The 113,633-nt window shown below is 71.3% G+C and carries 106 protein-coding genes, 1 pseudogene and 2 riboswitches (2 of these 109 only partly in view); of the genes and pseudogenes, 38 read left to right on the forward strand and 69 right to left on the reverse strand.

Annotated elements, in window-relative coordinates; translation table 11 throughout:
* Window positions 1–2,180: the 5' portion of a hypothetical protein gene (locus KV100_RS07635; RefSeq protein ID WP_220342241.1), read on the reverse strand. The gene continues 139 nt to the left of window position 1, outside the view; the window shows 2,180 of its 2,319 coding nt (coding positions 1–2,180); the start codon lies at window positions 2,178–2,180; its stop codon lies beyond the left edge, outside the window.
* 117 nt (window positions 2,181–2,297) lie between these two features.
* On the opposite strand from KV100_RS07635, the gene KV100_RS07640 reads away from it, so the two are divergent.
* Window positions 2,298–4,097 carry a glycosyltransferase gene (locus tag KV100_RS07640; RefSeq protein ID WP_220342242.1) on the forward strand — a complete coding sequence of 600 codons (1,800 nt, stop codon included), beginning with the start codon at window positions 2,298–2,300 and terminating at the stop codon, window positions 4,095–4,097.
* Window positions 4,098–4,116: 19 nt separating this feature from the next.
* Here the strand turns inward: KV100_RS07640 and KV100_RS07645 are convergent, their stop codons facing one another.
* Window positions 4,117–4,944 (reverse strand): TylF/MycF family methyltransferase, encoded by an 828-nt coding sequence (locus KV100_RS07645; RefSeq protein ID WP_220342243.1) that lies wholly within the window; start codon window positions 4,942–4,944, stop codon window positions 4,117–4,119.
* A gap of 53 nt (window positions 4,945–4,997) precedes the next feature.
* Between KV100_RS07645 and KV100_RS07650 the strand changes: the two genes are divergently transcribed.
* The gene (locus KV100_RS07650; protein ID WP_220342244.1) at window positions 4,998–5,915 is read left to right on the forward strand and encodes an SAM-dependent methyltransferase; all 918 of its coding nucleotides are present in this window, start codon (window positions 4,998–5,000) and stop codon (window positions 5,913–5,915) included.
* 21 nt (window positions 5,916–5,936) lie between these two features.
* Here KV100_RS07650 and KV100_RS07655 read toward each other — a convergent pair whose 3' ends face one another.
* Entirely contained in the window at window positions 5,937–7,577 is a 1,641-nt protein-coding gene (locus KV100_RS07655; protein ID WP_220342245.1) for a long-chain fatty acid--CoA ligase, read from the reverse strand.
* 212 nt (window positions 7,578–7,789) lie between these two features.
* On the opposite strand from KV100_RS07655, the gene KV100_RS07660 reads away from it, so the two are divergent.
* Complete coding sequence (locus KV100_RS07660) at window positions 7,790–9,172, forward strand: M14 family zinc carboxypeptidase (RefSeq protein ID WP_220342246.1); 1,383 nt, start codon at window positions 7,790–7,792, stop codon at window positions 9,170–9,172.
* 87 nt (window positions 9,173–9,259) lie between these two features.
* On the opposite strand, the gene KV100_RS20115 is transcribed toward KV100_RS07660, so the two are convergent.
* Complete coding sequence (locus tag KV100_RS20115; RefSeq protein ID WP_220342247.1) at window positions 9,260–10,777, reverse strand: Ig-like domain-containing protein; 1,518 nt, start codon at window positions 10,775–10,777, stop codon at window positions 9,260–9,262.
* Window positions 10,778–10,886: 109 nt separating this feature from the next.
* Between KV100_RS20115 and KV100_RS07670 the strand changes: the two genes are divergently transcribed.
* Both KV100_RS07670 and KV100_RS07675 read left to right on the forward strand, forming a co-directional pair.
* Window positions 10,887–12,098, forward strand: a complete 1,212-nt coding sequence (locus KV100_RS07670; RefSeq protein WP_220342248.1) for an NADH-quinone oxidoreductase subunit D — start codon at window positions 10,887–10,889, stop codon at window positions 12,096–12,098.
* Between the two features lie 71 nt (window positions 12,099–12,169).
* The gene (locus KV100_RS07675) at window positions 12,170–12,976 is read left to right on the forward strand and encodes a metallophosphoesterase (protein ID WP_220342249.1); all 807 of its coding nucleotides are present in this window, start codon (window positions 12,170–12,172) and stop codon (window positions 12,974–12,976) included.
* On the opposite strand, the gene KV100_RS07680 is transcribed toward KV100_RS07675, so the two are convergent.
* Genes KV100_RS07680 through KV100_RS07690 form a run of 3 tightly spaced genes read right to left on the reverse strand, consistent with a single transcriptional unit; the run spans window position 12,973 to window position 15,421 of the window.
* Window positions 12,973–13,926 (reverse strand): ABC transporter substrate-binding protein, encoded by a 954-nt coding sequence (locus tag KV100_RS07680; protein WP_220342250.1) that lies wholly within the window; start codon window positions 13,924–13,926, stop codon window positions 12,973–12,975. The genes KV100_RS07675 and KV100_RS07680 overlap by 4 nt on opposite strands.
* Window positions 13,927–13,940: 14 nt before the next feature.
* The gene (locus KV100_RS07685; RefSeq protein ID WP_220342251.1) at window positions 13,941–14,705 is read right to left on the reverse strand and encodes an ABC transporter permease; all 765 of its coding nucleotides are present in this window, start codon (window positions 14,703–14,705) and stop codon (window positions 13,941–13,943) included.
* A complete protein-coding gene (locus KV100_RS07690; RefSeq protein ID WP_308291383.1) occupies window positions 14,702–15,421 on the reverse strand; it encodes an ABC transporter permease in 720 nt (239 codons plus the stop codon). The genes KV100_RS07685 and KV100_RS07690 overlap by 4 nt, the downstream gene beginning before the upstream one ends.
* Before the next feature lie 3 nt (window positions 15,422–15,424).
* Between KV100_RS07690 and KV100_RS07695 the strand changes: the two genes are divergently transcribed.
* Window positions 15,425–16,558: a betaine/proline/choline family ABC transporter ATP-binding protein gene (locus KV100_RS07695; RefSeq protein WP_374226656.1), complete on the forward strand. Its 1,134-nt coding sequence runs from the start codon at window positions 15,425–15,427 to the stop codon at window positions 16,556–16,558.
* An 18-nt stretch (window positions 16,559–16,576) separates the two neighbouring features.
* Here the strand turns inward: KV100_RS07695 and KV100_RS07700 are convergent, their stop codons facing one another.
* The 11 genes from KV100_RS07700 to KV100_RS07750 all read right to left on the reverse strand — a co-directional run bounded on the left by KV100_RS07700 (window position 16,577) and on the right by KV100_RS07750 (window position 25,434).
* On the reverse strand, window positions 16,577–17,179 hold the full coding sequence (locus KV100_RS07700) for a hypothetical protein (RefSeq protein WP_220342252.1): 603 nt from the start codon (window positions 17,177–17,179) through the stop codon (window positions 16,577–16,579).
* Window positions 17,180–17,243: 64 nt separating this feature from the next.
* Window positions 17,244–17,726: a DUF3180 domain-containing protein gene (locus KV100_RS07705; RefSeq protein ID WP_220342253.1), complete on the reverse strand. Its 483-nt coding sequence runs from the start codon at window positions 17,724–17,726 to the stop codon at window positions 17,244–17,246.
* A 5-nt stretch (window positions 17,727–17,731) separates the two neighbouring features.
* Entirely contained in the window at window positions 17,732–18,295 is a 564-nt protein-coding gene (folK, locus tag KV100_RS07710) for a 2-amino-4-hydroxy-6-hydroxymethyldihydropteridine diphosphokinase (protein WP_220342254.1), read from the reverse strand.
* Window positions 18,292–18,669, reverse strand: coding sequence for a dihydroneopterin aldolase (gene folB / locus KV100_RS07715; RefSeq protein WP_220342255.1), 378 nt, complete (start codon window positions 18,667–18,669; stop codon window positions 18,292–18,294). The genes folK and folB overlap by 4 nt, the downstream gene beginning before the upstream one ends.
* Window positions 18,666–19,070: a nuclear transport factor 2 family protein gene (locus tag KV100_RS07720; RefSeq protein WP_301022113.1), complete on the reverse strand. Its 405-nt coding sequence runs from the start codon at window positions 19,068–19,070 to the stop codon at window positions 18,666–18,668. Before KV100_RS07720 ends, folB begins: the two co-directional genes overlap by 4 nt.
* A complete protein-coding gene (folP, locus tag KV100_RS07725) occupies window positions 19,063–19,917 on the reverse strand; it encodes a dihydropteroate synthase (RefSeq protein ID WP_255565923.1) in 855 nt (284 codons plus the stop codon). Before folP ends, KV100_RS07720 begins: the two co-directional genes overlap by 8 nt.
* Complete coding sequence (gene folE, locus KV100_RS07730; protein WP_220342257.1) at window positions 19,917–20,522, reverse strand: GTP cyclohydrolase I FolE; 606 nt, start codon at window positions 20,520–20,522, stop codon at window positions 19,917–19,919. The genes folP and folE overlap by 1 nt, the downstream gene beginning before the upstream one ends.
* A 1-nt stretch (window position 20,523) precedes the next feature.
* Window positions 20,524–22,566 (reverse strand): ATP-dependent zinc metalloprotease FtsH, encoded by a 2,043-nt coding sequence (gene ftsH / locus KV100_RS07735; RefSeq protein ID WP_220342258.1) that lies wholly within the window; start codon window positions 22,564–22,566, stop codon window positions 20,524–20,526.
* 186 nt (window positions 22,567–22,752) lie between these two features.
* Entirely contained in the window at window positions 22,753–23,313 is a 561-nt protein-coding gene (gene hpt / locus KV100_RS07740; protein ID WP_220342259.1) for a hypoxanthine phosphoribosyltransferase, read from the reverse strand.
* A 23-nt stretch (window positions 23,314–23,336) separates the two neighbouring features.
* A complete protein-coding gene (gene tilS / locus KV100_RS20120; RefSeq protein ID WP_220342260.1) occupies window positions 23,337–24,341 on the reverse strand; it encodes a tRNA lysidine(34) synthetase TilS in 1,005 nt (334 codons plus the stop codon).
* Window positions 24,342–24,351: 10 nt separating this feature from the next.
* A complete protein-coding gene (locus KV100_RS07750; protein ID WP_255558998.1) occupies window positions 24,352–25,434 on the reverse strand; it encodes a zinc-dependent metalloprotease in 1,083 nt (360 codons plus the stop codon).
* A 114-nt stretch (window positions 25,435–25,548) separates the two neighbouring features.
* Here KV100_RS07750 and KV100_RS07755 point away from each other — a divergent pair, with 114 nt between their 5' ends.
* Together KV100_RS07755 and KV100_RS07760 are read left to right on the forward strand one after the other, a co-directional pair.
* On the forward strand, window positions 25,549–27,162 hold the full coding sequence (locus tag KV100_RS07755) for a DASS family sodium-coupled anion symporter (RefSeq protein WP_220342261.1): 1,614 nt from the start codon (window positions 25,549–25,551) through the stop codon (window positions 27,160–27,162).
* Window positions 27,163–27,169: 7 nt separating this feature from the next.
* Window positions 27,170–28,228 carry a tartrate dehydrogenase gene (locus KV100_RS07760; protein WP_220342262.1) on the forward strand — a complete coding sequence of 353 codons (1,059 nt, stop codon included), beginning with the start codon at window positions 27,170–27,172 and terminating at the stop codon, window positions 28,226–28,228.
* On the opposite strand, the gene dacB is transcribed toward KV100_RS07760, so the two are convergent.
* Entirely contained in the window at window positions 28,218–29,696 is a 1,479-nt protein-coding gene (dacB, locus tag KV100_RS07765) for a D-alanyl-D-alanine carboxypeptidase/D-alanyl-D-alanine-endopeptidase (RefSeq protein ID WP_220342263.1), read from the reverse strand. The genes KV100_RS07760 and dacB overlap by 11 nt on opposite strands.
* Before the next feature lie 10 nt (window positions 29,697–29,706).
* On the reverse strand, window positions 29,707–31,371 hold the full coding sequence (locus tag KV100_RS20125; protein WP_220342264.1) for a bifunctional UDP-sugar hydrolase/5'-nucleotidase: 1,665 nt from the start codon (window positions 31,369–31,371) through the stop codon (window positions 29,707–29,709).
* 155 nt (window positions 31,372–31,526) lie between these two features.
* On the opposite strand from KV100_RS20125, the gene KV100_RS07775 reads away from it, so the two are divergent.
* Complete coding sequence (locus KV100_RS07775) at window positions 31,527–32,036, forward strand: inorganic diphosphatase (RefSeq protein WP_220342560.1); 510 nt, start codon at window positions 31,527–31,529, stop codon at window positions 32,034–32,036.
* 101 nt (window positions 32,037–32,137) lie between these two features.
* Here KV100_RS07775 and KV100_RS07780 read toward each other — a convergent pair whose 3' ends face one another.
* The 10 genes from KV100_RS07780 to KV100_RS07825 all read right to left on the reverse strand — a co-directional run bounded on the left by KV100_RS07780 (window position 32,138) and on the right by KV100_RS07825 (window position 42,945).
* On the reverse strand, window positions 32,138–33,418 hold the full coding sequence (locus KV100_RS07780; protein WP_220342265.1) for a C40 family peptidase: 1,281 nt from the start codon (window positions 33,416–33,418) through the stop codon (window positions 32,138–32,140).
* A gap of 74 nt (window positions 33,419–33,492) precedes the next feature.
* Entirely contained in the window at window positions 33,493–35,121 is a 1,629-nt protein-coding gene (gene pgm / locus KV100_RS07785; RefSeq protein WP_220342266.1) for a phosphoglucomutase (alpha-D-glucose-1,6-bisphosphate-dependent), read from the reverse strand.
* 110 nt (window positions 35,122–35,231) lie between these two features.
* On the reverse strand, window positions 35,232–35,639 hold the full coding sequence (locus KV100_RS07790; protein WP_220342267.1) for a hypothetical protein: 408 nt from the start codon (window positions 35,637–35,639) through the stop codon (window positions 35,232–35,234).
* Between the two features lie 315 nt (window positions 35,640–35,954).
* Complete coding sequence (locus tag KV100_RS20130; RefSeq protein WP_308291384.1) at window positions 35,955–36,908, reverse strand: hypothetical protein; 954 nt, start codon at window positions 36,906–36,908, stop codon at window positions 35,955–35,957.
* A gap of 127 nt (window positions 36,909–37,035) precedes the next feature.
* Window positions 37,036–37,833, reverse strand: coding sequence for a hypothetical protein (locus KV100_RS07800; RefSeq protein WP_220342268.1), 798 nt, complete (start codon window positions 37,831–37,833; stop codon window positions 37,036–37,038).
* Between the two features lie 46 nt (window positions 37,834–37,879).
* On the reverse strand, window positions 37,880–38,785 hold the full coding sequence (locus tag KV100_RS07805; RefSeq protein ID WP_220342269.1) for a carbohydrate ABC transporter permease: 906 nt from the start codon (window positions 38,783–38,785) through the stop codon (window positions 37,880–37,882).
* Window positions 38,782–39,774, reverse strand: coding sequence for a carbohydrate ABC transporter permease (locus KV100_RS07810; RefSeq protein ID WP_220342270.1), 993 nt, complete (start codon window positions 39,772–39,774; stop codon window positions 38,782–38,784). The genes KV100_RS07805 and KV100_RS07810 overlap by 4 nt, the downstream gene beginning before the upstream one ends.
* Window positions 39,771–41,189, reverse strand: a complete 1,419-nt coding sequence (gene ngcE, locus KV100_RS07815; RefSeq protein WP_220342271.1) for an N-acetylglucosamine/diacetylchitobiose ABC transporter substrate-binding protein — start codon at window positions 41,187–41,189, stop codon at window positions 39,771–39,773. The genes KV100_RS07810 and ngcE overlap by 4 nt, the downstream gene beginning before the upstream one ends.
* A gap of 30 nt (window positions 41,190–41,219) precedes the next feature.
* Window positions 41,220–41,975, reverse strand: a complete 756-nt coding sequence (locus tag KV100_RS07820) for a sugar isomerase domain-containing protein (RefSeq protein WP_220342272.1) — start codon at window positions 41,973–41,975, stop codon at window positions 41,220–41,222.
* Window positions 41,968–42,945: a MurR/RpiR family transcriptional regulator gene (locus tag KV100_RS07825; protein WP_220342273.1), complete on the reverse strand. Its 978-nt coding sequence runs from the start codon at window positions 42,943–42,945 to the stop codon at window positions 41,968–41,970. The genes KV100_RS07820 and KV100_RS07825 overlap by 8 nt, the downstream gene beginning before the upstream one ends.
* Before the next feature lie 105 nt (window positions 42,946–43,050).
* On the opposite strand from KV100_RS07825, the gene KV100_RS07830 reads away from it, so the two are divergent.
* The gene (locus KV100_RS07830; protein WP_220342274.1) at window positions 43,051–44,052 is read left to right on the forward strand and encodes an N-acetylglucosamine kinase; all 1,002 of its coding nucleotides are present in this window, start codon (window positions 43,051–43,053) and stop codon (window positions 44,050–44,052) included.
* On the opposite strand, the gene KV100_RS07835 is transcribed toward KV100_RS07830, so the two are convergent.
* The gene (locus KV100_RS07835; RefSeq protein WP_220342275.1) at window positions 44,044–44,964 is read right to left on the reverse strand and encodes a GNAT family N-acetyltransferase; all 921 of its coding nucleotides are present in this window, start codon (window positions 44,962–44,964) and stop codon (window positions 44,044–44,046) included. The genes KV100_RS07830 and KV100_RS07835 overlap by 9 nt on opposite strands.
* 34 nt (window positions 44,965–44,998) lie before the next feature.
* The gene (locus tag KV100_RS07840) at window positions 44,999–46,663 is read right to left on the reverse strand and encodes a DUF885 domain-containing protein (protein WP_220342276.1); all 1,665 of its coding nucleotides are present in this window, start codon (window positions 46,661–46,663) and stop codon (window positions 44,999–45,001) included.
* A gap of 103 nt (window positions 46,664–46,766) precedes the next feature.
* Between KV100_RS07840 and KV100_RS07845 the strand changes: the two genes are divergently transcribed.
* Entirely contained in the window at window positions 46,767–47,279 is a 513-nt protein-coding gene (locus KV100_RS07845) for a GNAT family N-acetyltransferase (RefSeq protein ID WP_220342277.1), read from the forward strand.
* 44 nt (window positions 47,280–47,323) lie between these two features.
* Here the strand turns inward: KV100_RS07845 and KV100_RS20365 are convergent.
* The 3 genes and pseudogenes from KV100_RS20365 to KV100_RS07855 form a co-directional block, all read right to left on the reverse strand.
* Window positions 47,324–47,587, reverse strand: a pseudogene (locus KV100_RS20365) (DUF2809 domain-containing protein); the annotation flags it as partial.
* Complete coding sequence (locus KV100_RS07850; RefSeq protein WP_220342278.1) at window positions 47,584–48,246, reverse strand: (2Fe-2S)-binding protein; 663 nt, start codon at window positions 48,244–48,246, stop codon at window positions 47,584–47,586. The pseudogene KV100_RS20365 and the gene KV100_RS07850, both read right to left, overlap by 4 nt.
* A complete protein-coding gene (locus tag KV100_RS07855) occupies window positions 48,243–48,833 on the reverse strand; it encodes a bifunctional 2-polyprenyl-6-hydroxyphenol methylase/3-demethylubiquinol 3-O-methyltransferase UbiG (protein WP_220342279.1) in 591 nt (196 codons plus the stop codon). Before KV100_RS07855 ends, KV100_RS07850 begins: the two co-directional genes overlap by 4 nt.
* 149 nt (window positions 48,834–48,982) lie before the next feature.
* Between KV100_RS07855 and KV100_RS07860 the strand changes: the two genes are divergently transcribed.
* Complete coding sequence (locus tag KV100_RS07860; protein ID WP_220342280.1) at window positions 48,983–49,618, forward strand: maleylpyruvate isomerase N-terminal domain-containing protein; 636 nt, start codon at window positions 48,983–48,985, stop codon at window positions 49,616–49,618.
* Between the two features lie 34 nt (window positions 49,619–49,652).
* Here the strand turns inward: KV100_RS07860 and KV100_RS07865 are convergent, their stop codons facing one another.
* A complete protein-coding gene (locus tag KV100_RS07865) occupies window positions 49,653–50,246 on the reverse strand; it encodes a TetR/AcrR family transcriptional regulator (protein WP_220342281.1) in 594 nt (197 codons plus the stop codon).
* A gap of 74 nt (window positions 50,247–50,320) precedes the next feature.
* On the opposite strand from KV100_RS07865, the gene KV100_RS07870 reads away from it, so the two are divergent.
* Genes KV100_RS07870 through KV100_RS07880 form a run of 3 tightly spaced genes read left to right on the forward strand, consistent with a single transcriptional unit; the run spans window position 50,321 to window position 54,104 of the window.
* Window positions 50,321–51,811 carry an NAD(P)/FAD-dependent oxidoreductase gene (locus tag KV100_RS07870; RefSeq protein WP_220342282.1) on the forward strand — a complete coding sequence of 497 codons (1,491 nt, stop codon included), beginning with the start codon at window positions 50,321–50,323 and terminating at the stop codon, window positions 51,809–51,811.
* Entirely contained in the window at window positions 51,808–53,103 is a 1,296-nt protein-coding gene (locus tag KV100_RS07875; RefSeq protein ID WP_220342283.1) for a cytochrome P450, read from the forward strand. The genes KV100_RS07870 and KV100_RS07875 overlap by 4 nt, the downstream gene beginning before the upstream one ends.
* A gap of 32 nt (window positions 53,104–53,135) precedes the next feature.
* Window positions 53,136–54,104: an NADPH:quinone oxidoreductase family protein gene (locus KV100_RS07880; protein WP_220342284.1), complete on the forward strand. Its 969-nt coding sequence runs from the start codon at window positions 53,136–53,138 to the stop codon at window positions 54,102–54,104.
* Window positions 54,105–54,134: 30 nt separating this feature from the next.
* Here KV100_RS07880 and KV100_RS07885 read toward each other — a convergent pair whose 3' ends face one another.
* Window positions 54,135–55,664: an amino acid permease gene (locus KV100_RS07885; RefSeq protein ID WP_220342285.1), complete on the reverse strand. Its 1,530-nt coding sequence runs from the start codon at window positions 55,662–55,664 to the stop codon at window positions 54,135–54,137.
* Between the two features lie 179 nt (window positions 55,665–55,843).
* Here KV100_RS07885 and KV100_RS07890 point away from each other — a divergent pair, with 179 nt between their 5' ends.
* From KV100_RS07890 to KV100_RS07910, 5 genes are read left to right on the forward strand one after another with little or no spacing between them, the layout of a single operon-like run.
* Entirely contained in the window at window positions 55,844–57,211 is a 1,368-nt protein-coding gene (locus tag KV100_RS07890; protein WP_220342286.1) for a glutamine synthetase family protein, read from the forward strand.
* The gene (locus tag KV100_RS07895; RefSeq protein WP_220342287.1) at window positions 57,192–57,929 is read left to right on the forward strand and encodes a gamma-glutamyl-gamma-aminobutyrate hydrolase family protein; all 738 of its coding nucleotides are present in this window, start codon (window positions 57,192–57,194) and stop codon (window positions 57,927–57,929) included. The genes KV100_RS07890 and KV100_RS07895 overlap by 20 nt, the downstream gene beginning before the upstream one ends.
* Window positions 57,926–59,314 (forward strand): aldehyde dehydrogenase, encoded by a 1,389-nt coding sequence (locus KV100_RS07900; protein ID WP_220342288.1) that lies wholly within the window; start codon window positions 57,926–57,928, stop codon window positions 59,312–59,314. Before KV100_RS07895 ends, KV100_RS07900 begins: the two co-directional genes overlap by 4 nt.
* Window positions 59,315–59,325: 11 nt before the next feature.
* Entirely contained in the window at window positions 59,326–60,093 is a 768-nt protein-coding gene (locus KV100_RS07905) for a 3-oxoacyl-ACP reductase (protein WP_308291395.1), read from the forward strand.
* Between the two features lie 38 nt (window positions 60,094–60,131).
* Window positions 60,132–60,869: a FadR/GntR family transcriptional regulator gene (locus tag KV100_RS07910; RefSeq protein ID WP_220342290.1), complete on the forward strand. Its 738-nt coding sequence runs from the start codon at window positions 60,132–60,134 to the stop codon at window positions 60,867–60,869.
* Here KV100_RS07910 and KV100_RS07915 read toward each other — a convergent pair.
* The 5 genes from KV100_RS07915 to KV100_RS07935 are packed head-to-tail and all read right to left on the reverse strand — an operon-like array spanning window position 60,866 to window position 65,713.
* Window positions 60,866–61,474 (reverse strand): antibiotic biosynthesis monooxygenase, encoded by a 609-nt coding sequence (locus KV100_RS07915; RefSeq protein WP_308291385.1) that lies wholly within the window; start codon window positions 61,472–61,474, stop codon window positions 60,866–60,868. The two genes, KV100_RS07910 and KV100_RS07915, sit on opposite strands and share 4 nt — an antisense overlap.
* Window positions 61,471–62,349, reverse strand: coding sequence for an ECF transporter S component (locus KV100_RS07920; protein WP_301022896.1), 879 nt, complete (start codon window positions 62,347–62,349; stop codon window positions 61,471–61,473). The genes KV100_RS07915 and KV100_RS07920 overlap by 4 nt, the downstream gene beginning before the upstream one ends.
* Window positions 62,346–63,956: an ABC transporter ATP-binding protein gene (locus KV100_RS07925; protein WP_220342291.1), complete on the reverse strand. Its 1,611-nt coding sequence runs from the start codon at window positions 63,954–63,956 to the stop codon at window positions 62,346–62,348. Before KV100_RS07925 ends, KV100_RS07920 begins: the two co-directional genes overlap by 4 nt.
* Window positions 63,953–65,035 (reverse strand): energy-coupling factor transporter transmembrane component T, encoded by a 1,083-nt coding sequence (locus tag KV100_RS07930; RefSeq protein ID WP_220342292.1) that lies wholly within the window; start codon window positions 65,033–65,035, stop codon window positions 63,953–63,955. The genes KV100_RS07925 and KV100_RS07930 overlap by 4 nt, the downstream gene beginning before the upstream one ends.
* Before the next feature lie 3 nt (window positions 65,036–65,038).
* A complete protein-coding gene (locus tag KV100_RS07935; protein ID WP_220342293.1) occupies window positions 65,039–65,713 on the reverse strand; it encodes a hypothetical protein in 675 nt (224 codons plus the stop codon).
* 72 nt (window positions 65,714–65,785) lie between these two features.
* Window positions 65,786–65,900, reverse strand: a riboswitch (cobalamin riboswitch).
* Between the two features lie 46 nt (window positions 65,901–65,946).
* Between KV100_RS07935 and KV100_RS07940 the strand changes: the two genes are divergently transcribed.
* From KV100_RS07940 to KV100_RS07950, 3 genes are all read left to right on the forward strand, one after another.
* Window positions 65,947–66,816: an alpha/beta fold hydrolase gene (locus KV100_RS07940; protein ID WP_220342294.1), complete on the forward strand. Its 870-nt coding sequence runs from the start codon at window positions 65,947–65,949 to the stop codon at window positions 66,814–66,816.
* A 65-nt stretch (window positions 66,817–66,881) separates the two neighbouring features.
* On the forward strand, window positions 66,882–68,771 hold the full coding sequence (locus tag KV100_RS07945; protein ID WP_220342295.1) for an endonuclease/exonuclease/phosphatase family protein: 1,890 nt from the start codon (window positions 66,882–66,884) through the stop codon (window positions 68,769–68,771).
* Window positions 68,772–68,775: 4 nt separating this feature from the next.
* Window positions 68,776–69,306 carry a DUF1440 domain-containing protein gene (locus KV100_RS07950; RefSeq protein WP_220342296.1) on the forward strand — a complete coding sequence of 177 codons (531 nt, stop codon included), beginning with the start codon at window positions 68,776–68,778 and terminating at the stop codon, window positions 69,304–69,306.
* A gap of 28 nt (window positions 69,307–69,334) precedes the next feature.
* On the opposite strand, the gene cbiE is transcribed toward KV100_RS07950, so the two are convergent.
* Window positions 69,335–70,537 (reverse strand): precorrin-6y C5,15-methyltransferase (decarboxylating) subunit CbiE, encoded by a 1,203-nt coding sequence (cbiE, locus tag KV100_RS07955; protein WP_220342297.1) that lies wholly within the window; start codon window positions 70,535–70,537, stop codon window positions 69,335–69,337.
* Between the two features lie 196 nt (window positions 70,538–70,733).
* Here cbiE and cobA point away from each other — a divergent pair, with 196 nt between their 5' ends.
* Both cobA and KV100_RS07965 read left to right on the forward strand, forming a co-directional pair.
* Window positions 70,734–71,840 (forward strand): uroporphyrinogen-III C-methyltransferase, encoded by a 1,107-nt coding sequence (cobA, locus tag KV100_RS07960; RefSeq protein WP_220342298.1) that lies wholly within the window; start codon window positions 70,734–70,736, stop codon window positions 71,838–71,840.
* A gap of 46 nt (window positions 71,841–71,886) precedes the next feature.
* Complete coding sequence (locus KV100_RS07965) at window positions 71,887–72,897, forward strand: NAD-dependent epimerase/dehydratase family protein (protein ID WP_301022365.1); 1,011 nt, start codon at window positions 71,887–71,889, stop codon at window positions 72,895–72,897.
* 24 nt (window positions 72,898–72,921) lie between these two features.
* Here KV100_RS07965 and mctP read toward each other — a convergent pair whose 3' ends face one another.
* Both mctP and KV100_RS07975 read right to left on the reverse strand, forming a co-directional pair.
* Window positions 72,922–74,580, reverse strand: a complete 1,659-nt coding sequence (mctP, locus tag KV100_RS07970; protein WP_301022366.1) for a monocarboxylate uptake permease MctP — start codon at window positions 74,578–74,580, stop codon at window positions 72,922–72,924.
* Window positions 74,577–74,912, reverse strand: a complete 336-nt coding sequence (locus KV100_RS07975) for a DUF3311 domain-containing protein (protein ID WP_220342299.1) — start codon at window positions 74,910–74,912, stop codon at window positions 74,577–74,579. The genes mctP and KV100_RS07975 overlap by 4 nt, the downstream gene beginning before the upstream one ends.
* Window positions 74,913–75,151: 239 nt before the next feature.
* Between KV100_RS07975 and cobT the strand changes: the two genes are divergently transcribed.
* Together cobT and KV100_RS07985 are read left to right on the forward strand one after the other, a co-directional pair.
* Window positions 75,152–76,213: a nicotinate-nucleotide--dimethylbenzimidazole phosphoribosyltransferase gene (gene cobT / locus KV100_RS07980; RefSeq protein ID WP_220342300.1), complete on the forward strand. Its 1,062-nt coding sequence runs from the start codon at window positions 75,152–75,154 to the stop codon at window positions 76,211–76,213.
* Between the two features lie 10 nt (window positions 76,214–76,223).
* Window positions 76,224–77,012 carry an adenosylcobinamide-GDP ribazoletransferase gene (locus KV100_RS07985; RefSeq protein WP_220342301.1) on the forward strand — a complete coding sequence of 263 codons (789 nt, stop codon included), beginning with the start codon at window positions 76,224–76,226 and terminating at the stop codon, window positions 77,010–77,012.
* A 19-nt stretch (window positions 77,013–77,031) separates the two neighbouring features.
* On the opposite strand, the gene KV100_RS07990 is transcribed toward KV100_RS07985, so the two are convergent.
* Window positions 77,032–77,565: a bifunctional adenosylcobinamide kinase/adenosylcobinamide-phosphate guanylyltransferase gene (locus KV100_RS07990; RefSeq protein WP_220342302.1), complete on the reverse strand. Its 534-nt coding sequence runs from the start codon at window positions 77,563–77,565 to the stop codon at window positions 77,032–77,034.
* Window positions 77,566–77,716: 151 nt separating this feature from the next.
* On the opposite strand from KV100_RS07990, the gene KV100_RS07995 reads away from it, so the two are divergent.
* On the forward strand, window positions 77,717–78,895 hold the full coding sequence (locus KV100_RS07995; protein ID WP_220342303.1) for a hypothetical protein: 1,179 nt from the start codon (window positions 77,717–77,719) through the stop codon (window positions 78,893–78,895).
* 28 nt (window positions 78,896–78,923) lie between these two features.
* Here the strand turns inward: KV100_RS07995 and KV100_RS08000 are convergent, their stop codons facing one another.
* Window positions 78,924–79,748: an NAD-dependent protein deacetylase gene (locus KV100_RS08000; RefSeq protein ID WP_220342304.1), complete on the reverse strand. Its 825-nt coding sequence runs from the start codon at window positions 79,746–79,748 to the stop codon at window positions 78,924–78,926.
* A gap of 52 nt (window positions 79,749–79,800) precedes the next feature.
* On the opposite strand from KV100_RS08000, the gene KV100_RS08005 reads away from it, so the two are divergent.
* On the forward strand, window positions 79,801–80,586 hold the full coding sequence (locus KV100_RS08005) for a lytic murein transglycosylase (RefSeq protein ID WP_308291386.1): 786 nt from the start codon (window positions 79,801–79,803) through the stop codon (window positions 80,584–80,586).
* Here the strand turns inward: KV100_RS08005 and KV100_RS08010 are convergent.
* Window positions 80,574–82,790, reverse strand: a complete 2,217-nt coding sequence (locus KV100_RS08010) for an MMPL family transporter (RefSeq protein WP_220342306.1) — start codon at window positions 82,788–82,790, stop codon at window positions 80,574–80,576. The two genes, KV100_RS08005 and KV100_RS08010, sit on opposite strands and share 13 nt — an antisense overlap.
* Before the next feature lie 43 nt (window positions 82,791–82,833).
* Window positions 82,834–83,412, reverse strand: coding sequence for a TetR/AcrR family transcriptional regulator (locus KV100_RS08015; protein ID WP_220342307.1), 579 nt, complete (start codon window positions 83,410–83,412; stop codon window positions 82,834–82,836).
* Window positions 83,413–83,572: 160 nt separating this feature from the next.
* On the opposite strand from KV100_RS08015, the gene KV100_RS08020 reads away from it, so the two are divergent.
* Complete coding sequence (locus KV100_RS08020) at window positions 83,573–85,507, forward strand: acyl-CoA dehydrogenase (RefSeq protein ID WP_220342308.1); 1,935 nt, start codon at window positions 83,573–83,575, stop codon at window positions 85,505–85,507.
* Here KV100_RS08020 and KV100_RS08025 read toward each other — a convergent pair.
* The 3 genes from KV100_RS08025 to KV100_RS08035 are packed head-to-tail and all read right to left on the reverse strand — an operon-like array spanning window position 85,504 to window position 88,261.
* Window positions 85,504–86,184 carry an SIMPL domain-containing protein gene (locus tag KV100_RS08025; protein WP_220342309.1) on the reverse strand — a complete coding sequence of 227 codons (681 nt, stop codon included), beginning with the start codon at window positions 86,182–86,184 and terminating at the stop codon, window positions 85,504–85,506. The two genes, KV100_RS08020 and KV100_RS08025, sit on opposite strands and share 4 nt — an antisense overlap.
* Window positions 86,185–86,225: 41 nt before the next feature.
* A complete protein-coding gene (locus KV100_RS08030) occupies window positions 86,226–86,795 on the reverse strand; it encodes a GNAT family N-acetyltransferase (RefSeq protein ID WP_220342310.1) in 570 nt (189 codons plus the stop codon).
* Window positions 86,792–88,261 (reverse strand): NAD(P)/FAD-dependent oxidoreductase, encoded by a 1,470-nt coding sequence (locus KV100_RS08035; protein WP_220342311.1) that lies wholly within the window; start codon window positions 88,259–88,261, stop codon window positions 86,792–86,794. The genes KV100_RS08030 and KV100_RS08035 overlap by 4 nt, the downstream gene beginning before the upstream one ends.
* A 95-nt stretch (window positions 88,262–88,356) precedes the next feature.
* Here KV100_RS08035 and lpdA point away from each other — a divergent pair, with 95 nt between their 5' ends.
* The gene (lpdA, locus tag KV100_RS08040) at window positions 88,357–89,769 is read left to right on the forward strand and encodes a dihydrolipoyl dehydrogenase (RefSeq protein WP_220342312.1); all 1,413 of its coding nucleotides are present in this window, start codon (window positions 88,357–88,359) and stop codon (window positions 89,767–89,769) included.
* A 71-nt stretch (window positions 89,770–89,840) separates the two neighbouring features.
* Here lpdA and KV100_RS08045 read toward each other — a convergent pair whose 3' ends face one another.
* Window positions 89,841–91,370, reverse strand: a complete 1,530-nt coding sequence (locus KV100_RS08045; RefSeq protein WP_220342313.1) for an LVIVD repeat-containing protein — start codon at window positions 91,368–91,370, stop codon at window positions 89,841–89,843.
* A 108-nt stretch (window positions 91,371–91,478) separates the two neighbouring features.
* Between KV100_RS08045 and KV100_RS08050 the strand changes: the two genes are divergently transcribed.
* Window positions 91,479–92,180 (forward strand): DUF305 domain-containing protein, encoded by a 702-nt coding sequence (locus KV100_RS08050; RefSeq protein ID WP_220342314.1) that lies wholly within the window; start codon window positions 91,479–91,481, stop codon window positions 92,178–92,180.
* Between the two features lie 4 nt (window positions 92,181–92,184).
* Here the strand turns inward: KV100_RS08050 and KV100_RS08055 are convergent, their stop codons facing one another.
* The 11 genes from KV100_RS08055 to KV100_RS08105 all read right to left on the reverse strand — a co-directional run bounded on the left by KV100_RS08055 (window position 92,185) and on the right by KV100_RS08105 (window position 106,396).
* Window positions 92,185–92,799, reverse strand: coding sequence for a hemerythrin domain-containing protein (locus KV100_RS08055; protein WP_220342565.1), 615 nt, complete (start codon window positions 92,797–92,799; stop codon window positions 92,185–92,187).
* A gap of 137 nt (window positions 92,800–92,936) precedes the next feature.
* Window positions 92,937–94,067, reverse strand: coding sequence for a hypothetical protein (locus KV100_RS08060; RefSeq protein ID WP_220342315.1), 1,131 nt, complete (start codon window positions 94,065–94,067; stop codon window positions 92,937–92,939).
* Window positions 94,068–94,156: 89 nt separating this feature from the next.
* Window positions 94,157–96,745: an ATP-dependent chaperone ClpB gene (gene clpB, locus KV100_RS08065; RefSeq protein WP_220342316.1), complete on the reverse strand. Its 2,589-nt coding sequence runs from the start codon at window positions 96,743–96,745 to the stop codon at window positions 94,157–94,159.
* A gap of 180 nt (window positions 96,746–96,925) precedes the next feature.
* A complete protein-coding gene (locus KV100_RS08070; RefSeq protein WP_220342317.1) occupies window positions 96,926–98,857 on the reverse strand; it encodes an acyltransferase family protein in 1,932 nt (643 codons plus the stop codon).
* A gap of 3 nt (window positions 98,858–98,860) precedes the next feature.
* The gene (locus tag KV100_RS08075; protein WP_220342318.1) at window positions 98,861–99,283 is read right to left on the reverse strand and encodes a hypothetical protein; all 423 of its coding nucleotides are present in this window, start codon (window positions 99,281–99,283) and stop codon (window positions 98,861–98,863) included.
* Window positions 99,284–99,364: 81 nt separating this feature from the next.
* Window positions 99,365–99,763: a heat shock protein transcriptional repressor HspR gene (locus KV100_RS08080; protein WP_220342319.1), complete on the reverse strand. Its 399-nt coding sequence runs from the start codon at window positions 99,761–99,763 to the stop codon at window positions 99,365–99,367.
* Window positions 99,763–100,905: a molecular chaperone DnaJ gene (gene dnaJ / locus KV100_RS08085; RefSeq protein ID WP_220342320.1), complete on the reverse strand. Its 1,143-nt coding sequence runs from the start codon at window positions 100,903–100,905 to the stop codon at window positions 99,763–99,765. The genes KV100_RS08080 and dnaJ overlap by 1 nt, the downstream gene beginning before the upstream one ends.
* A gap of 31 nt (window positions 100,906–100,936) precedes the next feature.
* Complete coding sequence (gene grpE / locus KV100_RS08090; protein ID WP_220342321.1) at window positions 100,937–101,530, reverse strand: nucleotide exchange factor GrpE; 594 nt, start codon at window positions 101,528–101,530, stop codon at window positions 100,937–100,939.
* Entirely contained in the window at window positions 101,527–103,380 is a 1,854-nt protein-coding gene (dnaK, locus tag KV100_RS08095; RefSeq protein WP_220342322.1) for a molecular chaperone DnaK, read from the reverse strand. Before dnaK ends, grpE begins: the two co-directional genes overlap by 4 nt.
* 170 nt (window positions 103,381–103,550) lie before the next feature.
* Window positions 103,551–105,644, reverse strand: coding sequence for a YhgE/Pip domain-containing protein (locus KV100_RS08100; RefSeq protein WP_220342323.1), 2,094 nt, complete (start codon window positions 105,642–105,644; stop codon window positions 103,551–103,553).
* Window positions 105,641–106,396: a hypothetical protein gene (locus KV100_RS08105; protein WP_220342324.1), complete on the reverse strand. Its 756-nt coding sequence runs from the start codon at window positions 106,394–106,396 to the stop codon at window positions 105,641–105,643. Before KV100_RS08105 ends, KV100_RS08100 begins: the two co-directional genes overlap by 4 nt.
* Window positions 106,397–106,600: 204 nt before the next feature.
* Here KV100_RS08105 and KV100_RS08110 point away from each other — a divergent pair, with 204 nt between their 5' ends.
* The 4 genes from KV100_RS08110 (at window position 106,601) to KV100_RS08125 (ending at window position 108,365) form a co-directional block, all read left to right on the forward strand.
* Complete coding sequence (locus KV100_RS08110; RefSeq protein ID WP_220342325.1) at window positions 106,601–107,047, forward strand: CrcB family protein; 447 nt, start codon at window positions 106,601–106,603, stop codon at window positions 107,045–107,047.
* A complete protein-coding gene (crcB, locus tag KV100_RS08115; protein ID WP_220342326.1) occupies window positions 107,044–107,424 on the forward strand; it encodes a fluoride efflux transporter CrcB in 381 nt (126 codons plus the stop codon). The genes KV100_RS08110 and crcB overlap by 4 nt, the downstream gene beginning before the upstream one ends.
* 102 nt (window positions 107,425–107,526) lie before the next feature.
* Window positions 107,527–107,988: a CrcB family protein gene (locus KV100_RS08120; RefSeq protein WP_220342327.1), complete on the forward strand. Its 462-nt coding sequence runs from the start codon at window positions 107,527–107,529 to the stop codon at window positions 107,986–107,988.
* On the forward strand, window positions 107,985–108,365 hold the full coding sequence (locus KV100_RS08125) for a CrcB family protein (RefSeq protein WP_220342328.1): 381 nt from the start codon (window positions 107,985–107,987) through the stop codon (window positions 108,363–108,365). Before KV100_RS08120 ends, KV100_RS08125 begins: the two co-directional genes overlap by 4 nt.
* Window positions 108,366–108,408: 43 nt before the next feature.
* Here the strand turns inward: KV100_RS08125 and KV100_RS08130 are convergent, their stop codons facing one another.
* From KV100_RS08130 to KV100_RS08150, 5 genes are all read right to left on the reverse strand, one after another.
* The gene (locus KV100_RS08130; protein WP_220342329.1) at window positions 108,409–108,861 is read right to left on the reverse strand and encodes a MaoC family dehydratase; all 453 of its coding nucleotides are present in this window, start codon (window positions 108,859–108,861) and stop codon (window positions 108,409–108,411) included.
* A gap of 55 nt (window positions 108,862–108,916) precedes the next feature.
* Entirely contained in the window at window positions 108,917–109,606 is a 690-nt protein-coding gene (locus tag KV100_RS08135; RefSeq protein ID WP_220342330.1) for an energy-coupling factor transporter transmembrane protein EcfT, read from the reverse strand.
* Window positions 109,603–111,069 (reverse strand): ABC transporter ATP-binding protein, encoded by a 1,467-nt coding sequence (locus KV100_RS19915; protein WP_220342331.1) that lies wholly within the window; start codon window positions 111,067–111,069, stop codon window positions 109,603–109,605. The genes KV100_RS08135 and KV100_RS19915 overlap by 4 nt, the downstream gene beginning before the upstream one ends.
* Window positions 111,066–111,707: an ECF transporter S component gene (locus KV100_RS08145; protein WP_308291387.1), complete on the reverse strand. Its 642-nt coding sequence runs from the start codon at window positions 111,705–111,707 to the stop codon at window positions 111,066–111,068. Before KV100_RS08145 ends, KV100_RS19915 begins: the two co-directional genes overlap by 4 nt.
* Window positions 111,697–111,816, reverse strand: a riboswitch (TPP riboswitch). (Overlaps the previous gene by 11 nt.)
* Before the next feature lie 39 nt (window positions 111,817–111,855).
* Window positions 111,856–112,209, reverse strand: coding sequence for a metalloregulator ArsR/SmtB family transcription factor (locus KV100_RS08150; protein WP_220342332.1), 354 nt, complete (start codon window positions 112,207–112,209; stop codon window positions 111,856–111,858).
* An 85-nt stretch (window positions 112,210–112,294) separates the two neighbouring features.
* Here KV100_RS08150 and arsM point away from each other — a divergent pair, with 85 nt between their 5' ends.
* Complete coding sequence (arsM, locus tag KV100_RS08155; RefSeq protein WP_220342333.1) at window positions 112,295–113,107, forward strand: arsenite methyltransferase; 813 nt, start codon at window positions 112,295–112,297, stop codon at window positions 113,105–113,107.
* Window positions 113,104–113,633: the 5' portion of an ACR3 family arsenite efflux transporter gene (gene arsB / locus KV100_RS08160; RefSeq protein ID WP_220342334.1), read on the forward strand. Its footprint extends 547 nt past the window's final position; 530 of the gene's 1,077 nt are visible here — the first part of the coding sequence; it begins with the start codon at window positions 113,104–113,106; its stop codon lies off the right edge, out of view. Before arsM ends, arsB begins: the two co-directional genes overlap by 4 nt.

Below are 113,633 nucleotides of genomic sequence, written 5' to 3' on the forward strand. Positions count from 1 at the left end.
GCTCGCTCGAGCGTGGTCGCGGCGAAGCCGGTGGTCCGCATCGTCGCGAGGTCGAGCACCAGGACGTCGACCTCGAACGCGTCGAAGTCGAAGGTGTGGGCGCCGTAGGCAACGCGCCGCAGCTCGGTCGAACGGCGCGTGTCCGACATCAGGCGGAGCGCGGCCGCCTCGATCACGCCGAAGCCGCTCGTACGGCCTCGTCTGACGGCGGTGGGGGCGGCGAACGCATGCCCGCCGAGGTCGAGGTCGAACAGACCACCGGGGTCGCGGTGGACGACGGCCCCTGGAGGCAGGAGCACCGCGCGGTCGACATCGGGCAGCAGCTCACCGAGCGCGAGGACGTCGTGGACCGTCGCGCCGTCGGTCTCGACCGTCCGGATCGCGAGCGACGGAGAGGCGAGCGGCCGGAGCGTCTCCAGGTCGACCCCGCTGACCCCCGCGCCGAGCAGCGTCACCCGCAGCGGTCGCTGCGCGTGCTCGGCGAGACCGATCAGCAGGTCACACACCTGCGAGGTCGTCGTGGCGGCGTCGTCCGCTCCCACCGGGACCACGATCTCGTCGACAGCCGACGGCCTGTCCTCGTCGTGGGCAGTCTCGGCACCGACGACGGTCCCGCCGACGACCGAGGGCGTCGCGAACCCTCCGTCCGCCGTCGGCACCAGAGCGGCCCGCCGAGCCTCCGCCTCTCGCACGCGGTCGGCGGTGAGCGTCCGCCACAGCGCGTACACGTCGCTCTCCCCCGCACCGGTGAGGATCGCCGTCGTCATCTGCTCGAGGAGGTCGGTGATCTGGGTCCGGATCGCGTCGAACTCCTGGTCGTCGATCCCGGCCAGCCCTTCGAACCGCGGGTCGGACAGGTTCTTGGGGACGAAGTCGACCTCGAGGCCGAGCGAGCGCGCGGGCAGATAGGCGTGCAGCCTCGATGTCACCAGGGACCGGTGGGTACTCCGGTAGGTGTCCAGGAGGGTCGCCGCATCGCGCAGGTTGTCCGCGAACGACGTCGTACGGATGGTGTCGCGGCTGTGCTTGTAGACGGTGCCGTTCCTGGGGACGTCCTCGGCGGGGACGTCGACGTAGGCGACCGGCGCTCGGCGGCCCGGCCTCTTGTCCTGGTCCGGGAAGACGGCGCTCACCGTCGTCGTCAGGCATCCCGAGAAGAACGCCGGCACCCCCATGGACAGAAGGAGGTCGACCGTCGTCCAGTCGCGGCAGCCGATGGGGCCGTACTGGCGGAGGTAGTCGACGGCCTCCGGGGTCATCAGGTCGCGCTTGTTGCAGTGGAACGAGACGAACAGCGGGAGAAGGTTGCGGTGGAACGGGAACCCGTAGCGCACGTCGAACAGCGCGTGCATGTACCAGCCGAACGCCAGGGTCCACGTGCCCGGCGGGATCTCCGCGTACGCGGACGCGTCACGGGGAGCGGCGATCACCTTCACCTGCACCGCCGTGCCGTCGACGCGCAGCCGCTCGGGGACGCGCTCCTGCAGCTCCGTCAACGCCTCGGCGAGCTCCTTGTCGCCGCCGAAGGTCGCCCCGGAGTGCCGGACCAGGTGGCCGAGGGACGCGAGGCTCTGGACGTGGTCGCCGATGTTGGCCGAGGCGCGACGACGGCCGGGGTGCGCATAGGTCAGGACGGCGAACGACACGGCGCCCGTCCCGACAGCAGGGGCGCTCGCGGACGTCGGCGCACTCTCGATCCAGTCGCGCATCCAGTCGCGGGCCTCACGCGTCCGCTCGCCGACGACGTCACGTGACGACACCTCGGCGTCGAGCCTGCGGAACAGGGCACGCGCGAGGTCGCTCTCGCCCAGCGCGTAGACCGGCCCGAGGGCCTCGTACCAGGCCCGCGGCTTGAGCTCGAAGCCCGGATCGTCGGCGAGCGCGCGCAGGTCGGCCAGGACCCGCTCGCGATCGTGGACGAGCCCCGACCGGACGTAGGCCGTCATCGCACGACGGGCCCACACCTGCGGCGGCACGCCGTCGAAGCGCTCCCACGCCAGGCCGCTGAGACCGGCCTCGTACGCCTCGACCGCCTCCGTGGCCAGATGCCTCGCCTCGGGAGCGGCCTTCGGGGTGCTCAACGGGATCGCCTGGGTCGGCCGCCCGCGCCCTGCGCGTCGGCCGAGCACAGCGCGCACCCGGTGGGTCAGGCGGGACGCACGCCGCGGCGTGGTGGGCATCGATTCTCCTCGGGTAGGGCCTCGCACAGCGTAGATGACCCGCCGCGAGCATCCGCCGCTACGGTCGCGACGACCAGATCGCTCCCCGGCGGCTGCACGCCCGGCTACCATGTCGCGATGACACCCGGTGTCGCGCCGAACGCCGTGGCGCCCGAGGCCCCGGCCCTCCCGCACGGCACCTATCTCTCCGTCGCCCGCAGCATCCGACTGGGCAAGGGGGGCCGCACCGCAGCGCTGCTGATGCGCGCCCGCATGCTGGGCGAGGTCGGAGGGCGCCGCTCGCTGGTGGTGACCTACGACGCCTACCCGGGTTATGACGAGGTCCGCGAGGTGCTGGTCGCCAGAGGACTCCTCCAGCACGCGTCGCACCTCGTGAACCTCTTCGAGGACTACCGCTGCCGTTCGGCCGCCGACCTCGGGACCGGCACCGACCCGCTCCTCCCCCTCGCCGGTACCCGATCCGACGACGAGGAGCGCCCCGACGGATCACCCGGCACCCGGACCCACCTCACCGAGGGCGGCACGGTCGAGGCGGTCGACCACCTCCGGCCCGACGGCACGGTCTTCCTCCGTGAGCTCGTCGACCCCGCGGGGACGGCATTCCTCCTCGTCGACCACCAGGAACGTGTCGTACGTCGCTGGAGGCGACGGCCCGCGATGGTGCGCGCATGGCTGCGGGAGCTCGTACCCGACGGCGACGTCTTCGTCGTGACGGACAGCCGCTTCACCGTCCGGATCATCCGGGAGCTGACGCAGCGGCGCTTCCACGTCCTCGAGGTGGTGCACAACCCGCACACGGTGCCGGACTTCCGGTGGGACCGCCCGCTGCAGCCGACCTTCCGGGGTGTCTTCGACCGTCTCGCCGAGCTCGACGGACTGGTTCTCCTCACCGAGCGCCAGCGCCAGGACGTCGCCCTCGCCTTCGGGCCCACCAACAACCTGTTCACCGTGCCCAATCCCGTCTGGCCAGCCACGGACACGACCGGAGCCCTTCGCGCGCGGGACCGCTTCGTCGTCCTCGGAAGGCTCGCGGCGCAGAAGCGGGTCACGCACGCCCTCGACGCCTTCGCGCTGGCCCGGCGTTCGGTGGGCACGGCGACCCTGAGCGTGTACGGCGACGGCGACCTCCGCCCCGCGCTCGAGGAGCACGCCCGCAGGCTCGGCGTGCTCGACCACGCCACCTTCCACGGCCACGACCCGGGCGCTCGCGACACCCTGGAGACCGCGACCGCGCTCCTGGTCACCAGCATCCACGAGGGATATCCCCTCGGGACGCTGGAGGCGATGAGCCGGGGTTGCCCCGTCATCGGTTACGACGTCCCCTACGGCATGCGAGAGCAGATCCAAGACGGCGAGAACGGATTCCTGGTCGAGGCCGGCGACGTCGGTGCGATGGCTGCACGGATGGTGACACTGGCAGGCGACCCCGGACTCGTCGTGCGGATGAGCCGCGCCGCCCGGCAGCGCGCCGCAGAGCACGCTCCCGAGCGCACGCTGTCAGCCTGGGCGACAGTGTTCGCGCGCGTTCGCGACCAGAGGGCGTCTCGGACGAGGATCACGGCGTGCACGTTGAGCCGCGCGAGTCTCGACGTGCGCCGACGGCTCCGTCCAGGCGGTCCGCGCCTCGGGCTGGACGCCGCGGTCACGCTCACCGGCACCGGCCCTGATCCGGGCCCGCGGACGGTCGAGGCCTTCCTCGACGTCGCCGCCGGCACCGGCGGTGTCGTACGGACTCCGCTGCGCGTGTCCGTCACCCGGGACGGCATCCGTACCCGCGGGAAGGTCTCGCTGCGCTCGCTCCAGGACTCCCTCGGCGATGAGGTCGTCCGCGCACGGCTGGTCGTCGTATGGCAGAACTCCGCGCGGGTGCTCAACCTGGCAGAAGGAAAGGCCGGGCAGCTGCGGGTCTCCGCCTGAGCTCGGTACGACCGACCCGCTACTCCCGGACCAGGTGCAGCTTCGCCCGCTCCTCGCGGCGCCAGCCGGCGCGTCCGGAGAAGTATTCCTCGGTTGCCTTCCGACAGCCCGACCAGGCGTAGTAGTCGTCGAGCACGATCCGCCCGCCACTGACGATCAACGGTGCGAGGCGCTCGAGGCACGTCATCGTCGACTCGTACCAGTCGCCGTCGAGGTGGGCCAGCACGACGGGCTCGTCGAGGTCGATCGTGTCGGCGAACAGACCCTTCACCAGCGAGACGGATGTCGTCTCGACGGGGACGCCGTGGCGCTCGAACGAATCCCGTACCTCGTCGTACAGCCCGTCCCGGTAGCCGTAGTACGTCGATCCGCCGACACCGCTAGCGCCGCCGGCGACGATCGTCTCGTAACGCTGGTGGACATCGGCATCATCGGCGTCCGTGGGTGGCGGGATCATGCCGAAGACGTCGTAGACGTGCATCGGGCGAGCGGGCGCCTTGGCCGCCGCCATCACGATGGCCGACCCCCCGCGTGCCGTGCCCGCCTCGACCACCGCGCCCTCGAGCCCGCTGCGCTCGGCCTCGAGGACTGCCAGCGCGAGGGTACGGAGGTACGTCGGCGTGAGGTAGGTGAGGCCCTCACGCCGCACGTCCGCGATGACCTTCTCGACCTCGTCGGGGACGGTCAGACCGCCCATGGCGGCATCGAGCTGGGCACGCACCTCGGCGAGCTCGCGCTCGGTCCGCCGCAGGGCGCGCCGGGTCTTCGTGAGCCGCCTCCGGACGTCGTCGTCCGGCGACGAAACGAGGGCACGGCCGAGCCACCGCGACGGTCGAAGTCGATTCATGCGCACAGCCGACATCGAACACCATGCACACCCCCGACTGCTAGCGTCGCGGCGTGATCGCGTGGCGGGAGGCCTGGCAGGAGGCGTTGTACGGGCCCGGCGGCTTCTATCGCCGCGAGCACCCGGTCGACCACTTCCGCACCTCGGTGCACGCCTCCGACGCCTTCGCCGCAGCGGTGCTGACCTACGTACGCCGTACCGGCCTGAGGGCGGTGGTCGACGCCGGCGCGGGCCGCGGCGAGCTCCTGCGGACCCTCGACGCCGCCGCGCCGGGTGAGCTGGACCTTCACGGCGTCGACCTCCGGCCCCGCCCGGACGACCTCCCGCCGACGATCGGCTGGAGCCCTGAGGTCCCGGACAGCGTCGACGGCCTGCTGATCGCCAACGAGCTGCTGGACAACCTCCCGTGCGACGTGGTCGAGCGCGACGAGGACGGGTCCCTGCGGGTGGTGATGGTCGACCCGGCGACCGGCGAGGAGGAGCTCGGCCCGCTCGTGCGCGACCCGGACACCCTGGCGTGGCTCGACCGTTGGTGGCCGTGCCCCGACCCGGGTGAGCGCGCCGAGGTGGGCCTGTCACGGGAGGCGTGGTGGCGGGACGCGGTCGGCAGGGTGGTCCGAGGAGCGGCGATCGCGATCGACTACGGCCACCGCGCCGACGACCGTCCTCCGTTCGGCAGCCTGCGGGCCTACCGCAGCGGCGCGGAGGTCGACGTGGTCCCCGACGGCACCCGCGACGTGACGGCGCACGTCGCTGTCGATGCCCTCGCGGACGCCGTGGGCGGCACCCTGCGTCGTCAGCGAGATGTGCTGCGCGACCTGGGTGTCGTCGGCGCCCGCCCTCCGCTCACGCTCGCCTCCACCGACCCGCACGCCTATCTCGCCGCGCTGGCGGCGGCCTCCGAGGCCGCCGAGCTCACGGCGGCCGGCGGTCTCGGTGACTTCTGGTGGATCGTGACCGAGGTCCCCTGACCGGACGACCCCGGAGCCCCGTCACTCGCGTCGGCGCACGTCCAGCGTTCCGTCGGCGTACGCCTTGCGCAGCACCTTCTTGTCGAACTTGCCGACCGAGGTCCGGGGTACGGCCTCGATGAACGTCCACGCCTCAGGCAGCTGCCAAGCCGCGAAGGACCCCGCGAGGTGGTCTCGCAGCGCCTCGGGAGTCACGTCGGCGCCCGCGCGGACCACGACCGTCGCGAGGGGGCGTTCCTGCCACTTCTCGTCGGGGATCCCCACGACCGCGGCCTCGACGACGTCCGGGTGGGCCATCAGCGCGTTCTCGAGGTCGACCGACGAGATCCACTCACCGCCCGACTTGATCACGTCCTTCGCGCGGTCGGTCAAGGTGATGTAGCCGCGTGGATCGATCGTCCCGACGTCACCGGTGCGGAGCCAGCCGTCGCGGAACTTCTCGGGGTCGTCGTCAAGGTAGTAGGAGCCGGTGATCCACGGGCCACGCACCTCGACCTCTCCGACCGCCTCGCCGTCGTGCGGCAGCTCCTCTCCACCGTCGCCGACGAGCCGCGCCTCGACGCCGCCCAGGAGCCGACCCTGGCCGGCGCGGAAGCGCCACGCCTCTTCCTCGTCCACGCCGAGCGGCGGCTTCCCGGAGGTGGCGACGGGAGAGGTCTCCGTCATGCCCCACGCCTGCTGGATGCGCACGCCGTGGCGGTCCCAGAGCGCGCGCTGCAACGACTCCGGGACGGCGGAGCCGCCGCAGAGGACGGTGCGCAGCGAGGTCAGGTCGGAGGGGTGCTCGTCGATCCGGCCGAGGATGTCGTTGAAGACCGTCGGCACGCCGCCCGCGAGGGTCGGGCGCGTCTCCTCGATGAGGCGTACGAGCGGCTCGGCCTGGAGCCAGCGGTCGGGCATCACCAGCGACGCGCCGACCAGCACGGCCGCGTACGGGAGGCCCCAGGCGTTGGCGTGGAACATGGGGACGATCGGGAGCACGCGATCCTCCGGGCCCATCCCGGCGTTGTCGCCCATCGCGATCGACATCGAGTGCAGGTACGCCGAGCGGTGGCTGTAGACGACGCCCTTGGGGTGGCCGGTGGTCCCGCTCGTGTAGCACATCGCGGCGGCGTCGTGCTCGTCCACCGACGGCCACGCGAAGTCGTCGTCGGGGGCAGCGGCGAGCTCGTCCTCATAGCGCAGGACCGTCCTGCCCGACGCCTCCAGCGGGCTGAGGTCGGCCTCCGCGGCCTCCGGCCCGGCCACCAGGACGTGGGTGACGGTCTTCATCTGCGGGAGCACCGCCGCGAACGGCGCGACGAGCGAGGCGTCCACGACGACCACCGCATCCTCCGCGTGGTTGACGACGTAGGCGACCTGCTCGGGGAACAACCGGATGTTGACGGTGTGCAGGACCGCGCCCATGGCCGGCACCGCGAGATAGCACTCGAGGTGCTCGGCGTTGTTCCACATGAAGGTGCCGACACGCTGGTCACCAGTCACCCCGAGCCCTCGCAGCACCTGCGCCAGGCGCGTTGCTCGGCGGCCGATCTCGCCGTACGTGCGGGTCCGGGTGCCGTCGGGGGTGGCGGTGACGACGGTGGCGTCGGCGTACGCGGTCGTGCCGTACCGCATGAGGCGGCCGAGGCTGAGGGGGACGTCCTGCATGGTGCTGCGCATTCGGGGCCTCCGAACGAATGTGGCGTGGCTCACAGTGTGCCGGAGGTTCCCGTTTTCGTCATCGGCTAGCAGGGACGAGCCCCACTTGTCTGGACTTTTCACAGACTGGAGTTGCCGAGTCGGTGACGGACCCTCACGGTGGGGGAACACGTGGCCGCCGCGGGGGCTCGACGTCTTCGGCGAACGGTGGCCTCAGGCGAAAGGACGATCCCTTGCGCTCCACCTCCCCACCCCGACCTTGGTCCACGATCCTCGCGACCGCCGCAGGCATCGCACTCGCAGCCTCCGCGCTCGTCGGCAGCGGCACGTCAGCCGGTGCCGGACAGCGCGACGACGGTCTCGAGGCGGCCCTCGCCGCGGCGGCCGAGGACGCCCCGGCCGCGCTGCAGACGCCGTTCGAGCAGTCCGGCGGCGCGACCTGGACGACCCACCCGCAGTCCCTGGCGTTCTACCGCCAGCTCGACGCCTCCTCCCGACGCGTCACGGTCGGCACCATCGGCCGTACGACGCAGGGCCGCCCGCTCCAGCTCGTCTCGATCGGCTCTCCCGCGCCGAAGTCGCAGGCCGAGGCGGCCGGTGGCTCGGTCGCGATGTTCGTCTGCTCGGTCCACGGCAACGAGCCCTCCGGCCGCGAAGCCTGCATGAAGCTCGCCCGCGACCTCGCTACGAGCACCGACGCCACGGTGACCCGGTTCCTCGCCCGGACCACGGTGCTCATCGTCAACGCCAACCCCGACGGATGGGTGGCCAACACCCGCGGCAACGCCGACGGCGTCGACGTCAACCGTGACTACCTCGAGCTGTCGACGCCGGAGGGCCGGGCGATCACGAAGGTGATCCGCGACTGGAACCCCGACGTCCTCAACGACCTCCACGAGTACGGTCCCAACCAGTACTACCGGACCGACCTGCTCCACCTCTGGCCGCGCAACCGCAACGTCGACGACCAGGTCCACTCGCTCAGCAAGGAGATGAGCGAGGAGTACTCCGCCGCCCAGGCGCGCAGCGAGGGCTTCACCGCCGGGATCTACGGCCAGTACGTCAAGGACGGCGAGCCGTTCCTCCAGGTGGCCGGAGACGAGCAGGTCCGGATCCTCCGCAACTACGCGGGGCTGGTGAACGTCGTGGGCATGCTCAGCGAGACCGCGACCCGTCCGCTCAACGACGAGGAGGCGGCCGACGTCCGCGTCCTCAACAACCGCCGGGTCGACACCAACTACGCGAGCGCGCTCGGGTCGACGCAGATGGTCGCCGAGAACCGCGCGACGCTGGCGCGGGAGACCGCGGCCGCCGCCGAGCGGCAGCGCGAGCTCGGCGCGACGCAGGGCGGGGTCGTCTATTTCGGGGGCCAGGACGACATGCTGCCGACCGATCCCGACCAGGTCGAGCCCGAGCCGATGTGCGCCTACCAGATCACCGAGGCGACCTTCCAGGACCTGCGCCGGACACTGCGTCTGCACGACCTGAAGGCCACCCGAAACGCCGATGGTCGAGTGGTGAGCCTCGCGCAGGCGAACCGCGCGCTCGTGCCGCTGATGTTCGACACGCGGTCGGAGTACCGCCTCGCCGAGGGGACGCCGCTCGAGACCTGCTGACGTCGTCTCGCACCGCACGACTCGCAGCTGCGACCGCCGTCTGGTCGCAGCTGCGAGTCCTCTGTCATCGGACGGGCTGCCGGAGCGTCAACGGACCCGGAGCACCGCGCGCGCCGACGAGCCGGTGAAGGCGGACGAGCCGCCGTACACGATGCGCAGCGTGTGCTTGCCGCGCTTCTTCAGCCGGGGCAGCGTCACGGTCACCGCGCCGCGCCTGGCCGCCGTGAGCGTCGCTCTGCCGACCCGCTTCTTGCCGTTGAAGACGGTGACCGTGCCGGTGGGACGGATCGCCGTGCCGCGGCCGGTGACGGTCACCGTCACCTTCGCCCGCTGCTTGCGGGTCACCTTCTTCTTGGACAGTCGGACCTTCGTGTCCGTACCCGCCTTCGTGATCCGCACGGCGGTGCGTACCGCCGCGGTCGTCGGCGAGAAGTCGGCACGGTACGACGCGATGATCTGGTGCGTCCCGACCGCGAGTCCTGCTGGGACGGCCACCGTCGCCGCACCCCGTGAGAGACGCACGGTACCCAGCGACCGGCTGCCCGCCGTCAGCGCCACGGTCCCCGCCGCGTAGGTCGCGCCACGAGCGACCGACACCCCCACCCGTGCGGCCCGTCCGTACGTCGTGACCGCAGGCGTGACCGTCATCCGGGCAGTAGCCGCGAAGGGTGTCGCCGAGTAGTAGACGGTCCAGATCAGCGGGCCGAGGTCGGCACCGGCGGCGACCCCGAGAACCCGCGCACCCGCCACGGTGGCGCGCGTCTCGCCGATCGCCTGGGACCAGGCGGGCTCCCCGCCGCCGGACAGGCCCGCGACGGACGCCAACGCGATGCCCTTCTCTGTCCTCGCGGTCTGGCCCGGGTGACGGTAGGTCACGTCAGCGCGCAGCTCACCGGTCATGCCCTGGGTCACCCACTCGAGGTCGGAGACCACGACCTCCCGGCGCGGGCTGGCCAGCCGGACGACGCCACCGGCCTGGATCCTCGCCGGGTACGCCTTGCGCATGTCCGTGATCGGGAATCGGAACCGGTCGGTGAACCTCGGATCGCGCACCGCTCCGCCCGAGAGCGTGACGCTGCCGCCCTCGGCTGCCACCGTGGCTCGAAGGGTGTCGCTGACGCCCCACACGAAGGCGGAGTTGGGCCGGTCGTACGGCGCCCCTGCCGGCGCCGGGCCGGGATAGCGCAGCTCCTGCCGCACCACGACGGAGCCGCTGCCGGTGACAGGGCCACCGGTGGTCGGCGTGAACGTCGCGGTGACCACCCCGGTGCCGACCGTCAACGGGCCTGGCACGCTGCCGGCGTAGACCGCGTCCGAACCCTCGACCGGCTCGAGCGTGACCGTCTTGCCGTCGAAGGCCGCTGTCATCGTGCCCGTGGTGACGTCACCGGTCACGGTGAACGAGACCCAAAGGCTGCTGTCGGCCCACGCCTCGGTCCAGCCGTTGTAGCTGAGGGTGCTCTGCTCGGCCTTGGCCGGCGAAGCCGCCAGGACTCCGACGGCGAGCAGGACGGCGACGAGGGCCGCGACCAGGCGCCTCGCGTCGAACGAACCCCCGCTCCGACCGTTCCAAGGGCTGGGAGCGTTCAGGCGAAGGGTCGGCACGGGTCTCCTCGGTGTCGTAGCGCGCCGCCGCGCGCGGGCACATCATTGCACCGCGCGGGTCAACCCGTCTCCTCTCGCCTGCAGTCACGGCGCCGCTAGGCTGAGCGGCATGCCGAGCGACGAGGTCTCCCCTCCCCGCACGCTGACCGTCGGCGTCGGTGCGGGCTCGGCGGGCTTCGGGCACGAGCGCGGCGGCGGCGTCGACCTCGGCACCACCGACATGGTCCTCAACGTGGGCCCCCAGCATCCCGCGACCCACGGTGTCCTGCGGCTGCGCCTGACGCTGGATGGTGAGCGCATCGTGCACTGCGAGCCGATCGTCGGCTACATGCACCGTGGGGCCGAGAAGCTCTTCGAGGTCCGGGACTACCGGCAGATCATCGTCCTGGCCAACCGTCACGACTGGCTCTCCGCCTTCTCCAACGAGGTGGGCGTCGTCCTCGGCGTCGAGCGGATGCTGGGCCTCGAGGTCCCCGAGCGCGCGACCTGGGCACGCATGCTGCTCTCCGAGCTCAACCGAGTCCTCAACCACCTCATGTTCATCGGTTCGTACCCCCTCGAGATCGGTGCGATCACGCCGATCTTCTACGCCTTCCGCGAGCGAGAGACGATCCAGGAGGTCATGGAGGAGCTCTCGGGCGGGCGCATGCACTACATGTTCAACCGCGTGGGCGGCCTCAAGGAGGACCTCCCCGCCGGCTGGCTCGGTCGCGTCGGCGCTGCGACCGCGGCCGTGCGCAGCCGCCTCGGGCAGATCGAGGACATGTTGCTCGGCAACGAGATCTTCGTCGCCCGCACCCGAGGGGTCGGTGTGCTGTCGCCCGAGCTCGTCCAGGCGTACGGCGTCTCCGGGCCGATCGCCCGCGCGTCGGGTGTCGACTTCGACCTTCGACGTGACCAGCCCTATCTCGCGTACGACGAGCTCGTCGCCGACAAGACGCTGCGGGTGGTCACCCGTCACGAGGGTGACAGCTATGCACGGTTCGCATGCCTCCTCGAGCAGGTGCGGGTGTCGCTCGACCTCGCCGACGCCTGCGTGGCCCGGTTGCGCGACCTGCCGCAGGGGCCCGTCAACGTCAAGCTCCCCAAGATCCTCAAGGTCCCGGAGGGCTCGACCTACACGTGGACCGAGAACCCGCTCGGCATCAACGGCTACTACCTGGTCTCACGGGGAGAGAAGACACCGTGGCGCCTGAAGATGAGGACGGCGTCCTTCAACAACATCGCGGTGCTGCCCGAGATCGTGCGCGGCTGCGTCGTCGCGGACCTGATCGCCATCCTCGGTTCCATGTTCTTCGTGGTGGGCGACATCGACAAGTGACGCCGGACGGTGTGCCCGACGCCACGGCGGGTCGATCTGCCGACTCCCCCCGCGCGCTCTAGGGTCGGTGCGTGGGAGACGTGTGGGCGGTGAGCGACATCCACGGGCACCGTGACGCGCTGGTGGAGGTCCTGAGGTCTGCCGACCTGATCGACGAGGACGAGCACTGGTCGGGCGGCGACGCTCGGCTGTGGTTCCTCGGCGACTACGTCGACCGTGGGCCGGACGGCATCGGGGTGATCGACCTCGCGCGCCGCCTCGAGGGTGAGGCGGCCGACGCGGGCGGCTCTGCCTCGGCAATCCTCGGCAACCACGAGATCCTCATGCTCGGCATGCACCGCTACGGGCCGACGCCGGTCCCCAGCGACGGCCGCTACAGCTTCGAGGCCAACTGGATCGGCAACGGCGGTGTCGTCAGCGACCTCGAGCGTCTCGACCAGGGCCGGATCGACTGGCTCACGACGCTGCCGGTGATCGCCACCGACGCCGACCACCTGCTCCTGCACTCCGACACGACGGCCTATCTGCTGTGGGGCGACTCCGTCGACGAGGTCAACGCCGCTGTGCGCGCAGAGCTGGAGATGCCCGATCTCGACACCTGGTGGGAGATGTGGCGCAGGTTGACGACGCGCTACGCGTTCGCTCGAGAGGACGGCGTCGCGGCTGCGGAGCAGATGCTGGGCGCGCTCGGTGGCCGACGCATCGTCCACGGGCACACCATCGGCGCGCTGGTGCGGGGCGGGCCGGTGACGCCCGAGGACGAGCCCGTGCTCTATGCGGACGGGCTCGTCCTCGACATCGACGGCGGGATCTATCTCGGCGGTCCGTGCCAGCTCGTCCGGCTCGACGAGCCTGATCTCCCCGGACCTCGCAGCTAGCCGAGCAGGCCCTCGTCCTCGAGGAACTTCTTGGCGACGTCGGCGGGCTTCTCGCGGTCGACGTCGACCGCGGTGTTCAGGTCGGCCAGCTTGTCCGTCGTCAGCTGGGCCGACAGCTCGTTGAGGGCATCGGCGGCACCCTTGTTGTCGGCGAGCCACGTGGTGTTGACCGCCGGGATCAGGTTCTGGGCGGGCTGGAGACCCTTGTCGTCCTCCAGGAGGACGAGACCGTCGTCCTCGAGCGAGCCGTCGGTCGTCGCGACCTGCACGAGCTGGACCTCGCCGTTGGCGGCGGCGTCCTTGCCCTCGCGGGTGCCGAAGCCGAGCGGGAGGACCTCCGTGATGTCGATCCCGTAGACCTCCTTGAGCCCCTTGGCACAGTCCTGCCGGTCCTTGCAGTCGGGAGCCGCGGCGAGCTTGATGGGCTGCTTGGTGGCAGCGAGGTCGGACAACGTCGTGACCGAGTTCTTGTCGGCGAACTCCTTGGTGACGGCGTACGCGTTCTGGTCGGTCGCCTCGGCCGGCTCCAGCAGCGTCACGCCCGCGCCCTCGGCGAGCACGCTCACCTTGTCGAGGGAGTCCTCGACGTTGTTGCTGGTGACAGGCGTCGACCCGGCGCCGTTGGCCTGGTCGTTGAGGTAGTCGCCGATGCCGGAGAGGTATTCGGGGACGACCTGCACCTTGTTGTCGGCCAGCTGCGCCATGTAGATGTCGCGGGTGTCGACGAGCTTTTGAGTCACGTCGTAGCCCTCGTTCTCGAGCACCTGGGTGTAGAGCTCGGCGAGGATCTGCATCTCGGTGAAGTTCTGACCGGAGAGGGTCACCGATCCCTGGGAGCCGTCACCTCCACCGTTGTCGTCGTCTCCGCAGGCGGACAGCGAGACCAGCGCTGCGGCACAGACCAGGGCGGCGGCAGAGCGTCGGAGGCGCCGCAGTGTCGTGCTCTTCATCGGGGTTCCTTCCGTCACGACTCGGCGGCCGTGCTGTCTCGGGATCGGGCTGTCATCTCCGGCATCTGGACAAGACCATCATGGCGGGAACCGGTGACACGACGCATCGGGTCGACGCGACGCTCGACGACGGCGGCGAGTCCCTCGAGCACGAGGGCGCCGCCCGCGACGAGGATGGCGCCCGCGATGACGTAGTCGTAGGAGTTGTTGCTGAAGCCGTAGGTGATCACGTTGCCCAGGCCCGGCCCTGCCACGAGGGCCGCGATGGTGGCGGTCGCCCACAGCTGCACGAGCGCGAGACGCACCCCGTTGGCCACCATCTGCGACGCGAGCGGGAGCTCGATGCGACGGAAGACCTGCCACTCGCTCATGCCGGTCCCCCGGGCAGCCTCGACGATCTCGGCGTCCACCTCGCGGACGCCGACGTACGAGTTGGTGATCACCGGCGGCAGCCCGAACAGCACGAGCGCGATCAGCGTGGCCAGCCCGGCGCGTCCGTACGGCCCGAGCGTGGTGGTCCCGATCGGTCCAAGCGCCAGGAGCCCGAGCACCGCGAAGACGGGGACCGCGCGTCCGACGTTGGACACGTTGATGGCGAACGTGCCGCCCCGGCCGCGGTGACCCAGCCAGAGGGCGAGCGGGAGACCGACGACGAGGACGAGGACCAGCGCCGTCACCGTGAGCAGGACCTGCTCGACCAGCTGGGTCCACAGGCCGTCGCCGCCCTTCCAGCTCTCCGGGTCCAGGAGGAGGTCGATCGCACCGGCGAGCTCGTTCATGCGGCGGCCCCTCGCGTCCACGGCGTCACCAGACGGGCAAAGGCGACGATGACGAGGTCGAGGAGCACGGCCAGGACGACGCACAGGACGCTGGTCGTCAGCACCTGCGCCTTGAAGCTGTCGTCGATGCCGTTCGCGAGCATGTTGCCGAGTCCGCCGTAGGCCACGATCGTGCCGAGGGTCACCAGGGCGACGGTGGAGACGGTGGCGACGCGAAGGCCGGCCATCACGATCGGCAGCGCGAGCGGCGCCTCGATCCGCGTCAGCAGCCGGAGTCTCCCGTACCCGAGGCCCGTCGCCGCCTCCACCACCTCGTCCGGCACGCTGTCCAGCCCGGCGAGCACGTTGCGCACGAGGATGGACAGCGAGTAGAGCGCGAGCCCGATCACGACCGTCGTCGGGGTCAGACCGGTCGCCTGCGCAAGGATCGAGAACATCGCCAGCGACGGGATGGTGTAGACGAGCGTGGTGCTGCCGAGGAGCAGCGAGCGTGCCTTCGGACGGTTGCGGGCAGCCAGCGACAGCGCGACCGCGAGCACCAGTCCGAGCACCACCGAGGTGACCGTGAGGAGCACGTGCTGGACGGTCGCCTCCCACAGCTCCGGCGCGTAGCGGCTCACGTACTCGGGGCAGACCCACGAGTTGACCGTCCGCGTGTAGCAAGGGGGGTCGGCGGCGAGCACGGCGACGTTGCTCGCGTCGGCGACTAGGCTCACGTCATGCAACCTACCGAGGATGCGATGATCGTGCTCGAGCACGTCGGCAAGCAGTATCCCGAGGGGTCGGTCGCCGTCGGCGACCTCTCCCTCACCATCCCCCGAGGGGCCCTGGTCGCCCTGGTCGGGCCGTCGGGGTGCGGCAAGTCCACCACGCTCAAGATGGTCAACCGCCTCATCGAGCCCACGTCGGGCCGCATCCTGGTCGACGGCGAGGACGTGCTGAAGGCGGACCCCGTGGAGCTGCGCCGCGGCATCGGCTACGTCATCCAGCAGGTGGGGCTCTTTCCGCACCAGACGATCCGCGAGAACGTCGCCACGGTGCCGACGCTGCTGCGCTGGAACCGCAGCCGGGCGCGAGCGCGCGCCGACGAGCTGCTCGACCTCGTCGGTCTAGACCCGTCGACGTACGCCGACCGCTATCCGCACCAGCTGTCGGGCGGTCAGCGTCAGCGGGTGGGCGTAGCGCGCGCCCTCGCCGCCGATCCGCCGGTCCTCCTCATGGACGAGCCGTTCGGCGCGGTCGACCCGATCGTCCGCGAGCGGCTGCAGGACGAGTTCCTGCGTCTGCAGCACGACCTGGGCAAGACGGTCATGTTCGTCACCCACGACATCGACGAAGCCGTGCGCCTCGGCGACCGCGTCGCGGTGCTCGCCGGCGGAGGAGACCTCCGCCAGTACGACTCACCCGCCGCGGTGCTCGGCACGCCCGCCGACGACTTCGTCGCCGAGTTCGTCGGCGCCGACCGCGGGCTACGCAGGCTCGCGGTCACGCCGATCGACGTCGCCGACCTCGAGGACGCCCCGCTGGTGCGCGAGGACGCGACGGTCGCCGACGCGCGGCGGGTCGCCGAGGCGGCCGGGATGTCGTCGGCGCTCGTGGTCGACGACGCGGAGCGGCTCGTCGGCTGGGCGCCCTCGGACCACCTCGAGGGCTCGAGCGACCTCCGGGTACGACCGATGAAGGCTTCGGTCCACCGCTCGGCGACACTCAAGGACGCGTGGTCGGTGATGCTCCGCTACGACGCCGGATGGGTGGCGGTGCTCGACGACGACCGGCGGCTGCTGGGCGTGCTCACCCCCGACTCCTTGCACGCGGCGCTGCGCCGCTCGGTGCGGGTGACCGAGCCGGTCTGACGAGGCCGCGAGAGCCGGTCAGGCTTCCTTGGCCTCGGGCAACGTCGCCTCGTCCGCCGGAGCGACGTGCTCTGGCGCGTCGTCGGCCGCCTGCGCGCGAGCGGCGGCAGTCGCCTCCCAGCTGAGCAGGTCGACGATGGTGGGGACGTCGGCGCCGTCCCACAGCGTCATGGTCGAGGGCGCCGGCTCCTCGAGCTCTCCGCGCAGCGCCTCCACCTCACGCTGCAGGAGCTTGCGCTGAGCGTCGGTCTCCTCGGTGCGCGCCTCGGCGAGCCGAAGGGTGCCGTTGAGCTCCGCGATCCGCTTGGTCGTGATCGAGAGGGTCTCGTTGACCGCCTCGACGAACTCCATGTTCTCGCGGGTGCGGTCGATGGTGATGTCACGGTAGGCCTGAGCCTGCTCGGCGCGGTCCTTGAACCACTCGCGGCGCGTCTCCATCACCTCGTCGGCGACCACGCGCGCGGCCACCGCTCCGACGACGACCGCCGTGATCGCCGCCGCGATCAGTGTCCCCTGCGAGGCTGTCACCACCGCAACCGCAACGAACGCGGCAGAGGCCGTGAGGAACATGCTTGCGACGAGGATGCGCGTGGAGCGCTGACGGCGGCGATCGTGGGACATGGCAGAACAGTACGCTACGACTACGCCGCCGCAGGCGACCGACACCGCCGCGACGAGAGCGGTCTCAGGCCTGGGCCGGAGCGTCCTCGTCGTCGTCGTCCTTGGGCACCTCGCAGGCACGCTCGAGCGTGAGCGCCGCGGCCAGCGCGAGGAGTGCCGCCACGGCGGCTGCGGCGGAGTGGACGACGCGCTCACGGGGCAGCGCCAGCTCCATGTCGCCGGCGAAGGACAGCGCGAAACCGACGTAGTAGCCGGCGATCAACGCGGTCACGATCGCCGACGCCTTGGCCAGGGCGAGCAGCCGCAGGGCGCGTGTCGGGTGCATCGTGCGGCGCTCGCGGTGCAGCGACTGGAAGGTCGTCCAGGCGAGGAACGCGAGCGCGCCGGCGAGGAAGAGCATCGTGCCGGCGGCGACCCACGACACCGTGGGCGCAGGCTCGCCACGCCACTCGACGAACGGCCGTAACCCTCGCCCGACCGCGAGACCGACGACTCCCAGGACGGCGAGCTGGACCGGCGACGACCGGCGGAGCGGACGGGGAGGCATCGGCGTCAGAGGAGGATCTCGAGGTCCTCGCGCCGCCTCACGCCGGAGGTGTCGAGGCCCTGGGCGAGGTCGACGACGAAGCCCTTGCCGGGGATCTCACCCTCGAGGTCGAGCTCGAGCCACGGCATCAGCACGAACGCGCGCTCGTGGGCCCGCGGGTGCGGCAGCGTGAGGCGCTCGTCCTTCGCGACGCGGTCACCGACCACGATGAGGTCGACGTCGAGCGTGCGAGGTGCGTTCTTCTCACCGCGCTCGCGGCCGAACGCGTCCTCGATCGCGAGGCAGCGGTCGAGCAGCGTGTGCACGGTGAGGGTGGTGTCGATGAGCACGACGAGGTTGAGGAAGTTGCGCGAGCCCTCGGGCGCGTCGACGGGCTCGGTCTCGTACACCGACGACACGGAGACGATGGTGACGCCGGGGGTGTCCGCGAGCGCCGCGACGGCGCCCTGCACGCTGTTGAGCCGCTCTCCCAGATTTGACCCGACAGCGATCACGGCCTGCCGGATCGGGCGCATGCCTCCGGTCATCGTGTCGGCATCAGGCATGTGCGGGTTGGGCGTCTCGGTCACGTACGGCTCCGCTCTATCGTCACGGCGACATCGGAGAACGTCACCGCTATCGGTGCATCGGGCTTGTGGACCGTGACGCTCGCCCACCGCACCGGCTCGAAGCCGAAGCAGATCCGCAGGATCCGGAGCGCGAGCGTCTCGATCAGGTCCACCGGGTCCGACGCGATGGCGTCCGCGACCCGTTCCGACAACGTACCGTAGTGAACCGACGCGGCTAAGTCCCCGGTCTCCCCCGCGGGCGAGAGATCGAGCGCGAGCACGACGTCGACGACGAACCGCTGCCCGTGCTCGCGCTCGTGCGGCAGCACTCCGTGGTAGCCGTACGCCTCGATGCCCGTGACGGTGATCCGGTCCAGGTCTGGCGGCATGGTCATCCCTCCATCAACGGGCCCGAGTGGTGCGACCACAGCTTCCACCCGACCGGTGTCTCGACCAGCACGTCGGTCGCGACGCCGCGCCCTCCCGCGAAGACCGTGGGCGCCTCGCCCGCCGCCTCCGACAGGACGTTCTCGGTGCAGGAGACGACGGCCACGCTGCCGCGTCGGAGAACGCTGACGTCGGTGAGGATGAACTGGATGTAGCCCACGTTGGCCATGAGCATCGCGAACGAACGCACGATCGTGGGTGTGCCGAGGATCGCCTCCGCCCCCGGGTGGACGCACACGGTCTCGTCGCCGGGCAGCCACAGCGACGTCATGAGGTCCAGGTCGCCGTGCTCGATCGCGTCGTAGAAGGCCTGGTGCGTGCGGAGCACGGGGTCGGGCTGGTCAGCCACGGCGCCACCGTTCTGCGACGCGGACCGCGTCGGCGTTGTCGGGAACTTCATGGACACGGATCGCCCAGGCGCCGGCGGCCGCTGCCAGCGCCGTGACAGCCAGGGTGGCGGCCTCGCGGTGCAGCGGGTCTCGCAGGACGCCGTCGGGCTCGGCGAGCAGCTCGCCCAGGAACCGCTTGCGGCTCGCGGCCACGAGGAGCGGGTAGCCCAGGTCGGCGAAGGCGGCGAGGTGGGACAGGACGGTCCAGTTCTGGTCCCCCCGCTTGGAGAAGCCGATGCCGGGGTCGACGACGACCTGCTCCGGGCGCACGCCGGCGGCGAGCGCGGCCTCGACCGAACGGCGCAGCTCGGCGACCACGTCGGGGACGAGGTCGGCGTACGCCGTCGCGTCCTCGTCCTGCATCCGCGCCGAGTGACCTCGCCAGTGCATGACGACGTACGGAACACCCGTACGGGCCGCGACCTGGAGGATGTCCGGGTCGGCGAGGCCGCCGGACACGTCGTTGATGATGCGCGCGCCGGCAGCGACCGCACGCTCGGCGACCTCGGCGCGCATGGTGTCGACGGAGACCACCACACCGCGCTCGGACAACGCCCGCACGACCGGCTCGACACGGGCCAGCTCGGTGGCGGCGTCGACGCGCTGTGCTCCGGGGCGGGTCGACTCGCCACCGACGTCGACGATGTCGGCGCCGGACTCCACGAGGGCGATGCCGCGGCGGACCGCGTCCTCGGCGTCGAGCCACCGCCCACCGTCGGAGAAGGAGTCGGGCGTCACGTTGACCACGCCCATCACCTGGCATCGGCCGGCATCGGGCAGCAACGGCACGGCACGTCGCTCGAACATCAGCCGCCCTTGATGAGCGCCATCGCCTCGGCCCGGGTCGCCGGATCACGCAGCTGACCGCGCACCGCGCTGGTGACCGTCTTGGCTCCGGGCTTGCGGACCCCACGCATCGTCATGCAGAGGTGCTCCGCCTCGAGCTGCACGATCACCCCGAGGGGACGCAAGGTGTTGGTGAGTGCGTCGGCGATCTGTGTGGTCAGCCGCTCCTGCACCTGCGGGCGACGGGCGAAGATGTCGACCAGGCGCGCGAGCTTGGACAGCCCGACCACGCGCCCGTCGCTGGCGGGGATGTAGCCGATGTGCGCGACACCGGTGAACGGAACCAGGTGGTGCTCGCACATCGACCACAGCTCGATGTCCTTCACCAGGATGAGCTCCTCGTGGTCGACCGCGAAGGTGCGTGACAGCACCTCCGCCGGGTCGTGCCGCATGCCGGCAAAGATCTCCTCGTACGCCCGGGCGACCCGCGCGGGTGTGTCCTGGAGCCCGTCTCGGCCAGGATCCTCACCGATCGCGATCAGCAGCTCGCGGACCGCCGCCTCGGCCCGCGCCGCGTCGAACGTCGGGAGCGACCTCGTCGGCTCGTCGCCGCCGGACTCCGCCACCTCAGCGGTCTCCGGGAGACGGCGGCTCGGGAGTGCCTCCCGTCGGGTCGGCACCCGGGCCGTGGATGTCGGTCCCACCCTGACCCGGGGCGAGCACGATCGTGCCCTCCTCCGAGTCACGCTCCGGCTCGTGGCCGTTGATCTCCTTGGGCGAGATCACCGGTGGGAGCGTGGAGGGCTTGCGCGTCTCCGAGCCGGTCCAGGGAGGACGCGGCGGACGACGACGCAGCGGCTCGAAGATGCGCGCGACCGACTCCTTGTCGAGCGTCTCGCGCTCGAGGAGCTCGAGGACCAGGGCGTCGAGCACGTCGCGGTTGTCGGCGAGGATGTCGAACGCCTCCTGGTGGGCGAACGAGATGAACTTGGTCACCTCTTCGTCGACGATCGCCGCAAGCTCCTCGGAGTAGTTGCGCGAGTGCCCGATGTCGCGACCGAGGAACGGCTCGGAGTTGTTCTCGCCGAGACGGACCGCGCCGATCCGCTCGGTCATGCCGTACTGCGTCACCATCGCGCGGGCGAGGTTCGTCGCCTTCTCGATGTCGTTGGCCGCACCGGTGGTCGGATTGTGGAAGACGAGCTCCTCGGCGGCACGGCCGCCCATCATGTACGCGAGCGCGTCGAGCATCTCTGCCCGCGTCTGGCTGTACTTGTCCTCGTCCGGCAGCACCATCGTGTAACCCAGGGCACGGCCACGCGGAAGGATCGTGATCTTGTGCACCGGGTCGCTGCCGGGGAGTGCCGCGGCGACGAGAGCGTGCCCGCCCTCGTGGTAGGCGGTGATCTTGCGCTCGTGCTCGCTCATCAGGCGGGTGCGCTTCTGCGGACCGGCGACGACCCGGTCGATCGCCTCGTCGAGCGTCGCGTTGTCGATCAGGGCGTCGGACTGGCGCGCGGTGAGCAGAGCCGCCTCGTTGAGCACGTTGGCGAGGTCGGCGCCGGAGAAGCCGGGCGTGCGTCGCGCGACGGACTGGAGGTCGACGTCGGCAGCCAGCGGCTTGCCGCGGGAGTGCACCGTGAGGATCTGCAGACGGCCCTTGAGGTCGGGGGCCTCGACGGCGATCTGGCGGTCGAAGCGTCCGGGGCGCAGGAGCGCGGGATCGAGCACGTCGGGACGGTTGGTCGCCGCGATGAGGATGACGCCACCCCGCACGTCGAAGCCGTCCATCTCGACCAGAAGCTGGTTGAGGGTCTGCTCGCGCTCGTCGTGACCGCCGCCGAGACCGGCACCACGGTGACGACCGACGGCGTCGATCTCGTCGATGAAGACGATCGCGGGAGCATTCTCCTTGGCCTGCTCGAACAGGTCGCGGACACGGCTCGCGCCGACGCCGACGAACATCTCGACGAAGTCGGAGCCGGAGATCGAGTAGAACGGCACCGCCGCCTCGCCGGCCACGGCACGCGCGAGGAGCGTCTTGCCGGTGCCGGGCGGACCGTAGAGGAGGACGCCCTTGGGGATCTTGGCGCCGACCGCCTGGAACTTCTGCGGGTCGGAGAGGAACTCCTTGATCTCGCCGAGCTCCTCCACCGCCTCGTCGGCCCCGGCGACGTCGGCGAAGGTCGTCTGAGGCGTGTCCTTGGCGATGAGCTTGGCCTTGGACTTGCCGAACTGCATCACGCGGCCGCCGCCGCCCTGCATGGAGTTCATCAGGAAGATGAAGAGGAGGAAGATCAGCGCGAACGGGAGCAGGAGGCCCAGCAGGTTGCCGAGGAAGCTCGGCTTGGGGATCTGCACGTCGTACGTCTTCATCTCCTTGTCGGAGACGCTCTGGTCGGCGAGCTTGCGCAGCTGGTTGCCCTGGTTGCCGAGCCAGTTGGCGCGCACCTTCTTGTCGTCGTCGAGCGTGGCACGGATCTCGTTGTCACCGGCCCCGACGAACGTGGCCTCCGAGACCTTGCCCTGCTCGAAGTAACGGACCATGGTCGCGGTCTTGACCTCTTGGTAGCCGTTGTTCGACGACACGATCTGGAGCAGCGCGAGCACCGCGATGACACTGATGATGATCCAGAGCCACGGGCCCTTGAAGATGCGTTTGACGTCCATGATCCGAGGCCGCGCCTCGCTCCTCCTGCGTAGGGATGCGTACGGTGAACGACGTTACACGCCTCGACCACGGCGGCCGGACGACTCGTGTCCCCAGGTGCTTCAACGATCGGCACCCTGGCTCATGTTCCCAGAACGGCCGATCACGTGTCCCGGACTACCCCGCACACGGGGCGAGGAGGTGCGTCAGGAGGAGTAGACGTGCGGCGCCAGGGTGGCGATGTCGCGCAGGTTGCGGTAGCGCTCGTCGTAGTCCAGGCCGTATCCCACGACGAAGGCGTTGGGGATGTCGAACCCGACGTACTTCACGTCGACGGCCATCTTCAGGGCCTCCGGCTTGCGCAGCAGGGTGCAGATCTCCACCGACGCCGGCTTGCGCGAGCGCAGGTTGGAGGTGAGCCACGACAGGGTCAGACCGGAGTCGATGATGTCCTCCACGATCAGCACGTGGCGGTCGGTGAGATCGGTGTCGAGGTCCTTGAGGATCCGGACGACGCCCGACGACGTCGTGCCCGAGCCGTACGAGGAGACGGCCATCCAGTCCATCTCGACGTCGCGGTCGAGAGCCCGCGCGAGGTCGGCCATGACCATCACTGCGCCCTTGAGGACGCCGACGAGGAGCAGCTGCTGCCCCTCGTAGTCGCGCGTCACCTCGGCGGCGAGCTCACGAAGCCGGGCCTGGATGTCGGCCTCGGAGATGAAGGTCTGGTCGAGCGCGAGGTCGCCCTCGATCTGCGATGCGTCCACGTGACCAGCGTGACACAGACGGCTCAGCCGCAGGTGCTCGGCCTCCGGAACTCCAGGGCGCCTGCGGCGCGGATCACAGCGACCCCGCCCGGCAGCGCCGGGCCGCCCTGGCCCCGCCACCGCGTGACGAGACCCTCGACGTCGGCGACGTGGGCGGCCGTGAGGTCTCCCGCCGGGCAGCCGGCGTCGATGGCGACAGCGCGCAGGACGCGAGTCCGCATCGCCCGGGGCAGCGCGGCCAGGCCGGCGACGTCCAGACCGCCGTCGGGCCGCGAGACCTCCTGACGTGCGTGGACGGCCAGACCGTCGAGCAGGTCGGCGTCGTCACGGAGCAGGTCGGCGCTGCGCGCCAGCGCCCCGCTGATGCCGGGGCCGAGGGCCCTCTCGACGACCGGCAGCACGTCGTGCCGCACGCGCACCCGGGCGTACCGCTCGTCCCCGTTGTGCGGGTCGTCCCACCAGGTCATCCCCGAGGCACGGCAGACCGCCTCGGTGTCGGCGCGCGTGAGCGTGAGGAGCGGACGCCGCCACGGGTCGGCGCGGGGCGCCATGCCCGCCAGCGAACGCGCGCCGGACCCTCGGGCGAGCCCGAGCAGCACGGTCTCGGCCTGGTCGTCACGCGTGTGCGCCAGCAGGACGGCTGCGCACCCGTGCCGGTGCGCAGACGATGCGAGCGCAGCACGGCGCGCGGACCGGGCGGCGGACTCCTGCCCACCGGAGCGACCCACCTCGACCGCCTCCACGTCCGCCTCCAGCCCGAGCTGCCGTACGACGTCCGCGGCGTCGCGAGCCACGCTCGCCGAACCCTCCTGAAGCCCGTGGTCGACGACCAGAGCACGCGCGCAGAGGCCTCGACGGGGCGCGACGAACGCGGTCAGCGCCGCCAGCGCGAGCGAGTCGGCTCCCCCCGACACCCCGAGGAGGACCCCCGTGCCCGGGGCGAGGTCGTCGAGAGCATCGGCGACCGCACGTCGTCCGCGGGCGACCGCCGCGTCGAGCCGACCCTTCCCGCGCGGCGCGCCCTCCACGGGGACGCCCTCAGCCGTGGACCCGCGCGACCCAGAGATCGGGCTTCTCGATCTCGGCCGCGGACGGGAGGTTCTCGGGCGCCGCCCACACCGCGTCGAAGCCGTCGCGCCCGACCTGCTTCTCGACCGTACGGACGAACGCGGCGCCGTCGCGGTACTGACGCATCTTGGCGTCGAGCCCGAGGACCTGGCGCACGATGCGGTCCAGCGGCCCACCGCTCCCGCGCCGCTTCTCGAAGCGCTTGCGGATCTGCGCGACCGAGGGGATCACCGACGGGCCGACGCCGTCCATGACGACGTCGGCGTGTCCCTCGAGCAGCGACATGACGCCGGTCACCTTGTCCACCACTTCACGCTGCTGGTCGTTCTGGAGCACCTCGATCAGGGAGACGCGCTCGCCCTTGACCATCCGGCCGGCCGCCTTGCCGAGCTCGCCGAGCGACCGCGAGACACCCTCGGGGTCCATGTCGGTGGCGTCGACGAGCTGGTCGATCAGCCCCTGGACGTGCGCACGCATCCACGGCACGGCGGTGAACTGGACCCGGTGGGTCTCCTCGTGCAGGCACACCCACAGGCGGAAGTCGTGCGGGTCGACGTCAAGCTCGCGCTCGACGTGGACGACGTTGGGCGCCACCAGGAGGAGGCGGCCGCCGACCGGCACCCCGTCGGCGCCGGCGGGAGCGGTGAAGAACGGGTCGAACTGACCGAGGACCTTGGTGGAGAGGAACGCGAGCGCGGCCCCGAGCTCGGCCCCGGTGATCCGAGAGCCCACGGAGCGACCGATCCGGCCTGGCGTCTGCCCGCGGTCGGCCGCCGCACGCGACGCCTTCGTCAGCATCGGAGCGAGCACGACCTCGAAGGACGCGACGTTGGCCGCGATCCATCCCGGCCGGTCGACGACCAGGATCGGGGCGCTGGCCGCGGTCGCGGACAGCCCTGTGAACTCCCGGACCGAACCCTCCGAGCGGGCCGCCCCCTCACGCAGCTCGGCGACGGCGTCAGCTGCCTCGGCGCCGGCGACCTCCGGGCCCGTACGCGTCATGCGTACGGCCGTGGCGAGCGCGAAGTCCCAGTCGATCATGCTCTGCGTCATGCGCCGAGCCTACGCGGCTGTCCTCACTCACGAAGGGAGACGTTTTGTGACAGTGTGATCCCGGTAACACCGACTGCGTACCGACGACGCCCTGCCGACCCCAGGAGAGATGCCATGAGCACCGTCGACCGCGAGCCTGGTTCGAACACCACCGACGTGGACCAGGCATTCCTCGGGAGCGCCACCTACCGCAGTCTCGGCGAGCAACGCCTGTCACCGCAGGAGGAGCGGTTCGAGAAGGCGCGACGCACCTCCGGTCTCGCGCTCGCGCCGCTCGCCACGATCGTCATGCTGCTGATCCCGTTCGACCTCCCCGACCAGCAGCACAAGCTGGCCGCGGTCCTCGTCGGCGTCGTGATCCTGTGGGTCACCGAGGCGGTCCCGATCCCGGTCGGCGGCTTCATCGGCATCGCCGCGATCGTGCTGATCGGCGTCGTCCCGGCTGACGACGCGCTGGCGCCGTTCGGTTCGTCGACCGTCTTCACGTTCATCGGTGCCTTCATCCTCGCCCAGGCGATGCTCAAGCACGGGCTGGCGAAGCGGTTCGCGATGTTCGTGCTCAACCTGCCCGGCGTGGGGACGTCCACGACGCGGGTCATCATCGCGTTCGGCGCCATCACCTGTCTGCTCTCGGCCTTCGTCTCCAACACCGCCACGGTGGCGATGCTGCTCCCGACGGCCATCGGCATCCTGACCGTCATCGCGAAGCTCATGCAGTCCCAAGGCATCGTCGAGGAGGACTTCGATCCCCTGCGGCTCCGGGTCGGCGCGGCGCTGATGCTGATGCTGGCCTACGGCGCGAGCGTCGGTGGGCTGCTGACCCCGGTCGGGTCCCCGCCCAACCTCATCGGCCGCGGCCTGATCGAGGAGGCGACCGGGGAGACCATCGCGTTCCTCGACTGGATGCTGCTCGCGATCCCGGTCTGCGCCCTGATGTTCGTCGCGCTGGCCGTCGTCCTCCTCCTGGTGAACCGGCCCGAGATCAAGCGCCTGGAGGGCGTCGACGAGTGGGTCCGCGCCGAGAAGGCCGAGCTCGGTCCCCTCTCGCGCGCGGAGAAGAACACCCTCCTCGCCTTTGTCGTCACCGTCTCGCTGTGGATCCTGCCGGGCATCGTGGCGCTGGTGGCCGGCACCGAGTCGGGGACGTACGAGACAGTCTCCGACCGCCTCGACGAGGGCGTCGTCGCGGTGCTGGGCGCCTCGCTGCTGTTCCTGCTGCCCACCGACTGGGCCAACCGTGAGTTCACCCTCCGCTGGAGCGACGCCACCAAGATCGACTGGGGCACCGTCGTCCTCTTCGGCACCGGCATCATCTTCGGATCGCTGCTCGCCTCGACCGGCCTGGCCGAGACGATCGGCAACGGGGCCTACAACTGGCTGGGTCTGAGCAGCGCGGTCCTCCTCACCGCCTTCGCGGTGGTGCTCGCGATCGCGGTCTCGGAGACCACGAGCAACACGGCGTCGGCGGCGGTCGTGGTCCCGATCATCATTCCGATCGCGATGGCGGCCGACGTGAACCCGTTCGTCCCCGCGCTGGCGGCGACGTTCGCGGCGTCGTTCGGCTTCATGCTCCCGGTGTCGACGCCGCAGAACGCGATCGTCTACGGCTCCGGCGTGGTCCCGATCACGCGGATGATCCGTTCGGGCATCTCGTTCGACGTCATCGGCGCGATCCTCATCATCGTCATCCTGCCGTTGATGATCTCGGTGCTCGGGCTGGGCACCTGAGCCGACGATGACGCAGCAGATCGCGGTGATCCCGGGCGACGGGATCGGGCCGGAGGTCATCAGCGCCACCCGCACGGCGCTCGACGCGGTCGCACGGTCGCACGGGCTGGACCTCGCGTACGACACCTTCGACTGGTCGTGCCGCCGCTATCTGGAGCAGGGCGCGATGATGCCCGCGGACGGGCTGGACCTGCTCCAGCCGTACGACGCGATCCTGCTGGGCGCCGTCGGGTGGCCCGGTGTTCCCGACCACGTGTCGCTGTGGGGGTTGCTCATCCCGATCCGGCGGACCTTCCGGCAGTACGTGAACCTGCGCCCGGTGGCGGTGCTCGACGGCGTCGACAGTCCGCTGCGCGACGTCCGCGCCGGTGACGTCGACCTGGTGGTGGTCCGCGAGAACGTCGAGGGCGAGTACAGCGAGATCGGTGGCCGGCACAACCGGGGCTTCCCCGACGAGATGGCGGTGCAGGAGTCGGTGTTCACGCGTGCGGGCGTGACGCGCGTCGTGGACTATGCCTTCGAGCTCGCCCGTGCCCGCAGCGGCTACCTCACGTCGGCGACCAAGAGCAACGGCATCGTGCACACGCTCCCGTTCTGGGACGAGGTGGTGGCCGAACGTGCCGAACGGTTCGGCGACGTGCGCTGGGATGCCGAGCACATCGACGCGCTCGCCGCGAAGCTCGTGCTCGAGCCCGGGCGGTTCGACGTGATCGTGGGCTCCAACCTCTTCGGCGACATCCTCAGCGACCTCGCGGCCGCGGTGGCAGGCAGCATCGGCGTCGCGCCGTCGGCGAACCTCGACCCGACCCGGACGTTCCCCTCGATGTTCGAGCCGGTGCACGGCTCGGCTCCCGACATCGCGGGCCGGGGAGTCGCCGACCCGGTCGGCGCTCTGTGGTCCGCGGCGATGATGCTCGACCACCTCGGTCACGAGGAAGCCGGGGCCGACCTCCTGGCCGCGGTGCGATCCACGGTCCGCTCGCCCGCGACCCGGACACCGGACCTCGGCGGGACGGCGCGCACGACCGAGGTCGCCGACGCGGTCGCCGCGGCGGTCAGCCGCTAGCGCAGGTGCAGGCCGACAGCCGGGCGGTGATCCGGTCCAGGGTCGTGCGCGCGTCGAGCGTCTTCGGGACCGGGACCCGGTCGGTCATCAGGACGAACCCGACGGGAGTGCCGTCACGCGTCGTCGTCGTGCCCGCCAGGCTGTGGACGCCGCTCAGCGTGCCGGTCTTGGCGCGGACGGCACCGAGCGCGGGCTCCGTCCCGGTCGCGGTGAACCGCGCGGCGAGGGAGCCGTTGAAACCGGCGACGGGATAGCGGTCGAACAGCTCCGAGCCCGAGGTGACCACCGCGAGCATCGACGCGAGGGTGACCCGGTTGCCGCGTGCGAGGCCGCTGCCGTCGTAGACGGTGTTGCCCTGCCACGGGATCCCCAGACCGCTCAGCACGGACTCGACCGCCTTCACGCCTCCCGCGAAGCTCGCCGGCTGGTCTTCGGCGAGCGCGATGTGGCGCAGCAGGACCTCGGCCGCCTGGTTGTCGCTGTTCTCGATGACCGACTGGACGATCTGTGCCACCGTCGCGCTGGTGATCGCAGCGAGCTCCTCCGACTCCACCGGCCGTGCTGCCTTCGCGACCGTCGAGACGGCGATGCCGCGGGCCCTCAGCTGCCGGGCGAAGACCTGCGCCGCCTGACGGTCCGGCTTGGCGCTGCGTCGCCATCCTTCCCTGCCCTGATCGACCCACAGGGCGCTGACCGGGGTGGTGACGAACGAGGTGATGTAGGTCGGCTCCCACGCCGGACTGACCGCCGGACCGGTGAAGAGCGACGGGTCATACCCCAGCGAGACCTCCGTGACGCCGTCGGCCTTCAGCGCGGCGGCGGTCCGGCGGGCGAGCTGGGCGAGTGACGCCTGCTGCGGGTACGACCCACGGGCCTCGGGGCCGGACGTAGCGGCCAGGTAGGGGTCGCCGCCGCCGACCAGGACGATGCGGGCGGGTGCCGGCGACGGTGCGTCGGTCGCCGGCGGGGCGGCGGTGCCGGGGGTGACCGACCCTCCGGTGCCGGTGCCGGTCGTGTCGTGCAGGACCGTCGTGCGGAAGCGGTGCTCGGCGCCGATCGACGTCACCGCCGCCAACGCGGTGAAGAGCTTCAGCGTCGACGCGGGCGCGAAGGTGCCGGTGCCCGAGGACCACACCTGCTTGCCCGTCGACAGGTCGGAGACGGCGAACCCGACGTGAGAGCCGAGCGCCTTGCGTCCGAGGAGCGGGCCGACCGCCTTCTGGACCGCGGCGGCGTCCAGCCCGGGGTCCGGTGCGGCAGCGAGGACCGGTCGGAGGGCGGGCGCGGGCGGGGTGTCGGGGACCGCGGCCCGCTCCGGCTGGCGTGCCTCGCAGGTGCCGTCCTCGCAGACCCACCGGTCGAGGTAGCCCAGGCCGTACGCCGCGACTCCGCCACCGGCGATCAGCAGCACGACCGCGAGCAGCAGGTAGGGCCACGCCCGGCCGGCCTCGGAAGTGCGCGATCGCATGCGGACGAGCCTATCCGGCGGGGGCGAACGTCAGTGGCGTCCCGGCGTGCACCAGCCGCCAGTGCGCGTGCGTCGAGGCGTACGCCGCACCCGCCGCGAGGTGGCGCTCCACCAGCGTCCGCAGTGAGTCGCAGACCTCGTGGACGACCGGCGCCTCGGCGACGTCGGGGTACGCCGCCGCACCCGAGGCGCGGTATCGGCTCACCACCACGTGCAGCGGCTGGTCGTCGGCGAGGGGCGCGCCGTCGTACGACAGCCCCGTGATCCGCCGGCCGACGGGCCGCGCGAGGTCGATGTCGTAGGTCACCGGTGCGTCGATCCCGTAGGCGACGTCGTAGTCGAAGTCCGGCGTCCCCAGCGGCGTACGAGGGGTGGGCGCGTTCGTGAGCGTGTCGGGGTCGTGATCCCCGGCGGTCGTCACGCCGTGGAAGAAGGCGGCGGCGTGCTCGAGGTGCGCCCTCAGGCGCCGTCCGTCCAGGGCGACCACCACGATGCCGCTGTCGAAGGTGCAGAGCGCCGCCACCTGACGGCGGCGTACCGGGCCGACCGCGATGGATGCGTGGCGGCTCGTGGGGCTCACGAGGCTGATGAGGGGCACGTCGGCATCTGCTCGGCGACGGGCGCCCTCGGCCTGGGCGCGGGCGACGAGCGCGAGTGCGTCGGTGGCTCGATAGCGCGCCGGCTCGGCATCGACGGCTGTGACCGCGTGCCCGACGATCTGCGCGCCCAGGGCCCGGACGTGGGTGTGCTGCGGCTCGACCAGCGAGACCACGGCCGGGTCCTCGGGGGATCGCGCGGTGTCGACGAGGCGTGCCCGCGAGTCCAGGACGCACCAGCGGCCGCCTCGGACGGTGAGGTCGAGCTCGACGACGGCGACGCGCATCCCCCAGCAGAGCGGCTCGGTCAGCACCACCGTACGGCCGTCCGGCCCGCGTTCGCGGTGTTCGGCGACCTCGACGTGCGCGTGCCCCGCCACGATCACGTCGATCCCCGAGACCTCGCGGGCCAGCGCGACGGCGGCGTTCTCGCGGGTCGCCGGCTCGACGATGCCGGAGTGGACGACGGCGACGACGACGTCCGCACCACGCCCGCGCACATCGTCGACCAACGGTCCGGCAGCGGTCACGAGGTCGTCGAACCGGAGCTGCGCCGCGACGTCGCGGTTCCACGTCGTCACCTGGGGAGTCGTGAGACCGATGATCCCGACGCGGACCACCGCGCCGCCCGCGAGCGGGACGTCCCGGACCAGGCCTCCCTCGAAGGCGGGGACCCCGGTCGCGGCGTCGCGGACGTTGCCGGCGAGGAGCGGCGCGTCGAGCTGCTCGCGCAACCTGGTGAGCGCGGCGACACCGTAGTCGAGCTCGTGGTTGCCGAGCGTCACGGCGTCGTAGCGGAGGTAGTTCATCGCCGCGGCCATCGGGTGGAGCGGCGGGTCGTCGTCGCGGAGGCGGCCGGAGTAGTGGTGCGCGAGCGCACTCCCCTCGAGCAGGTCGCCCGCGTCCACGAGCAGGGCGCCAGGGGCGTCCGCGCGGATGCGCTCGACGACCGAGGCGACCCGAGCGAGTCCGATGCCGTTGCCGTAGACGTCGGCGTACGGGGCGTCGGTGCCGTAGTCGAAATCGCGCACCTGCCCGTGCAGGTCGGTCGTCGCGACCACGGTGAGACGTGCGGTCACGGCCGGCACGTGGTGTTGCCCACGTCACAGTCGATCACCCGGTGTCCTGCCGTCTTGCGCACGTACGAGACACTAGACACGCCGTGCGTGTCGGGTCGGACCGGCCCGGACACCCGCGCACGAGCCGGTCGCCGAGAACCAATGGAGGAACAGTGCTGGAATTCGACGTCACGGTCGAGATCCCCAAGGGCGTACGCAACAAGTACGAGGTCGATCACAAGACCGGGCGGATCCGGCTGGACCGCACCCTGTTCACCTCCACGCAGTATCCGGCCGACTACGGCTTCATCGAGAACACCCTCGGCCAGGACACCGACCCGCTCGACGCACTCGTCCTGCTCTCCGCGCCGACGTTCCCCGGCTGCCTGATCCGCTGCCGCGCGATCGGCATGTTCCGGATGACCGACGAGGCCGGTGGCGACGACAAGGTCCTCTGCGTACCCGTCGGCGATCCCCGCCAGGAGCACCTGCAGGACATCCGTCACGTCCCCGAGTTCGACCGGCTGGAGATCCAGCACTTCTTCGAGGTCTACAAGGATCTCGAGCCCGGCAAGTCCGTCGAGGGCGCCGAGTGGGTCGGCCGTCGCGAGGCGGAGCTGGAGGTGGAGGCGTCGTTCAAGCGCGTCCACGAGCAGCCTGCCCACGACGAGGACGGCGAGCACTGATCGTCCGCTGAGACTGCACGGAGGCCGCTGATCCCTGACGGGGTCGGCGGCCTTCGTCGTTCTCGCGACCGGTGCGGAGGGAGAGTGTCTGCCGCCCGACCTCAGCGGATGCGGGCGGCGAGGTCCGGCCCGGTCCAGGAGTAGACCGACACGACCTGCACGCTCTTGCCCGGTCGCGGCGCCTCGACCATCCAGCCGTCGCCGAGGTAGAGCGCGACGTGGTGGATGGAGTCGGGGCCTCCGCGACTCCAGAAGAGCAGGTCGCCGCGGCGCGCGTCGGACAGCGCGATCGGCGTCGACGACGCGTACTGGGCGCCGCTGAAGTGCGGCAGGCTCTTGCCCGCGGCCTGCCAGGCTCGCATCGTCAGACCCGAGCAGTCCCAGGCGTTCGGGCCGGCGCCCGCCCACACGTAGGGCTCACCGACCTGGGCGAGCGCGAACTGGACCGCGGCCTCCACGCCCTTCGCCCGCTTGGGGGGCGTGGCTCCTGGCTGCGGCGCGGGCGCCGGGCCTGGCGCGGGCGCCGGGACGGCCGCGGGCGGCTCGTCGACGGTCGGCGGCAGCGAGGGGGCAGCAGCGGGTGGACGGTTGGCCTGCTCCTGAGCGGCCTGGGCCAGCTTCTCCAGCGCCCGCTGGCGCTTGCTGGCCACGGTGACGGAGATGCCTTCGGCGTGTGCGAGCTCGCGGATGAGCTGGTCGCGGTCGCGCTGGAGCGATGCCCGCGCCGCCGCGGCGGCGGCCACGGCCTTCTGGGCCTCCTGCTTCGCCGCCCTCGCGGCGTCGGCGGCGGTCTCGCGCGCGGCGACGGCGACGTCTGCGCGGCGCTTCAGCGCGATGGCGACCGCCTGCTTGGACTCGTACGTCGCGAGCGCGGCACGACTCGCGTCCCCGACGGAGTCGTACGCCGCGAGCTGGTGCAGCAGCGAGCTCGGCCCGTCGTCGGAGAAGAAGCTGCGGAGCCGGTTGTACGGCGCGCGTGCGGCGATCCCACCCACAGCCTGCCGCTCGACGGCGAGACGCTCCTGCTCGGCGGCCGTGGCGGCGGTCCTGGCGGCAGCCTGCGCGGCCTTCGCGGCGTGCTCGGCCTTCCTGAGGGCGTACTGGGCGCCGTTGTCCTTCTCTGCCGCCTCGGCCGCTCGCACCGCCAGGTCGTCGACCCGCTTGGTCGCCGCGGCGATGCGCGACCGGATCGCCGCCACCTGGTCGCCCTTGGCGACGACGTTCTGCTGGGCCTGCGCGACGGCCTCCGCGCTCGGGACCTCGTCGGCGTGGACGGCGGAGACGCCGGTCAGCGTCAAGGCGCCGGCGGCGAGCAGCGGCGCCGTACGGCGCCAGCGCAGGCGCCTCGGCGACACCGCGCGTCCCTCGTGCCCGAGCCCCACGTCGTCCCCCTGATGCGTTCTCGCAGACCAGCGTCGTCGCAGGTCAGCGACAGTTGCCGACCGTGCTGCGCACTCTACGTCAGAGCCTCGCTCACCACGGCTTTTGCTGCATCTTGGACCTCGGCCAGGTGCTCGGGTCCCCGGAAGGACTCTGCATAGATCTTGTAGACGTCCTCCGTGCCCGAGGGTCGGGCCGCGAACCACGACTGCTCCGTCTCCACCTTGATGCCGCCGATTGCCGCATCGTTGCCGGGCGCGTGGGAGAGCACGCGTGTGATCGGGTCTCCGGCGACCTCAGACGCGGTGATCGCGTCCGGATCGAGGGCAGCGAGACGCTTCTTCTCCTCGCGGGTCGCCGGAGAGTCGACCCGGGCGTAGGCCGGGTCACCGTGACGCGCGGTCAGTCCGGCGTAGTGCTGGCTCGCGCTCCGCCCTGTCACGGCCTGGATCTCGGCGGCCAGCAGGGCGAGCACGATGCCGTCCTTGTCCGTCGTCCACACCGAGCCGTCCTTGCGCAGGAACGACGCGCCTGCGCTCTCCTCGCCACCGAAGACGGCTGACCCCGCCAGCAGCGGGTCGACGAACCACTTGAAGCCGACCGGCACCTCGTACAGCGCCCGACCCGCGTCCGCGACGACGCGGTCGATCATGCGGGAGGAGACCACGGTCTTGCCGACCGCGGCCGCGGCGTCCCAGTCACGGTGCTCGGTGAGGTAGGCGACGGCGACCGCCAGGTAGTGGTTGGGGTTCATCAGGCCGGCGTCGGGGGTGACGATGCCGTGCCGGTCGGCGTCCGCGTCGTTGCCGGTCGCCACGTCGTAGCGCTCGCGCTGTGCGACCAGTGACGCCATCGCGTGCGGCGAGGAGCAGTCCATCCGGATCTTGCCGTCGTGGTCGAGCGTCATGAACCCCCACTGCGGGTCCACGGTGGAGTTGACCACCACGAGATCGAGCCCGTACTCCTCGCCGATCCGCCCCCAGTAGCCGACCGAGGCACCGCCGAGCGGGTCGGCTCCGATCCGTACGCCGGCCGAGGCGATCGCCTCCAGGTCGACGATCGATCCGAGGTCGTTGACGTAGTGGGTCAGGAAGTCGTATGTCTCGACACGGTCGCGGGTCTCGTCGGTGCTGGCGCGCCTCACCCCGCGGAGCCCGTCGCGGAGGAGCTCGTTGGCACGGTCCTGGATCCAGCCGGTGATGTCGGACCCGGCTGGGCCGCCGTGGGGCGGGTTGTACTTGAAGCCACCGTCGCGCGGCGGGTTGTGCGACGGCGTGACGACGATGCCGTCGACCTGCCCGTGAGCTCCGAGACCGTTGAGCCGCAGGATCGCGTGCGACACCGCCGGCGTCGGGGTGAAGCCGTTCTCGGCGTCGACGAGGGTGACCACGTCGTTGCCGATCAGCACCTCGAGCGCGGTCTGCCACGCCGGGTGCGAGAGGGCGTGGGTGTCCCTGCCGACCAGGATCGGGCCAGCGATGCCCGCGTGCGCGCGGTGCTCGACGATCGCCTGCGTCGTGGCCAGGATGTGGGCCTCGTTGAAGGCGCCGTCGAGACTCGAGCCCCGATGTCCGCTGGTGCCGAACGACACCTGCTGCGCCGGATCGTCGGGGTCGGGGGTCCGGTCGTAGTACGCCGTGGCGAGCGCGTCGAGATCGACCAGGTCCTTCGGCTCTGCCGGCGAGCCGGCGCGTGGATCCACCATGCGGCTCAGCCTAGAGGTGAGGGCAGGCCCCGGTCTCAGTCACGCGATCGGCCGATGGCCTCGACGCCCAGACCATCCATTTCCTCCAGTGGGAGGAGCGACAGGGCCACTCACGAACCGCTTGGGGAAAAGCGCGGTCCGCGCCGGCCGCGCCAGCGCAGCGACACGTCCGCGCCCACCGCCCGCAGACTGGCCGCGAGCGTGCTCGCCGTCTCCTCGGAGATGCGGATCGCGACCGCGACGCGGGTCCGGCCATTCCGCTCGAGAATCCTCGGGTGCAGATCGCAGCCGAGGCGCCGCGCCTCCTGCACGACCTCCTCCGGCCGATCACCCCAGTCGTCGACATACACCGTGACCGGCCCCGCAGGCTGCGGGGCCTGGCCGACGACCCCTTCCAGAACCCGTGCCCCCGCTCGCGCCACCCAGAAGACGGCCAACAGCAGGAGGAAGGTCCACACCATGTCAGGTAGGCGGTCTCGCCCGACCCAGAGCAGCGCCGTCCACACGAGCGCGATCACCAGAGAGCTGGAGCGACTCACGTGTATTTCCCGTCGGTCATCCCGTCTTCGATGACCGACGTACCTTTTTCGTACTTGTTCTTTCCCATGGGACGCCTTCCGAGCGGAGTGAGCATATGGGTAGGTTGACCGCCGTCTTCACCGTCGGGCTCACCGTGGTCGGGATCCGCAGCGCGCGACCGCGACGCCTTCTCGGTGCCCCCAGGGTGTGACCCGGCAGTTCCGGTCTGGAACGGCTGGGGCAAGACGCTCGACCTGGCGGACGGCTGCACGGGTGCCTGGCGTCCACGTGTTCTCGTGCGTCCATCGCGCCGGCTAGGTGCGGACGACCTCCGCGTCCGATGTGTGCAGCGGCCTGGTCGGGAGCAGCCGGGACTCGTCCGTCCACCCCACGACCCACCCGCCCTCGTGGACGCGTCCGACGATCCGCAGGGTGTCGCCGAGACGAGGAGGGGCGCCGGACCCGACCCTCGTCCTCCACTGGTGGGTCACGTCACCGACCGCCACGCTGACGAGGGCCTCGTCCGGCTTCGCCAGCCGTACCCAGTCGACCGCGACCGTGTCGACGCGGTCGCGGCCGCGCAGGAGCGAGGCGAGCGCCAACGGCGTGAACCCGAGCGCGAGCCGCACGACGCCGTAGGCGAGCAGGAGCGCGAGTCCGAAGAACCGCGCGCCGTCGAAGGCGAGGAACCACAGCCAGTCGATCGCACGGAGAACGAGAGGATAGTCCGCGGGCGGGACGTCATCGACGAGGAACGCCCGGTCGTCGGCAGGGAGGAGGACGACCCGGACCTTGCCGCCGTCGTTCGGACTGGCTTGGTGCGCCGTCATAGTCCGCCACAGCTCCACGTCGCGACCGTCCTGGAGGCGGACCGTGTCGTCGGAGTGGTAGCGAGCGGCGACGTGTGGCTCCGAGCCGACGAGAGCCTCGGCCCGCGCCTGCATCCAGACGCTGTGGGCACCGACGGCGGCGGCCCCGAGGACGCCCGACCCGGCGAGGAGCGCGGCGACGACACCGAGGACGACGCGACGGCGCAGTGCGCTCGGGAGGTGGGCGATCACGGCGTGACTGTAGCGGTCTCCGCCGGTCCGGCGGACGACGAAGCCGCTACTTGCTCGCCCCCTGGGACACCGAGAGGCGAACGCCGCCATCCCCTGCGACAGGACGTAGTTGTCCCGATTGGTGTTGAGAGCGACCGGCAGCAAGAACTGGTTCCACAGGCCCAGGAAGTTGAAGATCGCCACCGAGGCGATGCCCGGCCTGGCCATCGGCAGGCAGCATCACCTGGAAGAACGTCCGCCACTTCCGTCGTACGCCGTGGCGAGCGTGTCGAGATCGACCAGCTCCTTCGGCTCTCCCGGCGAGCCGGCCCGTGGATCCACCACGCGGCCCAGCCTAGGTGCGTACGACCTCGGCGTCCGGTGTGTGCAGCGGGCCGGTCGGGAGCAGCCGCGACTCGTCCGTCCAGGCCAGGACCCACCCGCCGTCGCGGACCCGGCCGACCATCCTCAGGGTGTCGCCGAGCCGAGGAGGAGCGTCGGACCCGACCCTGGTCGTCCACTGGTGGGTCACGTCACCGACCGCCACGCTGACGAGGGCCTCGTCCGGCTTCGCCAGCCGTGCCCAGTCGACCACCACCGCGTCGACGCCGTCGCGGCCGCGCAGGAGCGAGGGCAGGGCACGCGGCGTGAACCCGAGCGCGAGCCGGACCGCGCCGACCCAGATGCCCAAGAGCAGCCCGAAGAACAGCGACGCTCGCGGGACGCGGGTGACCCAGTCGACGCCTCGCTGCCAGACCGCGTACTCGGCGTCGGGGAGCTCGGCGGCAAGGACGGCCCGATCCTGACCGGGAAACACGACGACCTCGACCTTCTCGTTGAGGTCTGGAGCCACCTCGCTGACCGGGAACTCCGGCCGCCACAGCGACACGACGCGCCCGCCGGCCAGGCGCGCGTGCTCGTCGTCGGCGAGCGAGAAGGTGATTCCCGTCCCCGACCCCGAGTCGGCGGAACCGAGGTAGGTGGCCGTCGCCCGGGGCTCCGTCACTGCCAGGCGCTCCGCCCGCACCTGCATCCAGACGCTGTGGTGGATGCCGACGGCCGCCCCGGCGAGGGCACCCGACCCGGCGAGGAGCGCGGCGACGACACCGAGGACGACGCGACGGCGCAATGCGCTCGGGAGGTGGGCGATCACGGCGTGACTGTAGCGGTCTCCGCCGGTCCGGCGGACGACGAAGCCGCTACTTGCTCGCCCCCTGCGACACCGACCCCTGGAGCTGGCGCTGGAAGATCACGTACACGATCAGGACCGGGACGATGGTGATCACGACGGCCGCGAAGAGCCGGCCGTAGTCGGTGTTGTAGCCCGCCCGCGAGGCGAACGCCGCCATCCCCTGCGACAGGACGTAGTTGTCCCGGTTGGTGTTGAGCGCGACCGGCAGCAAGAACTGGTTCCACAGCCCGAGGAAGTTGAAGATCGCCACCGACGCGATGCCCGGCTTGGCCATCGGGAGCATGACCTGGAAGAACTTCCGCCACTCCCCCGCACCGTCGATCTCCGCCGCCTCGGCGATCTCCTCGGGCAGCACCCGGAAGAACGGGTAGAGGAAGAAGACGGTGAACGGGAGGGCGAAGGCGACGTAGGTGATGATCAGCCCCGGCAGCGTGTTGAGGACACCGAAGCCCTTGAGCACGAAGAACAGCGGCACGATCGCCAGGAACACCGGGAACGTCAGCCCGGCCAGCATCATGTAGTAGATCAGGCGGTTGCCGGGGAAGGTGTAGCGCGCGAGCACGTAGGCGCACATCGACCCGAGCAGCATGACGAGCACCAGTGCCGTGCCGACCACCACGACGGTGTTGAGGAAGTAGCGGCCGATGCCCTCCGACGTCCAGGCCGAGACGTAGTTGTCGAAGCTCCAGGTCGCGGGCCAGGAGAACGGGGAGGAGAAGATCTCGTTGCTGGTCTTGAACGACGAGAGCAGCGTCCACAGCAGCGGGACGATGACCAGCAACGCCCAGAAGCCCAGCACGATGTGGGCGAGCGACGAGACCGCGCGATCGGCCTTGCGGCCGGGCGCGCCGCCCGCCGGGGCGGCGACCTCTCGCACGGACTCCTGTCGTGACGGTTCGGTGCTCGTCGTCATCGCCGTACCCCTTCCTGTCGGCCGCCCGCGAGGCGGTTCACGGTGAAGACGAGCGCCGCGAAGACGAGGGTCGCGATCGCCATGACCACACCCATCGCGCTCGCGAGCCCGAACTGACCCTTCTCGAACGCGGTGAGAAGCAGTCGCTGCGGCATGACCAGCGTCGAGTTCTCCGGGCCACCGCCCGGGTTGAGCGCCGCCATGTAGACGAAGGCGTCGAGCGCGAGGATGCCTAGATAGATGTACGCCGTCTGGACGTTGTCCCGGATCAGGGGCAGCGTCACCGACAACGCCGTACGCAGGCGACCCGCGCCGTCGATCCGGGCGGCGTCGTACAGCTCGCCGGGCACGCTCTTGATCGCCGCGACGAACAGCACCATGTAGAACCCGACGAAGCCCCAGATGATGACGAACATCGACGCGGGCATCGCCGTACGCGCGTCACCGAGCCAGGGGTACGAGGCGAACCCGTCCAGCCCGATCCCGGTCAGCACACCGTTGAGCAACCCGTTGGACGGGTCGAACATCTGCAGCCAGATGAGCCCGATGACGATCGCCGGGATCGTGTACGGGAAGAACGAGATGACGCGGTAGAAGCTGGACCCCCTCAGGCCCCGGGTTGCTCCGTACGACGAGCCGCCGACCGTGATCATCGTGGCCAGTGCGAACGCCAGCACGACGGTCACGAACGGTACGACGATCGCCAGGTAGACGTTGTTGCGCAGCGACGTCATGAAGATGTCGTCGTCGAGCAGCTTCTGGTAGTTCTCCAGGCCGATGAAGTTCATGTCGGGCGTGAAGCCGGACCAGTCGGTCAGGGAGTACCAGAACGCCTGTACGAAGGGCCACACCACGAACACCGAGAAGATCGCGAGCGGCAGCACGAGGAACACCAGCACGAAGCTGATGCGGTCGAACGTCCAGGGCCGCCGCTTCTTCTTGCGCGGCTTCTCGGTGTCCGCGATGGGGACCAGAGGGGACTCGATCACGTGACGGGGATCTTCTTGATCGAGTCGTCCTCACGGACCTTGTCCGTGATGTCCTGCAGACGCGAGGTCAGCTCCTTCACGCTCGACTTGCCCGCGAGGAAGCTGTTCCAGACGACGAGCTGGTCGACGTTGGTGCCGTAGAGGTCGACGAACGTCCAGGTGAAGACGTTCGGGCCCGCCGCCTTGAGCATGTCGGTCTGCGACACGAGGGCGGTCGACCCGAAGCCGTCGGCGGGAACGGTGTCCTTGACGATGGTCGGCGCCAGCTTGGTCTTGGCGAAGTTGGTCGCCGCCTCCTTCGAGAGCATCGTCCGCAACAGCTCCTTGCCGCCGGGGACGTTCTTGCCCTTCGACGGCACCTGGAACGGCTCACCTGCCGCAGCGTGCAAGGCCTCCCACGGCATCGCCGAGCTGTCGTCGACGACCATCTCGGGGAAGCCCTTCATGTCGAAGCCGGCCTTCGTCTGGTCCTTCATCTCGTTCTCGATCCAGGACCCGGACGGGTAGAGCAGCGCGTCCTGGTTGTTGCTCCACTGCGCCTGGGCGGCCGTGAACTGCGTGCCCGCACCGCCGGGCTTCATGTAGCCGCGGTCCACGATCGTGCCCATGGCCTCGAAGACCGCCTGCACCGCCGGCTTCGACCAGCAGTTGGCCTCGAGGTTCTCCAGCGCCAGCCGGACCTCGTCGCCGCCCTGCTTGATCGCCGACCCGATCGCCATCGTCTGGTAGTAGGTCGCCGCCTCCTTGCCCCACAGGAAGAGGTACTTGCCGGCCTTCTTCGCCTCCGCGCCGAGCGCGATGGCCTCGTCCCACGTCTTCGGAGGCGTCCACCCGTTCTTCTCGAACAGGCTCGAGGAGTACCAGACGGCGTACACCGTCATCACGTAGTTGAGCGCGGCGAACTTGCCGTCGAACGTGCCGGGCGCCTCGATGCCCTCGTACAGGGTGTCCCGGATCTTCGTCCCCTCGAGGTTCTCCGCGTCCAGGACGTCGGAGAGGTCCTCCACCTGGTCGAGGATCGTGGCGAAGCCGATCGAGTTCTCGCCGGAGTTGTCGATCAGGTCGGGCGGGTCGCCGGCGACGAAGCGCGGCTGCAGCTCCTGGGAGATCTCGGTGGTCGGCGAGACCTTGACCGTCGATCCCTTGTGGTTCTTCTGCATGATCGTCGCCGCGAAGGCGACGTAGTCGGTGCCGTAGCCGCCGTCGAAGATCACCGCGTCGGTGGTCGAGTCGGCGGCCATCCCGAACGGGTTGTCCTCGCTCTTCTTGCCGCCCTTGGTGGAGCTGTCGTTGTCGGAGTCGTTGCTGCTCCCGGCGCAGGCGGCCAGCGCGCTGCTCAGCGGCAGCACCGCCGCCGCGGCCAACGCGCCCCGTAGCAGGGTGCGCCGGTCGACCGTCTTCTTCTCGATACTCATCTGGAGTGCCTTCCCTGTGGTGGTGTGGTGTCAGGCATGGCGCCGGAGCCGGTCGCCGTACTGGTCCTCGAGCTGGTGGTTGTGGTCGTCGCCGCCGGGGATGTTGGCGGAGAGGTAGATGGGCGGCACCGAGCCGGCTGCCGCGAGGCGCTCGGAGACGCCGATCGTCAGCAGCTGCGCGATGAACGCGGCGGTCAGGGACGAGACCGCGCCGACGCCGATGTCGCCGTCGAGCGTCAGTGTGGTGTCTCCGTACGGGGCGAGGTTGTCGATCACGACGTCGGCGACCTCGCTGAGGCGCTTGCCGCTCGGGTGCTTGGGGGTGACGCGTGAGGTGTGCTCGATGCTCGTCACCGCGATGACAGGGTTGCCGTGCTCCTTGGCCAGCAGGGCGAGGCCGACGATCGACCCGTTGACGCCGGAGTTGGAGGCGATGACGAAGACGTCGTTCGGATCTGCCTTCGTGATCTCCCACAGCTCCTCGACGACCGACGGGTCACGCTCGAGCTTCGGGTCGCTCAGGACCGAGACGTCCTGGCTGCCGAACAGGGCGACGTCACGCAGGGCGAGGTTGGCCGTGGGGATCAGGCCACCGGCACGGCCGGCGATCTCCATCGCGAACGCCTGCGAGTGGCCGGTGCCGAAGGCCTGCACGATCCCGCCGGCCTGGAGCGCGGTCGTGATCAGCTCGATCGCCGGGTCCAGCCCGCCGTCGTCGGCCAGCCTCGCGAGCTGCTCGAGCCGGCTCGTGGTCTCGTGCAGGAACTGCTGGGAGGTGTCAGACATGCGTCTCGCTTCCGGTGCTGTCGGAGGTCGGGCGGGCGGATCGGGCAGATCGGGCGGCTCGGGACCTGATGGACCGGCGGTGCGGGAGCACCGCCATCGCGGAGGCTGCAAGCTTGGTCGTCGTCCGCGCGAAGTCCTGCTGGGCGACGAGCAGGTAGATCAGGTCGAGGAGGAAGAGCTGCGAGTGCTTGGCGGAGAGGTCATCGGGCTGGAGATACTCCTCCGGGGCCGCGGCGACGACGTGCTCGTGGGCGACGCTGGCCAGCGGGGAGTCGGGGTTGTTGGTGAGGGCGACCGCGTACGCGCCCGACGAGTGCGCCTGGGCAAGCATCTGGATGGTCTCGAGGGTGCGTCCGGTGTTGGAGATCCCGATGGCGACGCTGTGCTCGTCCTGGATCGAGGCGCTCGCCAGGCCCGCGTGCACCTCGGACCAGGCGTGGACGTTGATCCCGATCCGGTAGAGGCGCGACTGCAGCTCGTCGGCCATCAGCCCGCTGCCACCGATCCCGTAGATGTCGAGGTGCTGGCAGCCTGCGATCGCGGTGGCGATGCGATCGATCTGGGGGAGGTCCACCGAGCTGGCGGTCGCCTGGACCGAGCGGGTGTGCGCGTGCAGGAGGGAGTGGAGGATGTCGTGGGAGGAGTCCTCGGGGTCGAACGCCCGCCCGATGTCGGTGTGCCACGAGGCTTGGACGTCGCCCCGTCCCACGTCGGCCGCCACCCCCACCCGCAGCGGCACGTAGCCGGAGTAGCCGATCAGCCGGCAGAACCTGGTGACTGTCGCGGGCGAGGTGCCGGCGCGGGCAGCGAGCTCGGTGATGGAGAGCTCCAGCGGCGCGGTGGGCTGCTCGAGGAGGAGCGCGGCGATCTTTGCCATGGCGCTCGACATCTGCGGGCGTCTAGCCTGGATCCGCTCGGCCACCCCGAGCGCGCTCGGCATCCCTGGCGCGGTGTCTGTGCGAGCGTCCATGCCTGCTCTCCGTGAAAATCCATCTCAGAGACTTGGAAATCGGTTGAAAACTATTCCCACCAGGCGTGTGTGGTCAATGTCACATGCGGTTTCGGATCGATAACGATGTCTGTCGTGCTCGCTGTCGATGCCGGAGGAACCTCCACGCGCGCCGTCGTGGTGGACATGTCCGGACGGTCCCTGGGCTATGGCCGGTCCGGCGGCGGCAACCCCGTCTCGTCCGGCCGCGCCGCGGCCGCTGAGTCCCTGGCGGAGGCGGTCGGCGGGGCTCTGGGCACCGCCGGTGTCGCGGCGTCCTCGGTCTCGTCGGTGACGATCGCGATGGCCGGGGCGGCGACCCACCTGCCTCCCGCCGACCCGAGCAACGACGCGATCGGGGACGCGCTCGGGGCCTGCGGAGTGGTCGCACCGTTCGCCCTCCGCTCCGACCTCCTGGCGATGTTCTGCGCAGGGACCCCCGACCTCGACGGCTACGCGATGGTCGCCGGCACCGGCGCCGCCGCGATCCGCGTCAGAGGCGGACAGGTCGAGCGTGCTGTCGACGGCATGGGGTGGTTGCTCGGTGACTCGGGGTCCGGGTTCTGGATCGGCCACGCGGTCGCCCGCGCGGTCGTCGCCGACGTCGACGGCCGCGGCCCCTCGACCCCGATGACGCCGGCGCTGCTCGGGATGCTCGACCTCACCCCGACGGAGACGACCAGGACCGTCCCGCGCGCACCTGCGCTCCAGCAGCTCGTCGACGTCGTGTACGCGATGCGACCGGTGCGGCTCGCCCAGTTCGCCCCGCTGGCCTTCGCCTATCCCCGGGACCCGATCGCCCGGCAGATCGTGGACGAGGCTGTCGGCGCCCTCGCGAGGACCATCACCGCCGCGGTCGTCCCGGACGTCGACGGTCCGCTCGTCCTCGGTGGCAGCGTGCTGCTCCGGCAGGAGGAGGTCTCGACCGCGGTCGAGAAGACATGGCGCGCGCGCGGTCGTACGGGCGCCGCCCACCTGGTCGAGGACGGCACCGCGGGTGCGGCCGTCCTCGCCCTCCGCGACGGCGGCACCGTGGTCGACGGTGAGGTGTTCGGGCGCCTGGTCAGCAGCCTTGCCGCATTACGCTGACGCGTCGCTGCCCGCGTCCAGCGGCTTGCGGAGCGCGAGGAACGTGCGCCCCGGCACGGCGCCGACCGTCCGGGCGTAGAAGTCGACCGGTCCCACCCAGGCGATCTCGCACGAGGTGCGTCCGGCATCGACGTAGTCCGACAGGCACGCACGCAGGAGTGCGGACCCGATGCCCCTGCCCCGTGCCGCAGGCGAGGAGCCCATCGGCCCGAACCACCCGGCGCGGTTGGTGTCGTACGCGGCGAAGCCGAGGTAGGCGCCGTCCTCGACCGCCACGAAGCAGCTGACGGGCTGCCGCAGCAGCGCCGCCCCCGCCTCCGCCGCCCACGTCTCGCCCCAGGTCTCGCGCATCCACGCCTCGAACGCCGGCCACTCCTCGAGCCTCAGCCGACGCAGCGGGACCGACGCAGGGGTGGCCGCACGGACGAGGTCGACGTGGGTGGCGAGATCGACGTCCAGGTTGGTCGCCGGTGGCCCGTCGGGCGGCTCGTAGCCGCACGCGGCGAAGAACGCGGTCGTGCCCTCGTCCGCGGTGTCGACGCCCGGCCACCAGTACGCAGGGGCGCTCCCGCCCGCCTGGATGCCGGTCGCGCCACGCGCGGCGGCAGCCTCCTCGAGCGCGGTCATGAGCAGGCGACCCACCCCGGAGCGCCGGTGCCCCTCCCCCACGACGACCACCGTCACGTACGCACGGACCGTCCCGTCGCGCTCGGCGACACTGCCGAAGGCTCCCCCGACGACCTCACCGCCGCGCTCGGCGAGGAACGCCAGACGCTGGTCGTCGAGGGCTCCCCACAGGAGGTGCTCCAGACCGCCGGTGTCGTCGCCCGCGTCGTCGGGGAGGCCTGCGCGCAGCAGGTCGAGGACGGCGGTGCGGTCGTCGGCGGCCGCGAGGCGGACGGTGGTCGTCATGGACGCCGACCCTAGGCGCTGGGGCTCCGGGCCGTCAGCCGAGGAGAGCGCGGCGCAGCGTCCCGAGGCCGACGCTGCCCATCGCGAGCGCCCTCGAGTGGAACTCCTTGAGGTCGGCCACGCCGGGGCCGCCGTGTTGGTCGACCCATGCCTCGCGGAGCTGCTCCCAGAGACGCTGACCGACCTTGTAGGACGGCGCCTGCCCCGGCCAGCCCAGATAGCGGTCGACCTCGAAGCGGACGAACGCCTCGTCCATGTTGACGTGCTCGAGCATGAACGGGAGCGCGTCGTCGCCGGTCCACCGTCCGCTCCTGTCGGGCTTCGGCAGGCCGAGGTGGACGCCGATGTCGACGACGACCCGCGCCGCGCGCATCCGCTGACCGTCGAGCATCCCGAACCGGTCCGCCGGGTCGTCGAGATAGCCGAGGTCGGCCATCAGCCGCTCGGCGTAGAGCGCCCACCCCTCGCCGTGCCCGCTGTTCCAGTTCAGGCGCCGCCAGCCGTTCAGCTCGGCGCTGTTGTAGGTCGCGAGACCCACCTGGAGGTGATGGCCGGGGACGCCCTCGTGGTAGACGGTCGTCAGCTCGCGCCAGGCGTCGAACTCGGTGACGCCCTCGGGCACCGCCCACCACATCCGCCCCGGCCGCGTGAAGTCCTCGGTCGGGCCGGTGTAGTAGATGCCGCCGTCGTGCGTCGGAGCGAGGCAGCACTCGAGGCGGCGCAGCGGCTCGGGGATGTCGAAGTGGGTGGCACCGAGCTCGGCGACGGCGCGGTCGCTGGTCGTCTGCATCCAGGCCTGGAGGGCGTCGGTGCCCTTCAGGCGTCTGTCCGTGTCGGACTCGAGGTGGGCGACGGCCTCGATGACGCTCGCCCCGGGAAGGATCCGGTCGGCCAGCGCCTCCTGCTCGGCCACCATCCGGGCGAGCTCCTCGACCCCCCAGGCGTAGGTCTCCTCGAGGTCGACCTCGACGCCGATGAAGCCGCGGGCGGCGAGGGCGTACCGCTCGCGTCCTACGCCGTCGGCGGTCGGCGCCGCCGGGGCCAGCTCGTCGTCGAGGAACCGGGCGAGCCCGGCGTACGCCTCCGCCGCGGCACGCGCGCCGCGCTCCAGGTCGGCCGTCAGCGAGTCGGGCGCGGTCGACGATTCGACCAGGCGCGCGAAGTAGCCGTCCGGCGCCGCGTGGCCGCGCGCCTGCTCGGCGACCGCCCACGCCTGCCGTACGGCCGGCATGGTGCCCGCCGCGATGCCGGCACGGAGGGAGGCGACGTAGCCGTCGATCGCCGCGGGGACGTTCGCGAGGCGCTTGGCGACGTGGTCCCAGTCAGCCTCGGTCGCCGTCGGCATCAGGTCGAAGATCTCGCGGACGGCCTGCGCGGGGGAGGCGATGACGTTGAGGTTGCGCTGCCACTCCCCGGCGTCGTGACGCTCGACCTCGAGCTCGAGGGTGCGGACGAGCTCGTCGCGGGTGATCTCGTCGGTCGCGTCGCGCACCTCCGTCGTACGGACCTGCGCGAGCGTGCGGCGCACCGCATCGACGTGGGCCTCGGCCCCCTCCGGCGAGAGATCGGTGTAGTCGCCTTCGCGACCGGGTCGGCCCAGCTCGACGTGGAGCTCGGGGTTGAGACCGAGGAGCTCGTCCAACCATGAGTCGGCGAGCTGGTCCATCGGTGTTGCGGTCCGAGAGATGGAAGAACTCATGGAACGAACGTACCTACCGCCCCGTGCGGGGCCGTGCGGGTGGCCCGGCGCAACGTCGCCGGGTCGGCGCCGCCGGACACGCGGCACCCCTAGCCTGACCAGCATGAGTCCGCAGCTGCGTCCCGCACGGGTGGAGGACGCGTCGACGCTGGCGAAGATCTGGCACGAGGGTTGGGGCGACGGCCATCTCGGCCAGGTCCCGGACGCGCTGGTGGCGGCACGGACCTCGGCGTCGTTCGAGGAGCGCACGCTCGCCCGGATCGCCGACATGACGGTCGCCGTGGTCGACGACACGGTGGCGGGGTTCGTGATCGTGGACGGTGACGAGGTCGAGCAGGTCTATGTCGACCGCGCGTACCGGGGCCGCGTCGTCGCCCCTGTGCTGCTCGCGGAGGCCGAGCGGCAGGTCGCCGCAGCCGGTCACACCCGCTCGTGGCTCGCGGTTGCCCCCGGCAACCTGCGGGCGCGACGCTTCTACGAGCGGTCCGGGTGGGTCGACGCCGGCGGCTTCACGTACGAGGCAGAGGTCGCCGGGGGCCGGTTCCCCGTGCCGTGCCGCCGGTACGAGAAGCAGGTCGCACAGAGCACGCCACCCAGCGCCGCGCCGACGGCGTAACACGGCAGATCCGGTGCCCAGAACGTCGTCCCCAGCACGAGACGTGCCGCGGGCACGCGTTCGGCCATCGCCGCCGGCACACCGGTGAGCTGGAAGAGCTCGACGGCGACGCACACCGCGAAGCCGACGAGCGTCGCCACGAGAGGCGACGTCCGCGGCCGGACAGCCACGACGACCAGGACGACGACGGTCGCGTAGAGCGTGTCCCCGAGCGGCCCGGCAAGCGGTGCGGGCGCGACGACCCGCGCGGCCAGTCCGGCCGCGACCACACCGAGGACGGCGACCGAGATCGCAATGCGGGAGCTCATCGCGTCAGGACGCAGTCGCCGCAGTAGCCGCCGCCCGGCACGCGGTAGTAGAGGCAGCACGACCGCCGGACAAAGGTGCCGCGGACGACGTCGCCGGTGCCGGCGTACGGAGGTCGGCCGAGCGTGGCGAGGGCGAACGCGGTGGCCGCGGGCACGAGGTCGGGCCGGCTCGCCCGCAGGCCCGCGACCGCTCCGAACAGCGCGGAGGACACGTTGCCCCAGAGGATCGTGCGTGAGAGTCCGAAGCCGGTGGCGAAGCGGTCCACGAGGACGGAGAGGGCCTCGTCGAGCCCCCCCGGCTGGCCGGCGCGCTCGACCGCAAGCGGCCAGGGTCCCGTCTCGAACGGCCGCCACCACACCGTGCCCAGCGCCAGCGGCGGGGCCGCCACCCCGAGTGCCGCCGCGCCGACGACCGGGGACAGCAGCCGGGAGAACAGCCCGAGCGACACCGTCGATGCCGCCACCCGCTCCTCGACCTCACCACCGGCGAGCCCGGCCAGGGACGCGCGGGTGTACGCGGTCCGCTCCTCCAGCGGCCCCGGCTGCAGCAGATCCTCGAACGGACGCCATCCCGCGGCGGCAGGGTCGGCGGGCGCCGGGTCGAGCGAGAAGTACGGCCCGAGCGAGGCCAGCGCCGGACGCCAGTCGTCCCCCGTCACTCGGGGACGCGCAGGAGCGTGACGGCGAAGTCGGCGTCGTCGTCGTACGGCACGAGGTCCCACGTCGCGAACCGTTGCTCGACGACGAGGCCGACCGCAGCGGCGTCGACGTCCAGGTCCGCAGGCCCGTACGGCCGGTCGGTCCGGAAGCCGAGCACGATCCGGCCACCGGGGCGGACGTGCACCCGCAGGCGTTCGAGCACGGCGCGCTCCGACCCGGGGGCGAGGAAGATCATCACGTTGCCCGCGCACACGACGAGATCGAACGGGTCGCCGGGGAGGTCCAGCGTGGCGAGGTCGGCGACCCGCCACTCCGGACCGGGATGGTCCTCCTCCGCGGCCGCGATGAGTGCGGGGTCGACGTCGACGCCCACCACGTCGTGGCCGGCGGCGTGCAGACGCGCCGCGATCCGCCCAGGACCGCAGCCGGCATCCAGGATCCGAGCACCCGGCGGGACCAGCGCGTTCACGAGACGGGCCTCACCGCCGAGATCCACACCCTCGCGCTCCATGGTGCGGAAGCGATCGATGTACCACTGGGAGTGCCCGTCGGAGGTGTCGGTGAACCAGCGTGGCGTCGAGGTCATGCCCTCATCCTGCCGCCGTGTCCGCCGTCACCCCACCCCGCCCGGTGTGACGAGCGCGAGGGCGGGTGGCGCGCCGCAGTCCCGTCATCACCACGGACGTGCCCGCGTCGGAGGTCGTCCCCGTGCAGTCCCGCCTACGATCGCGTCGCATGGACTCCTGCGACGACGCCTTCGTGACCGCAGCGCACCTCGCCCTCCACCTCGTGACGCGGCCCGAGGTCGCGAGCCGTTGGGACGCGCGGAGCGCGCTGCCCGAGATGACGGTCGGGATGCTGGCCTGCCACCTCGGGAGGCAGAGTGCGCGTGCCGCCGCGGTCCTCGTGATGGACTCACCAGACGCTCCGCTGCGCGACGCCGGTGAGCACTACCGGCGCGCCGCCTGGGTGCGCACGACGGATCTCAGCGATCCGGCGCACGACCGGAGCACCGACGCGGACGAGGCGTCGCAGGGGTTCGCAGCGATGCGGGACCGGTGCAGCGACACCGTCAGCGCCGTAGGCCGGCTGTTGCGGGACGGCGGCGCGGCGGAGGTCGTCGCGATCCCGTGGCAGGGCTGGAGTCTGCGGCGCCCCGACTTCCTGCTCACGCGGATGGTCGAGATCGTCGTGCACGCCGACGACCTCGCTCGGAGCATCGACGTGCCGACGCCGCCGTTCCCCGACGACGTCTACCTGCCCGTCCTCCACCTGCTGGCCGAGCTCGCGACCGAGCGGCACGGCCAGGCCGCGATCATCAGCGCTCTCACGCGCCGCGAGCGGATGCCGGACACGGTCAGCGCGTTCTGAGCTCGGCGGTCGTCGCGGCGCTGGGTGGTTGACCTCAGTCCGCGTCCGGGGGGAGCAGCAGCGAGCGGATCGTGGCGGTGAACGCATGCACGTCCAGGCCCGGGTCGAGCGACCGCTGCGCGCCGAGGCCGATGCCGAGGCTCAGGAGGACGAGCGCGACCTGGTCGGCCGGCAGCGCGAGGCGCATCCCGGTGCGGTGCTGGAGCTCCACGAGCAGCGAGGCGATGGAGGCGCGGATCTGCCGGTGCCGGGTCGCGAGCTCGGTGGCGACGAACGGGCTGGTCCGCACGACCGCCGCGAACTCGACCTCGAGCGCCGTCCAGCGCGGTTGTCCGAGACGCACCTTCAGCCATCCCTCGAGGGCGTGCAGTGCGTCCTCGTACGCCGTGGCGATGCTGAGTGCCTCGACGACCTCGGCCACCATCTCGCGGTGGATCTCGTCGAGGACGGCGAGCCCGAGCTCCTCCTTGCTCTTGAAGTTCGAGTAGACCGCGCCCTTGGAGAACCCGGCCTCGACGGCAACCCGGTCGAGGCTCGTGGCGGCGAAGCCGTCGTGGAGGAAGAGGGATCGTGCGGTGCCGACCAGTGCCTCACGCGTCTGCGCCTGGCGTTCTGCTCGTGTGGGCATCGACCTCTCCTGCCGGGAAAGAATGTGACATCAAGAGTGTTGCATCCCTCTCGGATACCATTAGTATCTGAGTCGTGATCACCCAAGATATCGTCATCGTCGGCTCCGGCTTCTCCGGTATGGGCATGGCCATGAAGCTCGAGGAGGCCGGTCGCGACGACTTCGTGATCCTCGAGAAGGCCGACGAGGTCGGGGGCACCTGGCGCGACAACACCTACCCGGGGTGCGAGTGCGACGTCCCGAGCCACATGTACTCGTTCTCGTACGAGCTCAACCCGCGCTGGTCGAAGTCGTTCTCCGGCCAGGCCGAGATCTGGGACTACATGCGCAAGGTCGCCGACGAGCGCGGCATCCGCAAGCGCATCCACTTCGGCAAGGAGGTCGTCGGAGCGCACTGGGACGACGACCGCCGCCGCTGGCAGATCCACACCGCCGACGGCGACGTGTACGACGCGCGCGTCCTCGTCTCCGGCATGGGCGGGCTCCACATCCCCAACGTGCCGTACATCGACGGTGCCGAGACCTTCGCCGGTGCACGCTTCCACTCCGCCGAGTGGGACCACGACCTCGACCTCCGTGGCAAGCGGATCGCCGTGATCGGCACCGGGGCGAGCGCCGTCCAGTTCGTGCCCATCATCGCCGAGCAGGCCTCGCACCTCACCCTGTTCCAGCGCACCGCTCCGTGGGTGCTGCCCAAGCGCGACAAGCCGATCAGCCCGCGCAAGCAGGCGTTCCTGCAGAAGGTCCCGGGCGCGAACCGCGCCTACCGCGACGCGCTCTACTGGGCGCTGGAGTCCCGCGCGATCACGTTCAACGGACACGTGCCCGCCATCTTGCGGATCGCCGAGCGTGTCGTCGCGGCGCACATCGCCCGGCAGGTCCCGGACCCGGCCCTGCGAGAGAAGCTCACCCCCGACTACCGGCTGGGATGCAAGCGCGTCCTCCAGTCGAACGACTACTACCGGACCTTCAACCGCGACGACGTCACGCTCGAGACGACCGGCATCGCCCGGATCGTGCCGGAGGGTGTCGTCGACCTCGCGGGCACGCTGCACGAGGCCGACGTGATCGTCTACGGCACCGGCTTCCACGTCGTCGACGCCTACGACCACCTCGACATCCGCGGACGCGGCGGCGTACAGCTGTCGGACCAGTTCGCCGAGGGCGGCGTGGAGACCTACCTCGGCATCAACGTCAACAACTTCCCCAACCTGTTCCTGATGCTCGGCCCCAACACGGCCCTCGGTCACAACTCCGTGGTGTTCATGATCGAGCAGCAGGCGAAGTACATCGTTCGCTCCCTCAGCACGATGGACAGGCTGCGGGCCGACGCCATGGAGCCGACCCGGCTCGCGCAGGACGCGTACAACGCCGACATCCAGGCCCGAGTCACGAAGGGCATCTGGACCCAGGGCGGCTGCACCAGCTGGTATCTCGACTCCCAGGGCAACAACCGCACGATCTGGCCGAAGTTCACCTTCCAGTACTGGTGGGAGACCCGGACGGTCCGCGAGCAGGACTACGTGTTCGCGCGGGCGCGCCGAGACGAGCCGGTCGCGGCATGAGCCTGCCCCCCGGCCCGCGCTGGCCGGCCTCGGTCCAGACGGTGGCCTTCCTCGGGTTCCGGACGCCGTTCATGCGGATGCTCGTACGGCGCTACGGGCCGGCGTACACGATCCGCATCCATCCCGGCCCTCGTACGATCGCGACGATCAGCGCGCCGGAGCACATCAAGCAGGTCTTCGCCGGCGACCCCCGCGACCTCCATGCCGGCGAGGGAAACCAGGTGCTGCGTCCGGTGATGGGCGAGCACTCGGTCCTGCTCACCGACGAGGCCGAGCACATGCGCGCCCGCAAGCTCCTCATGCCGGCCTTCAACGGCGCGTCCCTGCGGGGCTACCGCGGTCTCGTCGAGTCGCTCGCCAAGGAGGAGGTCGACCGCTGGCACGACGGCGAGCGCCTCGTGACCCACGAGCGCATGAACGCCCTCACGCTCGAGGTGATCCTCCAGGTGGTCTTCGGCGTCACCGACGAGAAGACGCTCGGCGCCCTGCGCCCCCGCATCCGCCGGATGGTCGAGATCGGACCGACGATGTTCGTCGGCTGGATCTTCCCGAGGCTGAGGTCACTCGGGCCTTGGAAGCGCTACTTCGACAACCAGGCGGCGGTCGACCGCATCCTGTACGCCGAGATCGCCGCGCGCCGCCAGGTGTCGGACCTCGATGCGCGCACCGACGTGCTGTCGCGCCTCCTCCAGGTCGGCGTCGAGGGAGACCTGGCACCCCTCACCGACGCCGAGCTGCGAGACCAGCTCGTCACCCTCCTCCTCGCCGGCCACGAGACGACCGCGTCGGCGCTCTCGTGGACGCTGTACGAGCTGGGCGCCAACCCCGACGTCCAGGACGAGGCGCTCCGCGCCGCCGACACCGGTGACGACGCGTTCGTGGAGGCCTGCCTCAAAGAAGCGATGCGGCGGCACCCCGTGATCGACTCGGTGGCCCGGCGTCTGACCACACCGCAGCGGGTCGGGCCGTGGGACCTGCCGGCCGGCACGGTCGTCTCGCCGTCGATCGCGGGCGCCCACTTCACCTACGCCAGCTTCCCTGAGCCTGCACGCTTCCGGCCGCGCCGGTTCCTCGACGACGACATCGCGCCCGGCACGTGGATCCCGTTCGGGGGCGGCGTGCGACGCTGCCTCGGAGCCGGCTTCTCGCTGATGGAAGGGACGGCGGTGCTCAAGGAGATCCTGACGCGCTACCGCGTGAGCGTGGACGCGGAGGAGGTCTCCGTGGTCCGCAACATCACCCACGTCCCCGAGCACGGTGCCGTCGTCACCCTCCACGCCCGCTCCTCCTGACGACTAAGCGCCCGCTTAGGTAGGCTCCGGTCATGCGTGCAGTGCAGATCACATCCCTGGAAGGCCCCTCCGCCGTCGAGGTCGTCGACATCGACGCTCCCGAGCCGGGTCCGGAGCAGATCGTCATCGACGTCAAGGCGTCGGGCGTGTCCTTCCCCGAGGTCCTCCAGACCCGCGGCCTCTACCAGCTCAAGCCCCCGCTCCCCTTCGTGCCAGGCTCGGAGGTCGCCGGGGAAGTCGTGTCGGCACCGTCCGGCTCGGGCTTCTCCACCGGTGACCGCGTCGCCGCCTTCCCGATGCTCGGCGGCTTCGCCGAGCGAGCGGTGTCCGGCGTCGACATGACGTTCCACCTCCCGGACAACGTCTCGTACGAGGAGGGAGCGGGCGTCCCGCTCAACTACCTCACCGCGCACTTCGCGCTGCTCAAGCGCGGGCACCTGCGCAACGGCGAGTCCGTCCTGGTGCAGGGCGCGGCCGGCGGCGTCGGCACGGCATCGATCCAGGTCGCGAAGGCGTACGGCGCCGGCCAGGTCATCGCGGTCACCTCCACCGATGCCAAGGGGGAGGTCGCCGTGGCCGCGGGGGCAGACTCGTACGTGCTGGCCGACGGCTTCAAGGAGGCGGTGAAGGACCTGACCGGCGGGCACGGCGTGGACCTCGTCATCGACCCGGTCGGCGGCGACCGGTTCACCGACTCCCTGCGCAGCCTCAAGGACGACGGCCGCCTCCTCGTCATCGGCTTCACCGCCGGCGACATCCCTGAGGTGAAGGTCAACCGGCTTCTCCTCAACAACATCGACATCCGCGGCGTCGGATGGGGGGCGTACGTGATGAAGCGCCCCGGCTACGTCGCTGCGCAGTGGCAGGAGCTCGTACCGCACCTCGAGTCCGGCGCCCTCGCGCCCCCGATCGGCGGGCGCTTCCCGCTCGAGGACGCGGCCCGCGCCCTCGAGATGATCGACGCGCGCGAGGCGCTCGGCAAGGTCGTCCTCGTCCCGTGACAGACGGCTCCATCTAGCCCGCGAGCGGGGTCACTCGGTGCGGCCCTTGAGGATCTCGTCCTCGATGGTCCCACCGAGTCCCTCGCTCGCCGGGTCGTAGCCGTGGAGGCCGCCGGTCACCGCGTACTCCTCCTCCGGCGAGAGGACGAGGCGGTGGCGTCCCCAGACCGCGAAGATCGCCAGCATCACGACGTAGATGACGACGATGGCGACGACGGCCGGACGGTAGTCCGGGTTGAGCAGCACGCCCACGAACGTCACCGCGGCGATCACGGCGGCGACGATTGCGCCGGTCCGCCCGACCGGGCTGACGTACGGGCGTACGGCGTTGGGGAACTTCCGCCGCAGCAGCAGGAACGCGACCATCTGGAGGAAGTAGGCGAGCACCGCGCCCCAGACGGCGATGTTGAGCACGATGTCGCCGGCGGCGTCGCCCACGAGGTCGACGACGAAGAGCGCCACCAGGCCGATGACGGCACCGGCGACCAGCGCCACCCACGGCGTCTGACGTGAGCCGGTGAGCGAGAGGAACTTGGGGTAGTAGCCGGCCCGCGACAGGGAGAACATGTTGCGGCCGTACGCGAACATGATGCCCTGCAGGCTCGCCAGCAGGCCGATCAGCGCGAACGCCGACAAGAGCGCAGCCAGGTCGGCCGACAGGAACGCGCGGAAGCCGTCCAGCAGCGGCTCGTCGGAGTCGCGGATCGCTTCCGACCCGGTGACGGCCGGGTTGAGGAAGAGCACCAGGCCGCCGGTCGCGACGAGCGTCACCAGGCCCCCGATCCCAGCGCGGGGGATGTCCTTCTGCGGGTCGTGGGCCTCCTCCGCCGCCAGCGGCAGCTCCTCGATCCCCAGGAAGAACCACATCGCGAACGGCAACGCATAGAGGACGCCCTCCCAGCCGAACGGCAGGAAGTCGGAGTTGCCGTCCTCCGGTGCGATGTCGAGGAGGTTGCCGACGTCGACCGCCCCGTTGGCGAACGCGAGGACGGCGAACAGGACGAGGACACCGATGGAGATGATCGAGACCACGATCGCGAACCTGAACGAGATCTCCGCGCCGACCGAGTTGAGCGCGATGAACACGGCATAGAGGAAGATCCACCAGACCCACATGGTGTCGCTCAGGTCGAGCCCGATCAGCTCGGCGGTGATCGCGTTGGCGTAGCCGGCCGAGAAGAGCACGATCACGCCGGTGGTGAAGACGTACTCGATGGTCTCCGCCAGCCCGGTGACGAAGCCGCCCCACGGACCCATCGCCGCCCGGGAGAACGAGTAGGCGCCCCCGGTGTGCGGCATCGCGGCCGACATCTCGCCGATCGAGAACAGCATCCCGAAGTACATGACGACGATGATGATGCTGGCGACGAGCAGCCCGCCCCACCCTGCGGCGTCGAGGCCGAAGTTCCAGCCCGAGAAGTCGCCGGAGACCACGGCGCCCACGCCGATGCCCCACAGCCCCCAGAAGCCGGCCGAGCGCTTGAGCTGGCGCTTCTCGAAGTAGCCGTCCTGGGCGTGGGAGTAGGTCGCTCCCGACGCCGAGAGCTTGTCACCGGACATCGCTGTCTCCTGTCGGGAGGGCCGTTGCTTGGACCGAGGTTAGACCCGTCAATGGTCGCTTGGACATACCTTTGGCTGGCCAAATTCTGGTCGAGCACCATGAGATCGCAGCATTTGACGGGTCCCAATGGTCGGCCGGGCGTGATTGACTGAGCAGACGCCGGGCCGAGGAGGAGACCATGGGTGTGTCGTCGGGAAACCTGACGCTGGAGGAGCTGCGCAACGACGTCCGCACCGGTGACATCGACACGGTGATCGTCGCGTTCGGTGACATGCAGGGACGGCTCACCGGCAAACGGGTGTCGGCACGACTCTTCCTCGAGGAGGTCGCCGAACACGGCGCCGAGTGCTGCAACTACCTGCTCGCTGTCGACGTCGACATGAACACGGTCGACGGCTACGCGATGTCGAGCTGGGAGACCGGCTACGGCGACATGGTGATGCGTCCGGACCTCCCCACGCTCCGGCGCGTCCCGTGGCTCGCCTCGACCGCACTGGTCATCGCGGACCTCGAGGACCACAGCCGCGGCGCCGTCGCACCGTCACCACGCGCCGTCCTCCAGGAGCAGATCGCCCGACTCGCCGAGCGGGGCCTCGTCCCGTACGCCGGCACCGAGCTCGAGTTCATGGTCTTCGACACCGGCTACCGCGACGCGTGGGCCAAGGGCTACCGCGACCTCGCTCGCGCCAGCGACTACAACGTCGACTACGCGATGCACGCCTCGACCCGGATGGAGCCGCTGCTGCAGGACATCCGTCGCGGCATGGACGGGGCGGGGATGTACTCGGAGGGCGTCAAGGGTGAGTGCAACCTCGGCCAGCAGGAGATCGCCTTCCGCTACGCCGACGCGCTCACCACCTGCGACAACCACACGATCTACAAGAACGGCGCCAAGGAGATCGCCGATCAGCACGGCAAGAGCCTCACCTTCATGGCGAAGTTCGACGAGCGCGAGGGCAACTCGTGCCACATCCACCTCTCGCTGCGCGGAGACGACGGCACGGCGGTCTTCGCCGACGACAGCGGTCCGGAGGGGATGTCGGAGACGTTCCGTCACTTCCTCGCCGGCCAGCTCGCGACGATGCGCGAGCTGACGATGTTCTACGCGCCCCACATCAACTCCTACAAGCGCTTCGCCGAAGGCAGCTTCGCGCCCACCGCGGTCGCCTGGGGGCTGGACAACCGAACCTGCGCGCTCCGCGTGGTCGGCCACGGGCACGGGATGCGCATGGAGTGCCGGGCGCCCGGCGGTGACGTCAACCCCTACCTCGCCGTGGCGGCGCTGATCGCCGGTGGCCTCCACGGCATGGACGCCGGCCTCGAGCTGGCGGACCCCCTCACCGGCAACGCCTACACCAGTGAGGCCGAGCACCTCCCGACCACGCTGCGCGAGGCGGCGGCGCTGCTGGCGGAGTCCAAGGTGGCCCGGGACGCGTTCGGCGACGACGTCGTCGACCACTACCTCAACAACGCGCGGGTCGAGCAGACGGCGTTCGACGCCGCGGTCACCGACTGGGAGCGGGTGCGTGGCTTTGAGCGGCTCTGAGGTCCGACCCGTCATCGGCCTCACCACGTATCTCGAGCAGTCGGTCACCGGCGTGTGGGACGTGCAGGCGTCGTTCCTCCCTCGGATCTACGTCGACGGTGTGACGGCTGCCGGCGGGGTCGCCGCCCTCCTCCCGCCCCAGCCGCCCGAGGGCGCCGAGCAGATGCTCGACCGCCTCGACGGGCTCGTCCTCACCGGCGGCAAGGACCTCGACCCCGCGTCGTACGGACAACGGCCGCACCCGCTCACCGACGAGCCCCGGCACGACCGCGACGCGTGGGAGCGCGCGCTGCTCGACGGCGCGCTCGCCCGCGACCTTCCCGTCCTCGGCATCTGCCGAGGCGCGCAGGTGCTCAACGTGGCCCTCGGGGGCACGCTGCACCAGCACCTTCCCGACGTCGTCGGGCACCCGCGCCACCAGCTCGGCGACGCGACCTTCTCGACGACCTCCGCGACGGTCGTGGCAGGCACGAGGCTGGCGACCATCGTCGGCGACGCCGTCGACGGCCAGTGCTACCACCATCAGGGCCTCGACCGGCTCGGTGACGGTCTCGTCGCCGCCGCCCGGGCCGACGACGGCACGGTGGAAGCCGTCGAGATGCCGGCGGCGACGTTCGTGGTCGCCGTCCAGTGGCACCCCGAGGAGACGCTCGACGACCTTCGGCTGTTCGCGGCGCTGGTCGGCGCGGCCGCCGACCGGAGCGGCGTGCGCACATGACCACCACCGAGGTCCACAACCCCGCCGACGGCTCGGTCCTCGCCACGGTCGAGCTGGTGGACGCCGAGGCGGTCGACGCTGCCGTCGCTCGCGCCCGCTCGGCGCAGCGGACGTGGTCGCGCCTCGCGCCCGCCGCACGGGCCGACGGGCTCCGTGCGTTCGCCACCGTCGTACGCGCCCACGTCACCGAGCTGGCCGCCCTCGAGGTCGCCAACAGCGGCCACCCCGTCGGACAGGCACGCTGGGAGGCGGGGCACGTCGCCGACGTCCTCACCTACTATGCCGCCGCGCCCGAGCGGCTCTTCGGGCGTCAGATCCCGGTCGCCGGCGGCATCGACCTGACCTTCGCCGACCCGATCGGTGTCGTCGCCGTGATCACCCCGTGGAACTTCCCGATGACGATCGCGTCGTGGGGGTTCGCGCCGGCGCTCGCGGCCGGCAACGCGGTGCTCGTCAAGCCGGCGGAGTGGACACCACTCACGACGATCCGGCTCGGTGAGCTCGCGACCGAGTCGGGGCTCCCCGACGGGCTCCTGCAGGTGCTGCCCGGCTCGGGCGCGGTCGTCGGCGAGCGCCTCGTGACCCACCGCGGCGTCGGCAAGGTGGTCTTCACCGGCTCCACCGTGACGGGTGCCCGCGTGATGGCCGCCGCCGCGCCGACCGTGACCGCCGTGACGTTGGAGCTCGGCGGCAAGAGCGCCAACATCGTCTTCGCCGACGCCGATCTCGAACGCGCCGCGGCCACCGCCCCGTACGGCGTGTTCGACAACGCCGGCCAGGACTGCTGCGCCCGGAGCCGGATCCTCGTCGAGGAGTCGGCGTACGACCGGTTCATGGAGCTGCTCGAGCCCGCGGTCGCCGCGGTCCGCGTCGGTGATCCTGCCGACGAGGAGACCGAGATGGGTCCGCTGGTGTCGCGACCGCACTGGGAGAAGGTCGCCTCCTACGTCCCCGACGACGCGCCGGTCGCCTTCCGCGGCTCGGCGCCGGACGGGCCGGGCAACTGGTTCGCCCCGACGGTGCTCACACCTGAGTCGCGCACCGACCCCGCCGTCGTCGAGGAGATCTTCGGTCCGGTCGTCACCGTGCAACGGTTCCGCGACGAAGCCGACGCGATCACGCTCGCGAACGCCACCGCGTACGGCCTGTCGGGGTCCCTCTGGACCCGCGACCTCTCGCGCGGCGTACGGGTCGCCCGGGCGGTCGAGGCCGGCAACCTCTCGGTCAACTCGCACGCCTCGGTCCGCTACACCACCCCGTTCGGCGGCTTCAAGCAGTCGGGGATCGGGCGCGAGCTGGGTCCGGACGCCCCGTTCGCGTTCACGGAGACCAAGAACGTCTTCATCGCCGTCGACGACGGCCCAGCACCGGAGGAGTCCGCATGAGCCCGCTCGACCTGACACAGAGACTCGCCGGCAGGGTCGCGGTCGTCACCGGTGGTGCGAGCGGGATCGGCCTCGCCGCCGCCGGCAGGCTGGCCGCCGAGGGCGCCCGCGTCGTCGTGGGCGACGTGGACCACACCGCGGGCAAGGAGGCGGCCGCGTCGGTCGGGGGCCTCTTCGTCGCCGTCGACGTCGCCGACGAGGCACAGGTGGACGCGCTCTTCGACGCGGCGGCCGACGCGTACGGCGCGGTCGACGTCGCGTTCAACAACGCCGGCATCTCGCCGCCGGAGGACGACCTGATCGAGGTCACCGACCTCGACGCGTGGAAGCGCGTCCAAGACGTGAACCTGACGTCGGTCTTCCTCTCGTGCCGGGCGGCGCTGCGTCACATGGTGCCCGCGGGCCGGGGGTCGATCGTCAACACGGCCTCGTTCGTCGCCGTGATGGGGTCGGCCACCTCGCAGATCTCCTACACCGCCTCCAAGGGAGGAGTCCTCGCCCTGTCCCGCGAGCTGGGCGTGCAGTACGCGCGCCAGGGCATCCGGGTCAACGCGCTCTGCCCCGGCCCGGTCAACACGCCGCTGCTGCAGGAGCTGTTCGCCGCCGACCCCGCGCGCGCGGCCCGCCGACTCGTGCACGTGCCCGCAGGCAGGTTCGCCGAGCCGGCGGAGATCGCGGCGGCGGTGGCGTTCCTGGCCAGCGACGACGCGTCCTTCGTCACCGCGACCACGTTCATGGTCGACGGCGGCATCAGCTCGGCCTACGTCACGCCCCTCTGACAGCGCCCTCGTGAGCGAGCCGGGATAAGGTCGCGGCGATGAGCACCGCACCGTCCGACGGGGCCGAGGACGGCGGCGTGGAGGACGCGCTGCTGCGCCCCGTGCGCACCGGCAACGCGTTCGAGGACACCGTCTCGCGCCTCCTCCAGACGGTGCGTCTCGGCGTCGTCGCGCCGGGTGACTCGCTGCCGGCGGAGCGCGACCTCGCGCTGCGGCTCGGCGTCAGCCGCGACACGGTCCGCGAGGCGATCCGGTCGTTGACCGACGCCGGCTACCTCGTACGGCGCCGCGGCCGCTACGGCGGCACGTTCGTCGTCGACGAGCTGCCGCGCGGCACCGGGCGCGAGTCGCCGGCCATCTCCGCGGGCGAGCTCGACGACGTCCTCCGGCTGCGCGAGATCCTCGAGGTCGGTGCCGTACGGATGGCTGCCGGCCGGACCCTCACCTCGGCCGAGCGCGAGGCCTTGTGGTCACGTCTGCAGGACGTGCGCGGCTCGTCGCCCGCGGACTACCGGCGCCTCGACTCGCGGCTGCACCTCACCCTCGCGGAGCTCGCCGGCTCGCCGTCCCTGCTCCCGCTGGTGGCCGACGCCCGGACGCGCGTCAACGTCCTGCTCGACGACATCCCGCTGCTCCCCCGCAACATCGCCCACTCCGACGAACAGCACGAGACCATCGTGATCGCCGTCCTGGCGGGGGACGCGGACCGCGCGGCGGCCGCGATGGACGAGCACCTGGCCGGGTCCGCGGCGTTGTTGCGCGGGTTCTTGAGCTAACCCTCGAGCGGGCCGCGGGAGCGTGGCGACCGTCCGTGCAGCCACCACTCGAACGTCGACGTGACGGCGGGCAGCACCGCGTAGGTCATGATCGGGGTCGCGACGAGGGTCGTCAGCAGGGTGCGGGCGACGATGTGGAGGTCTGGCCACAGGAAGTGCAGCACCGTGCCCAGCAGCAGCGACAGCGGGAAGAAACCGACCCAGATCAGCGTCGCCTGCTTCCATCGGGGCGGTGGTGCCGGCAGCGGCCTGAGGTCCTCGACGTCGTAGTCCTGAGGCGGGTCGAACCAGCCCTCGATGCCCGTGCGGCGCTCCGCGTGCTGGTCCTCGACGATGTCCTTGCCGGCGTCGAGCCACCAGCGGCGCTGCGGAGACGCCTCCCAGTGCGCGAGGCTGTCGGCGTCGGCGAACCGATAGAGCATGTGCCACTCGTCGGACACCACGCTGGGCCGCATCCACCCCGTGCCGAGGAAGCCCTCGAACCGCTCGGCGAGCGCCGAGCCGGCATGCACCCACGCGACGACCTGGTCGACCGTCGACGGGTCGATCCGGCGGGTGATCGCCACGGTCACCGGCGCGCCGGACACGGTCGTCTCTGCTGTCACTTCCCCGAGCGTACGGGCGAAAAAGGCGCCTCCGGCCCACTCGTGACCGGTCTCACCGCGGGGTCGTCCGCGCTCCGGGCACCGAACGTCGGCGTACGGCCGAACGACGCACGCCGCGCCGCCCGTCTCAGGGTGAGCAGCACGGCCGGGCCGATCACCACGATCGCGACGGCGTTCGTGATCGCACGGCCGGTGTCCCACGAGCCGCTCGACGTGAGCAGGGTGAACCAGAAGAAGCGCCCGAGGTTCTCGGCCAGCGACGCGCCGGGGACGAACGCGAGGCCCTGCTCCCCGCTCGTGTCGACCCCGGCGAGGAACGGCCAGAACCACAGGTTGAGCAGCGCCCCGTAGAAGTACGCGGAGAACACGCCGTACGCGGCGAGCATCGCGATCTCCCAGCGCCCGGTGATCCTCCTCGGCAGCAGGCCGGCGCCCATCCCGAGCCACGCCGCGCACATCATCTGGAACGGCAGCCACGGCCCGACGCCCGCGGTCAGCAGGGCCGAGGCGAACAACGACGTGCACCCGAGCAGGAAGCCGAAACCTGGCCCGAAGACCCGTCCGGCGAGGACCAGCAGGAAGAAGACCAGGTCGAGCCCGGCCGTCCCTGCACTCAGCGCTCGCATCCCGCACTGCATCGCCGAGAGGACGCCGAGCATCGCCAGCGCCTTGGCGTCCATCCCACCTTCGGACAGCTCGGCGAGCACGATGAGGAGGAGCAGGGGCAGGAGCAGGACGAAGTACATCGGGCTCTGGGCGTCCTGCTGACCCGACCCCGGCTCGAACAGCAGCGGCCAGCCGAACATCGCGAGGCCGGCGACGGAGACGAGGACGAGCACCGCGGTGGAGCGCGGCCGGAGCGCGACGGCGGTCACGACCGGTCCTCCAACGCCTCGCGCACGTCGCGGAGCGTGAGCCACGGCTGCCCGAGGACCTTCGCGACCTGCGGCGCGAAGGCGGGCGACGTCGCGAGCACCTGCCGTACGTCCCCTGAGGCGATCAGCTCGCCCTGAGCCATCACCGCCGCCCGGTCGGCGACCTCCGCGACGAACTCGACGTCGTGGGTCGCCACCAGCACCGCACCTCCCTCGCGAGCGAGACCGCGCAGAACCTCGGCGAGGGCCGTCTTCGCCGTGTAGTCCAGGCCACGCGTCGGCTCGTCGAGGAGGACCACCTGCGGCGCCGCGGTGAGCTGCACGGCGAGGACGAGCGCGAGCTTCTGGCCCTCGGAGAGGTCGCGCGGGTTCGTGGCCGGGTCGATCGGCCCGGCCAGGCGCGTGAGCAACGCGGCACAGGTGCCTTCGGCGGTGTCCGCCTCGGCGTCGGATGCTGCACACTCGGCGGCGACCGACTCGAGGTAGAGGAGGTCGCTCGCGGTCTGCGGGACGAGGCCGACCCGACGGCGCGCGTCCTTGCGGGAGAGTGTCGCCGGGTCGTCGCCGAGGACGCGGACGTCTCCCCCGTGCCGCTCGCCCGATCCCTGGAGCGCCCAGAGGAGCGTCGACTTGCCCGATCCGTTGCGGCCCATCAGCGCCGTGACCGACCCGGCGGGGAGGTCGAGGTCGACCTTCCGTACGGCGTGCAGCGGCCCGTACCGCACCGCGACCCCGCGAGCAGTCAGCAGCCCTCCGTCCCATCCGCGTTGACGGGACGACGTGGGCGGGGGCGCGTCGGAGAGAGCCTTGCGCAGCGTCGTCGAGGCACGGCGCGCCTCGCGGACGGTCAACGGCAGCGGCTCCCACCCCGCGAACCGGCCGAGGTCCACCAACGGGGGGACGACAGGGCTCGTGGCCAGCACGGACGCCGGGGCCCCCGCGACGACGGAGCCGTCCGTCCCGACGTACGCCACGACGTCGGCGAACGGGACCACCCGCTCGAGCCGGTGCTCGGCGAGGACGACCGTGGTCCCCAGGTCGTGCACCAGCCGGGCCAGCGTCGCGAGCACGTCCTCCGCCGACGTCGGGTCGAGCGCGGACGTCGGCTCGTCGAGCACCAGCACGGGCGGGTGCATCGTGAGGACCGACCCGATCGCGACCCGCTGCTGCTGCCCGCCGGAGAGCGACCGGAGGGAACGCCCCCGCAGGTCGGCGATGCCGAGCAGGTCCAGCGTCTCCTCGACACGCCGCCGCATCGCCTGCGGGTCGACCCCGAGCTGCTCCATCCCGTACGCAAGCTCCTCCTCCACCGTATCGGTGACGAAGCCGGCGAGCGGGTCCTGTCCGACCCAGCCCACGGTGGCAGCGAGCTCGCGCGGCTGATGGTCCTGCGTCCGGAGCCCGCCGACCGTGACCGTGCCCTCGAGGTGACCACCGGTGAAGTACGGCACGAGCCCGTTGAGCAGCCCGAGGAGGCTCGACTTGCCGGCGCCTGTCGGCCCCGTGACGACGACCAGCTCACCCTCCTCGACGTGCAGGTCGACATCGCGGAGGACCGGCCGGGCCGCGCCGTCGTACGAGAACGTCACGCCCTCGATCGCGATCACGCCGCCACCCCCGCGGCTGCAGGCACGGCCGCCGTCGCATGCAGGGCGGCGTACGGCGAGGTGGGCTCCGGCGTCACCAGGGCAGGCAGCGCGGCGACGACGAGCCCGGCGAGGGTGAGCGCGTCGAGCTCGTACGACCCGAAGAACGCTGCCGCGGCCACGACGCCGCAGCCGGCCGTGAACCACTCCCACCCGTGCCACGGGTCGGGCCGGTAGCGGGTGTGCCCGACCGTGCGCCCCGACAACCAGAACCCGACCCCGGCGACCGCGAAGCCGCTCACCAGCACCGGCGCCGCGAGCAGCCGCGGCGCCGTGAGGTCCGCCGTCGCGTACACGCCGACGCAGACACCCATCAGCCCGACGAGCAGGAGGGCGCCGCTGAGGGTACGGCTGCCGCGGCTCGCGGAGCCCTTGCGTCCGTAGCCGCGCGCGTCCATCGAGGCCGCGAGCCGCATCGACCGCTCGAGAGCGTCCTCCATCACGGGGATCACCACGGCGCGCAGCGCTCGCGTGTTGCGGCCGGTGTCACCGCGCAGGCGGCGCGCTCGCCGTACGCGTCCGATGCTCTCCGCCAGCTGAGGGAAGAGCGTCAGGGCGACCACGACCGCCGCCCCGACCTCGTACAGCGCCGGCGGGAGCGACTTCAGCAGCCGGCGGGGGTTGGCCAGCGAGTTGGCAGCGCCGACACAGATGATGAGCGCCGCCAGCTGCAGCCCGACCGCGAACGACCGCTGCAACGACTCCCAGGTCACCGGTCCGAGCAGTCTGATCCCGTCCGCCCACGACGGCAGCGGCACCTGCGGCAGGTCGAGGACCACGGTCCCGGTCGACGCTCCCCCGAGAAGAACGCCGAACAGGACCCGGATCACGACCACCACCGCGCCCAGCCAGAGGTAGAGCCGGAACGACATCGCCCACGGCGCGACCGGACGCCGCGCCGCGACCATCAGCGCGGCGACGCCGATGATCAGTCCGAGAAGGAGGACGTCGAAGGTGCGGCTGGCCGCGACGGCGAGCCCGAGCGCCCACACCCACCAGGCTCCGGGGTGCAGGTCGCGCCGGGCGCGACGCTCGGGCACGGCTCAGGCGTCTTCGCTGCGACGACGCCGCACGAGCGCGAACCCGGTGGCGACGGCGACCAGGACCGCGACGCCGAGGCCGATCCAGACGATCGAGCCGCCATCCTCAGCGGAATCGGCGTCATCCGCGTCGTCGGCCGTGTCGCTCGCCGCGGCCGTCGGCGGGTTCGCCGGGTCGAAGTCCGGCATCGGGGCCGAGTCGACCGGCTGGTTGAGCTGGTAGCGCCACCCCTCGAAGCCGCCCGGCACCGCCTTGGTGGTGTCGGCACCGGCCTGCGCATAGGCCCAGTCGCCGTCGGCCGGGGCGGCGTAGTAGGACCAGTAGGCGCCGCCGGGCGGGAACTGCTGGCACTTCTCGACGTAGTCCCGTCCACCGACGTCGAGCGTGTCGTCGGCCGCGGGCTGCCCGTCGATGCGGCACGCCCCCGTCATCCCGCTGGCGGTGACGGGCGTCATCTCGAAGCCGGCGGCCTCCAGGGCCTGCATGCCGGTCATCCCGTCGGAGTCCTCGGCGCAGCCGACCTCGACGTCGCCCCCGAGATCGGTGAAGTCGACGACGACGGTCGTGCCGTCGGCATCGGGACAGACACCATCGGCGGCGTGGGCGGGGAGTGCGGTCGCCGTGAGCGGCAGGGCCGCGGCGATGAGTAGGGCGGTGGCGGCAGCGCGCATACGCATGACGCATCCTTCCTGCTGCGACGGGCACAGCCCGTTTTCCTCGGCAGCGTCAGGAGGTGGCTCCAGGTCACGGTTCGGACCCGGAGTGGCAGCAGGTGCTCCGGCTCGCCTCGGATGAGGCCTACGGTTGCGGGTCAGCGCCGGACTTCGACCGGCTTCCCCTGATGCCGCCCTCAGGGTAGCCCACCCCGTGGGGGCCTGCCGCCGCCGTCGGTCTGCGCGATGATGCTGCCGTGTTCGAAGGCTTCCAGACCAGTGTCGTCCACCTCGACGACAGCGAGGTCTTCGTACGCCACGGCGGCTCCGGGCCTGCGGTCGTCCTCCTGCACGGGCATCCGCGGACGTCCTCCACCTGGCACCGGGTGGCGCCAGGTCTGGTCGAGCGCGGGTTCACCGTCGTCTGTCCGGACCTCCGTGGGTACGGTCGTTCCCGCGGACCCGCGCCGACTCCCGACCACGCCGCTCACTCCAAGCGCGCGATGGCCGCCGACATCCTGGGAGCAGTGCGGCGGCTCGGGATCGAGCGTTTCCACCTCGCGGGGCACGACCGTGGCAGCTACGTCGCGTTCCGGCTGGCGATGGACGACCCCCAGGTCGTGGACCGGCTCGCCCTGCTGGACTGCATCCCGATCAGCGAGCACCTGCGACGGATCACGCCCGGCTTCGCGACGCGGTGGTTCCACTGGTTCTTCTTCGCCCAGCCCGAGACGCCCGAGCGAGTCATCAACGCCGACCCCGACAGCTGGTACGCGGGAGGACCTGAGGAGCTCGGCGACGAGAACTATGCGGAGTTCCGCGCGGCGACCCGCGACCCGGACGTGGTCCGGGCGATGCTCGAGGACTATCGAGCAGGTCTGACCGTCGACCGCCGTGACGAGGAGGAGGACCGCGACGCGGGTCGGCGCCTCCGTCCCCCGCTGCTCGTCGCGTGGTCCGCCGGTGAGGACCTCGACGACCTGGGCGGCGACCCGGTGGAGGTCTGGAAGACCTGGGCCGACGACGTCCGGGGCGGCGCGGTCATCGACTCGTCCCACCACATGGCCGAGGAAGCGCCCGAGCAGCTGGTCGACGTACTGGCGGCGCTCTTCGGCGCCGAAGGGTGATCGAGCGGCACCCCGAGCCACGTCGGCTCTGGCGGCTGCTCCCGCGGCTCCGGTAGAACTCCTTCATGTCGCTGGTCCGCCCTCGCACGTCCGCCCTGCTCGCGATGGCCGCGGCGGTGTGGATCCTCGTCGACGTCGTCCGGGTCTGGGCGCCGTCGCTGATCACGATCTTCGGTCAGGCCGCCACCACGCCTCCCGAGCTCATGGGGGCGTACGCGCTCGGATGCGTGGTGGTCGCGGTGGTCGTCGTCGGGCTCACCGCGCGGCGCGCAGCGGGGGTCACCCTCGTGGCCGCGCTCGCCGTCGCGGTCGTCGCCCGGGCCGGTCTCCAGCTGGGCGACGGCGGCCGCCCTCAGCTGGTCCTCGCCTCGGTGGGACTCGTCGCCTCCCTCGTGTGGCTTGCGCTCGCGGTCGCACGGTACGGCGACGTGGCCGTGGTCGGCACCGTGACCGGCCTGGCGATCTCGGTGACGACCCATGCGGCGCTCGGCACGTGGGGTGCGGTCTGGCGGGACGACGCCTGGGGATGGGCGCTGCTCGTCGTGCAGGTGGCGCTGGCCTGCCTCGGCACGTACGGCGCTCGCAACCGTGAGCCGTCGCCCGCCGCCGGGCGTCGGTTCGCCTGGTTGCTGATGCCCGGTGTGCTGCTCGCGGGGATCGTCGTCGCCGACGCCGGCCGAGCGAGCGCGGTCGCCGGCACGGGCGGGCTGGCGGTGCTCGCGGCGGCGGGGGTGCTGGCCGTCGCCCTCGCCGGCACCCGCCCTTCCCCGGCGGCAACATGGGTCGCGGCAGCGGCGCTGGTCGCCTCCGTGGCGCTCGTCCTCCTCGTCACCGTCCAGCGGGACGGCGTCCCGGCCACGAGTCCACCGTGGGTCGTCGTCGCGTACGCCGTCGGGCTGCCGGCGCTCGCGACGCTCTGGGCCGCGTCGTCCCAGGGCACGCCGGCGTCCCCGTCGGCGGTCGGGTGGGGCGCGCTGGTCTGGGTCGTGCTGCTGTTCGTCTACTACGCCGGCTACGACCTCGGCTATCGCGCCGATCTGGTGGTGGTCGCCACGGCGGCAGCGGTCGGTGTCGCCGCGGCGACGACCAGCGCCTCGCGCGCCCCGGATGCCCGCGACCGACGACCGCGCACTCCGGTCCTCGTCCTCGCCGCCGTCGCCTCCGTGCTGGCCGCGGCGCTCGGCCCGGCGGTCACCGTGCGTCCGCTGGAGGGCGGCGGTCCGACCGACGGTGCGCCCGGTGCCGCACGTGTCGCGGCGTACAACCTGCGCATGGGGTACGGCATGGACGGGACCTTCCGTCCGGACCGCGTCGCCGAGGTGCTGAAGGAGGCCGACGTGGCACTCCTCAGCGAGGTCGACCGTGGCTGGTACCTCAACGGCGGCCAGGACCAGCTGGCGATCCTCGCCAGGCTCCTCGACCGGGACAGCGTCTTCGCCCCCGCCGCCGACCCGGTGTGGGGCGACGCCGTGCTCAGCCGCTTCCCGATCGACGAGGCCGTAGGCACGCCGCTGCCGTCGTACGGTGCGGTCACCGGCGCCCAGGCGCTCTCGGTCCGGCTCGACGTCTCCGGCGTGCCGACGTGGTTCGTCTCCACGCACCTCCAACCTCACGACGGCGACGAGGGTGTCCGTGAGCAGACCGGCGATCTGGCCGACGCCCTCCGGGACCGTCTGGACGACGGCTTCTCGCTGGTCCTCGGCGGCGATCTCAACACCCAGCCCGGCAGCGCCGCGTACGAGATGCTCCTCGACGTCGGCCTCGTCGACGGGCTCGGCGGCGCCGGGCCGACCTCGCCGGCAGACCGACCGACCGCGCGGATCGACCATCTCCTCGTCACCGGGGACCTGACAGCCACCGACTCCGCCGTGGGGACGAGCCAGGCGTCCGACCACCTCCCGGTCCTCGTGACCGTCTCACCGTCGGACACCATCGGCACACCGGGCGTACGGTGACCGGATGAGCGCTCGAGGAGTCCTGCGCGGAGCGGTGGTCGGCGCCCTCGCATCGGTGCCCGCGTCGTACGTCAAAGCGGTGACGGAACCCGGCCTCCAGCGGGCCGCCGAGCGGCTGCTCCCGCCTGAGCCGTGGCAGAAGTGGCTGGTCGGTGCAGACCCCGCGGGGCGACCCGAGAACATGCCCCCGGCTGTGGTCGCCGCGGAGGTCGACGAGCTGCGGGGTGGCCCGGGCCTCGACACCGACGAGAAGATCCGGGCCAGCCGGACGATCCACTACGCGTTCGGCGCTGTGACGGGCACGGCGTACGGAGCGGCCGCGGCGTCGCTGCCATGGGTCGCCCGCGGCGGAGGGGCTCCGGCTGGGCTCGCGCTCTACGCGCTGACCCACGGCACCGCGCTCCCGGTGCTCGAGATCCAGGAGCCCCCGTGGGACCTCCCGCGCTCCGCGGTCCTCTGGGAGGCCGCGAGCCATGTCGTGTTCGGGCTGACGTTGGAGGTCTCCCGCCGGGTGGTCGACCGCCTCCTGCCCTAGCGGCAGGGCGGCGGCAGGGCAAGCCGGGTCAGCGCACCAGGCTCCACTGCACGACGGCCCGCCGCGGCGTCCACGCGAGCGAGTCTGCGGGGAGGACCTCCTCGACGCCGATCCGCACGAGCTCGCCGTCGTGCGCCCGGAAGAGCTCGAGCAGCGCCGCCTCCTCATCGAGGGACGCCGCCTGGACGACCAGCCGACCCCCGGGGCGTACGGCACTTCGCACCGCGTCGAGGATCGGGGCGTCGGCGGCCCCACCGCCGACGAACACCGCGTCGGGGGCGTCGAGACCGTCGAGCGCGGCAGGTGCCGCGCCCTCGACGATCCGCAGCTCAGGAACGCCGAGGTCGGCCGCGCTCTCCTTGACCGCGACGGCCTCGTCAGCCCCGACCACGACCACCGCGGCGGCGAGGGGCTCGCTGCGCAGCCACTCGATCGCGACCGCGGCGGCACCGGCACCCAGCGCCCACAGGAGGTCACCACCCGCAGGAGCCAGGCGCGACAGGGCCGCAGCACGCGCATCGCGGCCGATCGGGGCGATCTCCGATCCGAACGCGGCCTCGGGAAGCCCCGGCACGCTCGACATCGCAGAACGGCGCGACCCGTCCGCGACGCACTCCAGGCAGATGACGTTGACCTCCGCCGAGACTCGGTCGCGCCACGCGGCGGCCGTGGCCTCGGTACGGGACTCCGCGAGGCCACCCAGGTCGCTGAGGACGGTCATGGCGGTCTCGCCGTACCCTTGCGTGACGAGCAGCGCCGCGACCGACGCGGGGGTGCCGCCGTCCGACGACAGCACGATGAGCTTGCGGCCCGGGGCGAGGTGCGGGAGCAGGCGGCGGACGTCGCGCCCGTGCAGCGACACCAGCGAGGTCTCGTCGAACGACCACCGCATCCGCGCCCGGGCGAGAGACTCCGACGAGACGGTCGGGATCACGTCGACGTCGTCGGCGCCGACGAGGTTCACCAGTGGGGTCGCGATGCCCGCGACGAGCGGGTCTCCGGCGGCCAGGACCACGATGCGCTTGCCGTCGTGCTCCTCCAGCAGACCCGGGAGCGCCTCCTCGACCGGCCACGGCCACTCGACCCTGGCCTGCCACCACGACCAGGGGACGGAGTCGAGATGCCTCTTGTCGCCCATGACGACCTCGGCCTCCCGGACGAGGCGCCGCGACTCCATCGCGAGCCCGTCCCAGCCGTCCGCACCGATGCCTACGACCGTGATCCGCTGCATGGACGCAGACGCTATCCGTCATCGGGGTCCTGACCCAAGCCCGCCCCGCGCATCGGGGAGGATCGGCAGCCACGGCGTCCCGGAATGTCCGCGATGCGGCGGATCAGGAGGCACCTGCCGACCCGCGCCTACGATCGTGGCCCTGGGAGGCGCCGCCGGCGCCACCCCTCGCAGCGCCGAGAGGATGGTCTGGCCGATGGCACGCGACGCAGGTTTCCGGACGACCCTTCCCGTCTCCGGTCGCCGTGTCCTCGTGGTCGGCGGAGGGTCCACCGCGCTCGGCCGGATCGCGGCGCTGCGCGACGCGGGCGCCGAGATCACGGTGATCGCCCCCGAGGTCGTCCAGTCCGTCCAGGACCTCGCCGAGCGAGGGCTGCTGCGCTGGGACTCCCGGGCGTACGACACCGCGGACGTCTCCGATCACGACCTCGTCGTCCCCGCCACGGGCGATCCGGGTCTCGACGCACGGGTCGCCGGGGACGCACAGGCTTTCGGCCGGTGGTGCACCGTCCCCGACGCGGTGCCCGGGCCCGGCTCCGACACTGGCTCCGACACCGACGCGACGCGGCCCCGAGCAGGAGGCGGGTCCGTGACCCTCGTCGGCGGCGGCCCGGGCGATCCAGGGCTGATCACGGTCGCCGGCCTGGAGGCGGTCCGCACCGCCGACGTCGTCGTGACCGACCGCCTCGCCCCTTTGGGGGTGCTCCACGGCCTGGACGTCGAGGTGATCGACGTCGGCAAGATCCCTCGGGGTCGCTCAACCCCGCAGGAGGCGATCAACCGGATCCTCGTCGAGCACGCCCGGGCCGGTCGGCGCGTGGTGCGCCTCAAGGGCGGTGACAGCTTCGTCTTCGGGCGTGGAGGCGAGGAGATGGAGGCGTGCACGGCGGCCGGCATCCCCGTCGTCGTCGTGCCGGGGGTGACGTCGGCCATCGCGGGGCCGGCGCTGGCCGGGATCCCGGTGACCCACCGCGGCCTCACCCAGGGATTCACGGTGGTCTCGGGCCACGTGCCTCCCGGTGATCCCCGCTCGACGGTCGACTGGGGAGCACTCGCGCGCACCGGGACCGACATCGTCCTGCTCATGGCGGTCGCGACCCTTCCCGCGATCACGCAGACGTTCGTCGCCGAAGGGCTGGACCCGGCGACGCCGGCGGTCACGATCGCCGACGCCGCGCTCCCGACCCAGCGCGTCGTCCGAGGCGACGTCGCCACCATCGCCTCGCGGGTGGCCGAGGCCGGCATCGGCGCACCGGCGGTCACGATCGTCGGACGCGTCGCGGGCTTCGCTCCCTCCGTTTGACCTCCTCGCCGGCGGGGTATCGGGTCTGCGACGAAGGGAGCAGCGCGTGCGCGTGGTGGTGACAGGGGCAAGTGGCAACGTCGGCAGTGCGCTGCTCAGAGAGCTGGGCAGCCGGGGGCACGACATCGTTGCGGTCGCGCGCCGGGTTCCCGAGGCCACCGAGACCGAGCAGGGCTCGATCGAGTGGCACGCCGCGGACGTCGCCGACGACCGCCTCGACGCCGTGCTCGAGGGGTGCGACGCGTTCGTCCATCTGGCGTGGATGTTCCAGCCGACCCACGATCCCGACACGACGTGGGAGGCGAACGCCGTCGGGACTCGGCGGGTCCTCCAGAGCGCCGCACGGAGCCGGGTCCCGGTCGTGGTGGTCGCCTCGTCGGTCGGCGCGTACTCGCCCGCCGTCGACGACCACCCGGTCGACGAGGGTTGGCCGACCGACGGCCCCTCGCCTGCGGCGTACTGCCGGGAGAAGGCCTATGTCGAGCGGCTGCTGGACGCGTTCGAGGCTCAGCGGCCCGACGTCCGGGTCGTACGGATGCGCCCGGCGTTCGTCTTCCAGCGCTCGGCAGGGTCCGAGCAGCGACGCATCTTCGGCGCTCCCGCACTCCGCCCCTGGATGCTCGAGCGCCGCATCCTGCCCGTCGTCCCGATCCCTCGCGGGCTCCGGCTGCAGGCGGTCCACGCGGGCGACCTTGCGCGGGCGTACGCGGAGGCGGTCGAGCGGCCGGTCCACGGCGCCTTCAACATCGCGGCCGCCGATGTCCTGGGCCAGGACGAGCTGGGACGGATCCTCGACGCACGGACGTTCGAGGTCCCGGCGCGCCTCACTCGGGCGGTCGTCGAAGGAGCGTGGCGAGCCCGGCTCGTCGGCGCTCCGGGCGACCTCTTCGACGCCCTGCTGCGCCTCCCGGTGATGTCGACGGCACGGGCCCGGGCCGAGCTCGGCTGGGAGCCGCAGCACAGCGCGGCGGACGCGCTCTCGGCCATGGTGGTCGGTGCTCGCGAGGGCGCGGGATCCGGGCTGCCACCGCTGCAGCCCGACTCCCGCTTCCCCTGAGCCGTCGTCAGGACCTAGCCGTCGTCAGGACGTCGTGTCCCTCCCGGTCGGCTCGCCGACGAGAGGAAGCCTCTTCATGACCCGCGGGTCTCCCGCATCGGCGAAGTAGTCCCCCGCGATGGTCTCGTCGTGCCCGTTGTCGACCTTGCCGGCACGCAGCGCCACCGTGATCAGGGCAGCGACGAGCACGTTGATCGCGAAGGCGGTCAACGCGATGTATCCGAGCGTCCCGATCACGGGGATGTCGGCCAGCGAGCCGCCGAAGTGGCCGCCCGTGGTCGGGTTGACCACGTTGTACGCCGTGATCGTCCCGTACACCATGCCCACGGCCCACCCGAGCAGCAGACCCCAGCGGTGGAACCACCTCGTGTAGAGGCTGAACACGATCGCGGGCAGGGTCTGCAAGATCCAGATGCCGCCCAGCAGCTGGAAGTTGATCGCGTTCTGCCGGTCGAGCGTGAGCACGAAGACGAGCGCGAACAGCTTGACGACCAGCGACGACAGCTTGGAGACCTGCGCCTCCTGCTTCGGCGTCGCGTCCGGCTTGATGAACTCCTTGTAGACGTTGCGGGTGAACGTGTTCGCCGCCGCGATCGACATGATCGCCGCCGGCACCAGTGCCCCGATCGCGATCGCCGCCCAGGCGACGCCGGCGAACCACGCCGGGAACATGTCCTCGAAGAGCTGGGGGATCACCAGCTGGGCGTTCGGCTCGCCGTCGAGTCCGATCGGCTGCGTCCCGGCGGCGATCGCGACCCACCCCAGCAGCGCGAGCAGACCGAGGATGAACGAGTACGCCGGCAGGATCGACGCGTTGCGCCTGATCGTGTTGCGGCTCTGGCTCGACAGGGTGGCAGTGATGGAGTGCGGATACATGAACAGCGCCAGCGCCGAGCCGAGGGCGAGCGTCGCGTAGGCCCAGTGGGCGTCGATCCCGGTCGGGATGAACGAGCCGGTCGGCGCGCCCGTCGCCGGGTTCGGGGTGCTCATCTTGTCCTGGGCGGCGCCGAAGATCGCGTCCCAGCCACCGACCTTGGTGGGGAGGTAGATGATCGCGACGATGATGACGAGATAGATGAGCGTGTCCTTCACGAACGCGATCACCGCCGGCGCCCGCAGACCCGAGGAGTAGGTGTACGCCGCGAGCAGGGCGAACGCGATGAACAGCGGCGCGTCCTTCGCGACCCAGTTGGAGCCGCCGCCGAGGCCGGCCACCTCGAGGACCGCCTGGATGCCGACCAGCTGCAGCGCGATGTAGGGCATCGTCGCGAGGAAGCCGGTGATCGCGACGGCCAGCGAGAGCTCGCGACTGCTGTAGCGACCGCGGACGAAGTCGGCCGGCGTGACGTATCCGTGCCGGTGGCTCACCGACCACAGCCGCGCCATGAACACGAAGATGATCGGATAGAGCACGATCGTGTACGGCACGGCGAAGAAGCCGGCGACGGCTCCGGTGGCGAACATCGCGGCGGGCACGGCGACGAACGTGTAGGCCGTGTAGAGGTCGCCGCCGAGCAGGAACCACGTCACCCACGTGCCGAACTTGCGTCCGCCGAGTCCCCACTCGTCGAGCGACTCCATCGACGGCGGGCGTCGCCACCGCGACGCGTAGAACCCCATCACCGTGACGAGCGCGAAGAGCAGGATCAGGACGGTCAGGCCGACCCCGTTGACGTTGCTCACCGGTCACCCTCCGCTCGATCGCTGTCCGTCTGCTCGTCGGGATGGTGCTCGTCGCGATGGTGCATAGGGCGGTGCGGCCGCGCGACCAGCACGATCCGGTACGAGGTGTAGGTCAGGGCGGCGGTGATGAAGACCCAGAGGAACTGGTACCAGAAGAAGAACGGCCACGGTCCGAGCTTCGGCTCGATGCGGGCGTACGAGTCGACCCACAGCAAGGCGATCACGGGGATGGCGAGCAGCACGGTGGCCAGGACCAGCAGCGGCTTGTTGGCCGGTGGCGTCGTCTCGTGCAGGGTGGGATCGTCGGCAGTCGGCGGAGGTCCGGAGGTCATCGGCAACCCTTTCGCGTCACGGCCCTGGGCGGGCCCGAGGTCTGCGTCGCGCGGGGAGGTCGTCGTCACCCCGTGTGACCGCGCTCACACGCTGCCAGTGGCGTCCGCACCGGTCCACGGGGACACGGCTCCTGTCGGTGAGCGGTCGGTATGTCGCGACAGACGGTCGCCACTGATCGCCCGGCGGCACAGGATTAGGGTGAGGAGACCTCTCACCACCCGCTCGGAAGGGCCTCTCGATGACTCAACCGCAGGTCGGCCAGGGCCGGGTCGCCCCGCCGTCGGCGGACGTACGGCGCCGCGCGGAGGAGCGTCTCGCTGGTCTCGCGACGCCCGCGGGAGCACTCGGGCGGCTGGGTGAGTGCGCGGTGTGGCTGGCGTCCGTGCAAGGGCAGTGTCCGCCTCGACCGCCGAGCAACGTCCGCGTCGTCGTGTTCGCCGGCGACCACGGCGTCACCCGTCACGGGGTCTCGGCCTACCCGTCGGAGATCACCGCTCTGATGGTTCGGCAGTTCCTCTCCGGCGGCGCTGGAGTGGCGGTCCTGGCCCGAGCTCACGGGGCCACCTTGCGGGTGCTCGACATCGCCGTCGACGTCGACGCGACCGCGTTCCCGGCCGAGGTGACGGCGCACAAGGTTCGCCGGAGCTCGGGCGCCATCCACCTCGAGGACGCGCTCGCTCCGGCGGAGACGGCCGCGGCCCTCGCGGCCGGGGTCGCCGTCGCCGTCGAGGAGGTCGCGGCCGGTGCCGACCTCCTTGTCGCCGGCGACATGGGGATCGGCAACACCACGCCCTCTGCGGCCCTGGTCGCGGCGTCTCTGGGCCTGAGCGCGGCCGAGGTGACGGGCCGCGGCTCGGGCGTCGACGGGGAAGCCCTCGCACGCAAGGAGGCCGTGGTCGCTCAGGCGCTCGAGCGCGCGGGCGACCGCACGGCCGACCCGATCGACCGTCTGACCGCGCTCGGGTCGGCCGACCTGGCCGCCCAGGTCGGGTTCCTCACCGAAGCCGCGCGCCGAGGAGTCCCGATCCTCCTCGACGGGGTGATCTCGGTGGCGTGCGCCCTGGTGGCCGAGGACCTCGCCCCTGGGTCGGCGGCGTGGTTCGCGGCCGGTCACCGTTCGCCGGAGCCCGCGCAGGCGTCGGCGCTGTCCAAGCTCGGGCTGGAGCCTCTGCTCGACCTCGGCATGCGGCTGGGCGAGGGCAGTGGCGCCGTCGCCGCACTCCCCGTCCTCCGTTCTGCGGCCTCGCTGCTGTCCGAGGTGTCGCTGCTCGCCGACGTGCTCGGCCCGCAGGACGCCTGACATCGCCGTGATGGGCGACCGACCGGCTCGGGGTGTCCTCACCGACGCCGCGCTCCTGGCGGCCGGGACGTTCACCACCATCCGGGTGGCGGCGCCGTCGGTCGTCGACCGCCCCCGCGCACGCGTCGCGATGCTGCTGGCACCGCTGGCGGCGCTGCCGCTCGGCGCGGCCGCCGCGGTCGTCGTCGCCCTCGGCTCCGCGGCCGGGCTCCCGGCGCTGATCACCGGCGCGCTCGCGGTGACCGCGATCGCCCTCGGCACCCGCGCCCTCCACCTCGACGGTCTCGCCGACACCGTCGACGGGCTTGCTGCCCCGTACGACCGTTCCCGTCGGCTCGCGATCATGAAGTCCGGCGACGTCGGGCCGGCGGGGGTGGTCGCACTCGTCGTCGTCCTGCTCATCCAGGCGGCGGGTCTGGGCACCGTCGCTAGCCGTCCGTACGGGTGGCTCCTCGTCGGCGTCCTGGTGTGCGTCTCTCGCGCGGCGGTCGTCGCCCCCTGCGCCTCGCCGGTACCGCCCGCGACGACCGGCGGGCTCGGTGCCGCGGTGGCCCGCTCGGTGCCCCTGCCTGCCGCTGTCGGCATCGCCGTGGTCGCCGCCGCGGCGGTCGGCCTCGCGTCCGCGGCCGGCGCCGCACCGTGGTGGCAGGGAGCGGCGGCCGTCGTCGTCGCCGCAGCGGTCGTCGTGAGCGTCGTCCGCCGAGCGGTCGCGCTGCTCGGCGGCATCACCGGCGATGTCGTCGGCGCCTGCGTCGAGGTCGCGCTCACCGTGCTGTGCGTCGTGGTCGCCGCGGCCTGAGCCGGCGTGCGGCCGTCGGTCAGAGGTGGAGCACGCGCCCCGCGACGACGAGCGCCACCTCGGCGGACGCCTCGGCCAGCCGCTGGTTGGTCATCCCGAGGACGTCGCGGAAGATGCGGCCCGACCGGTGGTCCGGCACCACGCCGAACCCGACCTCGTTGGTCACCGCGACGCTCAGCCGATCGCGCGCGAGCCACGCCTGGGCCAGGCTCTCGATCCGCTTCTCGGCCTCGGGGCGCCACTGGTCCTCCGGAACCTCCCACGCCCCGAGCTCGTCCAGCACGGCCGTCACCCAGGTGCCGATGCAGTCGACCAGGACGGGCGTCTCGGCACCCCTGAGCGCACCCGCGACGTCGACGGTCTCGATCGTCGTCCAGCCCTCGGGCCGACGCCGCTGGTGCTGGAGGATCCGCGCCTGCCAGTCGAGGTCGCTGTCGTCCGGGATGGGTCCCGGCGCGATGTAGGTGACGTGCTGCTGACGCGCCAGCAGCGACTCCGCGTACCGCGACTTGCCGGAGCGTACGCCTCCGGTCACCAGCACTCTGCGGCTCATGTCCGCCCCTCTCACCCCGTGAAGGCCGTCCTGGCTCCAGCTCTCCTGCGAGCCTCGCACGGTGCAGGCCCGACCGCCTCACCGGGTCTCACGTGGCGGCTGTCCTGGCCGGCGCAGGCCACGAGGGCTCCCGCCGTCGTACGGTCGACCCATGCACCGGGTGGTCCTCTCGCTGGCGACGACGGTGGTCGCGCTCACCGCATGCTCCTCGGCGGCAGACCGCGTCGACGACGTTTCCTCAAACCCCACCCCGGCCCCCGCGTCACTGGCCCCGCCCGCACGCGCGACGCTGCCCGGGGGCTGGTTCGCCGAGCCGCTTCCGGGCCGGACACGACCGGCGTCCGTGGAGGCGGCCGGTGACCGCCTCGTGGTCGGCGGGTCGGTCGGCAGCGGAGACGGTGCACGTCCGCGCCTGCTGGCGCACGAGGGATCGGCCTGGGCAGACGTCCCGCTGGAGCCTGCCACGGGGTACGGCCGCATCGCGTCCCTGGTCCACCTCGCCGTCGCTCCCGACGGTGGCGTCGTCGCCCTCGGCAACGCGACGGGAGGCGCGCACCTGATGCCGCGCTGGACGGCGTGGTCGGGGACGCTCGACGGCGTCGCGGAGGTGGCTCAGGTCTTCGAGACCTTCGGCGGTCCGTCGGCCGGAGGGCTCGCCGGGGTCACGGCCGCTCCTGTCGACGCTGTCGTCGGGAGCTGGGCGACGTCGCCGTCGCGCCTGTCCCCCGCCGTGTGGCGCGAGGACGGCGGCCGATGGGTTCGGCGCACCGACATCGGTCCCTTCTCCAGCGCCGGCGACGTCCAGGCCCTGCCGACGGCCGTCGGCGCGACCGGGTCCGCGGTCGTGGTCGTCGGCACCGAGACCGTGACCGACGACGACGGCACCCGTCAGACCGCGGCCGCGTGGACCACACCGGACCTGCGGACGTGGCGACGGCTCGCGCTGGGCACGTCCGACGGTCCTTCCAGCGGAGCCGTCGACGTCGCGTGCGCCGGTGACGCCTGCCTCGTCGCGGGATGGGTCGGCGACCGGCTCGCCGGGTGGCGCATCGGTGCCGAGGACGTACGCCGCATCCGGCTGCCTGCGGTCCGGGTCGAGCCGTACGTCGCACAGCCGCGCGCCGCGTACGACGGCTCGTGCGCAGCGATCGCAGTCGGAGCAGGGTCCCGTACGGCGCTGGTCTCGGCCGACACCGCACGCTGGGCCGCCACCGACCTGCCGCAGCCGCACGTGTCGCACCTGGCGATGACACGCGGGCGACTGTTCGTGCTGACGCCTGACGGGGCGACCGCGCTGGTCTCGCACGCCGAGGCCTGCGACCTCCGATGATCGCCGGGCCGCCTCGCTCCGACCGAGGTCAGCAGACCGAGGCCGCCAGCGGGACGAGCGTCTCCGCGCACCCGGCGTCGAGCTTCAGGGTTGCCAGGTCGTCCCCGCGGGTCGCCCCCCGGTTCACGATCACCACGGGCTTCCCGGCCTTCGCCGCCTGCCGGACGAAGCGCAGCCCGGACATCACCTGCAGCGACGACCCGACGACGAGCAGCGCGTCCGCGGCGTCGACCAGCGCGCGGCAGTGCTCCACGCGCGGCTTCGGGACGCTCTCGCCGAAGAAGACCACGTCCGGCTTCAGGATGCCGCCGCACCTCAGGCACGGGGCGACCCGGAACGTGCTGGTCTCCTCCAGCACCGCGTCGCCGTCGGGTGCGATCGCGTACGCGCCGTCGCCGTAGCCGGGGTTCAGGACGTCGAGCCGTTCGTGCAGCTCGGCGCGCGGCGAACGGGCGCCGCAGCCCAGGCAGACGACGTCGGCGATCCGCCCGTGCAGGGCGACGAGCTCGCGCTGGCCGGCGGCCTCGTGCAGCCCGTCGACGTTCTGGGTGATCACCGCTGAGACCACGCCGGCCTGCTCCAGGGCGACCAGCGCGTGGTGGGCGGCGTTCGGCTCGGCACCGGTCATGTGCCGCCAGCCGATGTGGGCCCGCGCCCAGTAGCGCTGCTGCGCCTGCGGGCTGGCCACGAACTCCTGGTACGTCATCGGCTGACGCGGCACCGAGCCCGGCCCGCGGTAGTCCGGGATGCCGGAGTCGGTGCTGATGCCAGCGCCGGTCAAAGCGACCACGCGCCGCCCGTCGAGCAGGGCACGCACCTCGTCGAGCGCCGGCTGCTCAGTGACGATGTCCACGCTTCCAGCGTACGAGGGACCCGTCGACGCGACGGCGTCTACGCTGGCCAGCGTGAACAGCCGGGTCGCGTGGAGCAAGGGTGTGGTGGTCCCCGCTGCGCTCGGGGTGCTGTGCGCGACGGCCGGGCTGCTGACGTGGGCGGGCGCCGGCGCGGACGCGCGTGTGGGTGCGGCCAGCGTGAGCGCGTACGACCCACCGTCCACGGCTGCGGCCCCGGCCTCCACGACCGCTCCTCTCCTCGCGACCTCGTCGCTCGACTCGGGCGTCGGGAGGCTCGGATCGGGCCTCGACCGCGGATGGGTGTCGGCGGAGGCCGGTCGGACCGGGATCGCGGCCAGGGCGGTGACCGCCTACGCGAGAGCCGCCCTGCGGCTCGAGGAGGAGGATCCCGGTTGTCGCCTGGGGTGGACGACGCTGGCCGGCATCGGCTGGGTCGAGTCGCAGCACGGCACCATCGACGGCAACACGCTGCTCGCCGACGGGACCACCCGGCGACCGATCCACGGTCCGGCGCTCGACGGCACCGGCGGCGTCTCCGCGCTCGCGGCCTCGGCCGACGACACCGCCGCCCACGGCAACCCGGCCTGGGACCACGCCGTCGGCCCGATGCAGTTCATCGGGAGCACGTGGCGACGGTGGGGCTCCGACGGCGACGGCGACGGCGTGGCAGACCGTGCGGACCTCGACGACGCCGCGTACGCCGCCGGCCGTTATCTGTGCGCCAACGGCGACGACCTCACCACGGGGTCCGGGTGGACCGCCGCGGTGAGGTCGTACAACCACTCCGACGCCTACGTTGCCGCGGTGCTGGCCGCGGCCGACTCCTACGGCGCCTGAGCGCCGACGGGCTCCGACTCAGTCCGCTCTCCGAGGCGCTTGGCGAGCGCGTCGCCCTCGATGTCGAGGTCCGGGATGATCTTGTCCAGCCAGGCGGGAAGCCACCAGGCGGAGCGACCGGCGATCGCCATGAAGGCCGGGATCAGCGTCATCCGGACCAGGAACGCGTCGGCGAGGATGCCGAAGGCGAGCCCGAAGCCGATCGGCTTGATCATCGCCTCGTCGCTGATGATGAAGCTGCCGAAGACCGAGATCATGATGATCGCCGCGGCGGTCACCACGCGGGCGCTGTGGCTGAACCCGTTGACGACGGCGCGCTGGGCGTCCTTGCTGTGGACGTAGTCCTCCCGCATCCGCGACACCAGGAACACCTGGTAGTCCATGGCGAGCCCGAACAGGATGCCCACCATGAGCAGCGGCAGGATGCTGATGATCGGCCCTGGCGTGTCCACACCGAACACGTCGGCCAGCCAGCCCCACTGGAAGACCGCCACGGTCGCGCCCAGCGCCATCCCGATGGTGAGGAGGAAGCCCAGGACCGCCGACAGCGGCACCAGGATCGAGCGGAACACCAGGATCAGCAGCACGAACGCCAGGCCCACCACCAGCGTCAGATAGATGGGCAGGGCGTCGGCCAGCTTCTCCGACACGTCCACCGAGACCGCCGTCTGACCGCTGACCAGCACGTCGGCACCCGTCTCGCCCTTCACGTCCTGCACGGCGTCACGGATCTCGCCGACCAGGTCCTGGGTCTCCTGGTCTGCGGGGCCGCTCTTGGGGACGACGGTGATCGTGGCGAGGTCGGTGTCCGGCATCGGCTGGCCGGGCACGACCGCGGCCACGTCGGTGTCGATGCCCTCGACGGCCTTCGTCGTCTCCGCCACCGCGGCCTCGGGATCGTCGGCCTTCGCGGTGTCGACGACCACGAGGAGCGGTCCGTTCGACCCCGCCCCGAACCCCTCGGCGATGAGGTCGTACGCCTTGCGCTGGGTCGTCCCGACCGAGGCGGTGCCGTCGTCGGGCAGGGACTCCTCCAGCGAGAGGACGGGGATCGAGGCGACGAGCGCGACGGCCACACCGAGCACGGCGACGACGGCCTTGCGCCGGGTGACGAGTCCGGCCCAGCGCTGGCCCATGGCCGGCTTGCCCGAGTGGTCGTCCGCCTCGGGGTCGTGCTGCCGCAGACCCGGGATCTTGCCCTTGATGATGCGGCGCTTGGAGAAGCCGAAGAGGGCCGGCAGCAGGGTCAGGGCGATGAGCACCGCGATCGCGACCGTGGCCGCGGCGGCGAGTCCCATCTCGGTGAGGATCGAGATGTTGACGACCGACAGTCCGACGAGGGCGATGACGACCGTCAGCCCGGCGAAGACGACCGCGCTGCCGGCGGTGCCGACCGCACGCCCGGAGGCCTCCTCCGGATCGCGTCCGACCATCACCTCGTGCCGGTACCGGGACACGATGAAGAGCGCGTAGTCGATGCCGACCGCGAGCCCGAGCATGGTGGCGAGGATGGGCGTGGTCGAGCCCAGCGACATGAAGCCGGTCAGGGTGGTGATCCCCGCGACGCCGATGCCGACGCCGATCAGCGCGGTCAGCAGCGGCATGCCGGCCGCGATCAGCGAGCCGAACGTGATGATCAGGACGATCAGCGCGACGACGACGCCGATGATCTCCGAGCTCCCGGTCTCGGGGATCTGGGTCAGCGCGTCACCGCCCACCTCGACGGTCATGCCGGCGTCGCGTCCGGCCTCGGGCGCCTCCTCGAGCGCGGAGACCTGCGCCTCCGAGAGGTCGATGGCCTGCGACTCGTAGGTGACGGTCGTGTAGGCCATCGTCTCGTCCGGCGAGACCTGCTTGGCCTGGAACGGGTCGACGGCGTTGACGACCCCCTTGTCCGCGGCCATCGACGACACCGTGTCGGTGATGACGCCGGCGAACTCGGGGTCGGTGACCTTCGAGCCCTCGGGGGCCTTGAAGACGATGCGCGCGGTGGCGCCGTCGGCGGCGGCCTGGGGGTTGCGCTCCTTCATGAGGTCGAACGCCTGGACCGACTCCAGACCCGGCATCGAGAAGTTGTCCGAGGTCTTGCCCGACAGCGTCGCCGCACCGGTCCCCGCGAGCAGCAGGACGGCCAGCCACGCGACGAGGACACTCTTGCGGTGGCGGAACGCCCACCGACCGAGGCGGTAGAGGTACCAGGACACGGTGTCTCCTGTGGTTCGTGCGCCAGTGGGCGCGTGGGAGGGATCAGGGAGAGGGGGACGTGACGCCGAGCGCGGGGAGCAGCACGGCGTCGAGGAACCGGGTGACGTACGCGAGGTCGGACGGCTCTCCGTCGATGACCTCTCGCAGCAGGGCCGGCCCCGTCATGGTGACGACGACGAACGGGAGCGCCGGGTTGTCGGCCGCGACCTCCCCGCGTGCGACGGCACGCTCGAGGAGGACACCGATCTCGGCGCTCCGGCTGGCGACGATGCGCTCGCGGAGCGACTCGGCCAGCTCCGGGTGCGTCTTGCAGGCGTGGATGACCGCGACGACGAGGCCGATCTCGGTATCCTCGGCGTGACCGTGGTCGCAGGCCAGGGCCAGGAGGTCCCCGCGCAGACTGCCGGTGTCGGGCAGCTCGGACGCATCCGGTGCCAGGGCACCGATGGCGCTGGTGACCAGCGCCTCCTTGCTGCCCCACTGGCGATACAACGTCGCCTTGCTGGAGCGCGTCATGTCCGCGACACCGTCCATCGTGAGCTTGTCGTAGCCCACGTCGGCGAGCAGGCGCAGCACAGCCGCGTACAGCTCGTCGGTACGTTCGGGCGTCAGACGGCTCATGCGGAGACCTCGCAGACCAGTGGACGAGACATGACGTGACAGCGAAACGAAACCGTTTCGTATCGATCGTAGGCCGCGACACCTGAGAACGAACATCGCCGACAGGTGTGCTCGCTCACACCCCGTCGGTCGCCGCCAGCACCCAGGTAGCGTCGGGGGCATGGCAGACCTCGGCACGGCCCTCCGCTCCCTCCTCGACGGCCCGTACGCGCAGGCGCGCGAGTCGACACGCGACCTGCTCGCGAGCACCGGCGTCCTCACCGACCCGAGCCACCGCGTGGAGGAGCAACGGACCCAGACCCGCGAGGCGCTCCTCGCGCTGGCCAAGAGCGGCATCCCGGCCGCCGGGTTCGCCAAGGACCACGGCGGCACGGGAGATCCCGGCGCCTCGATCGTCGGGTTCGAGATGCTGGTGTACGCCGATGTCTCGCTGATGGTGAAGGCGGGAGTCCAGTGGGGTCTGTTCGGCGGCGCCGTCGAGAACCTCGGCACCCAGCGCCACCACGACACGTACCTTCCCCGCATCATCGACGGCGACCTCCTCGGCTGCTTCGCGATGACCGAGACCGGCCACGGGAGCGACGTCCAGAGCCTCGAGACGACAGCGACGTACGACGCCGCCACGGGTGAGTTCATCATCGACTCGCCGACCGCGACGGCGCGCAAGGACTACATCGGCGGCGCCGCCCACGACGCGACGCTGGCCGCGGTCTTCGCGCAGCTGGTCACCGCGGGCCCGGGCGAGGAGGCGCACTCGCGCGGGGTCCACTGCCTTCTCGTGCCGCTGCGGGACGACGAAGGCCGAGACCTCCCCGGTGTCACCACCTCCGACTGCGGGGTCAAGGGCGGCCTCAACGGCGTCGACAACGGCCGGATCGTGTTCGACCAGGTCCGAGTGCCGCGCGAGAACCTGCTCGACCGCTACGCGAGCGTGGCCGAGGACGGCACCTACTCCTCCCCCATCGAGAACCCCAACCGCCGCTTCTTCACGATGCTCGGCACCCTGATCCGCGGACGTGTCAGCATCGCGGGCGCCAGCGGCGCGGCCGCCCGCCAGGCGCTGGCGATCGCGGTCCGCTACGCCCTGCGCCGTCGGCAGTTCGGCGCACCGGGCGCCGCTGCGGGCGAGCCGCAGGAGGTGCTGCTGATGGACTACCGCACCCACCAGCGCCGGCTGCTGCCCGCGCTCGCCCGGGCGTACGCCCTCCAGACCGCTCAGAACGGCCTCGTGGAGACCCTCTCGAACATCCAGGGCGGCGGCGCCGTGGCCGACCCCACCGCGCAGCGCGACCTCGAGGCACTCGCCGCCGGGGTCAAGGCGTACGCCTCCTGGCACGCCACCGAGACGATCCAAGAGTGCCGCGAGGCGTGCGGCGGCGCCGGCTACATGGCCGCGAACCGCCTCACCACCCTCAAGGCCGACACCGACGTGTTCACCACCTTCGAGGGTGACAACACCGTGCTCATGCAGCTGGTCGGCAAGGAGCTGCTCACCGGCTACGCCGACGACGTGCGCGGGCTCGACCCCCTCGGCATGGCGAGCTTCGCGGTCTCCAACGCCGCCGAGGTCGTGCTCGAGCGCACCCCGGTGGCACCGCTGGTGGCGCGGCTGCGCGACGCGACGCGCCGTGAGGGCGACGAGCCCGACCTGCTCGACCGCGGCACCCAGATCTCGCTGCTCACCGACCGCGAGGAGCACCTGCTCGACACGCTCGCCCGCCGCATGCAGGCCGCCCGCAAGCTGTCCGGCGCGGAGGCTTTCGCCGCCGTCAACCGGGCGCAGGACCACCTGGTCCACCTCGGCCGCGCCCACGTCGAGCGGGTGGTGCTCGAGTCGTTCGTGGCTGCCGTGTGCGAGGTCGAGGACGACGAGGTCCGGTCGGTCCTCGACACCGTCTGCGACCTCTACGCACTGAGCGTGGTGGAGGCCGACAAGGCATGGTTCCTGGAGCACCGGAGGCTGTCGGTCGGGCGCGCAAAGAACGTGACGGCCTCGGTCAACGGGCTCTGCGAGCGGCTGCGGCCCCACGCCGCCGACCTGGTCGATGCGTTCGGGATCCCGGAGAACCTCCTCGACGTCGAGATGCTGCGCTAGGCAGAGCCCGACGAGGCCTCGAAGTCGGCGCTGACCTCGGCGCCGACCTCGATGTCGTCCGGACGCAGCTCCATGCCGCCGTACGACTCCGGCCCGGCAGCCGCTCGCATCGCTGTCGCCTCGCCGAAGGCCGACACCGGCCCGACGTGTGGACGCAGTCCGTGCTCGTACAGCGCGACGAGGTGGACGGGCCCGAGGCCGAGAGCGCCGGCGTAGGCCTGAGCGCGGACCACCGCGTCGCGCGCCGCGTCCGCACGGACCGTCGCGACGGCGGCGTCGCGACGCACCTCGGTGAGTGCCCACTCCACACCGTCGACGGCGACGCCGTCGAGCAGCGCGACCTCGCCCACCCATCGCGAGAGGGCATCGAAGTCACGGAACGTCACCCGTACGCCAGCGCTCGCGCGGAAGCGTCGGACCTTCGTCTCGTCCTCCTGCGCGCTCGGCTTGATCCACTCGTCGTAGATCCACGCCGAGACCTGGTCGGCCCCCCACCACGTCGCCGAACCCGAGGTGACGTGCTGCTTGGCCTGTCCGACGAGAGTGCTGTGAGTGCGCGCAGCGGCGGCCACGACGTCGTCGCGGCGCGCTCCCGCGAACGACACGGTGAGCCGGACGGTCCCACGCTCGGCGGCGATGGTCTGGACGGCGCGTCCCATCACGGTGATCTTGGGCATGGCCGCACCCTAGCCGCCACCGGACCGCTCAGGCGTCGGCGTCAGACAGGGTCGGCGTCGCTGAGGATCCGCTGGAACAGGACGTGGTCCTGCCACGCCCCGGCGATGAAGAGGTAGTCCGGCGCCACGCCGATCGCCGAGAAGCCGTTGCGGCGGAGCACCTGCTGCGAGCCGGCGTTGTGCAGCAGCGTCGCGGCCTGGAGGCGGTGCAGCCCCTCGGCGCGCGCATGGTCGCAGACCGCCGCGACCGCCCGGGTCATCAACCCTCGACCGGTGTGCTCGCCGTCGGTCCAGTAGCCGAGATGACCGTTGCCGAAGACCGCGCGCACGATGTCGTTGACGTTGACCGACGCCACCACGGCGTCCGCCCCGTCCACGACGACCGCGGTGATGCTCTCGCCCCTGGCGTCGGACGCCACGCGGGAGTGGAGTCGTCGCGCCTGCTCGTCCACGGCGAAGAACCCGTCGCCTCTCACCGGCTCCCACGGAGCCAGGTGCGCACGGTTGCGCAGGTAGGCCGCCGCCAGTGCCGGAGCGTCGTCGGGCGTCACCGACCGGAGCAGATAACCGTCACCGAGCGCGACGCGCAGCTCGGTCGCCGCACCCGTCACGAGCGAGGGTCGACGGAGCCGGCGGAAGACTCCACCTGCTGGTCGGCCTCGGCGTCGGCCTGGGCCGTCTCCTTGAGCACCTGCTCGGACGCATCCCCTTCGGGCGCCGTCTCCTCAGTGGACTGCGTCTCAGAGGCCTGCGTCTCGGTCAGGGCGCCCGCCGGCGTGCTCAGGACCGCTCCGGGCGGAGCGACGCGAGCGATGACCGGCGGGGTCTCGCCGACGATGGCGTTGTGGCCACCGCGCCAGAAGATGTAGCGGGACCCCAGGTTGATCATCGTCGCCAGGCGGTTGCGCCCGCCGAGCAGGAAGTACAGGTGGACGACGATCCAGGTCACCCACGCGAAGAAGCCGGTCAGCTTGCCGAAGGGCCGCAGCTCCGCGACGGCCGAGCTGCGGCCGATCGTCGCCATCGTGCCCTTGTCGAGGTACGAGAAGGGCTTGTGCTCCTTGCCCTTCAGACGCGCACGGATGTCCTTCGCGGCGTACTTGCCGCCCTGCAGCGCCGGCTGGGCGAGCTGCGGCAGCGCGCGGTCCCCGTCCTCCACCGCGATGTCGCCCACGGCGTAGACGTTCTCCAGGCCCTGCACGCGCAGGTGGTCGTCGACCATGATCCGACGTCCGCGGCCGAGCGGGACGCCCCAGTTCGCGATGACGGGGTGGGTGGTGATGCCGGAGCCCCAGATGACCATGTCGGCGGGGATGAACTCCCCGTCGTTCACGATCACGCCGTCGGGCCTGACCTCCTTCACCGAGGTCTCGAGCCGCAGGTCGACCCCGCGCTTCTCCAGCGACCGGCGAGCGTAGTTGCGCAGCTTGGGCGCGAACGGCCCGAGCACGTGGGGCGCCATCTCCACCAGCGTGATGTGGACGCGCTCCGTGTCGATCTCGGGATAGGTGACCGGCATGTCGTGGTTGCGCATCTCCGCCAGCGCCCCGGCCGTCTCGACGCCGGTCGGACCGCCGCCGACGACGACGGCCCGGAACTCGGTGTCGCGGCCGTTGACCGCCGCGTCCTCGAGGATCGCGAACATCCGGTCACGCACGGCGAGAGCGTGCGAACGGCGGTAGAGCGGCAGCGAGTACTCCTCGGCACCCGGGATGCCGAAGAAGTTGGCGGTCGTGCCGGAGGCGATGATCAGGTAGTCGTACGACAGCGTCAGGCCGCCGTCGAGGTTGATGGTGCGCGTCGAGTGCTCCATCGACGTGACGGTGCCCTTCAAGAAGCGCACGTTGTCCTGCTTGGAGCGGATCGAACGCAGGAACCACGTGATGTCGCCGGGGTTCAGGGTCGAGGTCGCGACCTGGTAGAGCAGGGGCTGGAACGTGTTGTAGGTGTGCCGGTCGACGAGCGTCACGTCGACGTCGGCGCGCTTGAGCGCCCGCACTGCAGACACTCCGCCGAAGCCACCGCCCACGACCACCACGTGCGGCCGGTTCCGGGGCATGATCTGCGAGTCTCCCATGACTTTCAGCGTACGCCGCGGATGTGAGACCCGTATATGAGGTCGAAGCGGCGACCGGCGGGGCGTGACGTGTCTCACCTCCCTACGATTGGCACATGAGTGATCACTACGACGTCGTCGTCCTCGGCGCCGGACCGGGCGGTTACGTCGCCGCGATCCGCGCCGCACAGCTCGGCAAGTCCGTGGCTGTCATCGAACCCAAGTACTGGGGAGGTGTCTGCCTCAACGTCGGGTGCATCCCCAGCAAGTCCCTCCTGCGCAACGCCGAGCTCGCGCACATCATCCAGCACGAGGCCGAGTCCGTCTTCGGTATCGGCGTCGGTGACGTCACGCTCGACTACGGCAAGGCGTACTCCCGCAGCCGCGAGGTCGCCGACGGGCGCGTCAAGGGCGTCCACTTCCTCATGAAGAAGAACAAGATCGCCGAGATCCACGGCACGGGCACCTTCACCGGCCCCAAGGCGATCGAGGTGGCGCTCAACGACGGCGGCTCGCAGGAGGTCACCTTCGACGCGTGCATCATCGCCACCGGCTCGACGACCCGCCTGCTCCCCGGCACTCAGCTCTCCGAGCGCGTGGTGACGTACGAGGAGCAGATCCTGGCCGACGACCTGCCGGGATCGATCATCATCGCCGGTGCCGGCGCGATCGGTGTCGAGTTCGCGTACGTCCTCAACTCGTACGGCGTGAAGGTGACGATCGTCGAGTTCCTCGACCGCGCCGTCCCCAACGAGGACGCCGACGTGTCCAAGGAGCTCGCCCGCGGCTACAAGAAGCTCGGGATCGAGATCCTCACCTCCACCCGCGTCGACGCGATCGACGACTCGGGCGACAAGGTCAAGGTGACCGTCACCCGCAACCCCGAGGGCAACGCCAAGGAGGAGGTCCTCGAGGCCGACAAGGTCCTCCAGGCCATCGGCTTCGCCCCCCGCAGCGAGGGCATCGGCCTCGACAAGGCCGGCGTCAAGGTCTCCGACCGTGGCGCGATCGAGATCGACGACTACATGCGGACGAACGTCGACGGCATCTACGCGATCGGCGACGTCACCGCCAAGCTGATGCTGGCCCACGTCGCCGAGGCCCAGGGCATCGTGGCGGCGGAGACGATCGGCGGCGTCGAGACGTTCCCGCTCGACTACGCGATGATGCCGCGCGCGACGTTCTGCCACCCGCAGATCGCGTCGTTCGGCTACACCGAGGCCCAGGCCAAGGAGCTCGGGTTCGACGTCAAGGTCGACAAGTTCCCGTTCACCGCCAACGGGAAGGCGCCCGGCCTGGCCGACACGGCGGGCTTCGTGAAGCTGGTGACCGACACGACCTACAAGGAGCTGCTCGGGGCACACCTCGTCGGCCCTGAGGTCACGGAGATGCTGGGCGAGCTGACGCTGGCCCAGCGCTGGGACCTGACCGCGGACGAGGTGGCACGCAACGTCCACGCCCACCCCACGCTGTCCGAGGCGGTGCAGGAGGCCGTCCACGGCGCAGCGGGGCACATGATCAACCTCTGACCTCGACGCCAGAGCGCCGAAGCCCCCTCCCGCACCAGCGGGAGGGGGCTTCGGCGTTCAGACCAGAGCGGTCAGTGCTTGCCGTGGCCGTGGCCGTGGCCGTGCCCGTGGCCGTGCCCGTTGCCGTGCCCGTTGCCGTGGCCTCGCGAGTACGAAGGCTGCGACTGCGGGTTGAACTCGTCGTACTTGTAGCCCTTGGCACCCGCCAGGCGACGATCCTTCACCTGGAAGACGTCGAAGCCCTTCTGGATGTCGCTGGAGTAGATGTAGCCGTTGTAGTAGTACGCCGACCACGATCCACCGAGGATCAGACGATCAGCGGAGAGCGGGCCGCGGTCGAACCACGCCAGCTCCTTCGGGTTGGCCGAGTCGGTGAAGTCCCACACCGAGATGCCGCCCTGGTACCAGGCCTGGACCATGATGTCCTTGCCCTTGATCGGGATCAGGGACCCGTTGTGCGCCACGCAGTTCTCGGTGTTGGCCTGGGTCCGCGGGATCTTGAAGTAGCTCTTGAACACCAGCTGGTTGCCGCGCTCGATGTCGTAGATCGCGTCCGCGCCCTTGGTCTGGCCGACGGTCGGGTTGCAGGTCGGGCCGCCACCGCCGCCGAGCTCGTCGGTGAAGACGACCTTGCTGCCCTCGTTGTTGAACGTCGCCGAGTGCCAGAACGCGAAGTTGGTGGTGTCGCGGACCTGCTCGATCACCTTCGGGTTCGCACGGTCCTTGATGTCGAAGAGGACGCCGTCACCCATGCAGGCGCCTGCGGCGATGTCCTTCGACGGGTATGCCGTGATGTCGTGGCAGCCCGACGTGGTCGACGAGTAGTTGCCCGGCGGGTTGCCGCCGTCAGGGAAGACGACCGGCTCGGACACAACCGCCGCGGCGGCCGGGTTCTTCACCGGGATCTTGACGACCGAGACCAGGTCGTGGGGCGGCTGGCAGTCGGGGAACGCCACGTTGGGCGAGTAGGACGAGACGTAGACGAAGAGGTCCTTCTTGTTCTTCGACGGCGCCAGCGTGTGCGTGTGCGAACCACACTTGGTCTCGACCGAAGCGACGTACTTCGGGGCCGTGGGCCGGCTGATGTCGAAGATCTTCAGGCCCTCCCACGACTCCTTCACCGTCGCGGGCTGGGTCGTGTTGTCGCACGAGTCGTTGCTGCGGCTGGAGTCGGTGCTGAGGATCAGCAGGTTGCCGCTCACCGAGATGTCGTTCTGGGAGCCGGGGCAGAGCACCTGGGTGACCTGCTTGGGCCTGCTGCCCTTCTTGATGTCATAGACCGTGAAGCCGTTGTAGTTGCCGGCGAAGGCGTAGTTGCCCTGGAACGCCAGGTCGGTCTGGAAGGCTTCCTCCGGCGCGAAGGCCCCGTTCTTGGGGATGTTCGCGAGCAGCCTCATGTTGGGGCTGGAGGCGGTCTCGCCGACGCCGAGCTCGGTGGAGCTGTCGTCGACGGCGGCCAGCCGCTGGGCGGCCACGGGAGCCGGCGAGCTGCCGTCGTCGGGGACGCCGGCCGAAGGGCCGGCACCAGCGAGGGAGGCGAGGACGAGCGCGCTTGCGCCCGCGGAGACGGTAATTGCGCGGGTGAGACGTGATCGTTTCAATGGGTTCATGGTGAGAACCCCTTCTCGTGAGGTTCCCAGCAGCATTGCGCCATTAGCAGAATTCCGCAACGCTTCAGACATCACCACTTCCGAAGGGACGTTCGTCCGTTGACCTCACGCTCACGCCGCCCGGTCGCTCTCACGCTCGTCGGTCTCGTCCTGACCGCTGGAGCGCTCACCGCCTGCTCGGAGGACGGCGAGGCGGGAGGCGAGGAGACGAGCCCACCGCCGGCCCAGGGCACCGTGCTGCAGCCGGGTCGCCCTGGCGAGCCCAACGCCTCAGTCGCCCCCGAGGACTACCCGAAGGCCGCGAAGCAGAACGAGGCGGACGTCGACTTCATCACGATGATGATCACCCACCACCTCCAGGCGCTGGAGATGACCGAGCTGGCGAAGACCCGGGCGGAGCACGCGAGCGTGCGCAGCCTCTCCGACCGCATCTCGGCGTCCCAGGGCCCGGAGATCCACGCGATGGTGGCGTGGCTGGAGGCTCGAGGACTTCCGGTGCCCGAGGGTGCCGAGGGCCACGGAGGCCACGGTGACCACGGACCGACGACCCAGGCTCCCGACATGGCCTACGGGATGCTGACCGACGACGAGATGAAGGCCTTGGCAGGCGCCGACGGCAACGCGTTCGACCAGCTCTTCCTGCGCGGCATGATCGAGCACCACTCGGGCGCGGTGGCCATGGCCGAGACGGCCCAGGCCGAGGGATCCGACCTGGTCGTCAGCGAGATCGCCGCCGATGTCGCGTCAGGGCAGGGCGCGGAGATCGCACGGATGCAGGTGCTGCTCGACCAGGTCGCCTGACGCCTCATCCCGAGCGGGTCGATGGGCGTTCGCCGCGGCGCAGCACGCCGATCCGCTCGACGCGGCCGGCGGCCCCCGCCAGTCCTCGGCTCGCCCGGGACGCAGGACCCCGCCAGCGCTGCGACCGCAGGGCGACGGTGTCGAGGCCGTCCCGCGTGCGGTCGAGGACCGTCAACGGCAGCGCCGCCAGCGCGTTCCCCGGCGGACGCCGAGACACCACCGGGTGCGGCCGTGTCGGCGCCGTCCGGCGTACGAGTTCCCAGGCGACGCCCAGGACCTGCAGCCGCCGGACGTCCACCGCGTCCTGCAGGCGGGGCAGGAACTCGTCCTCCTCGTCGCGGACGTCCTCGCGGAGCACCTCGACCAGACGGTCCAGCACCTGCTGTCGGCGCTCAGCATCCAGGGGGAGCTTCTCGAGCTCCGTCCACAGCTCGTTGACCTCTTGGTGCTCCTCCTCGACCCGGAGCGTCAGGGCATCGCCGTCGGGGAGCTCCCGCCGGATCTCCGGCCACAGCACCGACTCCTCGGCGAACGCGTGGGGGAACACGAGGCGGGCGATCCGCTTGAGGACCAGCTCCTGCTCCGTGCCGGGCGAGGACGTGCCGAGGTGCTGGAGCAGCTCGTCGAGCCGGACGTGGTCGCGCTTCTGGCGGGGTCAGCACGCTGAGACTGCCGCCGAGCTGCTTCACGTCCTGATGGGCCAGTGAGGTCATGCTCGGCCCTTACCCGTGTCGTGGCGGGACCAAACTTCCCGAGCTAGCGGGCCGCCCGAAACCAGTCCGACACCTCGCGGCGCCAGACCAGGACGACGCAGGCGACCTCGGCCAACAGCCACACGAGCCCCAACGGCGCGGTCAGCACGGACGCGACCATGCCGAGGGCGGCGACCACGGTGAAGACGATCCGCGTCGCGGGGCGGCGCGACAGCATCGCCAGTGCGGACACCGCCCCGGCGACCGCGAGGAGCGCCAGAGCGAGGGAGAGCCAGAACATCGTCCGGGCCAGCTCGGCGGCCGTCATGCCGAGCTGGCCGAGGATGTCGGAGTCGGCGATCATGGGCTGCTCGGCGATGAGGTCGGCGTACTGCCCCGGCGACGCGAGATAGAGCAGGACGTTGAGGCCGAACACCGCGGCAGCCAGACCAGACAGCGCCGCGGCGACGACCACGGCCGTCACCAGCGGGCGCGGTCGACCCGGGACCGGCATCCGACCGTACGGCGCAGGGTTGGCGCCCGGTCCGTACTGCGCCGACTGCGGCGAGAACGGCTGCGAGACCGCCTCGGGTCCAGACGCGTACGGACGCGCAGCAGGTGCCGGCTGACCGCCCGACGCCGCCGGGTCGGGCGCGCGCACGGAGGGCGGCGGCGCCTGGGTCTGCGACGTGGGCAGCACAGGCGTCGGAGAGCTCTGCGGGTCGACAGGCCGAGGTTGCTCCGACGTGGCCTCGGGGGGAGCCTCTCCGGCGAACCAGGCACGACTCTCTCGGCCCCACAGGAACACGACGACCATGACCCCGAGAAGCGCCGGGACGATGCCCGTCGCCCCGGCGACGACGAAGGCGAGGCTCGAGAGCACGGCGAGGACGGTCAGCCCGATCCGCGCACCGCGGTGCCGCTTGGCCGTCCAGATCGACAAGACGATGGCCGCGGCGGAGACCGCCCCGGCACCCATCAGAACGCCGCGCAGCCATCCGAGCGCCTGGTCGACCGAGATCGCGTCACTGACCGGCCCTGCCGAGAGCGCGTCCTCGATCTGCTCGCGGACCTCGATCGAGCCCCAGTTCGACAGCGTCGACACGATGCTCACCAGCACGATCGCCGAGGCGACCCCCGCCGCCAGGCAGGCCATCGTCACCTTCTGGGGGCGTGCTGTCGTCGCGTTGGACATGGGGCTATCCCATCACGCTGCTGTTAGCGCACCAGCAGGCGGTGAGCCCGCCGCCACCTGAGAGGGTGACGGCGGGCTCACTCGACGTGTCAGGCCGCCGCGACGCGCAGGCCCTCGCGCGACGGGTCGAGGTCGACCACGACCTCGTCCCCGTCGCGGACATCGCCCGCGAGCAGCTCCCGTGCGAGCGTGTCCCCGATCGCCTGCTGGATCAGGCGACGAAGCGGACGAGCGCCGTAGGTCGGGTCGAACCCGGTGAGTGCCAGCCACTCCTTGGCCGCGTCGGTCACCGTGAGCCGGATCCGCCGGGTCTCCAGCCGCTTCGCGAGGGCCTCGACCTGCAGGTCGACGATCCGCGTGAGGTCCTCGACCGACAGCGCGTCGAACATGACGACCTCGTCGAGGCGGTTGAGGAACTCCGGACGGAACGACGCTCGTACGATCTCCATGACCTTGTCCCGCTTGGCGGCCTCGTCGAGCGCGGGGTCTGCCAGGTAGACCGAGCCGAGGTTCGACGTGAGGATCAGGATCACGTTGCGGAAGTCGACCGTACGACCCTGCCCGTCGGTCAGACGCCCATCGTCGAGCACCTGGAGCAGGATGTCGAAGACCTCCGGGTGGGCCTTCTCGACCTCGTCCAGCAGCACGACCGAGTACGGGCGCCGACGCACAGCCTCGGTCAGCTGACCGCCCTCGTCGTAGCCGACGTAGCCCGGAGGCGCACCGACCAGACGCGAGACCGAGTGCTTCTCGGAGTACTCGCTCATGTCGATGCGGACCATCGCCCGCTCGTCGTCGAACAAGAACTCCGCCAGCGCCTTGGCAAGCTCCGTCTTGCCGACGCCGGTCGGGCCGAGGAACAGGAACGAGCCGGTGGGCCGGTTCGGATCGGCGATGCCAGCGCGTGAACGGCGCACGGCGTCGGAGACAGCCTTGACCGCATCGGACTGGCCGATCAGCCGGTGACCGAGCTCCTCCTCCATACGGAGCAGCTTGCCGGTCTCCCCCTCGAGCAGGCGGCCCGTCGGGATCCCGGTCCACGACGCGATGACCTCGGCGATCTCGTCGGGGCCGACCTCGTCGTTGACCATCTTGTCCTCGGGCTCGGCCTCCTCGTCGGCCACGGCCTCCTCGAGCTGCCTCTCCAGGCCGGGGATCTCGCCGTAGTTCAGCCGCGCGGCGGTCTCGAGGTCGCCGGCGTTCTGCGCGCGCTCGGCCTCGCGCCGCTTCTCGTCGATCTGCTTCTTGATCTCACCGACCTCGTTGAGACCCGAGCGCTCACGCTCCCACCGGGCCTCGAGCGCCCGCAGCTGCTCCTCGGAGTCGGCGAGGTCGGCACGAAGCTTCTCGAGCCGCTCGCGGCTTCCCTCGTCGGTCTCCTTCGCGAGGTGCAGCTCCTCCATCTTCATCCGGTCGACCGAACGCCGCAGCGTGTCGATCTCGACGGGGTTGGAGTCGATCTCCATCCGCAGCCGGCTGCTGGCCTCGTCGACGAGGTCGATCGCCTTGTCGGGCAGCTGCCGCCCGGAGATGTAGCGGTCGGACAGCGCGGCCGCCGCGACGAGTGCCGCGTCGGAGATCTCGACCTTGTGGTGCGCCTCGTAGGTCTCCTTGAGACCCCGCAGGATCGCGATCGTGTCCTCGACACTCGGCTCGTCGACCAGCACGGGCTGGAAGCGGCGCTCCAGCGCGGGGTCCTTCTCGATGTTCTCGCGGTACTCGTCGAGGGTGGTGGCACCGACCAGACGCAGCTCGCCGCGGGCCAGCATCGGCTTCAGCATGTTGCCGGCGTCCATGGAGGAGTCCCCGGTCGCGCCGGCACCGACGACGGTGTGGAGCTCGTCGATGAAGGTGATGATCTGTCCATCGGAGTCCTTGATCTCCTGCAAGACGGCCTTCAGCCGCTCCTCGAACTCGCCGCGGTACTTCGCGCCGGCGACCATCGCGCCCAGGTCGAGCGACACCAGCCGCCGTCCCTGAAGCGAGCTCGGGACGTCGCCGGCGACGATGCGCTGGGCGAGGCCCTCGACGACGGCGGTCTTGCCGACGCCGGGCTCGCCGATGAGGACCGGGTTGTTCTTGGTGCGCCGCGTGAGCACCTGGACAGTGCGCCGGATCTCGGCGTCGCGGCCGATGACGGGGTCGAGCTTGCCCTCACGCGCCGCAGCGGTGAGGTCGACGCCGTACTTCTCCAGCGCCTGGTAGGTGTCCTCGGCGTCCTGGCTCGTCACCCGCGCAGAGCCTCGTACGGTCTGGAACGCGCCGCGCAGCGCGTCGGCGGTCGCTCCGACACCGTCGAGGATCTCGCGGGCCTTCGACTGGACGGTCGCGAGGCCGACCATCAGATGCTCCGTCGAGACGTACTCGTCACCGAGCTCGCTGGCGAGGTCCTGGGCCCGCTGCAACACCTCGAGGGTGGCGCGGGCATATCCGGGGGAGGCCACGCTCTGGCCTGCAGCCGACGGCAGCGTCTTGACGGCCTCGTCGGTGCGGGCCCGCGCGACGGCAGGATCGGCTCCCGCAGCCTGGAGCAGCGGCACGGCGGTGCCGCCGTCGGCGTCGAGCAGCGCGTCGAGCAGGTGCAGCGGGTCGACCGCCGGGTTGCCGGCGGCGGCCGCAGCCTGGATCGCCGCGGCGAGCGCCTGCTGGCTGCGGGTCGTGAGCTTGGAAGCGTCCATGTGGGTCCTCTGGTCTGTCAGTTCAACGGTTACCAGGTTCAACGCGTCGAGAGTTGAGTCGATTCCACTCAACTCTGTCCCTTTCTAACATGCCCTGCCCGCGTCCGCGTGATGAAGGGTTGCGGTCGGTTCTGGGCGCGCAGAGCGACCGCAACCCTTCACAACGCGGACGGGGCGAGCTCAGCAGCCGCCGAGTGCCTCACGCACGGTGCGGGTGTAGACCTTGGCTCCTCGCGCGTTGGGATGCACCCGGTCCGAGGCGAGGAGCGAATAACGCCCCGCGACGGCTCCGTGCCAGTCCGCGAGCCTCACGGACCGATGGTCGGCGGCCACACGGCGCACCGCCGAGAGCGCGCTGCGCTGCCACGGGCGCCCGGGCACGTACGGGGCCACCAGGATGACCTGGCGCCCGGCCAGCCGTCGCGTGACCAGGCGTTCGAGGTCGCGGCGGTCGACGAACCCGTTGGTGCCCGTCCCGATCACGACGACCGGCCCGAGGACGCCGCGTGACGCGGCACGGCGTACGGCAGCAGCGACGTCGTCGTACTGCCAGCCGACCTTCGCCGTCGCGTCGAGCCTCGGCATCGCCGACACCAGCTGCGGCGCGGCGGCGACGAGGACCGAGTCGCCGAACGCACTGACCCGTACGGACCTGCCCACCGTCCGGCACGTCGCGGCAGGGGCGGAGGGCTTCGTCCGTGAGGGCTTCTCCGCCGCGGGCCGCGGCGCCTCGGCGAGAACCCGCTCTCCCGTCGAGAGGCTGGCCTGCAGCGGGCTCCGGTCCGGCGCGGTGGCGACCGCGCCGGCAGCGACCGCGACGACGACGCCAGCCGTCGCCGTCACGAGCACCCAGCGGCGCCGCGGCCGGCGCCGGTCCTCCGCAAGGCGGTAGGCGGGCGCAGCCCACCGCCGCAGCGTGAACGCGATGCCGTCGCTGCGCATGGGCATCTCGACGAACCGGTACGACACGGCGGCGACGCCCACCGCGACCAGCGCGGCGAGCCCACCCGCCAAGGGCGACCACTCCGGAGGAGCGACCCGGGTGGCGAGCACGATCAGCGGCCAGTGCCAGAGATAGATCCCGTACGACCGGGCGCCGAGCCAACGCAACGGCGCGACAGCCAGCGCACTGGCGAGCGGAGTCCGGTTGACCGCGGACAGCACCAGCGCGGCGCTCGCCACGCTGACGACGAGCAGGCCACCGGTGTAGGGGACCGCGCTCGACCACGACACCGTCCCCGCGTAGGCCAGCAGGATGGCGAGGCCGAACACGCCGCAGGCCGTGATCCCTAGCCGGCTCTCGAACGTCGCCGAGGCCCGGTCGGACCGCAGCAGGTGCGGCGCCCGGCTCAGTGCGAGCGCCGCGCCGACGAGCAGACCGAAGACGTGGGTGTCGGTCCCGACGTAGGCCCGGGTCGGGTCGTCGGGGGTGTAGAGGACGGCCATCCACACCGCCGACGCCACCGCGAGGATCGTCGCCGCACGGACGAACCGGGCCCGCGAGAGGACGAGGATGCCGAGCGCCAGCACGACGGGCCACACGACGTAGAACTGCTCCTCGATCCCGAGCGACCACAGGTGGTTGAGCACGGGAGGCTCTCCCCGCTCCGCGTACGCCTGCCCCTGCGCGACCTGGAACCAGTTCGAGGACCAGGTCAGGCCGCCGAGCACCTGCCACCTCAGACCGGCTGCGGTGTCACGGCCGACCAGCACCGTCAGCGCGGCGACGACCACGATCATCACGGTGGCTGCAGGGACGAGCCGGCGGACGCGCCGGACCCAGAACGACGGCAGGTCGAACCTGCGGGTGCGGTCGGCGTCCTCGAGCAGCACGGCCGTGATGAGGAACCCGCTGAGGACGAAGAACACGTCGACCCCGACGTATCCGCCGGGCATCTGCGAGGGCGCGACGTGATAGGCGACCACGAGGACGACGGCCAGCGCCCGGAGACCGTCGAGGCCGGGCGCCGTCGGCCGGCGCGCCGTGGGCCGGCGCGGGAGGTTGCGGCCGCCCGTCCCGGTCCGGCGCCCGGCGGCCTCCGGGCGCCGTAAGCCCTCGCTCGCTCGCTCGAGCGGACGTGACGCTTCCCTACCCCCGAGATGCAGCACCACGCCTCAGCCCAACCTCACCAGCTGGACGCGGCACGAGGGCGCGGAGCCGGGGTTCACCGGGAGCCGGTCGACGGTGAACGGGGTGTCCACCCCGGTCGAGACCTTGGGGATGACGATCCGCCGCGCCGCCGCCCGGGTCGAACCGGGCGAGGCGACGATCACGGTCAGCCGGTAGTCGGCCGTGCTCGCCGAGTTGACGATGACGCCCTGCGCTGTCCACACCTTCGGGTCGGCGGTCGCCACGCACCGCAGCGACAGGAGGTCCTCGGGGGCTGCCCGCGTCTTGGAAGCGGGCGTCGGAGCCGACGAGGACGCCGTGGCGGACGGGTCCGCAGCGACAGGCTGCGCCCCGCCGCCCGAGCACCCTGGCAGGCAGGCGACCGCTGCCAGGGCAGCGGCGACGAGGAAGGGCTGAGACCGGCGCATAGCGCCATGACACCACGATCGGCGGCCCTCACCAGGGAGGCACGTCCGGGACCGTCCAACCCGGTCCGCACCGGACGTCGCTCAGCGTCGCGTACGGCGGATGAGGAACGGCTGGGCGTCGAAGCGCACAGGAAGATTGCGTACGCGCGGAGCGTCGGAGTCGCGCTCCTCCAGCTCGGTCTCGAGCTCGACGACCCGAGCCTGCAGGGCGAGCACCTGGTTCTCGAGCTCGAGGACGCGCTTGACGCCCTCGAGCCCGAGACCCTCGGCCGTGAGCCGCGCGACCGAGCGGAGGAGCTCGATGTCGCGCAGCGAGTAGCGCCGCCCGCCACCACCGGTCCGGGCGGGCCTCACCAGCCCGAGCCGGTCGTACGCCCGCAGGGTCTGCGGGTGGAGCCCCGAGAGCTCCGCCGCCACGCTGATCACGAAGACCTTGGCCTCCGGGCCGGGCGGGACGAAGTCACCCTGGGAACGGCTCATCAGACACCTCCGGAGAAGAGCTGCGCGCGGGGGTCGTCTCCTTCACGAGCGTTGCGCAACGACTCGACCGCGGTCCGAGCATCGTCGGTCAGGGACGACGGCACCTGAACCTCCACCGTCACCAGCAGGTCGGCCTTGGTGCCGTCCTTGCGAGGAGCGCCCTTGCCACGCGCACGGAACGTGCGGCCGTTCGGGGTCCCCGCCGGCACCTTGATGCGGACCGGTGCTCCGCCGAGCGTCGGGACGGCGATCTCGGCACCCAGCACGGCCTCGTCGAACGCCACCGGCACGGTGATGGTGAGGTTGTCGCCCTTGCGGCCGAACAGACGGTGCGGCTTGACGTGGACCGAGACGTAGAGGTCGCCGGAGGGGCCGCCGTTCTCGCCCTTCGCGCCCTTGCCCTTGAGTCGGATGCGCTGCCCGTCCTTGACCCCCGCGGGGATGCGGACCTGCATCGTGCGTGTCGACGCCGCACGGCCCGACCCGTGGCAGGTCTCGCACGGATCCTCGACCACGAGGCCGCGTCCGCGGCAGACGTCGCACGGCTCGGTCATCGCGAACAGGCCACCCGAGGCGCTGGTCTGCATCCCGCTGCCCTCGCAGCGGGGACAGACCCGGGGCACGGTGCCGGCCTTGGCGCCGGTGCCACGACACGTGGGGCAGGGCTCGTCGCTGGTCGTCCGCAGCGGCACGGTGACGCCGGCGATCGCGTCGTCGAACGACAGCGTCGCCTCGGTCTCGACGTCGGCCCCGCGACGGGCCGGCGCCGACCGGGTGCGGGTGGTCCCACCCCCGCCGAACATCCCGCCCAGCAGGTCCGAGAAGTCGAACCCGCCGGTCGTCGTCGTACCGCCGGGATAGCCGAACCCACCTTCCGAGCCCGCACGACCGAAGCCGCCGACCCCGGAGGAGAACATCGCCCGCTGCTCGTCGTACTCCTTGCGCTTGTCCGCGTTGGAGAGCACGCCGTACGCCTCGGAGATCTCCTTGAACTTCTCCTCGGCAGCCTTGTCACCGGGCTTGGCGTCGGGGTGGTGGTCCCGTGCGAGCTTGCGGTACGCCTTCTTGATGTCGGACGCGCTCGCGTCCTTCGAGACTCCCAGGACCTTGTAGAAGTCCTTCTCGAACCACTCGTTGTTCACGAGACCACCTCCTCACACCTCGTCGTACGGATCACTCGGTCGCCGGCTGCGACGCGTCCTCGTCGGCCTCGGCCACCGGGGTGTCGTCGTGCTCGACCACGGAGACCCGCGCCGGCCGGAGGACCTTGTCACCGATCCGGTAGCCCACCTGCATGATCGCGTCGACGGTCGGCTCCCCCTCGGGAGCGTCGGCGTCGAGACGGTGCATGAGCGCCTCGTGGAGCATCGGGTCGAACACGTCTCCGGGCGCTCCGAACGGCTCCAGCCCATGAGCGCTGGTGGCCTGGACCAACGAGTCGGCGACGGCCTTGAAGCCGCCCTCGAGCTCGCCGTGGTCACGGGCACGCCCGATGTCGTCGAGGACCGGGAGGAACGAGACGAGGACCGCCGCGGTGGCGTTCAGTCTCTGCGCCTCACGGTCACGGTCGACTCGCCGCTTGTAGTTGACGTACTCGGCCTGCAGACGCTGGAGATCGGCCGTGCGCTCGGCGAGCTGACGGGCGAGGTCGTCCTCGCCACCCTCCCGGCTTGCGCCGGCCACCTCCGGCTGCGCGTCCGCGGGCCCGGGGGCCGGAGCAGGGGTCTCCTGCTCCGGCTCCACGGTCTCCTCGAACTCGTTCGTCACTTGTTCTCACCCTCGTCGTCGACGATCTCGGCCTCGACGACGTCGTCGTCCTCGGCCTGGGCCTGGGCCTGGGCCTGACCCTCGCCCGAGCCGGCCGCGTTGGTCTGGGCGGCCGCGGCCTCGTACATCGCCGTGCCCATCTTCTGGCTCGACTCGCCCAGCTTGGCGATGGCGGCCTTGATGGCGTCGATGTCGTCGCCGTTGAGCGACTCCTTGAGCGCGTCGACGTCGGCCTGGACCTCGGACTTCACGTCGTCGGAGACCTTGTCGCCGTTCTCGGAGAGGAACGTCGTGGTCGAGTGCACGAGGGTCTCGCCCTGGTTGCGGACCTCGACGGCCTCGCGGGCCTTGCGGTCCTCCTCGGCGTACTTCTCGGCGTCGCGCACCATCCGGTCGATGTCCTCCTTGGAGAGGGCGGACCCGCCGGTGATGGTCATCGACTGCTCCTTGCCGGTGCCACGGTCCTTGGCGGAGACGTTGACGATGCCGTTGGCATCGATGTCGAAGGTGACCTCGATCTGCGGCACGCCACGCGGAGCCGGCGCGATGCCCGTCAGCTCGAACGTGCCGAGCATCTGGTTGTGCGCCGCGATCTCGCGCTCGCCCTGGTAGACCTGGATCGCGACCGACGGCTGGTTGTCGTCGGCTGTCGTGAAGACCTCCGAGCGCCGGGTCGGGATCGTGGTGTTGCGCTCGATGAGCTTGGTCATCACGCCGCCCTTGGTCTCGATGCCGAGGCTGAGCGGAGTGACGTCCAGGAGCAGCACGTCCTTGACCTCGCCCTTGAGGACACCGGCCTGCAGGCTCGCGCCCACAGCGACGACCTCGTCAGGGTTGACGCCCTTGTTGGGCTCCTTGCCGCCGAGCAGCTCGCGCACCAGGTCGGAGACGGCCGGCATGCGGGTGGAGCCGCCGACGAGGACGACGTGGTCGATGTCAGCGACCTTGATGCTCGCGTCCTTGATGACGTGCTCGAAGGGCGCACGGGTGCGCTGGAGCAGGTCGGCGGTGATCTTCTGGAACTCCGCACGGGTCAGCGTCTCGTCGAGGAACACGGGGTTCTTCTCGGCGTCGACGGTGATGTACGGCAGGTTGATCGACGTCGACTGCGAGCTCGAGAGCTCGATCTTGGCGCGCTCGGCGGCCTCACGGACACGCGGCATCGCCATCTTGTCCTTGGTGAGGTCGAGGCCGGTGCTGGACTTGAACCGGTCGACGATCCAGTCGACGATCTTCTGGTCCCAGTCGTCGCCGCCGAGGTGGTTGTCACCGCTGGTCGCCTTGACCTCGATGACGCCGTCACCGATCTCGAGCAGGGACACGTCGAACGTGCCGCCACCGAGGTCGAAGACGAGGATGGTCTGGTCGTCACCCTTGTCGAGCCCGTACGCCAGCGCGGCGGCAGTCGGCTCGTTGATGATCCGGCTCACCGTGAGGCCGGCGATCTCGCCCGCCTCCTTGGTGGCCTGACGCTGGGCGTCGTTGAAGTACGCCGGGACGGTGATCACCGCGTCGGTGACCGGCTCGCCCAGGTAGGCCTCGGCATCGCGCTTGAGCTTCTGCAGCACGAACGCGGAGATCTGCTGGGGCGTGAAGGACTTGTCGTCGATCTTGACCGACCAGTCGGTGCCCATGTGGCGCTTGACGGACCGGATCGTCCGGTCGACGTTGGTGACGCCCTGGCGCTTGGCGACCTCACCGGTCAGCACCTCGCCGTTCTTGGCGAAGGCGACCACGGACGGGGTCGTGCGTGCACCCTCGGCGTTCGCGATGACGGTGGGTTCTCCACCTTCCAGCACGGCGACGACAGAGTTGGTCGTGCCGAGATCGATTCCGACCGCACGGGCCATGTGTTCCTCCTGAGGGTTCGCGGGGCGGGCTTGTGACCCGCCGACTGCCTGCGTTCAATGAGTTGAGTCTGATCGTATCAACTTATATGAGCGCGACTTCATTCCACCGTAGCGGCCCCGATCCCGGACCGCGCGGACGGGTGAGATGGCACCGACCCTGCGGTGGGCGCTCAGATGACGAGCTCGGGCTGCAGCTGCTTCGGTGTCCAGACCTTCTGCCGTCGCGCGGCCAGCGCGGTCAGGATGATCGCCACGACGAACACGCCGACCAGCACCGAGAGGTCCCGGACGACGATCCACGCCTCGCCCCCGTAGAGGGTCTGCCGAAGCCCGTTGACCGCGTAGGACATCGGCAGGAGCCAGTGCAGCGACCGCAGCGGCTCGGGGATCGTCTCCCACGGGAACGTGCCGCCCGCCGTGACGAGCTGGACGAGCATGAGGACGAGCCCCAGGAACTCGCCGACCTCGCCGAGCCAGGCGTTGAGCGCCTGCAGGATCGCGACGAAGGACATCGATGCGATCACGAGCACAGCGGCCGTCGCGACCTCGTAGACCGGAGCGATGTCGAGCGCGAACCGGACGATCGTGAACATGACCGCGACCTGGACCAGCCCGACGACCGCCGGCGGGGCCCATCCGCCGAGCGCCGTCCGGGTCGCCGGACCGTTCGCCGCGAGGGCACGCGACGACAACGGCCGGACGAGCAGGAAGAGCACGTACGCCCCGATCCATGCTGCGAGCGGCAGGAAGAAGGGGGCGAGGCCGGCCCCGTACGACCCGGCACGCGCGAGGGTGTCCTCCTTGACCGCCACGGGGTCACCGATCGTCTCTGCGGTATCGCGCGCGGTCGTCTTGTCCAGGTCGGGGACCTTGCGCAGCCCGTCCTGCAGCCCGTTCCGGAGCTCGCCGGTCCCGGTCTCGAGCCTCGCGCTGCCCTTGCGCAGCGCGGTGCTCGAGGTGGCGAGCCGCTCAGCACCGTTCGCCACCTTCTCCGTCCCGTCCGCCAGGGTGCCGGCACCACGCGCCAGCGTCTGGGCGCCGCGGTCGACGCGTGCCGATCCCGAGGCGAGCTCCGCTCCTCCCGACGCGGCCCTCCTGACGCCCTGCGTGAGGACCGGGGCAGCGGCCGCGAGCTTCTCGGTGCCGGCGGCGACCTCGGAGGACCCTCTGCTGAGCGCGTCGAGCCGGTCTGCGGCGCTCTCGATCTGCGCTGCCACCGCGTCGACGGGGACCTCGGCGTCGGCGAACAACGCCATCAGGGCGTCTCTCTCGGCGTCGGTCATCCTCCCCTGCTCGACGAGCGCATCGAGGCCTTCGTCGAGCGAGGCGCGCGAGGCGCGGAACTGGTCGACGACCGTTCCCGCCACCTCGGCCGCGTCGTCACCGACGGCGGCGACCTTCGCGTTCCCGTCGGCGACCTCCTGCGCGCCGTGCGCGAGCTTGCGCGTGTCCGCCGGCAGGCTCCCGGTGCGACGCTTCAGCTCGTCGAGCCCGTTCGAGAGCGTGCTCGCGCCGTTGGCGATGCGACGCGTCCCGCTCGCCAGCTCGTCGGCACCCGACTCGAGCCGGGCGGACCCGTTCGCAGCCTCCTGCGCACCACGCGCGAGCGTCGCCGTCCCGTCGACGAGCTCGACGGTCCCGTTGGTGAGCCGGCTGGAGCCGGCGACGAGCTCCTGCGCACCGTCCACCCCCTTCGTCAGATCGGTGTGCACCACGGAGAGCCCGTCGAGGAAGGTGCCCGCGGCGAAGGTGCCCACCTGTGTCGCGATCGTGTCCCGCACGTCTCCCACGATCGTCTCGGCGACCCGGGTGACGAGGTAGTTGTTGGCGTCGTTGGTGATGAGGGTGAGCCCTGCTCGCTCCGGCTCGAACCGGGCGGACGACGTCAGCTCCTCGGAGAACTGTGGACCGATGATGAGCGCGGCGTCGTAGCGTCCGTTCCGCACACCGGACTCCGCCTCTCCCTCCGACGTCTCGACCCAGCCGAATCCACCGTCGCCGCTCAGGAGGCGGTCGGCGACCTGGTCCCCGTAGTCGACCTTCTCGGTCGTCCCGTTGATCGCGTCGGTCATCGTCGCCCCACGGTCCTGCACCACGAGGGCCGCCGGTACGCGGTGGAGCTCGCCGTACGGGTCCTCGTTGGCGAACAGGTAGAGCCCTGCGTACAACGAAGGGATCACCACCATGGCGAGGATCGCCAGCTTGGGCAGCGTGCCGGCGCTGATGCGCCGGATCTCCGAGACGGCCAGCCGGATCGCGATCATTGATCCTTCTCTCTCTCGCCGAACAGCCAGTCGGAATCGTCGGTCTCGTCGGACGGCGAGCGCTCCGGGTCGACCGGTTCCGGGCGGGTGCGCAGGGCCTCGACCGGTGTCGCCAGACGTGCGCTGTCGCCGCGGGCGGCAGGGAGATTGGCGCCGAGGTCCCGCGCTGACGACCGTCCGCACTGAACGAGGACCCCGTACCCGGAGGATGCGTAGGACTGCGCGATCTCCCACCAGTCCACCGGCTCACCGCCGTGACGGTCCGGGAGCGAGAGCACGAGGAACCGGACATCCTCGCGCTCGGCCGCCAGCGCGCTGAGAAGGGCCGTACGCACGGCTCCTAAGATCGCGTCCATCCGGACCGACCGGAGCTGCTCCCAGCCGTGAGCACGGAGCCACTTCGTGGGTTCGCCGGGCATCGAGCCACGACAGGCGAGGGCAAGGCCTTCGGCGGCGACGGTCCCGACGGGCACCGCGTCGTCGGGCTCGGAGACAGCAGGCAGGTCCACGACGGCCGCGTGCTTCCGCAGCTCCGCCTTGTCGTTGGTCGTCGTCCCGTCGTCGCGGACGAGCGTCGCCTTGCCCTCGAACGGTGCCAGCCGCCCCGCGGCGACCAGAGCCATCGCCGTGTTCCCCTGGCCCGGCTCGCCTGCCATCAGGACGCACTCACCGGTGTCCACCGAGAAGTGGTCGATGTCGAGCAGCAGGCCACGCCGCCCGTGCACCTTGACGTCGTCGAGTACGACACGCACGTCCGCACCTACCCCTCGTCAGCGCTCACGGCTGGACACCGGACAGACAACCAACCTGGGTGTCGTCGTTTCTCGATGGTTCGCCGCGGTCAGAACCGCCGCAAGCCGAACAGAGCTGCCAGGACACGTCCGGCGCGCGGGTATCGACCGTCCGGCCTACGGTCGGCAGGAGGCGACTCTCACTATGCGACGGGGGCTTCTGTCATGGCGTCGAACTCCCGACCGACGAAGATCCGCGGTCGCTCGGTCGCGCTCGTCTTCGTGGGTGCGATGGTCGGGGTCGCGGCTCGCGAGGGCCTCAAGCTCGCCATCCCGAACAGAGACGGGATCCCGATCGTCGTCCCCGTCGTGAACGTCCTCAGCGCGTTCGTGTTCGGCTACCTGTTCGAGGCGCTCGCCCGCAAGGCGCCTGGCACCGAAAACACCTCGCCGTGGATGCAGCTCATCGGGGTCGGGTTCTGTGGCGGGCTGTCGACGTACAGCTACCTCGCTACTGAGACGGCCGTGCTCCTGTACGACTCACGGGTCGGCATCGGCGTGGTGTACGCCATCGGGACGATCATCCTCGGTGCCGTCGCGACCTTCGCGGGGTTCATGCTCGCGTCGCGGCTGCGCGCGCGGAGCACCGGCGACACCGGGGTGGAGACATGACCTTTCCGCTCTTCCTCCTGATGATCGTGGCCGGCGGCGTCGGCGCGTGCGTGCGCTTCGTCCTCGACGAGACGATCAGGTCGAGGAACCCGGAGCCACCCTTCCCGATCTCTACCGCGCTCATCAACCTGAGCGGCTGCTTCGTGCTTGGATTTGTCACCGGCCTCGTCGTCAGCAGGCTCGCCTCGGAAGACGTACGCGCCGTGGTCGGGTCGGGGTTCGTCGGCGGCTACACGACGTTCAGCATGGCAAGCTTCGAGACCGTTCAGCTGATCCGTGAGATGCGCTATGGTGCGGCTGCCGCCTACGCCTTCGGCATCCTCGGGGGAGGCGTCGCGCTCTCGCTCCTCGGATTCGTCTGGGGCAAGACCCTGTAGCCGCGGCCAGCTCCGCGAAGATCTCGAGGGTGCGCGTGTGACGGACAATCGGAGGGACAGCCGCCGCACCGGCCACCCCGGACGAGATCGGAACCCATCACGGTGAGCACGACGAGAGGGGGACGCGCGCCCCTTCGCGCAGCATCGATCGGGCTCGTCGTCTGCGGAGGAACCCTCGGCGCGGCAGCGCGCGAGGGACTCGTGCTCGCCGGTCGGCACACGGACGGGGGGCTGTTCGTGGTGCCGCTGGCGAACGTGATCGGCGCGTTCATCCTCGGCTACCTGTTCGAAGCCCTGACCCGCACCGCTCCTGCGCCGGAGCGGACGAGGCGCTTGATGCTTCTCGTCGGTGCGGGATTCTGCGGTGGCCTCACGACCTACAGCGCGCTCGCGACAGGCACCGCGGCGCTGTTCGACGACTCGAGGATCGGCGTCGGCATCGCGTACGCGTTAGGCACCGTCGTGGTCGGCGCCGGCGCGACGCTGCTGGGCATCGTGCTCGCGTCCGGGCTCCATGACCGGAGGGCTGCGGACAGGCACGAGGCTGGAGGGGCGGATTCGTGACGTTCCTCCAGTTCCTGATGCTCGTCGTGGCCGGCGGCGCAGGGGCCGGCGTGCGCTACGTGGTCACGTGGACGGTCGCAGCCAGGACGTCGCGCTCGGGCTTCCCCTGGGCAACCATGATCGTCAACCTGACCGGGTCTCTCGTGCTGGGCTGCCTCCTCGGCCTGGCGTCCGGCGACCGGGCCCCGTCCGACATCGCGGTGACGGTCGGGGCAGGCTTCCTCGGCGGCTACACGACATTCAGCGCGGCCAGCCTCGAGACCGTCACGCTGGTCCGGGAGAAGCGTTACGTCCTCGCCGCCACGTACGGGCTGGGCGTGCTCGTCGCGGCGGTTGCGCTCGCGCTGCTCGGGTGCGCATGGAGCAGAAGCCTCTGACTCCTACGGCGGTCGCCGGACACGGTCCTGTGGCGTGAGGCGGCTACTCCGCGAAGATCGCCAACGTGCGCGCGACGCACACGGGCTTGTCGATGCCCTCGGCCTCGATCGTGAACTCGACGCTCACGCGCTGACCCAGGGCGACCGGCACGACCTCGACGAGCCTCGCGCGACCGCGCACCTTGGACCCGACGGGCAGCGGCGCGGGGAAGCGGACCTTGTCCGACCCGTAGTTGACGCCCATCTTCACGCTCTCGACCTTGTAGGTCTCCGCGGCCAGCATCGGGATCAGCGAGACCGTGAGGTAGCCGTGCGCGATCGTACGACCGAAGGGCCCCGCGGCTGCCTTCTCGGGGTCGACGTGGATCCACTGGTGGTCACCGGTCGCCTCCGCGAACAGGTCGACCTGCTCCTGGGTGATCTCGTGCCACTCGCTGACGCCGAGCTCCTCCCCCACACACGAGGTGAGCTCGGCCAGGTTCTTGAAGACGCGCATCCGATTCCTCCGCACTAAGCGCTCGCTTACTGCCCCGATCCTAGAGGGGAGGGGCTCAGCGGACGAGCCAGGGTACGGCGGCGAGCGCGACGCCGAGAGCCAGCAGCGCGCTGTCGGTGCGGGACCACGGCGCCGGCTCCGCCCACGTGCGCCGCTGCGCCGAGGCGAAGCCGCGTGCGTCCATCGCCACCGACATCCGGGACGCGTCGCGCAGCGCGGACACGAGGAGCGCGAACGCGAGCGAGACCGCGTGACTCACCCGTGAGACCGGGTTGTGCGTCGGCCCGAACCCGCGCGCTCGTCGCGTCCGGTCGAGCTGGCCCCACGTCTCGCGCAGCGCACCGAAGCGTTGCATCGCCGCGGCGAACGCCACCACCGGCCGCGCCGGCAGCCGCAACCGCTGGCCGAGCTGGTCGGCCAGCTTCGACGGGTCGACGTACGCCGCGAGCACCGCCCCGGGCAGCGCGAGCACGACGATGCGCAGACCCGCGGTCAGTGCGACCTCGAGATCACGCCCACCAAGCCACCACGTCGACCACACGAGCGACACCGAGGCGACGGCGATCGCCCCGAAGCGGGCGAGCGCGAACCTCGGCGACGGGAGCAGGACGGCACCGGCGACCGCGTACGCGCCGAGAGCGAGGCACGCGGTCTGCAGGTCGCGCACCGCCAGCGAGGCGACGATCGCCAGCGTGCCGATCGCGAGCAGCACCAGCGGGGTGGCCCCTCGGACGAAGCGTCTCATCGAGCGTCGTCCCCCGGTGCGGGCGTGGGCACAGGCCCGGGCGCGACGTTACGACCGCCCTCGAGCGGCACGACACGGTCGGCCCGCGCTGCGAGATCGGCGTCGTGGCTGGCCGCGCCGATCACCGCGTCGGCACCCGCAGCGGCACGCATCCACCCCGTGACGGCAGCCCACGTACCCCGGTCCTGACCGACGGTGGGCTCGTCCAGCAGGAGGACGGGCGGACGGTGAGCCAGGGCAGCACCGAGGGCCAGCCGTCGCTGCTCCCCGCCGGAGAGCCGGTACGGGTTCGCGTCGGCGAGGTGGTCCAGCCGGAGATGGACGAGAACGGCGTCGACGTCGACCGGGACGCCGATCCGCCGGGAGGTCGCCGCGATCTCGTCGCGGACGCGGGTCGTGAGAAAGCCGTGCTCCGGGTTCTGCGGGACCCACCCGATCAGCGCGGCGAGGTCGCGCGACCCGATCCGGTGCGGCGGTCGACCCAGCCCTCGCACCTCGCCGGCACCCGGACGTCGCAGACCCCCGACGACCTCGAGCAACGTGGACTTGCCCGCCCCGCTCGGCCCGCTGAGGACGGTGACGGCCCGCGACTCCAGGGCGGCGTCGACGTCGCGCAGCGCCGCGGTGACAGTGGCGCCCCGAATGTCGGTGCGGCGCAGGTCGACGCCCAGCGCGAGCGCATCGAGGCGCGGCACCGCGCGGTCGGTCTCGACCAGCACGACCGGCGGCTCGACCGGCTCCGGCGCGGCGACCCCCGGCATCCACACCCCGACGCCGGCGAGGTCGTCGCGCAGTGTGGCGACGAAGCTCACCGGGTCGGTGTCGGCGACCACGGATCCGTCGTGGCCCAGGACGACCACACGGTCGACGTGAGGGAGCCACGGGGCGATGCGGTGCTCGACCACGACGAGGGTCGCCCCTGTCTCGGCGACGACCTCCGCGACGCAGCGGCGTACGGCGTCGGCGTTGACGTCGTCGAGCATCGACGTCGGCTCGTCGAGGAGCAGGAGGTCCGCCTGCGACGCCAGCACCCCGGCCAGCGCGGAGCGCTGAAGCTCTCCTCCGGACAGCGCGGACGTCGGGTGCTGCATGCCGTACGGCAGGCGTACGGCTCGCAGCGCGTCGCGCACCCGCGGCCAGATCGCAGCCGGGGCGACGCGGGCGTTCTCGAGCCCGAAGGCCACGTCGCGGCCGAGCCGCTCGGCGACCACCGCGTCGCCGGGGTTCTGCAGCAGCATTCCGACGCGGCCGATGGTGGTGACCTCGCCGAGGGCGTCGCCGTCGCCGGTGGTCTCGAGCACCCCTGCGGCCGCCCGGAGCACCGTCGACTTCCCGGCGCCCGACGGCCCCGCCAGCAGCACCCGCTCACCCGGGTCGACGCGCAGGTCGAGGCCGGCGACGACCGGCGTACGCCGGCCCAGCGGACGCCAGCCGAAGCCGCGGAACGCGACCGATCCGGTCACGCTCGCGGGGAAGGGCTCGTGGACGACGCCGCGGCTCGGTCGTGGTGCTCGCGACCGGCCCCGAAGGCGTCGAGAGCACCCGTCTTCGCCAGGGCCCGGACGAGCAGCCACCCTCCGACGCCCGCGACGAGCGCCCCCGACACCGCGAAGAACACGAGATAGACGAGCTGGTAGCCGAAGGCCCAGTCGGCGTAGTACGCGTACCACTCGTACACCGCCTCGAACGCCCCGGCGAGCGCGCCTGCTGCGGCGGCGACGACGACACCCCACCGGCGGTACAGGAAGAGGGCGAACACCAGCTCGACCCCCAGGCCCTGGATCAGGCCCGAGACGAGGACGGACATGCCCCACTGGTTGCCCAGCAGGCCGGAGACGACGGCTGCGACCACCTCGGTGCCGACCGCGGCGCCGGGTCTGCGGACGACGAGCCCGCCGATGACACCGCCGATCAGCCAGACGCCGGAGATCAGGCCGGAGCTCGGGGGGTAGGCGAACAGCGCCGTGCCGCTGACGACGGCGAACAACTGGTTCCATCCCCAGAACACCACGCCGATCGCCACGCCGAGCATCGCCACCGTGACGAGGTCGATCGTGCGGTAGCGGGTCGAGGACGTGCGAGGACGAATGGCATCAGCCACGGTGACTCCCTTCGCCGGTGCTAACCGGTGCAGGTTCGGAGGGTCTGCGGGCTTTCCGCACTCTCAGCGCACCGTGCCGTCGGGCACCTGCGCTCCCCTGTCGTGAGGTCGACTCTAGCCGCACCCGCGGCATCGTGACGAGCGCCCGCTAGGGCGCGGTCCGCAGCGAGGACGCCAGATCGGTCAGTGCGGAGTCGACGACGCGGTAGTAGGCCCATCGGCCTCGCTGCTCGCGGGTGACGAGGCCGGCGGAGACGAGCTGTTTCATGTGGTGCGAGACGGTCGGCTGACTCAGCCCGACCGGCTCGGTGAGGTCGCAGATGCAGGCCTCGCCTCCTTCGGACGCGGCGATCAGCGACATCAACCGCACCCTGGTCGGATCACCCAAGGCTTTGAACATCCGGGCGAGCACCGCGGCCTGGTCGTCGTCGAGGACGCCCCCGGTCAGCGGCGAGCAGCATGCTCCGGCGGAGGTCTCGAGGACGGGAAGCGTCATGTCCATCACCCCATCGTGCCACACGTATTGACATCCGTCGATCAATCGGTAGTGTTCGATGCATCGAACTTCCTCGATCTCAGGAGACATCATGACCCTCACGAACGACGAGCTCGTCGAGCAGGTCCGCGAGCGCTACGCCGCCGCCGCCGTCCAGGCCCGCTCCGGCACCACGAACGACCTGGTTCTCGCGACGACCGAGTCGTGCTGCGCGCCGGCCGCCGACGCCGCGGACTCGTGCTGCGGCGGCTCCACCGCGGAGGTCGATCCCTCGTTCGGTGCCGGCCTGTACTCGAGCGCCGAGGCGGCCGAGCTCCCGGCCGAGGCGCTCGCCGCGTCGCTCGGCTGCGGCAACCCGCTCGCCGTCGCTGCCTTGAGCCCCGGCGAGAAGGTGCTCGACCTGGGCTCCGGCGGTGGGATCGACGTCCTGCTGTCCGCCCGGCGCGTCGGTCCCGACGGCTTCGCGTACGGCGTGGACATGACCGACGAGATGCTCGACCTGGCCCGGGCCAACGCCACGAAGGCCGAGGCCACGAACGTGGAGTTCCTCAAGGGGTCGATCGAGGACGTGCCGCTGCCCGACGCGGCCGTCGACGTGGTCATCTCCAACTGCGTGATCAACCTGTCGGTCGACAAGCCCCAGGTCCTCGCCGAGATGTTCCGCGTGCTGGTTCCGGGCGGGCGCATCGGCATCTCCGACGTCGTCGCCGAGGACCACCTCACGCCGGCCGACCGTGCCGAGCGCGGGTCGTACGTCGCCTGCATCGCCGGCGCGCTGTCGCGCAGCGAGTACCTCGACGGGCTCGCCGCGGCGGGCTTCGCCGACGCGACGGTCGAGCTGACCCATGAGGCGGCCCCGGGCATGCACGGTGCGATCATCCGTGCCACCAAGCCGACTGCATGACGGTCTCCGACGCCGGCACCCGCCCCGCTCTCGCCGGGCGGCTGTCGGCGACCGACCGGCTGCTGCCGGTGTGGATCGTCGCCGCGATGGCGGTCGGGCTGCTGGTCGGGCGCCTGGTCCCCGGACTCGACGACGCGCTGGGCGGCTGGGAGATCGGGGAGGTCTCCGCGCCGATCGCGCTGGGCCTGCTCGTGATGATGTACCCCGTCCTGGCGAAGGTCCGCTACGACCGGACACGCGCGATCCTCGGCGACCGCCGTCTGATCGCGGTGTCGCTGACGCTGAACTGGATCGTGGGTCCGGCGCTCATGTTCGCGCTCGCCTGGCTGCTGCTTCCCGACCTCCCCGAGTACCGCACCGGGTTGATCATCGTCGGCTTGGCCCGGTGCATCGCGATGGTCCTCATCTGGAACGACCTCGCCTGCGGCGACCGGGAGGCCGCCGTCGTCCTGGTGGCGATCAACAGCGTGTTCCAGCTCGTCGCGTTCGCCGCGCTCGGCTGGTTCTACCTCCAGATCCTCCCCGC

The organism is Mumia sp. zg.B21 (genome assembly GCF_019550855.1).
Lineage (GTDB): Bacteria > Actinomycetota > Actinomycetes > Propionibacteriales > Nocardioidaceae > Mumia.

Bases quoted from the DNA above. Each gene is read 5' to 3' on its own strand.
- KV100_RS07995 (WP_220342303.1), top strand. From the start codon at position 77,717: ATGCACCGGGTGGTCCTCTCGCTGGCGACGACGGTGGTCGCGCTCACC.
- KV100_RS08110 (WP_220342325.1), top strand. From the start codon at position 106,601: ATGGCGTCGAACTCCCGACCGACGAAGATCCGCGGTCGCTCGGTCGCG.
- ftsH (WP_220342258.1), bottom strand. From the start codon at position 22,566: ATGGACGTCAAACGCATCTTCAAGGGCCCGTGGCTCTGGATCATCATC.
- KV100_RS08080 (WP_220342319.1), bottom strand. From the start codon at position 99,763: ATGAGCCGTTCCCAGGGTGACTTCGTCCCGCCCGGCCCGGAGGCCAAG.
- KV100_RS08075 (WP_220342318.1), bottom strand. From the start codon at position 99,283: ATGCGCCGGTCTCAGCCCTTCCTCGTCGCCGCTGCCCTGGCAGCGGTC.
- KV100_RS07640 (WP_220342242.1), top strand. From the start codon at position 2,298: ATGACACCCGGTGTCGCGCCGAACGCCGTGGCGCCCGAGGCCCCGGCC.
- KV100_RS07865 (WP_220342281.1), bottom strand. From the start codon at position 50,246: ATGCCCACACGAGCAGAACGCCAGGCGCAGACGCGTGAGGCACTGGTC.
- KV100_RS07975 (WP_220342299.1), bottom strand. From the start codon at position 74,912: ATGACCTCCGGACCTCCGCCGACTGCCGACGATCCCACCCTGCACGAG.
- KV100_RS07680 (WP_220342250.1), bottom strand. From the start codon at position 13,926: ATGAAGAGCACGACACTGCGGCGCCTCCGACGCTCTGCCGCCGCCCTG.
- cobA (WP_220342298.1), top strand. From the start codon at position 70,734: ATGGCACGCGACGCAGGTTTCCGGACGACCCTTCCCGTCTCCGGTCGC.
- KV100_RS07855 (WP_220342279.1), bottom strand. From the start codon at position 48,833: ATGACCTCGACGCCACGCTGGTTCACCGACACCTCCGACGGGCACTCC.
- KV100_RS07845 (WP_220342277.1), top strand. From the start codon at position 46,767: ATGAGTCCGCAGCTGCGTCCCGCACGGGTGGAGGACGCGTCGACGCTG.
- KV100_RS08015 (WP_220342307.1), bottom strand. From the start codon at position 83,412: ATGAGCCGTCTGACGCCCGAACGTACCGACGAGCTGTACGCGGCTGTG.
- KV100_RS08020 (WP_220342308.1), top strand. From the start codon at position 83,573: ATGGCAGACCTCGGCACGGCCCTCCGCTCCCTCCTCGACGGCCCGTAC.
- clpB (WP_220342316.1), bottom strand. From the start codon at position 96,745: ATGGACGCTTCCAAGCTCACGACCCGCAGCCAGCAGGCGCTCGCCGCG.
- arsM (WP_220342333.1), top strand. From the start codon at position 112,295: ATGACCCTCACGAACGACGAGCTCGTCGAGCAGGTCCGCGAGCGCTAC.
- pgm (WP_220342266.1), bottom strand. From the start codon at position 35,121: ATGGTGGATCCACGCGCCGGCTCGCCGGCAGAGCCGAAGGACCTGGTC.
- KV100_RS07885 (WP_220342285.1), bottom strand. From the start codon at position 55,664: ATGTCCGGTGACAAGCTCTCGGCGTCGGGAGCGACCTACTCCCACGCC.
- KV100_RS07755 (WP_220342261.1), top strand. From the start codon at position 25,549: ATGAGCACCGTCGACCGCGAGCCTGGTTCGAACACCACCGACGTGGAC.
- KV100_RS07655 (WP_220342245.1), bottom strand. From the start codon at position 7,577: ATGCGCAGCACCATGCAGGACGTCCCCCTCAGCCTCGGCCGCCTCATG.
- KV100_RS07805 (WP_220342269.1), bottom strand. From the start codon at position 38,785: ATGACGACGAGCACCGAACCGTCACGACAGGAGTCCGTGCGAGAGGTC.
- KV100_RS08060 (WP_220342315.1), bottom strand. From the start codon at position 94,067: ATGTCCAACGCGACGACAGCACGCCCCCAGAAGGTGACGATGGCCTGC.
- KV100_RS07910 (WP_220342290.1), top strand. From the start codon at position 60,132: ATGAGCACCGCACCGTCCGACGGGGCCGAGGACGGCGGCGTGGAGGAC.
- KV100_RS07945 (WP_220342295.1), top strand. From the start codon at position 66,882: ATGTCGCTGGTCCGCCCTCGCACGTCCGCCCTGCTCGCGATGGCCGCG.
- KV100_RS07835 (WP_220342275.1), bottom strand. From the start codon at position 44,964: ATGACGACCACCGTCCGCCTCGCGGCCGCCGACGACCGCACCGCCGTC.
- KV100_RS08100 (WP_220342323.1), bottom strand. From the start codon at position 105,644: ATGATCGCGATCCGGCTGGCCGTCTCGGAGATCCGGCGCATCAGCGCC.
- KV100_RS07830 (WP_220342274.1), top strand. From the start codon at position 43,051: ATGTCTGTCGTGCTCGCTGTCGATGCCGGAGGAACCTCCACGCGCGCC.
- KV100_RS07860 (WP_220342280.1), top strand. From the start codon at position 48,983: ATGGACTCCTGCGACGACGCCTTCGTGACCGCAGCGCACCTCGCCCTC.
- folP (WP_255565923.1), bottom strand. From the start codon at position 19,917: ATGTTCGAGCGACGTGCCGTGCCGTTGCTGCCCGATGCCGGCCGATGC.
- cobT (WP_220342300.1), top strand. From the start codon at position 75,152: ATGACTCAACCGCAGGTCGGCCAGGGCCGGGTCGCCCCGCCGTCGGCG.
- KV100_RS07750 (WP_255558998.1), bottom strand. From the start codon at position 25,434: ATGACGCAGAGCATGATCGACTGGGACTTCGCGCTCGCCACGGCCGTA.
- KV100_RS07685 (WP_220342251.1), bottom strand. From the start codon at position 14,705: ATGAACGAGCTCGCCGGTGCGATCGACCTCCTCCTGGACCCGGAGAGC.
- cbiE (WP_220342297.1), bottom strand. From the start codon at position 70,537: ATGCAGCGGATCACGGTCGTAGGCATCGGTGCGGACGGCTGGGACGGG.
- KV100_RS07825 (WP_220342273.1), bottom strand. From the start codon at position 42,945: ATGGACGCTCGCACAGACACCGCGCCAGGGATGCCGAGCGCGCTCGGG.
- ngcE (WP_220342271.1), bottom strand. From the start codon at position 41,189: ATGAGTATCGAGAAGAAGACGGTCGACCGGCGCACCCTGCTACGGGGC.
- KV100_RS20130 (WP_308291384.1), bottom strand. From the start codon at position 36,908: ATGGCCAGGCCGGGCATCGCCTCGGTGGCGATCTTCAACTTCCTGGGC.
- KV100_RS07760 (WP_220342262.1), top strand. From the start codon at position 27,170: ATGACGCAGCAGATCGCGGTGATCCCGGGCGACGGGATCGGGCCGGAG.
- KV100_RS07990 (WP_220342302.1), bottom strand. From the start codon at position 77,565: ATGAGCCGCAGAGTGCTGGTGACCGGAGGCGTACGCTCCGGCAAGTCG.
- dacB (WP_220342263.1), bottom strand. From the start codon at position 29,696: ATGCGATCGCGCACTTCCGAGGCCGGCCGGGCGTGGCCCTACCTGCTG.
- KV100_RS07935 (WP_220342293.1), bottom strand. From the start codon at position 65,713: ATGCGTATGCGCGCTGCCGCCACCGCCCTACTCATCGCCGCGGCCCTG.
- KV100_RS07985 (WP_220342301.1), top strand. From the start codon at position 76,224: ATGGGCGACCGACCGGCTCGGGGTGTCCTCACCGACGCCGCGCTCCTG.
- KV100_RS07880 (WP_220342284.1), top strand. From the start codon at position 53,136: ATGCGTGCAGTGCAGATCACATCCCTGGAAGGCCCCTCCGCCGTCGAG.
- KV100_RS07890 (WP_220342286.1), top strand. From the start codon at position 55,844: ATGGGTGTGTCGTCGGGAAACCTGACGCTGGAGGAGCTGCGCAACGAC.
- crcB (WP_220342326.1), top strand. From the start codon at position 107,044: ATGACCTTTCCGCTCTTCCTCCTGATGATCGTGGCCGGCGGCGTCGGC.
- KV100_RS07820 (WP_220342272.1), bottom strand. From the start codon at position 41,975: ATGTCTGACACCTCCCAGCAGTTCCTGCACGAGACCACGAGCCGGCTC.
- KV100_RS07900 (WP_220342288.1), top strand. From the start codon at position 57,926: ATGACCACCACCGAGGTCCACAACCCCGCCGACGGCTCGGTCCTCGCC.
- KV100_RS08025 (WP_220342309.1), bottom strand. From the start codon at position 86,184: ATGCCCAAGATCACCGTGATGGGACGCGCCGTCCAGACCATCGCCGCC.
- KV100_RS07875 (WP_220342283.1), top strand. From the start codon at position 51,808: ATGAGCCTGCCCCCCGGCCCGCGCTGGCCGGCCTCGGTCCAGACGGTG.
- KV100_RS07645 (WP_220342243.1), bottom strand. From the start codon at position 4,944: ATGAATCGACTTCGACCGTCGCGGTGGCTCGGCCGTGCCCTCGTTTCG.
- KV100_RS07840 (WP_220342276.1), bottom strand. From the start codon at position 46,663: ATGAGTTCTTCCATCTCTCGGACCGCAACACCGATGGACCAGCTCGCC.
- KV100_RS07695 (WP_374226656.1), top strand. From the start codon at position 15,425: ATGCAACCTACCGAGGATGCGATGATCGTGCTCGAGCACGTCGGCAAG.
- KV100_RS08135 (WP_220342330.1), bottom strand. From the start codon at position 109,606: ATGAGACGCTTCGTCCGAGGGGCCACCCCGCTGGTGCTGCTCGCGATC.
- dnaK (WP_220342322.1), bottom strand. From the start codon at position 103,380: ATGGCCCGTGCGGTCGGAATCGATCTCGGCACGACCAACTCTGTCGTC.
- KV100_RS07950 (WP_220342296.1), top strand. From the start codon at position 68,776: ATGAGCGCTCGAGGAGTCCTGCGCGGAGCGGTGGTCGGCGCCCTCGCA.
- KV100_RS08035 (WP_220342311.1), bottom strand. From the start codon at position 88,261: ATGGGAGACTCGCAGATCATGCCCCGGAACCGGCCGCACGTGGTGGTC.
- KV100_RS08130 (WP_220342329.1), bottom strand. From the start codon at position 108,861: ATGCGCGTCTTCAAGAACCTGGCCGAGCTCACCTCGTGTGTGGGGGAG.
- folB (WP_220342255.1), bottom strand. From the start codon at position 18,669: ATGACCATGCCGCCAGACCTGGACCGGATCACCGTCACGGGCATCGAG.
- KV100_RS07670 (WP_220342248.1), top strand. From the start codon at position 10,887: ATGCCGAGCGACGAGGTCTCCCCTCCCCGCACGCTGACCGTCGGCGTC.
- KV100_RS07705 (WP_220342253.1), bottom strand. From the start codon at position 17,726: ATGCCTCCCCGTCCGCTCCGCCGGTCGTCGCCGGTCCAGCTCGCCGTC.
- lpdA (WP_220342312.1), top strand. From the start codon at position 88,357: ATGAGTGATCACTACGACGTCGTCGTCCTCGGCGCCGGACCGGGCGGT.
- KV100_RS07700 (WP_220342252.1), bottom strand. From the start codon at position 17,179: ATGTCCCACGATCGCCGCCGTCAGCGCTCCACGCGCATCCTCGTCGCA.
- KV100_RS08150 (WP_220342332.1), bottom strand. From the start codon at position 112,209: ATGGACATGACGCTTCCCGTCCTCGAGACCTCCGCCGGAGCATGCTGC.